104 protein-coding genes, 6 tRNA genes and 1 other RNA gene (2 of these 111 only partly in view) are annotated in these 113745 nt (G+C 69.0%); 62 read left to right on the top strand and 49 right to left on the bottom strand.

All coding sequences use genetic code 11. The features are described from left to right. From ABD716_RS13115 to ABD716_RS13145, 7 genes are all read left to right on the top strand, one after another. Positions 1 to 1237 carry the 3' portion of a glycosyltransferase gene (locus ABD716_RS13115; RefSeq protein ID WP_344777592.1) on the top strand. 11 nt of this gene lie to the left of the window's left edge, so the window shows 1237 of its 1248 coding nt (coding positions 12–1248); its start codon lies beyond the left edge, outside the window; the stop codon is at positions 1235 to 1237. Then, a tRNA-Ile gene (locus ABD716_RS13120) sits at positions 1228 to 1301 on the top strand. Before ABD716_RS13115 ends, ABD716_RS13120 begins: the two co-directional genes overlap by 10 nt. A 61-nt stretch (positions 1302 to 1362) precedes the next feature. After that, positions 1363 to 1824, top strand: a complete 462-nt coding sequence (locus ABD716_RS13125; RefSeq protein WP_344777594.1) for a GNAT family N-acetyltransferase — start codon at positions 1363 to 1365, stop codon at positions 1822 to 1824. A gap of 39 nt (positions 1825 to 1863) precedes the next feature. Continuing rightward, a complete protein-coding gene (locus tag ABD716_RS13130) occupies positions 1864 to 2508 on the top strand; it encodes a dihydrofolate reductase family protein (protein ID WP_344777596.1) in 645 nt (214 codons plus the stop codon). 10 nt (positions 2509 to 2518) lie between these two features. Further along, the gene (locus ABD716_RS13135) at positions 2519 to 3181 is read left to right on the top strand and encodes an HAD family hydrolase (protein ID WP_344777598.1); all 663 of its coding nucleotides are present in this window, start codon (positions 2519 to 2521) and stop codon (positions 3179 to 3181) included. Next, on the top strand, positions 3178 to 4266 hold the full coding sequence (locus ABD716_RS13140) for an FUSC family protein (protein ID WP_344777600.1): 1089 nt from the start codon (positions 3178 to 3180) through the stop codon (positions 4264 to 4266). The genes ABD716_RS13135 and ABD716_RS13140 overlap by 4 nt, the downstream gene beginning before the upstream one ends. 131 nt (positions 4267 to 4397) lie before the next feature. Next, complete coding sequence (locus ABD716_RS13145; protein WP_344777602.1) at positions 4398 to 5315, top strand: NAD(P)-binding protein; 918 nt, start codon at positions 4398 to 4400, stop codon at positions 5313 to 5315. On the opposite strand, the gene ABD716_RS13150 is transcribed toward ABD716_RS13145, so the two are convergent. Continuing rightward, a complete protein-coding gene (locus ABD716_RS13150; protein ID WP_344777605.1) occupies positions 5284 to 6015 on the bottom strand; it encodes an SOS response-associated peptidase in 732 nt (243 codons plus the stop codon). The two genes, ABD716_RS13145 and ABD716_RS13150, sit on opposite strands and share 32 nt — an antisense overlap. 26 nt (positions 6016 to 6041) lie before the next feature. On the opposite strand from ABD716_RS13150, the gene ABD716_RS13155 reads away from it, so the two are divergent. From ABD716_RS13155 to ABD716_RS13165, 3 genes are read left to right on the top strand one after another with little or no spacing between them, the layout of a single operon-like run. Further along, positions 6042 to 6554 carry a P-loop nucleotide/nucleoside kinase family protein gene (locus tag ABD716_RS13155; RefSeq protein ID WP_344778406.1) on the top strand — a complete coding sequence of 171 codons (513 nt, stop codon included), beginning with the start codon at positions 6042 to 6044 and terminating at the stop codon, positions 6552 to 6554. A 29-nt stretch (positions 6555 to 6583) separates the two neighbouring features. Beyond that, on the top strand, positions 6584 to 8260 hold the full coding sequence (locus ABD716_RS13160; RefSeq protein WP_344777607.1) for a bifunctional 3'-5' exonuclease/DNA polymerase: 1677 nt from the start codon (positions 6584 to 6586) through the stop codon (positions 8258 to 8260). Between the two features lie 29 nt (positions 8261 to 8289). Then, positions 8290 to 9126 (top strand): DUF1684 domain-containing protein, encoded by an 837-nt coding sequence (locus tag ABD716_RS13165; protein WP_344777609.1) that lies wholly within the window; start codon positions 8290 to 8292, stop codon positions 9124 to 9126. 6 nt (positions 9127 to 9132) lie between these two features. Here the strand turns inward: ABD716_RS13165 and ABD716_RS13170 are convergent, their stop codons facing one another. From ABD716_RS13170 to ABD716_RS13180, 3 genes are read right to left on the bottom strand one after another with little or no spacing between them, the layout of a single operon-like run. Beyond that, the gene (locus ABD716_RS13170) at positions 9133 to 11952 is read right to left on the bottom strand and encodes an FtsX-like permease family protein (protein WP_344777611.1); all 2820 of its coding nucleotides are present in this window, start codon (positions 11950 to 11952) and stop codon (positions 9133 to 9135) included. Then, the gene (locus ABD716_RS13175) at positions 11949 to 12641 is read right to left on the bottom strand and encodes an ABC transporter ATP-binding protein (RefSeq protein ID WP_425553483.1); all 693 of its coding nucleotides are present in this window, start codon (positions 12639 to 12641) and stop codon (positions 11949 to 11951) included. Before ABD716_RS13175 ends, ABD716_RS13170 begins: the two co-directional genes overlap by 4 nt. Positions 12642 to 12673: 32 nt before the next feature. Beyond that, positions 12674 to 13276, bottom strand: a complete 603-nt coding sequence (locus ABD716_RS13180; protein ID WP_344777615.1) for a PadR family transcriptional regulator — start codon at positions 13274 to 13276, stop codon at positions 12674 to 12676. Between the two features lie 165 nt (positions 13277 to 13441). On the opposite strand from ABD716_RS13180, the gene ABD716_RS13185 reads away from it, so the two are divergent. Then, a complete protein-coding gene (locus ABD716_RS13185; RefSeq protein ID WP_344777617.1) occupies positions 13442 to 13969 on the top strand; it encodes a DUF3145 domain-containing protein in 528 nt (175 codons plus the stop codon). A gap of 10 nt (positions 13970 to 13979) precedes the next feature. On the opposite strand, the gene ABD716_RS13190 is transcribed toward ABD716_RS13185, so the two are convergent. The 6 genes from ABD716_RS13190 to aceE all read right to left on the bottom strand — a co-directional run bounded on the left by ABD716_RS13190 (position 13980) and on the right by aceE (position 21601). Then, complete coding sequence (locus ABD716_RS13190) at positions 13980 to 15221, bottom strand: beta-ketoacyl-[acyl-carrier-protein] synthase family protein (RefSeq protein ID WP_344778408.1); 1242 nt, start codon at positions 15219 to 15221, stop codon at positions 13980 to 13982. A 108-nt stretch (positions 15222 to 15329) separates the two neighbouring features. Next, entirely contained in the window at positions 15330 to 15578 is a 249-nt protein-coding gene (locus tag ABD716_RS13195) for an acyl carrier protein (protein ID WP_022880924.1), read from the bottom strand. 83 nt (positions 15579 to 15661) lie between these two features. Continuing rightward, on the bottom strand, positions 15662 to 16660 hold the full coding sequence (locus ABD716_RS13200; RefSeq protein ID WP_344777621.1) for a beta-ketoacyl-ACP synthase III: 999 nt from the start codon (positions 16658 to 16660) through the stop codon (positions 15662 to 15664). After that, entirely contained in the window at positions 16660 to 17574 is a 915-nt protein-coding gene (locus tag ABD716_RS13205) for an ACP S-malonyltransferase (RefSeq protein ID WP_344778410.1), read from the bottom strand. The genes ABD716_RS13200 and ABD716_RS13205 overlap by 1 nt, the downstream gene beginning before the upstream one ends. 81 nt (positions 17575 to 17655) lie before the next feature. After that, positions 17656 to 18867, bottom strand: coding sequence for a PucR family transcriptional regulator (locus ABD716_RS13210; protein WP_344777623.1), 1212 nt, complete (start codon positions 18865 to 18867; stop codon positions 17656 to 17658). A gap of 1 nt (position 18868) precedes the next feature. Beyond that, entirely contained in the window at positions 18869 to 21601 is a 2733-nt protein-coding gene (gene aceE, locus ABD716_RS13215; protein WP_344777625.1) for a pyruvate dehydrogenase (acetyl-transferring), homodimeric type, read from the bottom strand. A 138-nt stretch (positions 21602 to 21739) separates the two neighbouring features. On the opposite strand from aceE, the gene ABD716_RS13220 reads away from it, so the two are divergent. Beyond that, on the top strand, positions 21740 to 22222 hold the full coding sequence (locus ABD716_RS13220; protein ID WP_344777627.1) for a peroxiredoxin: 483 nt from the start codon (positions 21740 to 21742) through the stop codon (positions 22220 to 22222). Continuing rightward, positions 22219 to 22749 carry a hypothetical protein gene (locus ABD716_RS13225; protein ID WP_344777629.1) on the top strand — a complete coding sequence of 177 codons (531 nt, stop codon included), beginning with the start codon at positions 22219 to 22221 and terminating at the stop codon, positions 22747 to 22749. The genes ABD716_RS13220 and ABD716_RS13225 overlap by 4 nt, the downstream gene beginning before the upstream one ends. Positions 22750 to 22758: 9 nt before the next feature. Here ABD716_RS13225 and ABD716_RS13230 read toward each other — a convergent pair whose 3' ends face one another. Beyond that, positions 22759 to 23046 carry a Fe-S cluster assembly protein HesB gene (locus ABD716_RS13230; RefSeq protein ID WP_344777631.1) on the bottom strand — a complete coding sequence of 96 codons (288 nt, stop codon included), beginning with the start codon at positions 23044 to 23046 and terminating at the stop codon, positions 22759 to 22761. A gap of 113 nt (positions 23047 to 23159) precedes the next feature. Between ABD716_RS13230 and ABD716_RS13235 the strand changes: the two genes are divergently transcribed. Continuing rightward, positions 23160 to 23516 (top strand): TraR/DksA family transcriptional regulator, encoded by a 357-nt coding sequence (locus ABD716_RS13235; RefSeq protein ID WP_344777633.1) that lies wholly within the window; start codon positions 23160 to 23162, stop codon positions 23514 to 23516. 22 nt (positions 23517 to 23538) lie between these two features. After that, positions 23539 to 23611: transfer RNA gene (locus tag ABD716_RS13240), tRNA-Val, on the top strand. On the opposite strand, the gene ABD716_RS16385 is transcribed toward ABD716_RS13240, so the two are convergent. The 4 genes from ABD716_RS16385 to ABD716_RS13255 form a co-directional block, all read right to left on the bottom strand. Next, the gene (locus ABD716_RS16385) at positions 23571 to 24341 is read right to left on the bottom strand and encodes a HEAT repeat domain-containing protein (RefSeq protein ID WP_425553484.1); all 771 of its coding nucleotides are present in this window, start codon (positions 24339 to 24341) and stop codon (positions 23571 to 23573) included. The two genes, ABD716_RS13240 and ABD716_RS16385, sit on opposite strands and share 41 nt — an antisense overlap. A 3-nt stretch (positions 24342 to 24344) precedes the next feature. Further along, positions 24345 to 25214, bottom strand: coding sequence for a universal stress protein (locus tag ABD716_RS13245; RefSeq protein WP_344777635.1), 870 nt, complete (start codon positions 25212 to 25214; stop codon positions 24345 to 24347). Positions 25215 to 25365: 151 nt separating this feature from the next. After that, on the bottom strand, positions 25366 to 25887 hold the full coding sequence (locus tag ABD716_RS13250) for a dihydrofolate reductase (protein WP_344777637.1): 522 nt from the start codon (positions 25885 to 25887) through the stop codon (positions 25366 to 25368). After that, a complete protein-coding gene (locus tag ABD716_RS13255; RefSeq protein WP_344778412.1) occupies positions 25884 to 26645 on the bottom strand; it encodes a thymidylate synthase in 762 nt (253 codons plus the stop codon). Before ABD716_RS13255 ends, ABD716_RS13250 begins: the two co-directional genes overlap by 4 nt. A 142-nt stretch (positions 26646 to 26787) precedes the next feature. On the opposite strand from ABD716_RS13255, the gene ABD716_RS13260 reads away from it, so the two are divergent. From ABD716_RS13260 to rnpB, 4 genes are all read left to right on the top strand, one after another. Further along, on the top strand, positions 26788 to 27606 hold the full coding sequence (locus ABD716_RS13260; RefSeq protein WP_344777639.1) for a hypothetical protein: 819 nt from the start codon (positions 26788 to 26790) through the stop codon (positions 27604 to 27606). Positions 27607 to 27616: 10 nt separating this feature from the next. Beyond that, positions 27617 to 28435 carry a Nif3-like dinuclear metal center hexameric protein gene (locus ABD716_RS13265; RefSeq protein ID WP_344777641.1) on the top strand — a complete coding sequence of 273 codons (819 nt, stop codon included), beginning with the start codon at positions 27617 to 27619 and terminating at the stop codon, positions 28433 to 28435. A gap of 26 nt (positions 28436 to 28461) precedes the next feature. Further along, on the top strand, positions 28462 to 29190 hold the full coding sequence (locus tag ABD716_RS13270; RefSeq protein WP_344777643.1) for a zinc ribbon domain-containing protein: 729 nt from the start codon (positions 28462 to 28464) through the stop codon (positions 29188 to 29190). A 29-nt stretch (positions 29191 to 29219) separates the two neighbouring features. After that, an RNA gene (rnpB, locus tag ABD716_RS13275) (RNase P RNA component class A) lies at positions 29220 to 29616 on the top strand. Between the two features lie 36 nt (positions 29617 to 29652). On the opposite strand, the gene ppgK is transcribed toward rnpB, so the two are convergent. Both ppgK and map read right to left on the bottom strand, forming a co-directional pair. Beyond that, positions 29653 to 30444 carry a polyphosphate--glucose phosphotransferase gene (ppgK, locus tag ABD716_RS13280; protein ID WP_344777645.1) on the bottom strand — a complete coding sequence of 264 codons (792 nt, stop codon included), beginning with the start codon at positions 30442 to 30444 and terminating at the stop codon, positions 29653 to 29655. A gap of 34 nt (positions 30445 to 30478) precedes the next feature. Further along, positions 30479 to 31345, bottom strand: a complete 867-nt coding sequence (map, locus tag ABD716_RS13285) for a type I methionyl aminopeptidase (RefSeq protein ID WP_344777647.1) — start codon at positions 31343 to 31345, stop codon at positions 30479 to 30481. A 12-nt stretch (positions 31346 to 31357) separates the two neighbouring features. Here map and ABD716_RS13290 point away from each other — a divergent pair, with 12 nt between their 5' ends. Continuing rightward, positions 31358 to 31558, top strand: coding sequence for an SPOR domain-containing protein (locus ABD716_RS13290; RefSeq protein ID WP_344777649.1), 201 nt, complete (start codon positions 31358 to 31360; stop codon positions 31556 to 31558). Here ABD716_RS13290 and panB read toward each other — a convergent pair whose 3' ends face one another. Beyond that, a complete protein-coding gene (gene panB, locus ABD716_RS13295) occupies positions 31559 to 32392 on the bottom strand; it encodes a 3-methyl-2-oxobutanoate hydroxymethyltransferase (protein WP_344778414.1) in 834 nt (277 codons plus the stop codon). Positions 32393 to 32484: 92 nt separating this feature from the next. On the opposite strand from panB, the gene glnA (ABD716_RS13300) reads away from it, so the two are divergent. Together glnA (ABD716_RS13300) and ABD716_RS13305 are read left to right on the top strand one after the other, a co-directional pair. Further along, a complete protein-coding gene (gene glnA, locus ABD716_RS13300; protein ID WP_344777651.1) occupies positions 32485 to 33822 on the top strand; it encodes a type I glutamate--ammonia ligase in 1338 nt (445 codons plus the stop codon). 21 nt (positions 33823 to 33843) lie between these two features. Then, positions 33844 to 36846, top strand: coding sequence for a bifunctional [glutamine synthetase] adenylyltransferase/[glutamine synthetase]-adenylyl-L-tyrosine phosphorylase (locus ABD716_RS13305; RefSeq protein WP_344777653.1), 3003 nt, complete (start codon positions 33844 to 33846; stop codon positions 36844 to 36846). 72 nt (positions 36847 to 36918) lie between these two features. On the opposite strand, the gene glnA (ABD716_RS13310) is transcribed toward ABD716_RS13305, so the two are convergent. Beyond that, on the bottom strand, positions 36919 to 38343 hold the full coding sequence (gene glnA, locus ABD716_RS13310) for a type I glutamate--ammonia ligase (protein WP_344777655.1): 1425 nt from the start codon (positions 38341 to 38343) through the stop codon (positions 36919 to 36921). A 140-nt stretch (positions 38344 to 38483) separates the two neighbouring features. On the opposite strand from glnA (ABD716_RS13310), the gene ABD716_RS13315 reads away from it, so the two are divergent. Next, complete coding sequence (locus ABD716_RS13315) at positions 38484 to 38897, top strand: RDD family protein (RefSeq protein WP_344777657.1); 414 nt, start codon at positions 38484 to 38486, stop codon at positions 38895 to 38897. A 50-nt stretch (positions 38898 to 38947) separates the two neighbouring features. Here the strand turns inward: ABD716_RS13315 and ABD716_RS13320 are convergent, their stop codons facing one another. The 12 genes from ABD716_RS13320 to ABD716_RS13375 form a co-directional block, all read right to left on the bottom strand. Further along, entirely contained in the window at positions 38948 to 39658 is a 711-nt protein-coding gene (locus ABD716_RS13320) for a DUF4191 domain-containing protein (protein ID WP_344777659.1), read from the bottom strand. 23 nt (positions 39659 to 39681) lie between these two features. Continuing rightward, the gene (gene lipA, locus ABD716_RS13325; protein ID WP_344777661.1) at positions 39682 to 40650 is read right to left on the bottom strand and encodes a lipoyl synthase; all 969 of its coding nucleotides are present in this window, start codon (positions 40648 to 40650) and stop codon (positions 39682 to 39684) included. Beyond that, a complete protein-coding gene (lipB, locus tag ABD716_RS13330) occupies positions 40647 to 41339 on the bottom strand; it encodes a lipoyl(octanoyl) transferase LipB (RefSeq protein WP_344777663.1) in 693 nt (230 codons plus the stop codon). Before lipB ends, lipA begins: the two co-directional genes overlap by 4 nt. Positions 41340 to 41451: 112 nt before the next feature. Beyond that, positions 41452 to 42051 (bottom strand): hypothetical protein, encoded by a 600-nt coding sequence (locus ABD716_RS13335; RefSeq protein ID WP_344777665.1) that lies wholly within the window; start codon positions 42049 to 42051, stop codon positions 41452 to 41454. Positions 42052 to 42645: 594 nt separating this feature from the next. Beyond that, on the bottom strand, positions 42646 to 42801 hold the full coding sequence (locus tag ABD716_RS13340; RefSeq protein WP_344777667.1) for a hypothetical protein: 156 nt from the start codon (positions 42799 to 42801) through the stop codon (positions 42646 to 42648). 1025 nt (positions 42802 to 43826) lie between these two features. Next, a complete protein-coding gene (locus ABD716_RS13345) occupies positions 43827 to 44198 on the bottom strand; it encodes a hypothetical protein (RefSeq protein ID WP_344777669.1) in 372 nt (123 codons plus the stop codon). After that, the gene (locus tag ABD716_RS13350; RefSeq protein WP_344777671.1) at positions 44191 to 44451 is read right to left on the bottom strand and encodes a hypothetical protein; all 261 of its coding nucleotides are present in this window, start codon (positions 44449 to 44451) and stop codon (positions 44191 to 44193) included. The genes ABD716_RS13345 and ABD716_RS13350 overlap by 8 nt, the downstream gene beginning before the upstream one ends. A 283-nt stretch (positions 44452 to 44734) precedes the next feature. Beyond that, complete coding sequence (locus tag ABD716_RS13355) at positions 44735 to 45637, bottom strand: major capsid protein (RefSeq protein ID WP_344777673.1); 903 nt, start codon at positions 45635 to 45637, stop codon at positions 44735 to 44737. A gap of 495 nt (positions 45638 to 46132) precedes the next feature. After that, the gene (locus tag ABD716_RS13360) at positions 46133 to 47035 is read right to left on the bottom strand and encodes a hypothetical protein (protein ID WP_344777675.1); all 903 of its coding nucleotides are present in this window, start codon (positions 47033 to 47035) and stop codon (positions 46133 to 46135) included. Between the two features lie 274 nt (positions 47036 to 47309). Beyond that, positions 47310 to 48083 carry a hypothetical protein gene (locus tag ABD716_RS13365; protein WP_344777676.1) on the bottom strand — a complete coding sequence of 258 codons (774 nt, stop codon included), beginning with the start codon at positions 48081 to 48083 and terminating at the stop codon, positions 47310 to 47312. A gap of 145 nt (positions 48084 to 48228) precedes the next feature. Continuing rightward, positions 48229 to 48480, bottom strand: coding sequence for a hypothetical protein (locus ABD716_RS13370; protein ID WP_344777678.1), 252 nt, complete (start codon positions 48478 to 48480; stop codon positions 48229 to 48231). A gap of 398 nt (positions 48481 to 48878) precedes the next feature. Beyond that, positions 48879 to 50423: a recombinase family protein gene (locus ABD716_RS13375; RefSeq protein WP_344777680.1), complete on the bottom strand. Its 1545-nt coding sequence runs from the start codon at positions 50421 to 50423 to the stop codon at positions 48879 to 48881. Between the two features lie 208 nt (positions 50424 to 50631). Between ABD716_RS13375 and ABD716_RS13380 the strand changes: the two genes are divergently transcribed. Continuing rightward, on the top strand, positions 50632 to 51870 hold the full coding sequence (locus ABD716_RS13380; protein ID WP_344777682.1) for a serine/threonine-protein kinase: 1239 nt from the start codon (positions 50632 to 50634) through the stop codon (positions 51868 to 51870). Here the strand turns inward: ABD716_RS13380 and sucB are convergent. The 3 genes from sucB to ABD716_RS13395 are packed head-to-tail and all read right to left on the bottom strand — an operon-like array spanning position 51867 to position 56204. After that, entirely contained in the window at positions 51867 to 53261 is a 1395-nt protein-coding gene (gene sucB / locus ABD716_RS13385) for a 2-oxoglutarate dehydrogenase, E2 component, dihydrolipoamide succinyltransferase (protein ID WP_344777684.1), read from the bottom strand. The genes ABD716_RS13380 and sucB overlap by 4 nt on opposite strands. Positions 53262 to 53316: 55 nt before the next feature. Continuing rightward, positions 53317 to 54690 (bottom strand): dihydrolipoyl dehydrogenase, encoded by a 1374-nt coding sequence (gene lpdA, locus ABD716_RS13390; RefSeq protein WP_344777685.1) that lies wholly within the window; start codon positions 54688 to 54690, stop codon positions 53317 to 53319. Between the two features lie 17 nt (positions 54691 to 54707). Next, on the bottom strand, positions 54708 to 56204 hold the full coding sequence (locus ABD716_RS13395) for a leucyl aminopeptidase (protein ID WP_344777687.1): 1497 nt from the start codon (positions 56202 to 56204) through the stop codon (positions 54708 to 54710). A gap of 91 nt (positions 56205 to 56295) precedes the next feature. Between ABD716_RS13395 and ABD716_RS13400 the strand changes: the two genes are divergently transcribed. The 7 genes from ABD716_RS13400 (at position 56296) to ABD716_RS13430 (ending at position 64103) form a co-directional block, all read left to right on the top strand. Beyond that, entirely contained in the window at positions 56296 to 57231 is a 936-nt protein-coding gene (locus tag ABD716_RS13400) for a proteasome assembly chaperone family protein (protein WP_344777689.1), read from the top strand. Continuing rightward, positions 57232 to 58551 carry an MFS transporter gene (locus ABD716_RS13405; RefSeq protein WP_344777691.1) on the top strand — a complete coding sequence of 440 codons (1320 nt, stop codon included), beginning with the start codon at positions 57232 to 57234 and terminating at the stop codon, positions 58549 to 58551. Positions 58552 to 58699: 148 nt separating this feature from the next. After that, positions 58700 to 60022 (top strand): RNA polymerase sigma factor, encoded by a 1323-nt coding sequence (locus ABD716_RS13410; RefSeq protein WP_344777693.1) that lies wholly within the window; start codon positions 58700 to 58702, stop codon positions 60020 to 60022. A gap of 4 nt (positions 60023 to 60026) precedes the next feature. Further along, positions 60027 to 61313: a Mur ligase family protein gene (locus tag ABD716_RS13415; RefSeq protein ID WP_344777695.1), complete on the top strand. Its 1287-nt coding sequence runs from the start codon at positions 60027 to 60029 to the stop codon at positions 61311 to 61313. Further along, positions 61310 to 62050, top strand: coding sequence for a type 1 glutamine amidotransferase (locus tag ABD716_RS13420; RefSeq protein ID WP_344777697.1), 741 nt, complete (start codon positions 61310 to 61312; stop codon positions 62048 to 62050). Before ABD716_RS13415 ends, ABD716_RS13420 begins: the two co-directional genes overlap by 4 nt. Continuing rightward, positions 62047 to 63009 (top strand): alanine racemase, encoded by a 963-nt coding sequence (locus ABD716_RS13425; protein WP_344777699.1) that lies wholly within the window; start codon positions 62047 to 62049, stop codon positions 63007 to 63009. The genes ABD716_RS13420 and ABD716_RS13425 overlap by 4 nt, the downstream gene beginning before the upstream one ends. Beyond that, complete coding sequence (locus ABD716_RS13430) at positions 63006 to 64103, top strand: alanine racemase (protein WP_344777701.1); 1098 nt, start codon at positions 63006 to 63008, stop codon at positions 64101 to 64103. Before ABD716_RS13425 ends, ABD716_RS13430 begins: the two co-directional genes overlap by 4 nt. Before the next feature lie 57 nt (positions 64104 to 64160). On the opposite strand, the gene ABD716_RS13435 is transcribed toward ABD716_RS13430, so the two are convergent. Next, the gene (locus tag ABD716_RS13435) at positions 64161 to 64388 is read right to left on the bottom strand and encodes a DUF7455 domain-containing protein (protein ID WP_344777702.1); all 228 of its coding nucleotides are present in this window, start codon (positions 64386 to 64388) and stop codon (positions 64161 to 64163) included. 163 nt (positions 64389 to 64551) lie between these two features. On the opposite strand from ABD716_RS13435, the gene ABD716_RS13440 reads away from it, so the two are divergent. Then, positions 64552 to 66639, top strand: a complete 2088-nt coding sequence (locus ABD716_RS13440) for a DNA gyrase/topoisomerase IV subunit B (RefSeq protein WP_344777704.1) — start codon at positions 64552 to 64554, stop codon at positions 66637 to 66639. Between the two features lie 3 nt (positions 66640 to 66642). Here ABD716_RS13440 and ABD716_RS13445 read toward each other — a convergent pair whose 3' ends face one another. Beyond that, a complete protein-coding gene (locus ABD716_RS13445; RefSeq protein ID WP_344777706.1) occupies positions 66643 to 69189 on the bottom strand; it encodes a DNA gyrase/topoisomerase IV subunit A in 2547 nt (848 codons plus the stop codon). Positions 69190 to 69232: 43 nt separating this feature from the next. On the opposite strand from ABD716_RS13445, the gene ABD716_RS13450 reads away from it, so the two are divergent. Both ABD716_RS13450 and ABD716_RS13455 read left to right on the top strand, forming a co-directional pair. Further along, positions 69233 to 70378, top strand: a complete 1146-nt coding sequence (locus ABD716_RS13450) for an alkaline phosphatase family protein (protein ID WP_344777708.1) — start codon at positions 69233 to 69235, stop codon at positions 70376 to 70378. Further along, positions 70375 to 70776 (top strand): hypothetical protein, encoded by a 402-nt coding sequence (locus ABD716_RS13455; protein WP_344777710.1) that lies wholly within the window; start codon positions 70375 to 70377, stop codon positions 70774 to 70776. Before ABD716_RS13450 ends, ABD716_RS13455 begins: the two co-directional genes overlap by 4 nt. Before the next feature lie 273 nt (positions 70777 to 71049). Here the strand turns inward: ABD716_RS13455 and sepH are convergent, their stop codons facing one another. Beyond that, complete coding sequence (sepH, locus tag ABD716_RS13460; protein ID WP_344777712.1) at positions 71050 to 72108, bottom strand: septation protein SepH; 1059 nt, start codon at positions 72106 to 72108, stop codon at positions 71050 to 71052. A 228-nt stretch (positions 72109 to 72336) separates the two neighbouring features. Here sepH and ABD716_RS13465 point away from each other — a divergent pair, with 228 nt between their 5' ends. Continuing rightward, complete coding sequence (locus ABD716_RS13465; RefSeq protein WP_344777713.1) at positions 72337 to 72627, top strand: DUF4193 domain-containing protein; 291 nt, start codon at positions 72337 to 72339, stop codon at positions 72625 to 72627. Between the two features lie 74 nt (positions 72628 to 72701). Here the strand turns inward: ABD716_RS13465 and ABD716_RS13470 are convergent, their stop codons facing one another. Further along, the gene (locus ABD716_RS13470; protein WP_344777715.1) at positions 72702 to 73139 is read right to left on the bottom strand and encodes a DUF3093 domain-containing protein; all 438 of its coding nucleotides are present in this window, start codon (positions 73137 to 73139) and stop codon (positions 72702 to 72704) included. Positions 73140 to 73191: 52 nt separating this feature from the next. Between ABD716_RS13470 and dut the strand changes: the two genes are divergently transcribed. The 5 genes from dut (at position 73192) to dxs (ending at position 79902) form a co-directional block, all read left to right on the top strand. Then, a complete protein-coding gene (gene dut, locus ABD716_RS13475; protein WP_344777717.1) occupies positions 73192 to 73656 on the top strand; it encodes a dUTP diphosphatase in 465 nt (154 codons plus the stop codon). Continuing rightward, on the top strand, positions 73653 to 74249 hold the full coding sequence (locus tag ABD716_RS13480; protein WP_344777719.1) for a DUF3710 domain-containing protein: 597 nt from the start codon (positions 73653 to 73655) through the stop codon (positions 74247 to 74249). Before dut ends, ABD716_RS13480 begins: the two co-directional genes overlap by 4 nt. Continuing rightward, on the top strand, positions 74249 to 75025 hold the full coding sequence (locus ABD716_RS13485) for a DUF3159 domain-containing protein (RefSeq protein ID WP_344777721.1): 777 nt from the start codon (positions 74249 to 74251) through the stop codon (positions 75023 to 75025). The genes ABD716_RS13480 and ABD716_RS13485 overlap by 1 nt, the downstream gene beginning before the upstream one ends. 62 nt (positions 75026 to 75087) lie before the next feature. After that, the gene (acnA, locus tag ABD716_RS13490; RefSeq protein WP_344777723.1) at positions 75088 to 77898 is read left to right on the top strand and encodes an aconitate hydratase AcnA; all 2811 of its coding nucleotides are present in this window, start codon (positions 75088 to 75090) and stop codon (positions 77896 to 77898) included. A gap of 63 nt (positions 77899 to 77961) precedes the next feature. Next, on the top strand, positions 77962 to 79902 hold the full coding sequence (dxs, locus tag ABD716_RS13495; protein ID WP_344777725.1) for a 1-deoxy-D-xylulose-5-phosphate synthase: 1941 nt from the start codon (positions 77962 to 77964) through the stop codon (positions 79900 to 79902). Positions 79903 to 80020: 118 nt separating this feature from the next. On the opposite strand, the gene ABD716_RS13500 is transcribed toward dxs, so the two are convergent. From ABD716_RS13500 to ABD716_RS13515, 4 genes are all read right to left on the bottom strand, one after another. Next, complete coding sequence (locus ABD716_RS13500) at positions 80021 to 82204, bottom strand: 3-hydroxyacyl-CoA dehydrogenase NAD-binding domain-containing protein (protein ID WP_344777728.1); 2184 nt, start codon at positions 82202 to 82204, stop codon at positions 80021 to 80023. A gap of 32 nt (positions 82205 to 82236) precedes the next feature. Then, positions 82237 to 83424, bottom strand: a complete 1188-nt coding sequence (locus ABD716_RS13505) for a thiolase family protein (protein WP_425553459.1) — start codon at positions 83422 to 83424, stop codon at positions 82237 to 82239. Between the two features lie 85 nt (positions 83425 to 83509). Then, positions 83510 to 84733, bottom strand: a complete 1224-nt coding sequence (locus ABD716_RS13510; RefSeq protein ID WP_344777732.1) for an HRDC domain-containing protein — start codon at positions 84731 to 84733, stop codon at positions 83510 to 83512. Between the two features lie 13 nt (positions 84734 to 84746). After that, positions 84747 to 85349, bottom strand: coding sequence for a DUF3000 domain-containing protein (locus ABD716_RS13515; protein WP_344777734.1), 603 nt, complete (start codon positions 85347 to 85349; stop codon positions 84747 to 84749). Positions 85350 to 85412: 63 nt separating this feature from the next. Here ABD716_RS13515 and ABD716_RS13520 point away from each other — a divergent pair, with 63 nt between their 5' ends. Next, positions 85413 to 86621 carry an alpha/beta hydrolase family protein gene (locus tag ABD716_RS13520; protein WP_344777736.1) on the top strand — a complete coding sequence of 403 codons (1209 nt, stop codon included), beginning with the start codon at positions 85413 to 85415 and terminating at the stop codon, positions 86619 to 86621. 34 nt (positions 86622 to 86655) lie between these two features. On the opposite strand, the gene ABD716_RS13525 is transcribed toward ABD716_RS13520, so the two are convergent. Together ABD716_RS13525 and ABD716_RS13530 are read right to left on the bottom strand one after the other, a co-directional pair. After that, the gene (locus ABD716_RS13525; RefSeq protein WP_344777738.1) at positions 86656 to 87099 is read right to left on the bottom strand and encodes a SufE family protein; all 444 of its coding nucleotides are present in this window, start codon (positions 87097 to 87099) and stop codon (positions 86656 to 86658) included. Between the two features lie 22 nt (positions 87100 to 87121). After that, on the bottom strand, positions 87122 to 88021 hold the full coding sequence (locus ABD716_RS13530) for a sulfurtransferase (protein WP_344777740.1): 900 nt from the start codon (positions 88019 to 88021) through the stop codon (positions 87122 to 87124). A gap of 105 nt (positions 88022 to 88126) precedes the next feature. On the opposite strand from ABD716_RS13530, the gene zapE reads away from it, so the two are divergent. The 4 genes from zapE to ABD716_RS13550 all read left to right on the top strand — a co-directional run bounded on the left by zapE (position 88127) and on the right by ABD716_RS13550 (position 92735). Then, complete coding sequence (gene zapE, locus ABD716_RS13535) at positions 88127 to 89200, top strand: cell division protein ZapE (RefSeq protein ID WP_344777742.1); 1074 nt, start codon at positions 88127 to 88129, stop codon at positions 89198 to 89200. Positions 89201 to 89393: 193 nt separating this feature from the next. After that, positions 89394 to 90638 (top strand): ammonium transporter, encoded by a 1245-nt coding sequence (locus ABD716_RS13540; RefSeq protein WP_344777744.1) that lies wholly within the window; start codon positions 89394 to 89396, stop codon positions 90636 to 90638. A 129-nt stretch (positions 90639 to 90767) separates the two neighbouring features. Then, the gene (locus ABD716_RS13545; protein WP_344777746.1) at positions 90768 to 92471 is read left to right on the top strand and encodes a TIGR03767 family metallophosphoesterase; all 1704 of its coding nucleotides are present in this window, start codon (positions 90768 to 90770) and stop codon (positions 92469 to 92471) included. Positions 92472 to 92501: 30 nt separating this feature from the next. Continuing rightward, positions 92502 to 92735 (top strand): hypothetical protein, encoded by a 234-nt coding sequence (locus ABD716_RS13550; RefSeq protein WP_344777748.1) that lies wholly within the window; start codon positions 92502 to 92504, stop codon positions 92733 to 92735. Positions 92736 to 93657: 922 nt separating this feature from the next. On the opposite strand, the gene ABD716_RS13555 is transcribed toward ABD716_RS13550, so the two are convergent. Continuing rightward, positions 93658 to 94896 (bottom strand): AlbA family DNA-binding domain-containing protein, encoded by a 1239-nt coding sequence (locus tag ABD716_RS13555; protein ID WP_344777750.1) that lies wholly within the window; start codon positions 94894 to 94896, stop codon positions 93658 to 93660. An 86-nt stretch (positions 94897 to 94982) separates the two neighbouring features. Here ABD716_RS13555 and ABD716_RS13560 point away from each other — a divergent pair, with 86 nt between their 5' ends. Then, positions 94983 to 96173, top strand: coding sequence for an SIR2 family protein (locus ABD716_RS13560; RefSeq protein ID WP_344777752.1), 1191 nt, complete (start codon positions 94983 to 94985; stop codon positions 96171 to 96173). Positions 96174 to 96415: 242 nt separating this feature from the next. On the opposite strand, the gene ABD716_RS13565 is transcribed toward ABD716_RS13560, so the two are convergent. Then, a tRNA-Val gene (locus ABD716_RS13565) sits at positions 96416 to 96488 on the bottom strand. A gap of 151 nt (positions 96489 to 96639) precedes the next feature. Between ABD716_RS13565 and ABD716_RS13570 the strand changes: the two genes are divergently transcribed. The 3 genes from ABD716_RS13570 (at position 96640) to ABD716_RS13580 (ending at position 96942) form a co-directional block, all read left to right on the top strand. After that, a tRNA-Gly gene (locus ABD716_RS13570) sits at positions 96640 to 96712 on the top strand. 37 nt (positions 96713 to 96749) lie between these two features. After that, a tRNA-Cys gene (locus ABD716_RS13575) sits at positions 96750 to 96823 on the top strand. A 47-nt stretch (positions 96824 to 96870) separates the two neighbouring features. Continuing rightward, positions 96871 to 96942, top strand: a tRNA-Val gene (locus tag ABD716_RS13580). Positions 96943 to 97055: 113 nt separating this feature from the next. On the opposite strand, the gene ABD716_RS13585 is transcribed toward ABD716_RS13580, so the two are convergent. Further along, positions 97056 to 99932 (bottom strand): ExeM/NucH family extracellular endonuclease, encoded by a 2877-nt coding sequence (locus tag ABD716_RS13585; protein ID WP_344777754.1) that lies wholly within the window; start codon positions 99930 to 99932, stop codon positions 97056 to 97058. Positions 99933 to 100148: 216 nt separating this feature from the next. Between ABD716_RS13585 and thrS the strand changes: the two genes are divergently transcribed. Both thrS and ABD716_RS13595 read left to right on the top strand, forming a co-directional pair. Then, entirely contained in the window at positions 100149 to 102116 is a 1968-nt protein-coding gene (gene thrS / locus ABD716_RS13590) for a threonine--tRNA ligase (RefSeq protein ID WP_344777756.1), read from the top strand. A gap of 1 nt (position 102117) precedes the next feature. Continuing rightward, positions 102118 to 102711: an HIT family protein gene (locus tag ABD716_RS13595; protein ID WP_344777758.1), complete on the top strand. Its 594-nt coding sequence runs from the start codon at positions 102118 to 102120 to the stop codon at positions 102709 to 102711. Between the two features lie 17 nt (positions 102712 to 102728). Here ABD716_RS13595 and pdxY read toward each other — a convergent pair whose 3' ends face one another. Next, positions 102729 to 103580 carry a pyridoxal kinase PdxY gene (gene pdxY, locus ABD716_RS13600; RefSeq protein ID WP_344777760.1) on the bottom strand — a complete coding sequence of 284 codons (852 nt, stop codon included), beginning with the start codon at positions 103578 to 103580 and terminating at the stop codon, positions 102729 to 102731. Positions 103581 to 103643: 63 nt separating this feature from the next. Here pdxY and pdxS point away from each other — a divergent pair, with 63 nt between their 5' ends. From pdxS to ABD716_RS13615, 3 genes are read left to right on the top strand one after another with little or no spacing between them, the layout of a single operon-like run. Further along, complete coding sequence (gene pdxS, locus ABD716_RS13605; protein ID WP_344777762.1) at positions 103644 to 104534, top strand: pyridoxal 5'-phosphate synthase lyase subunit PdxS; 891 nt, start codon at positions 103644 to 103646, stop codon at positions 104532 to 104534. Continuing rightward, positions 104531 to 105124 (top strand): pyridoxal 5'-phosphate synthase glutaminase subunit PdxT, encoded by a 594-nt coding sequence (gene pdxT, locus ABD716_RS13610; protein WP_344777764.1) that lies wholly within the window; start codon positions 104531 to 104533, stop codon positions 105122 to 105124. Before pdxS ends, pdxT begins: the two co-directional genes overlap by 4 nt. A gap of 9 nt (positions 105125 to 105133) precedes the next feature. Further along, entirely contained in the window at positions 105134 to 105661 is a 528-nt protein-coding gene (locus ABD716_RS13615; protein WP_344777766.1) for a DUF1697 domain-containing protein, read from the top strand. Between the two features lie 19 nt (positions 105662 to 105680). Here the strand turns inward: ABD716_RS13615 and ABD716_RS13620 are convergent, their stop codons facing one another. After that, entirely contained in the window at positions 105681 to 106493 is an 813-nt protein-coding gene (locus ABD716_RS13620) for an alpha/beta fold hydrolase (RefSeq protein WP_344777768.1), read from the bottom strand. Between the two features lie 98 nt (positions 106494 to 106591). On the opposite strand from ABD716_RS13620, the gene ABD716_RS13625 reads away from it, so the two are divergent. The 8 genes from ABD716_RS13625 to ABD716_RS13660 all read left to right on the top strand — a co-directional run. Further along, entirely contained in the window at positions 106592 to 107353 is a 762-nt protein-coding gene (locus ABD716_RS13625) for a YebC/PmpR family DNA-binding transcriptional regulator (RefSeq protein WP_344777770.1), read from the top strand. 6 nt (positions 107354 to 107359) lie between these two features. Further along, positions 107360 to 107935, top strand: coding sequence for a crossover junction endodeoxyribonuclease RuvC (gene ruvC, locus ABD716_RS13630; RefSeq protein ID WP_344777772.1), 576 nt, complete (start codon positions 107360 to 107362; stop codon positions 107933 to 107935). Positions 107936 to 108002: 67 nt separating this feature from the next. Further along, positions 108003 to 108647, top strand: coding sequence for a Holliday junction branch migration protein RuvA (ruvA, locus tag ABD716_RS13635; protein ID WP_344777774.1), 645 nt, complete (start codon positions 108003 to 108005; stop codon positions 108645 to 108647). Next, positions 108644 to 109684: a Holliday junction branch migration DNA helicase RuvB gene (ruvB, locus tag ABD716_RS13640; RefSeq protein ID WP_344777776.1), complete on the top strand. Its 1041-nt coding sequence runs from the start codon at positions 108644 to 108646 to the stop codon at positions 109682 to 109684. The genes ruvA and ruvB overlap by 4 nt, the downstream gene beginning before the upstream one ends. Positions 109685 to 109760: 76 nt before the next feature. After that, entirely contained in the window at positions 109761 to 110189 is a 429-nt protein-coding gene (gene yajC / locus ABD716_RS13645; protein WP_344777778.1) for a preprotein translocase subunit YajC, read from the top strand. A gap of 66 nt (positions 110190 to 110255) precedes the next feature. Beyond that, positions 110256 to 112001 (top strand): protein translocase subunit SecD, encoded by a 1746-nt coding sequence (gene secD, locus ABD716_RS13650; protein WP_344777780.1) that lies wholly within the window; start codon positions 110256 to 110258, stop codon positions 111999 to 112001. Continuing rightward, positions 112001 to 113014, top strand: a complete 1014-nt coding sequence (gene secF, locus ABD716_RS13655; RefSeq protein WP_344777782.1) for a protein translocase subunit SecF — start codon at positions 112001 to 112003, stop codon at positions 113012 to 113014. The genes secD and secF overlap by 1 nt, the downstream gene beginning before the upstream one ends. Positions 113015 to 113036: 22 nt before the next feature. Further along, positions 113037 to 113745, top strand: partial view of a RelA/SpoT family protein gene (locus ABD716_RS13660; protein ID WP_344777784.1) — the beginning only. It continues 1547 nt past the right edge of the window; only the first 709 of its 2256 coding nucleotides appear in the window; it begins with the start codon at positions 113037 to 113039; the stop codon falls past the right edge of the window.

Genomic DNA, 113745 nt, shown 5'->3' on the forward strand with positions numbered 1-113745 from the left:
GAGCGACGCGCATTCGCAGCCGCTGACGATCCTGTTGGGCTGCGACACCTTTGCCCCCGATGTGAACGGTGCCGCCCGCTTCGCCGAGCGGCTTGCGGCCGGTCTCGTCGAGCGGGGCCACACCGTTCACGTCATCGCCCCGTCGCGAAGTGCATTCCGCACCGGCGCCTGGGACGAGACGCATGAGGGTGCCCGACTGCACATGCACCGCCTCTTCAGCCTGCGCTGGTACCCGCACGAGTGGCTGCGGTTCATGATGCCGTGGACGATGCGCCGCAACGCCGGCCGCATCCTCGACGAGATCAGGCCCGACGCCGTGCACTTCCAATCGCACTTCGTCGTGGGGCGCGGTCTCTCTCTGGCGGCGCGCTCGCGGGGCATCCGGGTCATCGCGACGAATCACACGATGCCCGAGAACATGATCGAGCACACGACGGTGCCGAAGCCGCTGCAGCCGCTGCTGCTCAAGTGGGCGTGGCGCGATGCGGCCGAGATTCTGAGGCGGGCGGATGCCGTCACGACGCCGACCCGCAGGGCCGCGGACTACCTCGAAGAGGCGACCGGGATCTCCGGCGTCCACGCCATCGGCAATGGGGTGCGCGTCGGCGACTACACGCCCGATTTCGAGCATCGCGGCAATCGCATCGTCTTCGTGGGCCGCGTGACGGGCGAGAAGCGCCTCGAGGTGCTGGTGCGCGCCGTCGCGCTGCTGCCGAAGACGCTCGACTGGTCGCTCGAGATCGTCGGCGACGGCGAGCAGCGGCACCACCTCGAGCGGCTCGCCGCCCAACTCGGCGTCGGCGAGCGGGTGAGCTTCGCCGGCCTCGTTTCGGACGCCGACCTCAAGAAGGCCTACACCCGCGCCGACGTGCTCGCGATGCCGTCGACAGCCGAACTGCAGTCGATCGTGACGATGGAGGCGATGTCGTCCGGGCTGCCCGTGGTCGCCGCCGACGCCATGGCGCTGCCGCACCTCGTGCACGACGGCGAGAACGGTTACCTCTTCCGCCCCGACGACGCGCAGGATCTGGCGCAGAAGCTCGAGCGCATTCTGACCCTGCCCGACGACGAGTTCCGCCGAATGAAGAAGGCGTCGCTGCGGCTCATCCAGGTGCACGACATCGAGCGGACGCTGACGACCTTCGAGTGTCTGTATCGTGGAGAGCCGGTGGTGGACCCCGTGACCGACCTCGACACCGACGAGCGTCGCGACGACTCCGTCGCCGAGGGGCGGTAGCTCAGCCGGTTAGAGCAGGGGACTCATAATCCCTGGGTCGCGGGTTCAAGTCCCGCCCGCCCTACTGTGCGATGCGCAGAGCGGCCAGCTGCGAACCGCGGTACTCCTTCCCCGATAATCGAGGCATGGTCTTTGTGCGCATGTCTGCGAACGACGTCGACGACGTGCGCGACTTCCTTCAGACCGTGGATCTGACGCTCGCCGGTCTCGGCGAGCCCGCGGTGCAGCTCTGGGTCGAGCGCGACGACAGCGGCGAGATCATCGGCAGCACGGGGTTCGAGCTGAGCAGTGACGGCCGGCACGCGCTCATCCGCAGCGTCGCGGTCGCCCTGCAGCACCGCACCGCGGGAGCAGGCTCCCGGCTGGCGCGGTACGCAATGGAGCAGGCGCGCGCAGCGGGCGCGTCACAGGCATGGCTGTTCTCGCGGCGCTCCGGGCCGTTCTGGCAGCAGCTCGGCTTCGAAAGCGCCGATCGGCGCGAGCTTGCGGCGGCCCTGGCCGACGCGCACCAGGTGCGCCTCTTCGTCGCGAGCGGGCAGCTCGAGCGCGAGGTCGCGTGGTCGCGCACCCTGACCCGCTGCGAGTGAGTATCGTGAGCGCCAACCCGCCCCGCGCTGGAGGAGCCGATGGCCGTTCGCGTTGACCTCAACATCTCACTCGACGGGTTCGCGACGACGACCGACCAGACGCCGGAGAATCCGTTCGGAGAGGACTGGGCCCGTCTGACGAAGGCGTATGTCTCGACCAGGACGTTCCGTCAGCGCGTTCTGCACGACACCTCGGGTGCAGGCACGACGGGCGTCGACGACGCATATGGAAAGGCCTACTTCGAGAACGTGGGCGCGGAGATCATGGGCGCCGGCATGTTCGGCTTCCACGACAACGCCGACGACCCCGGTTGGAGCGGCTGGTGGGGCGACGAGCCTCCGTTCCACGTGCCGGTGTTCGTGCTCACCCACACGGCGCCGCGTCCGCCGCTCGAGCTGTCGGGCGGCACCACCTTCCACTTCCTCAGCGCACCGCCGCGAGAGGCGCTCGACCGCGCGCTCGACGTCGCAGGCCACCAGGATGTCCGCATCGGCGGCGGCCCCACCGTGATCCGCGACTTCCTCACAGCGGGGCTCGTCGACCGGCTGCACGTCGCGATCGTTCCGATTCTGCTCGGCCGGGGTATCCGTCTATGGGACGGACTGCGCGGCTTCGAGGCCGGCTATGAGGTTTCGGCTGAGACGGCCGAGAGCGGCGTCGTCCATGTGACATTCCGACGTTGACGGGGGAGTGATGGCGACAGGCATCCGCGCGGTGCTCTTCGATATCGACGGCACGCTGGTCGACTCGAATTATCTCCACGTGGAGGCCTGGCATCGCGCGTTCCAGTCGGTCGGCGAGCACGTCGATGCGTGGCGGATTCATCGCAGCATCGGTCAGGACTCGGCGCAGCTGCTCGCGAGTCTGGTCGGCGAGCGGCCCGACGCATGGAACGAGCACGCCAAGTCGCTCCACGCCCGCTTCTACCAGGATCTCGCCCCGCGGCTGCGCGTCTTCGACGGCGCCCGCGAGCTGATCGCCGCACTGGACCGACGGGGCGTTCCCGTCGTGCTCGCCACGTCAGCGCCGCAGGATGAACTCGATCTGCTGACGGGCCTGCTCGGCGTCGACGACGCCGTGCACGCGACGACCTCGGCAGACGATGTCGACACCGCGAAGCCGGCACCTGACATCATCGCGGTCGCGCTCGAGCGCGCAGGGGTCGACTCGCAGGCGGCGATCATGATCGGTGACGCCGTCTGGGACATGAAGGCCGCGGCGCGCGCCGGTGTCGCGCCGTACGCCGTGCTCTCGGGCGGGGTCAGCGAAGCCGAACTGCGCGAGGCGGGAGCGAACGACGTGTTCGAAGGCACCCGTGCTGTCCTCGAGAGCCTCGACCGGCTCCTGGGCGCGTGATACACCGCTTTCTCCACGAGGCTGCACGCGAGTTCCACTGGGACACCCGCGCGGGCGCCCAGGCTCGGCTGCTCCTTGCGCTCAAGGCGGCGATCGCCGCCGGTGTCGCCTGGCTCGTCGCACAGGCCGTGCCGGGCGCCGCGTCTCACTATCCCTACTACGCGCCGCTCGGCGCCGTGATCGCGACGGGGCCGACGGTGCTCGGCGGCATCCGCGAGGGCATCCGCACCGTCATCGGCCTCGCCGTCGGTATCGGGCTCGCCCTGCTCGTCGTGCTCGTCGGCGGCCCCCACCTCCTCACCGTGCCGATCGCGGTCGCCATCGCCGTGCTGGCCGCGGGGTTCCAGTTCGTCGGGGAAGCGAACACCTGGGTGGCATCCGCAGCGATCTTCGTGCTCCTGATCGGAGGAGCGGACCCGACGGACTACTCGATCGGGTACTTCCTTCAGACCCTCATCGGCGCGGCCGTGGGCGTCGCGGTCAACATGCTGATCTTCCCGCCGCTCGCCGTTCGGGAAGCGGACCGCGCGCTGCAGGCGCTGCGCGACCGGCTCGCCGACCATCTCGAGAGCCTCGCGCAGGCGCTCGAAGAGGACGACGTGGACGGCGACGCGTGGGCCGCTCGCCTCGACCGCCTGCAGGCCGACGCGAGTGCGGTGCGCCGGTCAGTGCGACGGGCCGACGAGAGCCGACGCGGCAACCCCCGGGCGCTCCGCGGCGACATCCGCGCCGAGGTCGAGTCGTCATACGTCCAGCTGCGGGCGTTCGAGCGCGCGACGTTCGCCGTCACCGATCTCACAGACATCCTCGGCCATGCGTCGCCGGTGACCGAGCCCTTCGGCGGCGTCGACGCGGACCTCATTCCCGCGTTCGCCGACGCGGCACGGCGCGTCGCGTCCGCGCTGCGCGCGGCCCCGTCCGACGAGCAGCAGGTCAGGCAGGCCCGAGGCGACGCCCAGGACGCTCTGGCTGCCCTCGAGCGCGAGCTGGACAAGGAGGGCAGCGTGCACCCGTCGGAGGTCCCGATGAGCACCGCGGCGGTGGTGGCACTGCGCAACGTCCTCACCGCCGTCGCCCAGCGGTAGCAAGCCGACGCCCGCGACGTGACAGGCGGCCGCGAAACGCATCGCCTGTTCACATTCCGAAAACGATTTGCCTATAGGGTGTCCTCCTAATGGGGGACCAACCCGATGGACCCGTTTTTTCGAGGACGAACATGACGCAGCGCCCTGCGCACACCGATCGTGTGCTTGCCGACAGTGTCGACTTCCTGATCATCGGCGCAGGACCGACCGGTCTGGGCGCCGCTGCTCGCCTTGAGCAGCGGGGCGCGGAGTACGCCCTCGTCGAGGCGAGCGACCGCGTCGGCGGAGCGGCCGCCGCCGTCACGGACGCACGGGGGTTCTCGTGGAGCGTCGCAGGCGCGAGCGGCGCGCAGTGGCAGGCGATCGCCGACCGACTCGTCGACCCGGCACGCCTGTGGCTGCGGACCCGCGTCGCTCACGTCGACGTCGCGCGCCGCGTGGCGATCCTCGCCGACGGCCGGGCCCTCGCGTACCGCTGGTGCATCTCGAGCGCACCGCTGCCGACGGCGCTCAGCTGGGCCGGTGCCCGCGATCTCGGCGGCGGGCTGCGGTCGCATCGCGTGCTGGCGGTCGGGGCCGGGTTCCGCGGCGGGGCCCCCGCCGGCCTGGCATCCGCTCTCGCCCCGTGGGCGCGCCTCATCGAAACCTCGCAGCTCGCTCCGAGCGGGCACTGGAGCGTGCTCGCCGAGTTGCGCTTCCCCGGCCGCGACGACATCGACGCGGGGCGGGCGGTCGAGGCGGTCCTCGGCGCGCTGGCCGCCTACGACGCCGCCCCCACGAGGCCCGTGACGACGTGGACCCGCGAGTTCTCGCCCGCATGCCCGGAGCCCAGCGACGACCGCGACGAGCTGCTGCGCACGATCGACGAGCGTCTGCGGGCGAGCGGATTCTTCAGCCGCGGCCTGCTCGGCGGCTGGCGCCCCGAGGCGGCCGACCTCGGCGGGGCCTACCGCCAGGGTGGGGAGGCGGTCGACGCCGCTCTCGCGGGCGCCGCTGAAGAGGCGTATTGGGCCGGCGCTAGTCCGGCTGAGGCCGAGTCAGCGGCCTGATCAGCTCGGGTCCGTTGCCTGTGACCGGCCCGACGCGATCGAAGACCAGCGTGCGCGCGACCCCCTTCGACACCTCGATCATCTCGTCGAGCAGCTGCTGGTCGCCGACGACCGTCGGGTCGATCCAGTGCGCCCACAGCTCCTGGGGCAGCATCACCGGGTTGCGGTCGTGGATGTCTGCGAGGGTCTGGATCGTGTCCGCCGTGAGAATCGTCGCGCTGAGCACCCAGCGCGCCGGGTCGTCGCGGTCGAAGGCGGGGTCGGCCCACCACGAGTACAGGCCGGCGAGTCCCATCAGCTCCTCGCCTTCAGGGTGGATGAAGTAGGGCGTCTTCGTCTTGCCCACGGTCTGCCATTCGAAGTAGCCGTTCGCGGGGATGATGGCGCGCTTCGCGGCGACGGATGCCTTGAACATCGGCTTCGCCGCCGCCTCCTCCGCGCGCGCGTTGAACGTCGGGAATTTGAGCTTCTTCGTCTTCGACCAGGAGGGGATCAGACTCCAGTGGGCGGTTTCGAAGCGGCGCTGCGCCGGCGCGTCGCCCTTCTTCGACTCGAGGATCACGCCGATCTGGTCGGTGGGGCTGATGTTCCATGACGGCACCCAGGTCGCGGGGATGTAGTCATCGAGCTCGCCGCCCGAGAGGACGAAGTCGGTGATGAGCGCATTGACCTTGTCGTCGAGGGCGAAGCGTCCGCACATGCGTCCATCTTGCTACCGTGGCCAGCATGCTCATCGCCCTTGCGGGACTCCCGGGAAGCGGGAAGAGCGCCATCGCGTCCGAACTCGCTCGGCGCCTGCCCGCCGCGCATCTGGCGGTCGACGAGCTCGAGGACGCCATGCTGCGCGCCGGGCTCCGGAACAGCTACGAGGTCGGGCTCGCGGCCTACCTCGGTGCCGAGGCCCTCGCCGAGGCGAACCTGCACACGGGTGCGCACGTCATTGTCGACGCCGTCAACGACCACCCGTATGCCCGCGGTCAGTGGGCGCAGCTCGCACAGCGCGCCGACGTGCCGCTCGCGTTCGTCGAGGTGCTGTGCAGCGATGTCGAGCTCCACCGCCAGCGCCTCGAGCACCGGGTGCGGCCGTATGCCGCGCTGCCCGAGCCCACCTGGGAATCCCTGCTGCCTCGCCGGGTCGCGCTCGAGCAGTGGGGCGACGAGCGCATCGTCGTCGACACCGCCAACGGCAACCCGGCGGCGCTGGCTGCGCGTGTTCTGGAGCGGCTGCCGAGGCAGTGAATGTCGGTGATGTGTTCGACAATGGAGTCGTGCACATCGTTCTCGACCGCCGGCCAGACGGCGGTGTGACCGCGACGACGCTCGACGCGGCCGCGATGCCGCGCACGACGGTCGAGCTCGAGGCATCCGGCCTCGTCGAGTTCGTGCGCACTCACGAGCCCGAGCATCCGCGCTGGGTCTGGTCGAGCACCACCTCGTGGTATCCGGGGCTGCTCGCCGGGGGCATCCGTGTGCAGCGCTGCGTCGATCTGGCGCTCAGCCACCGCATTCTGCGCACCTCGCAGCTCACGGCGGGCTCAGTGCTCGCGCGGTCACCGGCGACCCCGTGGGACGAGGTGGTGCGCGGCGTCACCGCGCCACCCACGGCACCCGGCGCCCCGGCGCTGTTCGAGGTCGACGCGCCGGCGCCGGCCGAAGCGCTCAACCCTGTGCGTGAGTTCCAGGCGCAGCAGGCAGCGGTGGCGGGCGCCACGCGGCCGGGTCCGCTACGGCTGCTGCTCGCCGCCGAGTCGGCCGGTGCGCTGGTCGCTGATGAGATCCGCTTCGCAGGCATGCCGTGGCGCGCCGACGTGCACGACCAGGTGCTCACCGAAGCGCTCGGCCCGCGCACGGCCGCGGGCCGGCCCGCTCGCCTCGAGATGCTCGCCGCGCAAATCCGCGAACTGCTGCATGCGCCGGGGCTCAATCTCGACTCGCAGCCCGAGCTGCTCGCCGCCCTGCGGCGACTGGGGCTCGACGTGGCATCGACGCGGAAGTGGGAGCTGCGCGACCTCGATCACCCGGTGATCGCCCCGCTGCTCGAATACAAGAACCTCTACCGGCTGTTCACCGCGAACGGGTGGGCATGGCTCGAGGCGTGGGTGCACGACGGCCGCTTCCGCCCCGACTACGTCGTCGGCGGTGTGGTCACGGGCCGCTGGGCGACGAGCGGCGGGGGAGCGCTGCAGCTGCCCAAGAACATCCGCCGAGCCGTCGTCGCCGATCCGGGCTGGAAGCTCGTCGTCGCCGACGCGGCCCAGCTCGAGCCGCGCGTGCTCACGGGGCTGGCTGCCGATGAGGCGATGGCGGATGCCGGGCGCGGCCGCGACCTGTACGACTCGGTCGTCTCGGCCGGCGTGGTCGCGAGCCGCCACGAGGCCAAGGTCGCGATGCTCGGCGCGATGTACGGCGCGACCACGGGCGATTCGGCGCGACTCAAGCCGCGACTCGCGCGCGCCTTCCCGAAGGCCGTTGCGCTCGTCGATGCGGCCGCCCAGCAGGGCGAGCGCGGCGAGCAGGTGGTCAGCAGGCTCGGGCGCACCTCGCCGCTGCCGGGCGGGGCTTGGCACGAGGTGCAGCAGCGCGCAAGCCAGCCCGGCGCGTCCTCGGCAGACGAGCGCCGCGCCCGCTCGCAGGCTCGCGACTGGGGCCGCTTCACCCGGAACTTCGTGGTGCAGGCCTCTGCCGCGGAATGGGCACTGTGCTGGATGGCCGAGCTGCGCCTGAAGCTCGCGGAACTCGGTGACGGAAGCCTTGAGAACGCGCCACATCTCGTGTTCTTCCTGCACGACGAGATCATGGTGCACACGCCCGCCGAGTTCGCGCCCGAGGTCGAGAAGCTGGTGCGCGAAGCCGCCGCGCAGGCCGGGCGCCTGCTGTTCGGAACATTCCCGGTCGACTTCCCGTTGCAGGTCGCGACGGTCGACACGTACGCAGATGCGAAGTGATCGACACCCCTGAACTTAGGATCGAGCCCATGACTGACACCCTCACCGCCGCCGAGCGCCTGGCCACCTTCCGCAGCCGCCGCGAGGAGTCGGTGAAACAGCCGCAGGGCAGTCTCGCTCTCGTCAACACGCAGTGGATCACGGGCGACCCAGAGGCCGCACAGACGGTGTACGGCGTGCCGGGCACGTACTACCCGCTGCCCGCGGGCGAAAAGGGTCTTCGCCTCGTCGCGACGGCTGCTGACGGCATCCGCGTCGACGGCGAGCTCGTCGACGGCGAAGTGATCATCTCGGCCAAAGACGGCGAGAAGGCGAGTTCCATCGTCTTCGACGACCACACGACGGGCACCGTCATCGTGAACGAGGCCGGAACGGAATACGCACTGCGCATCTGGGACGCGGAAGCAGACGATCTCGTGAACTTCGGGGGCATCGACGCCTATGACTACAACCCCGACTGGGTCATCACGGCCCAGTTCACGCCGGTCGAGGGCCTCTCGGTCGGGTTCGAGCACATCAAGGACGAGGGCGAGCGGGACACCGCCATCCCCGGTGAGATCACCTTCGAGAAGGACGGCGTGGCATACAACCTCGCCGCCTTCAAGTCGGGCCGGGCGCTGCAGCTCGTGTTCGCCGACGCGACGAGCGGCGACGAGACCTACTCGGTCGGCCGCTTCCTGTTCGTCGCGCCGAACCCCGACGGCACGATCACCCTCGACTTCAACCTCGCGGTGCTGCCGCCGTGCGCCTTCAGCTACCAGTTCAACTGCCCGCTGCCGCCGAAGCAGAACCGCTTCCAGGTTCCGATCCGCGCCGGCGAGAAGAACGCGCTCAACAAGAGCGGCGAGCTGCTGCACGAGTTCTAGAGGCGCTCAGGCGATGGCCGCGCGCCGCGTCTTGTCCGCGGTGGGGCGCCCGCTCACGACCCAGAATCCGATGGCGATGGTCGCGGCCAGTCCGACGGTGCCGAGCGCGACCTGCGTCCACGGCATGGCGAAGATCTGGCCGGGAGCCAGGCCGAACGCGGCATAGACGGTGAGCGTGGCCGTCAGCGCACCCAGGACCGCTCCCGAGCCGACGATGATCAGCGCCTGCCAGAACGCGATCGTTCGCCGCGTTCGAGGCGGCGCTCCGATCGCCTCGAATGCGGCGGCATCGCGAGCGCCGTCCTGCCGTGCCAGGCTCAGTGCGACCACGGCCGCAGCAAGCGCGATCAGTGAGCTCGCCGCCAGGGCGACCCAGAGGTAAGCAGGCGACGTCGAGCTCGGGCCGGTCTGCACGCCCGCGCCGAACGCATCATTGTTGCTGGCATTGATCACGTCGACTGCCGCGCGGAGTGCATCCTGCTGCGCCTGCGTCGGTGAGGACTTCAGGGTGGCGAGCAGCGTGGTGGGAACGGCGTCGATCCCGAGCCGCTGCGCGGCACTGGGGGAGAGGATCGCCCCGAACCCCAGCGGGTGCGCCGTGCGTTCGTACACGGCCGGAACCGCTGCGGACGTCGCAGGTGCCGCGAGCACGCTGACCTTCATCAGTTCATCGCGCTTCTGCGCGGAGTACCAGCCGATGGTCAGCTGACCGTCGTGGACGAACGCGCGGTGCAGGGAGACAGCGCCTCCTCCGCGCAAAGCGGCCACCGCAGCCTTGCTCGGCGTATGCCCCAGAATCTGGGCGAGTTCGCGAGGACCGCCGACCACAAGCAGCGGCGCGTCGTCGAAAGACAGACCGTAGCTTGCGACCGGATCGTTGCATCGCCAGTCCTTCGAGCCGCTGTCGGACGCGACGTAGCCCTGGACGGTCTCCGGGCACCGGTCTGCGGCGGCCGCCAGGGGAACCGCGTACAGTCCCGTCTCCGCCGTCTCGCCCGAACGTGCGGGCTCGGGCGCTGAGGAGATGAGAACGGGTCTTGTGACCGCCAGCGTTCGCTCGAGGGCCGCGGCGAGCTCGTCCGCGTGTGCGCCCAGACCCTCACTCTGCGGGGCAGCGCCGGCCACATACGCCACTGCCTGCTGGTCGCCGATGTCCCATTGGTACCGCGAGCGATCGGCGGCGTCGGTCGAGGCCAGGGTTCCCATGACGAACACAGCGAGGAAGCTCGTGGGCATGATCGCGGCGATCGCCGGAACCGCGCGGGAGCGATTGCGCGCAAGGTCTCGGCTCGCCAGGCGCGGTGCAGCACCTAGACGTCGCGCCGCTGAACCGATGCCGGCGAGAATGAGGCTCGACATCATGATCAGACCGAACTGCATGACGATCACGCCCGCCGTGATGCCGTAGTGCAGGGCGGCCAGGACGCGTGAGGCGTGCTGCTCGAGCAGGGTGTGGCCGTCGGAGGTGTGGAAGTCGCCACTCGTGATGATCGCGGCGGTCACTCCGCAGCCGAGCGCGAGAGCGGCCCCGGCGAGCGCGACGATCACCCCGAGCACAGGGCGTCGCCGGCTCGCGCGGCCGGGTCGGGTGGCGCCGCGCAGTGAGCTGACCACGTCCATGCGCGCGACAGTCACCGCGGGGATCACCGCGGCGCTGAACCCGATCAGCGCGGCGGCGAGCACCATAAGCGCGTGCACCCACCAGATCAGGTGGTAACCCGGGTAGTGCGCAGCGCTGCCGTCTGCCGTCAGCCGCAGATAGAGCGAACCCGCGCCGACACCCGCTGCGCTCCCGACGAATCCGCCCACCAGGCCGAGAGCGGCTCCGGTCAGGCTGACGACACCGATCAGCGTTCCACGCGATCCGCCGGCGCTCGCGACGATGGCAAGCACGCGCTGACGCTGCTTCGCGCCGATGAAGAAGGCCGACCCAGCGAGTAGGATCACCTCGAACGCGCCGAATGCGAGGGCAAGCCCCAGCATGAGCCACAGACTCCCATTGCTCGACTGGATCGTGTTCGGCCAATCGAGCCCGTAGCGCGCCGCCAGCGATCGGGAGAGCACGATGTAGCCGGCATGGTTCAGCGTCTTCGCCTGAGTGGCGTCGACGTCGAGGTCTGGCAGGTAGTACGAGTACGACCCGGCTGCCGGCACGGCCGCTGTCCCGTCGAGCGCACCGTCGCGCAGGAACAGCTCTGGAACGCTGCGGGCGACGCGGGTGTCGTCGATGAGCCCGGTGATCGTGTAGTCGCCAGTGATCGGGCTGTTCAGATGCACCGCGTCGCCGACCCGTGTATCAAGTCTCGTGAGCGCCGCCGGGGTGACCATGAGCTCGTGATCGTTCGCGGGTGCCCGACCTGAGGTGACCGTGAACCGCCCTCTCAGACTGTGGTCCCATGCAGGTCCGACAGTCGCTGCGAGATCGGCGACGCCGGCCTTGGAGTCCGCCTCGACGGTCGTGTCGGCGAGTCGCAGCACGCGCGTGCCGGCCGGCAACGCGCTCGTGATGGGGGCATTCGAGGCATCGGGGTTCTGATGCAGCGGGGTGCCGTCGCTGTCCTCGTCGACCTGCCAGCTCTGCGAGCCGGGCGGAGTCTGACGCATCGACGAGTCCGGCGCATTCACGAGCTGGGCGCGGCTTCCGGTATGGCCCAGTGCTGCGTCCAGCGCTTCGGCAGTGGTCGCACTGCGCGAGTCGATGACGAGGGCGACGCCCGAGTAACCGAGCATGGGCAGCGCGATCAGCGCCGCGATCAGCACGGCCTGCGCGCGGGTGAGCACGGTGCCGCGCCGCGCAAGGCGCCACACCAGCGCAAGCGCGCTCACACGTGCCGCCCGCCGCCGACGAGCAGCTGCTCGGGCGTCTCGCGACGCGTGCCGTCGGTGATGCGCCCGTCGCGCAGGAACACGATGCGATCGGCCCACGCCGCATGGCGGGGATCATGGGTCACGAGGATGCCGCCCGCTCCGGCGTCGATGCGCCGGCGCAGCATCCGCATCACCAGCTCGCCCGTCGTCGAATCGAGCGCTCCGGTGGGCTCGTCGGCCAGGATCAGGCGCCGCGGCCCGACGACCGCGCGGGCGATGGCCACGCGCTGCTGCTGCCCACCGGAAAGGTCGTCGGGGTAGGCATCCGCTCGCTCGTCCAGCTCAACCGCACGCAGCGCGTCGTGCCCGGCGGACCGCGCTTTCACCCCGCGCCAGCCGTCCAGCTCGAGCGGCAGCGTCACGTTCTCGAGCGCGGTGAGCGATGGCACCAGGTTGAAGTCCTGGAAGACGAAGCCGAGCGTGCGGCGCCGCAGCTGCGCGATCCCCTTGGCCGGCAGCGTCGACAGATAGGTGCCGCCGACCACGACCTCGCCCGCGGTCGGCGTGGTGAGGCCGCCCGCGATCGTGAGCAGGGTCGACTTCCCTGAGCCGGACGCGCCCATCACGGCCACGAGTTCGCCCACGTTGACCTCGAGATCGATGCCCGAGAGCGCGGTGACGGACGCCTCGCCTTTGCCGTATTGCATGGCGACTCCGTCGAGCCGCAGCAGGGGAGTGGTCACGGCTGCACCGCCTTCGCCGGGCGGCCGCGTTTCGGCACCTCGGTGTTGAGCGGCAGCGGCCCGGCGACGCCGGCGGCGACCGCGCGAGCGAGGCGCCCCTCGGCGTGGTCGAGCCAGCGCAGCTCGCCGTCTGCCTGGAAGATCTGCGCGTCGACCAGCAGCAGGTAGGCGAGGTCTTCGGGCGATGTCGGCTCATCGATCGCGTCCTTGGTGCGCGTCAGGTCGCGCAGCAGCGCGAGCGTCGCCCGGCGCTGCACCTGGATCACGTCGGCGAGCTCGACGCCCGGCAGAGTGGCTGCGACCGCCAGCTTGATCGCCAGCTCGTCGCGGGCCGCGGCCTGACGTTCGACGGGGGAGGACAGCCACGACGAGACGGCCTCGTGACCGGCATCCGTGATCTCGTAATAGGCGCGGCCCTCGCGATCGGACTCGCCCTTGGCGACGAGCCCGTCGCGCTCGAGGCGCTCGAGCGTCTGATAGATCTGGCCGACGTTGAGCGGCCATGTGCCGCCCGTGCGGCGGTCGAACTCGGCGCGCAACTGGTACCCGTAGCACGGGCCCTGGTCGAGGATGGCGAGCAGGCTCTGGCGAACTGACATGGGGTATGTATATACCGAGTAATTGCATACCCACAATGCCGACACGCGCCGCGCACGAATTACGCGCTTGGAATTCGTTCCCGTGCTATGTGAGAATGCCCATGTCGACAGCGACGCCGTTCATCGGTCGGAGGGGAAGCCGCACCGGAACGAACGGAGGACGCGATGTCGGCCACAACTGCAAAGGCCAGCACTGCAAGGGCCAGGGGAGTGCTTTTCGTGCACTCCTCTCCTCGTGCGCTCTGCCCCCACCTCGAGTGGGCGGCGGGCCGCGTGCTCGGTCGTGCCGTGAACTTCGACTGGGCCCCGCAGCCCGTGCTGCGCGGAACCCTGCGCGCCGAGTTCTACTGGGAGGGCGACACCGGCACAGGTGCCGCACTTGCGAGCGCGTTCCACGGCTGGGAAGACGTCCGCTACGAGGTCACGCAGGATCCCACGGCCTCGAGCGACGGCGCGCGCTACCTGCACACGCCGTCGCTCGGCATCCACTTCGCGCAGACCGACACGGCCGGCAACGTCGTGATCCCCGAGGACCGCATGCGGTACGCCATGGAGGTCGCGGGCAGCGACGTCCTCGCGCTGCACCGCGAGCTCCACGCCGCGCTCGGCCAGCCGTGGGACGACGAGCTCGAGCCGTTCCGGCACGCGAGCGACGACAACCCGGTGGTCTGGCTGCACTCTTTCGCGGGGTGACCCGCGCGGCTCAGACCGTCTTGAAGGCGACGACCGCGTTGTGGCCGCCGAAGCCGAACGAGTTGCTCACCGCGGCGAGATCGCCGTCCCCCAGAGGGCGCGGCGCCGTCACGACGTCGAGGGCGATGTCGGGGTCCTGGTTCTCGAGGTTGATCGTCGGCGGAGCGGTGCGCTCGTGCAGCGCAAGCACCGTGAACATCGCCTCGAGCGCTCCGGTGCCGCCGAGCAGGTGCCCGGTCGACGCCTTCGTCGCGCTGACGGCGACGCTGTCGAGGTGGTCGCCGAAGATCGCGCGCAGCGCCTTGTACTCGGCGATGTCGCCGACGCCGGTCGACGTCGCGTGGGCGTTCACGTGGGCGATGTCGGATGCTGCAAGGCCGGCCTGCTCCAGGGCGAGGTTCGTCGCCCGGGTCGCACCGAGACCCTCGGGGTCGGGTGCGGTGATGTGGTACGAGTCGCTCGTGATGCCGCCGCCCGCGACCTCGGCGTAGATCTTCGCCCCGCGGGCCTTCGCATGCTCCTCGGTCTCGAGGATCAGCGCCGCGGCACCCTCGCCCATCACGAAACCGTCGCGGTCCCTGTCATAGGGGCGCGAGGCGCGCGCCGGGTCGTCGTTGCGCTTCGAGAGCGCCTGCATGCTCGCGAAGGCGGCGACCGTGATCGGGTGGATGCACGACTCGGAGCCGCCCGTGATGACGATGTCGGCGAGGCCGGCCTGCAGGTGGTCGTAGGCGTTGGCGAGCGACTCGGTGCTCGACGCGCACGCCGAGACGACGGTGCGAGCGCCGGCGCGCGCATTGAGGTTCATCGACACGGCGGCTGCGGGGCTGTTCGGCATGATCATCGGAACCGTCATCGGCAGCACGCGGCGGGGGCCGCGGTCGCGCAGCGTGTCCCACGCGTCGAGCAGGGTCCACACCCCGCCGATGCCGGTCGCCCAGTCGACGAGCAGGCGGTCGGGGTCGAAGTCTTCGATCGCGGCATCCGCCCACGCCTCGCGCGCCGCGATCAGCGCGAACTGCGCCGCCGGGTCCAGGCGCTTCAGCTCGACGCGCTCCATCACCTCTGACGGGCGGACGAGCGCCTCGGCCGCGAAGGTCACCGGGATCTCGTACTGCGACACCCAGTCGTGTTGGAAACTGCGGGCACCGGATTCACCGGCGAGCAGTGCCTTCCACGTGTCCTGGGCGGTGCCGCCGAGCGGCGTGGTCGCGCCGATACCGGTGACGACGATCTTCTTGGGTCCCACGATGTTCCTTTACTGCGTTCCTGCGTGCTTCTGACGTGCGACGGGCGCAAACGTACGACGCGGTCGACTCTGACGTCAGTCAGACGCCGACCGCGTGCGACGTGAGAAGTCTCAGGCCTGAGCCTTGACGATGTAGTCGACGGCGTCGCCGACGGTCTTGAGGTTCTTCACCTCGTCGTCGGGGATCTTGACGTCGAACTTGTCCTCGGCGTTCACGACGATGGTCATCATCGAGATCGAGTCGATGTCGAGGTCGTCGGTGAAGGACTTGTCCAGCTGAACGGAGTCGGTGGCGATGCCGGTCTCGTCGTTGATCAGCTCGGCCAGGCCGGCCAGGACTTCTTCGGTGGACAGTGCCATATGGGTTCTCCTTGATGTGTCGTGTGACCGCTCACCAGTGTAGTTAATGGGCAGAGTGCGAGCGGCCGGTGGGGCGGTGGAAGCTAGGGCAGGACGACCACCTGGGCTGCATAGGCCAGGCCGGCGCCGAAGCCGATCTGCAGGGCGAGGCCGCCCGACAGCTCGGGGTGCTCCGCGAGCACGCGGTGCGTCGCGAGCGGGATGCTCGCCGCGCTGGTGTTCCCCGTGGTCGCGATGTCGCGTGCGATCACGACGTGGTCGGGCAGCCCCAGCTGGGTCGCGAACTCGTCGATGATGCGCATGTTCGCCTGGTGCGGAATGAAGGCCGCGAGATCGGATGCCTCGACTCCGGCGACCTCGAGGGCGCGGCGCGCCGCCTTCGCCATCTCCCAGACGGCCCAGCGGAACACGCTCGGCCCCTCCTGGCGAAGATGCGGCCAGCCTGCGGTGCCGTCCCGGAACGCGAGCAGCGTATTGCTCATGCCGACGGTGTCGGCGCGCGAGCCGTCGGAGCCCCACACCGTCGCCGAGATCCCGGGTGCATCGCTCGGGCCGACCACCGCGGCGCCGGCCCCGTCTGCCAGCAGGAAGGAGATCGAGCGGTCGGTGGGGTCGATGATGTCGGAGAGCTTCTCGGCGCCGACGACCAGGACATACCTGGCCGCCCCGGCGCGGATGAGCGCGTCGGCTTGCGCGATGCCGTAGGCATAGCCCGCGCACGCCGCGCTGAGGTCGTATGCCGCAGCCGGGGTCGCCCCGATTCGATCGGCCAGCACGGCCGCCATCGAGGGCGTCTGCACGGGGTTGCTGATCGTCGCGACGAGCACCGCGCCGAGCTCGGATGCCGGCACACCGCTCTTCTCGATCGCCTCGCGGGCGGCATCCGTCGCGAGATCGATCGCCTGCACGTCGCGTGACGCGCGCACGCGCGTCTCGATGCCGGTGCGCTGCCTGATCCACTCGTCGGACGAGTTGATCGGGCCGACGATGTCGGCGTTCGGCACGACGAGGTCGCCGCGCGCGGCGCCGATGGCGAGGATGCGCGTGAACTGCGCGCCCGTCGCCTGGGTGAGCGTCGGCATCAGGCCGTTCCGGCCGTCAGCTCGGCGGCGACCGCGATGTCGTCGGGGGTCTTGATGGCGACGGCGGGAACGCCCTTCAGCCCGCGCTTGGCAAGGCCCACAAGAGCACCCGCCGGCGCGAACTCGACGAGTCCGGTGACGCCGGCCGCCGCGAACGCCTCCATGTCGAGGTCCCAGCGCACGGGGTTCGCGACCTGGCCGACGACGAGGTCGATGAACTGCGCGCCCGAGGCGACGACGGAGCCGTCCTTGTTCGTCCACAGCGTGATCGCCGGGTCCGAGACCGTGAAGCCCGACGCCTTCTCGCGCAGCGCCTCGCGCGCGGGGGCCATGAAGCGCGTGTGGAAGGCGCCTGCGACCTGAAGGGGCACGACGCGGGTGCCGCGCAGCGGATCCTCTGAGAGCCTGGCGAGCGCGTCGAGCTCACCCGCGACCACGATCTGACCCCCGCCGTTGTAGTTCGCCGGTTCGAGGCCGAAGGCGCTGATGTGCTCGACGACGGCGTCGGGGTCGCCCCCGAGAACAGCGCTCATTCCGGTGGGAACCGCGGCTGCGGCATCCGCCATCGCCAGCGCGCGGGTGCGCACGAAGGCGAGCGCGTCCGCCTCGCTGAGCACGCCCGCGACGGCCGCCGCGGTCACCTCGCCGACCGAGTGGCCCGCGACGGCGCCGATCTCGACGCCGGCGGCGCGCAGCGCGCGGGCGGTGAGCAGCCCCGCGGCGACGATGAGCGGCTGCGCGATCGCGGTGTCGCGGATCGTGTCAGCGTCGCTCACGGTGCCGTGCGCGATCAGGTCGACGCCGATCGCCTCGGACCAGCCGGCGACCAGCTCACGCGTGGCCGGGTCGGCGATCCAGGGCTCGAGGAAACCGGGGGTCTGAGAGCCCTGACCGGGCGCGACGAAGACGATCACGCGTTCCATCCTGCCAAGCCGAGGGGATGCCCCGCTGGCGCGACTCGATCAAGAAATCGAGAATGCTTTGGCGATCGTCTACTAACGCAACCCGCGTCGGCGGCTGTTCGCGTCCGGTTCCGCGATCGCCCCGATGATCAGGGCCGACTGCAGGATGAGAGCCTCGCGCGCCCCGGTGGCGTCCCAGCCGATCACGTCGCCGACGCGCTTGAGGCGGTACCGCACCGTGTTCGGGTGCACGAACAGCTCACGTGCGGTCGCCTCGAGGCTGCGGCCGTTGTCGAGGTAGCTCCACAGCGTATTGAGCAGTTCGGGGGAGTGCGCCTTGAGCGGCTGATAGATGCGCCCCACGAGCGTCGAGCGCGCGAGCGGGTCGCCCGCGAAGGCGCGCTCGGGAAGCAGGTCGTCGGCGTGCACGGGGCGCGGGCAGTTGCGCCACGCCTTCGCCACGGCGAAGCCGGCGAGTGCTGCCTTCGCGCTCTTCGACGCGTCCACGATGCTCGGCACCGCGTGGCCGAGCACGAGGTAGCCGGGGCCGAAGTTCGGCTCGAGCTGGGTCGCGATCTCGAGGAACCCGATGGGGGCGGGGGCCGAGGCCGCCTCGTCGTCCTCGCTGTGCTGCGGGATACCGGCGCGGCCGATCACGACGACGAGCCGGCTGCCCTGTACGCCGATCAGCACGTCGGCGCGCACGTGTCGCGCCGTGCGGCGGATCTGGTCGACGTCGAGCATCCGCGGTGCGGTGCCGACGAGCACGGCGACCTCGCCATGGCCGTGCCAGCCGAGGGCGGCGATACGGCTCGGCAGTTCGTCGTCGTACTCGCCGGTGAGGATCGAGTCGACGACGAGCGCTTCGAGGCGCGCGTCCCACAGACCGCGCGACTCGGCAGCTCGCGCATAGACATCCGCCGAGGCGAACGCGATCTCGCGCGAGTAGATCAGGATCGCGTCGCGCAGGATCTCGCCGCCGTCCTTGGCGCGGTCCTCGACGACCGAGACCACGACGCGGATCAGCTGCAGGGTCTGCTGCAGGCTGATCGACCGCAGCAGCTCACGCGGCGCCGAGCCGAACACGTCAGAAGCGACCCAGGGCGTCGCCGTCGGGTCCTCGAACCAGTCGATGAACGACGTGATGCCGGCCTGTGCCACGAGCCCGACGGCCGAGCGCCGGCCGGGAGGCATCTGGCTGAACCAGGGCAGCGTGTCCTCGAGCCGCTTCAGCGTCGCGCTGGAGAGCTCGCCCGAGATCTTGCGAAGCCAGGCGAGCGTCTCCTCCTTGGTGCGGCGAACCACCCTAGGCGTCACCGCCGGCGTTGCCCGAGGTACCCGCGTTGACGTTGAACAGGTCGTAGCGCTGGATCGCCTGGAGCGGCGCGGACGGGTCGATCTTGCCCTCGGCAGCGAGCTGCTCGAGCGCGCGGACCACGACCGAGTGGCTGTCGATGTAGAAGAACCGGCGGGCGGCGGCGCGCGTGTCGGCGAAGCCGAAGTCGTCGGCCCCGAGCGTCGCGAAGCGGTTCGGCACGAACTGGCGAATCTGGTCGGGCACCGCGTGGGTGAAGTCGGTGACGGCCACGATCGGGCCCTCGGCCCCGGCGAGCTTCTGGGTGACATACGGCACCTGCGCGGGCTCTTCGGGGTGGAGGAAGTTGTGCTCCTCGGCCTTGAGGCCGTCGCGCCGCAGCTCGTTCCAGCTGGTCACCGACCACACGTCGGCCGAGACGTTCCACTCGTCCGCGAGGATCTGCTGCGCCTCGAGCGCCCACGGCATGGCGACACCGGATGCCAGCAGCTGCGCCTTCACGGGCTTGTCGGCCGCGCCCTCGCGCAGCTTGTAGATGCCCTTCACCACGCCGTCGACGTCGAGATTCTCGGGCTCGGCCGGCTGCACGATGGGCTCGTTGTACACGGTGAGGTAGTACATGACGTCGGGGTCGGGGTGCGTTCCGCCGTACATGCGCTCGAGACCCGAGCGGACGATGTGGCCGATCTCATAGCCGTATGCCGGGTCGTAGCTCACGACGGCGGGGTTGGTCGCCGCGATCATCGGCGAGTGGCCGTCCATATGCTGCGTGCCCTCGCCCGTGAGCGTGGTGCGGCCCGCGGTGGCACCGATGACGAAGCCGCGCGCGAGCTGGTCGCCCGCCGCCCAGAAGGCGTCCGCGGTGCGCTGGAACCCGAACATCGAATAGAAGATGTACACCGGCACGAGCGGCTCGCCGTGCGTGGCGTACGAGGTGCCGAACGCGGTGAATGCCGCGGTGGCACCCGCCTCGTTGATGCCCACGTGGTACAGCTGGCCCTGCGGGCTCTCCTTGTAGGACAGCAGCAGCTCGCGGTCGACCGAGGTGTAGTGCTGGCCGCGCGGGTTGTAGATCTTCGCGTTCGGGAAGAACGCGTCCATGCCGAAGGTGCGCGCCTCGTCGGGGATGATCGGCACGATGCGCGGGCCCCAGTTCTTGTCGCGCAGCAGGTCCTTGAGCAGGCGCACGAACGCCATCGTGGTGGCGACCTCCTGCTGGCCCGAGCCGCGCTTCGAGATGGCGTATGCCTTGTCGTCGGGCAGCTCGAGCTGCACGTACTTCGAGCGTCGCTCGGGCAGGTAGCCGCCCAGGGCGCGCCGCCGCTCGTGCAGGTACTGGATCGCCTCGTCGTCGGGGCCCGGGTTGTAGTACGGCGGCAGCCAGTGGTCGCCCTCGTTCAGCTGCGCATCGGTCAGCGGGATGTCGAGGGTGTCGCGGAAGAGCTTCAGGTCCTCGAGGGTGAGCTTCTTCATCTGGTGGGTCGCGTTGCGGCCCTCGAAGTGCGGCCCGAGGCCGTAGCCCTTGATCGTGTGGGCGAGGATGACGGTCGGCTGGCCCTTGTGCTCGACGGCCGCCTTGTACGCGGAGTAGATCTTCCGGTAGTCGTGCCCGCCTCGCTTGAGCGCCCAGACCTGGTCGTCGGTGTAGTCCTTGACCAGTTCGAGCGCGCGCGGGTCGCGGCCGAAGAAGTTCTCGCGCACGTAGGCGCCGTTCTCGGCCTTGAAGGTCTGGAAGTCGCCGTCGGGCGTGGTGTTGAACAGGTTCAGCAGCGCGCCCTCGGTGTCGCGGGCGATCAGGTCGTCCCACTCGCGACCCCAGATGAGCTTGATGACGTTCCAGCCGGCGCCGCGGAAGTAGCTCTCGAGCTCCTGGATGATCTTGCCGTTGCCGCGCACAGGGCCGTCGAGACGCTGCAGGTTGCAGTTCACGACGAAGGTCAGGTTGTCGAGGCCCTCATTGGCCGCGAGCTGCAGCTGACCGCGCGATTCGATCTCGTCCATCTCGCCATCGCCGAGGAACGCCCACACGTGCGAGTCGGCCGTGTCTTTGATACCCCGGTTCGCGAGGTAGCGGTTGAAGGACGCCTGGTAGATCGCGTTGATCGGCCCGAGGCCCATCGACACGGTCGGGAACTGCCAGAAGTCGCGCAGCATGCGCGGGTGCGGGTACGACGGCAGGCCGTGCGGGGCGCGCGACTTCTCCTGCCGGAATCCGTCGAGCTGCTGCTCGGTGAGGCGCCCCTCGAGGAAGGCGCGCGCATAGGCGCCCGGGCTCGAGTGCCCCTGCAGGAACAGCTGGTCGCCGCCGGACGGGTCGTCCTGCCCGCGGAAGAAGTGGTTGAAGCCCACCTCCCACAGGGAGGCGTACGAGGCATAGCTCGAGATGTGGCCGCCGACCGCGACGCCCGGGCGCTGGGCGCGGTGCACCATGATGGCCGCGTTCCAGCGCAGCCAGCGGCGATAGCGGCGCTCGATGTCCTCATCGCCGGGGAACTCGGGCTCGTCTTCGGCCGAGATGGTGTTGATGTAGTCGGTGGCGGGGATCTGCGGCACACCGAGGTGGAGCTCCTTGGAGCGGCCGAGCAGGCTGACCATGATCTCGCGCGCCCGCTCGGGCCCGGCGCTCTTCACCAGTTCGTCGAGTGACTCACGCCATTCCGCGGTCTCCTCGGGGTCCGAATCGACGTTCGTCACCGAATACGGATCCTGGTGGTTAACAGTCACTTCGACCTCTTCCTTGTGCCGGTCAGTACCTGTGTCGGGCGCACGGTTGTCGGATCACGACACAGCGCCGACGATCAGCCTAGTAGTGCGCGCGACGTGCTGGCGCCCACGGTGCGAGCTGCGCATAGGCTTACGCGCATGGCTTTGGAGAATGACACCCAGGCCCCCGATTTCGAGTTGCCGAACCAGTTCGGCGAGCCGATCCGCTTGAGCGATTTCCGCGGCAGGAAGGCGGTCGCGCTCGTCTTCTTCCCGCTCGCGTTCTCGGGAACGTGCACGGGGGAGTTGTGCGAGCTGCGCGACAATCTCGCGCTCTTCGCCGATGCCGATGTCGAGCTCATCGGCGTCTCCGTCGATTCGAAGTGGGCGCTGCGCGCATGGGCGGAGGAGCAGGGCTACGGGTTCCACCTGCTGGCCGATTTCTGGCCGCACGGCGCCGTGGCGAAGGACTACGGGGTCTTCCTCGACGAGAACGGCTTCGCCAACCGCGCCACCTTCGTCATCGACGAGCAGGGCGTGATCCGCGCGAGCTTCATCTCGGCCCCCGGCGAGGCGCGGCCGCTCGAGGCATACCGCAGCGCCGTCGAGCAACTCGCAGCGCGCCGCGCCCTCGGCGCGTGAGCTACGAGGCTGCCGAGCGCGTCACGGAGTACCAGGCGCGCCGCATCGAACTGGACACCAACGCGCGCTTCGAGGCGATCGTCGCCGCCTTCGAGGGCGCCGTCCCCGAGCTCACGGATGCCGCGGCCCTCGCCCGCCTCGCGGAAGACGGCGACTGGCAGAGCTTCACGCGCGACCTCGCATGGGAGTCGCCGAGCGGATTCGTGCGGGTCTGGTCCTCACGCCCCGGCGAGCTGCTGAGCGCGGCCGGCAGCAGACGGCCGAGTGCGGTATGGCTGATCGTCAACCACGCGATCGGCGCCCGGCTTTTCCGCCACGATCCGACGACGGCGCTCTACAGCCCGCTGCGTGTCGAGGCGCACGCGGCGGCCGGCGCAGGCACCGTGCTCGCGTTCGACGTGCCGAGCGCCCGACTGCGCAGCTTCGGAACGAACAAGGTCACCCAGGCCGGTGCCGAACTGGACCGGGCTCTGGGTGACCTTGTCGAAGACCTCGGGCTGCCGAGGCCGAGCGCGCTGCGGCGCTAGCTCGTCGGGCTACACGGCTTGCTCGGCGATGGAGAAGCGAACATTGCCCTGCTCGCTGACATCGGCATCGAGGATCTTGTCGTCGAGCGAGATCGCGGCATTGGACTCGAGGAAGACGCGTGCGCCGTCCACCTCGAGAACGGTGTCGGCCGCGGCCGGCTGAGGCGCGACCTCCACGGCGTATTCGCGGGATTCCGGGGTGGCGCTGCTGATGCGCAGGCCCGCCTCTTCGCTGGTTCCACCGCGCGAGGCGAGGGACTTGACGACGGTGCTGGCGTTTTCAGTCAGGGTGAGCATTGCGCTTCCTTCCACTGGCGTTCAGGAGTGAGCCACGTTTCCGAATCGACCGGCGCGCCTCAACCCCATTCGGGGGACATTGCGGAGATTGCCAGGGTCGAGAATGGCTCGAGATGACTGATCTCGAAGACGTCGAGCGGATGCTGCGCGAGCGGCTCGCGCAGGCGAAGGCGCGCGAGTCCGGACTCGCCGACGCGCTGGCCGAACTCGGGGCGATTCGCGACGCGAACACCGACGACGAGCACGACCCGGACGGGGCGCCGGTCTCGGGTGAGTGGTCGCGCCTCGCGGGCATCCGCTACGACACGCAGGCCGACATCGCTGCGACCGAGGCCGCGCTCGCACGCGTCGCCGACGGCAGCTACGGCATGTGCGCGAGCTGCGGCCGCCCGATCGCGCCCGCGCGGCTCGAGGCCCGGCCGACGGCCGAGCTCTGCATCGCGTGCGCCGAGCGCGCGAGCCGCCGCTGACCGCCCGTAGACTCGTTCTGAGGGGCCTTTAGCTCAGTTGGTAGAGCACTGCGTTTACACCGCAGGTGTCGTCGGTTCGAGCCCGGCAGGGCCCACGTCTTCGTCTTTGTGGAGACTCAGTACTCTCTTGAGCCGCGCCTTCGTGAGGTTCTCGCTCACGATCCAGGCGATGTCGGCGTCGCTTGCAGCGCGCGCCTCGAGCTCGCGCCAGAGAGCGAGCCCACGTTCCGGCGCTGCCGCGATCGCGACGCTCCAGCAGTAGCCCAGCGCCTGCCGCAGGGTGCGCACGTCGTCGTGGCGGCGCTGCTCGAACGGCACGGTCTGCAGGTGCTCGGTCGCCCGACGACAGGCGTCGAGAGCCACCTCCGCCATGCGCGGCGTGCGCAGCAGCCGCGGCTCGCAGATCCCGGCGACGGCCGCGCGCACCACGCGCGACGACCCTGCGAGGAATCCGTCGACCAGCGTCAGCAGCAGCTCGGGGGACGCGTCGCCCACGCGCTGCAGGGCCATCGCGACGCCCTCGCGCACGCGCCAGTTGTCGTCCACCGCGAGTTCGGTGAGCCGCTCGAGCACGGCAGCGTCGCCCGGCCGCTCGAGGTAGAGCCGCCCGAGAGCGGCGGCCCCGCACAGCCTGCGGAATTCGTCGGGCGACCCCGTCAGCTGCCAGACGATCTCCTCGGGGGCGACGTCGGCGAAGGCATCCACCAGCGTCAGGTTCGCGCGGGGCCCCGGCAGCCAGGAGTTCTCGTCGAGGTACGTGAGCAGATGCAGCGGCTTGTGCCGCATCGAGACGAGATCGTCCTGAGCATCCGTTCGTGCCGTCATGAGCTACTTCTGCGGCACGACGATCGTGGGGCCCTCGAGGTTGAGTACGACGGTGTGGCTGACCGAGCCGAGGAAGAAGCGCTGGATGCCGCGCGACGAACGCGTGCCGACCACGAGCAGCGAGCCGCGCGCCGCCTGGTCCAGCAGCCCCCAGGGTGCCAGCCCGTGGACCAGCTTCTTCGTGATGACGAGCTCGGGCCAATCGTCGCCGAACTGCGCCACCGATTCGTCGAGCACGTCCTGGTGCACCTTCTGCAGCGATTCGAGGAAGCCGTCGTCGGGCGGCAGGTAGGCGTCCTGCCACGGCGTGGGCTCCTGCCAGACGTGCACGACGACGAGCTCCTCGCCCCCGCGCGCGAGCGCGATCCGGGCGGCGACGCGCGCGGCGGCGAGCGACGCCGGCGTGCCGTCAACGCCGACGACCACCCCGTCGCCGAGCTCGCTGTCGCCGTGCGGGATCAGGGCGACGGGCCCTTTCGCGCGCGCCGCGAGCCGCGCACCGAACGAGAACGCGTAGCGCAGCGAGAGACCGCGCCGTCGGTCGGTGCCGACGACCACGAGCCTTTCGGGGCTGGTGAGCCCGGCGAGAACCTGCGGCGGGTCGCCTTCCACGAGCCGCGTCGAGACGGTGATCGAGGGATGCTTCGCCCGCACGCCGTCGGCGACGGCGGCCGCATCGCTCTCGATCTTCGCGCGCGTCTCGTCGTCGTAACTCTTCTTCGCATCGAGCACCGTCAGCAAGGTGAGGGGAGCAGCGAGCCGGTCGATGCGCTGCAGCACCCACTCCAGTGCCGCATCGGCGGACTCGGCGGGCTTCCAGCCCAGAACGACCTCATCGACCTCGTAAACGCGCTTCCCCGCAGCATCGGACATGTCGTCACTCAACCGCCGTGCGCCGATCTCGTCAAGGTGTCTGAGATACTGGGGACATGGTCGAAGCAGTGCTCTGGTCCGTCGTCGGTGTCATCGCCCTGGCCGGGGTCGTCATCGGCATCGCCGCCGCGGTGTCCCTCGGTTCCTCCGCCTACCGCAAGTAGCTGACGAAGCGGTAGCGCAGCCCCTCGGGGCTCATGCTCCAGCCCGATTCGGGCTCGGCGGATGCCTGCCGCCACTGTTCCCCGACCGGGGGCGCGAATGCGTCGCCCGGCGCATCGAGATCGATCTCGGTGACCTCCAAGCGATCCGCCCGCTCGATCATCTGCGCGTAGAGCTGAGCGCCGCCGATGCACCACGCCTGTTTGGCGGGGTCGGCGGTGGCGAGAGCCTCGTCGACGGAGTGCACGACGCGGGCGCCCTGCGCCTCGAACCCGCGGCTGTGGGTCACGACGATGTTGTCGCGGCCGGGCAGCGGGCGCACGCGCTCGGGCAGGGACTCCCACGTCTTGCGGCCCATGATGACCGTGCCGCCCATGGTGAGCTGTTTGAAGCGCCGCTGCTCGCCGGGTATGTGCCACGGGATGTCGCCATCGCCGCCGATCACGCCCGTCGTCGTCTGCGCCCAGATCACGGCGATCGGCGCGGCTGCGCCGGCTGCCGCCCGGGTCACACTGCGACCGCGGCGCGGATCGCCGGGTGGTGCTGGTAGTCGACGACCTCGAAGTCCTCGTAGCTGTAGTCGAAGATCGAGTCCGGCTTCCGGTTCAGCTTCAGGGTGGGGTACGGGAACGGGTCACGGCGCAGCTGCTCGGTGACCTGCTCGACGTGGTTGTCGTAGATGTGGCAATCACCGCCTGTCCAGACGAAGTCGCCGAGCTCGAGACCCGTCTGCTGCGCGACCATGTGTGTGAGCAGGGCGTAGCTCGCGATGTTGAACGGCACCCCGAGGAAGAGGTCGGCACTGCGCTGATAGAGCTGGCAGCTGAGCTTCCCGTCGGCGACGTAGAACTGGAACAGCGCGTGGCACGGCATGAGCGCCATCTGATCCAGCTCGGCGACGTTCCACGCGCTCACGATGATGCGGCGCGAATCCGGGTTGGTCTTCAGCTGCTCGATGACCTGTGCGATCTGGTCGATGTGGCGACCATCGGGGGTCGGCCAGGACCGCCACTGCACGCCGTACACGGGGCCGAGCTCGCCTGAGGCATCCGCCCACTCGTCCCAGATGGTGACTCCGTTGTCGCGCAGCCACTGCACATTGCTCTCGCCGCGCAGGAACCAGAGCAGCTCATAGGCGATGGACTTGAAGTGCACGCGCTTGGTGGTGATCAGGGGGAAGCCCTGCGCGAGATCGAAGCGCAGCTGGCGACCGAACACGCTGCGGGTGCCGGTGCCGGTGCGATCGCTCTTGCGGGCCCCGGTCGCCATGACGTCGCGGAGCAGGTCTTCGTACGGAGTCTCGATCAGCGCGCTCACGACACCCAGGGTACGGCGCGGAGCGCCAGGTCGGTCACCGTGCGCACGCCGGGACGCTCGGGTCGCTCGGAGGCCGTGCCGATAGGCTGGTCACGTGCAAAAAGGCGGCAACGGGGACGGCGTGTCGCACTCCGGCGACAGCGACATGGACGACGACGCCCTCGCCGCCGCCATGGAGCGCCACTTCGCCCCCTTCGCGTCCGGCGATCGCAGCGTGCCGGTGCCGATCCCGCATGACGCCCCGGACGAGGACGCAGAACTCGACGTCGAGACCGACGCACCGCCGGAATCCGACGACCCCGAGGTCACCGCCATCACCCGCAGGCTCGATCGCACGGGCGACACCCTCGGCGCGATCACCGAGCTCGAGCATCTTCTGATCGAGCGCACCGGGCAGATCCCCGTCGTGACGCCCGAGCTGCTCGCAGCCCACGCCGCGCGCCTCGCCGCGGCCGAACCGCCCGCGAGCGATGGCGAGGAAGCCGGTGCGGATGCCATCGACTGGTCGATCCGCACCGAACCGCCGCTCGACCCAGCACCTGGTTTCAGCGAGTGGGTCGACCCGCAGGCCACCGCGGCCGCGTTCGACCCGCAGCCGGCCGTCGAGTTCACGGATGTCTCGACGAAGGTGTTCGCCGTCTTCTCGGCCGACCGCGCCGAGGCGGACCGGCCCGCGCCACAGCCCGACACAGCATCCGCCCCCGAGATCGCGCCGACGCCGACAGCCGCCGAGGACGACGATCTCGAGGGCATCGACGACCTTGCGCCCGAAGCTGCACCCGTGCCACCGAGCGTTCCCGTCGCATCGCCGATCGCGGCGACGCCGGAGGCCGAGGAACCGGCCGAGCCCGAGCCCCAGCCCGAGCAGGAGCCGCCGCGCCGACGCCGGCTCTGGCCCTTCGGCCGCCGGTAGGCTGGCTGGCATGCCGTACGCCCTCTCCGACGTGCTCGCCGTCACCGAGCGGCTCTGGCCCTCGGCGGGCGCCGAGAGCTGGGACGCCCCGGGCCTCGTGACCGGTGAGCCGCACCAGAGCGTCGCGTCGATCCACCTCGTGGTCGATGCCGTCGCCGACTCGCTCGACGAGGCAATCGCGGCGGGCGCCGACCTCGTCATCGCGCACCACCCGCTGCTGCTGTTCGGCGTCAAATCCGTCGCCGAGACGCATTACAAGGGGGCCGTGCTTGCGAAGCTGATCCGCTCGGAGACGGCTCTGCTGTCTGCCCACACCAACGCCGATGTGGTCGCCGAGGGGACGAGCGCCGTTCTCGCTGCGGGGCTCGGCCTGACCGGCCTCCACCCCATCTCGCCAACCGGCGCCGAGGGCAACGGCATCGGCCGCGTGGGCGCCCTCCCAGAGGCAGTGACCCTGGGCCGGCTCGCGCGCATGGTCGCTGAGCTGCTGCCGCCCACTGCGGGCGGCGTGCGCGTCGCCGGGGCGTTCGACGAGCCGGTGCAGACGGTCGCGGTGTGCGGGGGCGCGGGGGACTCCCTGCTGTCCGATCCCGCCGTGCGCGCCGCCGACGTGTACCTCACGGCCGACCTGAGACATCACCCGGCCTCTGAGGCCCGCGAGCAGCACCGGCTCGGCTTCGGCCCTGCGCTCATCGACGTGTCGCACTGGGCCAGCGAGTGGCTCTGGCTCGAAACGGCCGCCGCGCAGCTGCGCGAGGCTCTGCCCGAGGCATCCGTCACCGTCAGTGAGGTCCGCACGGACCCGTGGGACTTCGCCATCGTGCAGTAGAGACCCTGCCGTAGAGAAAGAGATAGATGAAAGCATCGCCCGCGCACCAGAAGGAGCTGCTGCGGCTTCAAGAGCACGACAATCGACTCACGCGCGTCGCGCACGGCCTGAAGAACCTGCCGCAGAACAAGCAGCTCGACGAGCTCAAGCCCCAGGCAGAGCAGCTGCGGGCGCGCCTCGTCGAGGCGACCGGCCGGCTCGAAGACGCCAAGGCCGAGCAGCAGCGGCTGGAATCCGACGTCGCGCTGGTGCAGCAGCGACTCGACCGCGACACCGCCCGGCTGCAGGCGTCGAGCTCCGCGAAGGACATCGAGGGCCTCGAGGCCGAGATCACCTCGCTGCAGCGCCGTCGCACGACGCTCGAAGATGCCGAGCTCGAGGTCATGGAGCGCGCGGAGGCGGCAGAGCTCGAGCTCGCCGGCATCCGCGCCGAGCAGGAGCAGCTCGCGGCATCCGTCGATTCGCTGACCGCTGCCCGCGATGCCGAGATCGCGCGCCTCGAGCGCGAGCGCAGCGATGCGCAGGCAGATCGCATGGTCGTCGCACAGGGGATTCCGCAGGAGCTGCTCGACCTCTACGAGCGCCAGCGTGCGCGCTACGGCGTCGGCGCGGCCGCCGTGCGCGGGGGAGTCAACCTCGGCACGAACCTGACGCTCGCCCCGAGCGACCTCTCGGCGGTGCGAGCCGCAGCGCCCGACGAGGTCCTCATCGACAGCGACTCCGGCGCCATCCTGATCAGAGACGAGAACTCGTAGATCGCACCCCGGTAAACTCGGGGCAGGAATGGGTCGGCAAGACGGTCGCGTCGGCTCCGGTGCTCGCACCGGGGCTGCCGAGGAACGTCCGGGCTCCGCAGAGCAGGGCGGTGGGTAACACCCACCCGGGGCAACCCGCGAGACAGTGCCACAGAGAACAGACCGCCGCGTGAGCCGGCCTTCGGGCCGAGCCTCGCGGTAAGGGTGAAACGGTGGGGTAAGAGCCCACCAGCGACCGGGGTGACCCGGCCGGCTCGGCAAACCTCGCCCGGAGCAAGGTCAGACAGGGGACCATGAGGCTGCTCGTCTCGTCCCCGGGTAGACCGCTGGAGCGGCACGGCAACGTGTCGCCGAGAGAGATGGCCGTCCAGGGCTTCGCTTGATCGCAGGCCTGAACAGAACCCGGCGTATCAGCCGGCCCATTCCCCGCATCGCGCCGGCGTCACCGGCAAGCTGCAGCGGCTACGGCTTCGCCTTCGCCGCAAGCGCCGCCGCGCCGAGGATGCCCGCGTTGTTGAGGAACTGCGCGGGGATCATCTCGGTGCGGATGTCGACGAAGTGGCCCCATTCGTCGAAGTGCTTGCTGACGCCGCCGCCCACGATGAACAGGTCGGGCGAGAAGAGCTTCTCGAGAGCCTGGTAGTACTTCGTGAGGCGCTTGCCCCACTTCTCCCACGAGAGATCCTCGCGCTCCTTGGCCGAGAACGCGGCCTTCTTCTCGGCGTCGTGGCCGTCGAGCTCGATGTGCCCGAGCTCGGTGTTCGGCACGAGGAATCCGTCGACGATCAGCGCCGAGCCGATGCCGGTGCCCAGCGTCGTGAGCATGACGACGTCCTTACGGCCCTTCGCGGCGCCGTATTCGGTCTCGGCGAACCCTGCGGCGTCGGCGTCGTTGACGAACAGGATCGGGCGGCCGAGCGCCTGCTCGAAGAACTTCTCGGCCTCGAATCCGATCCACTTCTTCGAGACGTTGGCTGCCGACATCGTCCTGCCGTGCTGCACGACGGCGGGGAAGTCGATGCCGATCGGCAGGTGTGGGTCCGCGTCGAGCTGCTCGAGCACCTTCTTGGTGGTCTCGGCGATGTCGTCGGGCTTGCCGCCCTCAGGCGTCGGCAGCTTCACGCGCGGGCTGATCAGCGCGCCCGACGCGAGATCGACGACTCCGCCCTTGATGCCGGTGCCACCGATGTCGATGCCGATCGCCGCCGTGGTGCCAGAGGTGGCCGAGATGACTGAGCTCGCCTGGGTCGTCATGGCGACAGGCTATCGCGAGGCCCGGCCGCGGCCGCTAGGGAAGGGTGAGCACCTCTGCGCCGCGCTCGGTCACGACCAGCGTGTGCTCGAACTGGGCGGTGAGCGACTTGTCGCGGGTCGTGACCGTCCAGTCGTCGTCCCACATGTCCCACGCGATCCCGCCGAGCGTCAGCATCGGCTCGATGGTGAAGACCATCCCCGGCTCCATGACGTCGTCATAGAGAGGCGCCGAGTCGTAGTGGGGGATGATCAGCCCCGAATGGAACGAACGGCCCACGCCGTGCCCCGTGAAGTCGCGCACGACGCCGTAGCCGAAGCGCTTGGCGTACGCCTCGATGGCGCGGCCGATCACGTTCACCTGGCGCCCAGGCGCGACCGCCTTGATGCCCCGGTTGAGCGCCTCGCGGGTGCGCTCGACGAGGTCGACGACCTCCTGCTTCGCCTCGCCCACCACGAAGGTCTGGTTGCTGTCGCCGTGGTAGCCGTTCTTGAACGCCGTGATGTCGATGTTGACGATGTCGCCCTCTTCGAGCACGGTGTCGTCGGGGATGCCGTGGCAGATCACCTCGTTGATCGACGAGCACAGCGACTTCGGGTAGCCGCGGTAGCCGAGTGTCGAGGGATAGGCGACGTGGGCGACGAGGAACTCGTGACCGATGCGGTCGAGCTCATCGGTGGTGACGCCCGGCACCGCGTGCCGGCCGACCAGCTCGATCGCCTGCGCGGCGATGCGCCCCGCCTCCCTGATGAGCGCGACCTCGTCGGGCGTGTAGAGGTCGCCCTGCGTGTTCTTGGCAGGGTTCGGCTTGCCGACGTATTCCGGGCGGGGGATGCCTGACGGCACGCTCAGACGCGGCGAGACGCGTCCAGGGATCAGGTGTCCGGCGGAATCCTTGGGCATACGATCAAGCTTATGAGCGATGAAGCGGTGCCCGACCTCGAGCACAAGTGGTGGTACAACGACAAGACCGGTGCCGTCGAGCAGGGCTTCGTCTCGCCCGCTCTGCAGCGCATCGGCCCGTTCAACTCGCGCGAAGAGGCTCAGAACGCGCTGGAGAAGCTGCGTGAGAACAGCGCAAAGTGGGCCGAGGAAGACGCCGCTGAGGACCGCTGATCAGTAGCTGTTCTCAGGCCCCGGGTACTCGCCGTTCTCGACGTCTGCCTTCCACGTGGCCGCCGCGTCACGCAGCGTCTGCCCGATCTGGGCGTACTGCTTGACGAACTTCGGGATGCGACCCTGGGTGAGTCCCGCCCAATCCGTCCACACGAGCAACTGGCCGTCGCAATGCGGCCCCGCCCCGACGCTGATGGTCGGGATCGACAGCGCGGCGGTGACCTTGGCTGCGGCATCCGCCGGCACCATCTCGAGCACGACCGCGAACGCGCCCGCCTCTTCGATCGCCTTGGCGTCGGCGAGCAGCTGCTCCTCGCCGGAACCGCGGCCCTGGATGACGTGGCCACCCAACTGGTGCTCGCTCTGCGGAGTGAAGCCGATGTGCGCCATGACCGGAATGCCGGCATCCACGATGTGTCGGATCTGGTCAGCCGAGCGGACGCCGCCTTCCAGCTTCACCGCGTGCGCGCCGGTCTCCTTCATCATGCGGATCGCCGTGTGCACCGCGTCGCGCGTATTGGCCTCGTATGACCCGAACGGCATATCGGCGATCACGAAGGCCCGCTTGGCAGCACCGGCCACCGCGCGCACGAGCGGGATGAGCTCGTCGACGGTCACGGGCAGCGTGGTCTCGTAGCCGAAGACGTTGTTGCCCGCGGAGTCGCCGACGAGCAGGAAGTCGATGCCCGCCTCGTCGAAGATGCGCGCGGTGAGCTGGTCGTAGCTCGTGAGCCCGGTGATCTTGATGCCGCTCTTCTTGGCATTGAGGAAGTGCCGAGTGCGCACGCGCTTGAGGTTCTGCGGGGCCCCGCCATAGGGCGCTTCTTCGCGCATGGCGGACGACGCGGAGTTCTCCTGTGTCATGGCGTCAGTCTAGGGACCACCATCCACTAGCCTGATGACGGAAGGGAAGGGGCCCAATGTCCATGGACAAGCAGCGGGACTTCGTTCTGCGCACCATCGAGGAGCGCGGCGTCAAGTTCGTCCGCCTCTGGTTCACCGACGTCGTCGGCACTCTGAAGTCGGTCGCGCTCGCGCCGGCCGAGGTTGAGGGCGCGTTCACCGAAGGCCTGGGTTTCGACGGTTCCGCGATCGAGGGGCTGACGCGTGCGTACGAGTCCGACCTGCTCGCCCACCCCGACCCCACGACGTTCCAGATCCTGCCCTGGCGGGGTGAGATCGACCCCACGGCACGCATGTTCTGCGACATCACGACGCCCGATGGCGAGCCGGCCGTGGCCGACCCGCGCAACGTGCTGAAGCGCACGCTCGAGAAAGCGGCCGAGGCGGGCTTCACCTTCTACACGCACCCCGAGATCGAGTTCTATCTGCTCAAGTCGGCCCGCTTCGGCGAAGGGGGTCCTGAGCCCGTCGACGCCGCCGGCTACTTCGACAACGTGCCGGGCGGAACGGCCCACGACTTCCGCCGCCGTGCGGTGCGCATGCTCGAGGACCTCGGGATCTCGGTCGAGTTCAGCCACCACGAGGCGGGCCCCGGCCAGAACGAGATCGACCTGCGCTACGCCGACGCGCTCACCATGGCCGACAACATCATGACCTTCCGCACGGTCGTGAAAGAGGTTGCCATCGAGCAGGGCGTCTACGCGACGTTCATGCCGAAGCCGCTCGCCGGCCACCCCGGCAGCGGCATGCACACGCACATGTCTCTCTTCGAGGGCGACGCGAACGCATTCTTCGAGGCGGGCTCGCAGTACCAGCTGTCGAAGACCGCACGGAAGTTCATCGCCGGCCTGCTGCGCCACGCGCCCGAGATCAGCGCCGTCACGAACCAGTTCGTCAACTCGTACAAGCGCCTGTGGTCGGGCGACGAGGCGCCGAGCTACGTCAGCTGGGGGCACAACAACCGCTCCGCGCTGGTGCGCGTGCCGCTGTACAAGCCGAACAAGGGCCAGAGCGCGCGCGTCGAGTACCGCGCGATCGACTCGGCGGCGAACCCGTACCTCGCGTACTCGCTGCTGCTGGCCGCCGGGCTCAAGGGTGTGCAGGAGGACTACGAGCTGCCGCCCGAGGCCACCGAGGATGTCTGGTCGCTCACCGATGCCGAGCGGAACGCCCTCGGCTACGAGGCACTGCCGTCGAATCTCGAGGCGGCGATCCGCCTGATGGAGGGCTCCGAGCTCGTGGCCGAGACACTCGGCGAGCAGGTCTTCGAGAACGTGCTGCGCAACAAGCGGCAGGAGTGGGTCGGCTACCGCGCCCAGGTCACTCCGTGGGAGCTGCGCACCAACCTCGAACTGCTCTAGACCCGTCGGGCACCTGACCGCATGCGCGTTCCCGAGCCGCTGTCGCTGACCGCGCTCGCGCGCGCCGGGTTCACCGAGCTCTCGGCGGCGCGCGAGCGTCTCATCGAGCTTCCCGAACTGGTCGGCGTGCCGGCCGAGGCGACGCTGGCGCTGTTCCGGCGGGTCGCGGACCCTGACGCGGCCCTCGATCGCCTGATCGCGCTGGCGCGAAGAGCTCCTGACCACGTGCATGCGCACGTCTCCGACCCGGCCCGCGCCGTGCGCGTCGCACGCGTCGTCGGAGCGAGCGAGGGGCTCTTCGACTTCCTGATGCGCCACCCGGCAGAGCTCGACGCCCTGGACGCCCCGGTGCGCACGCTGCCCGAGCCCGCGGAGCTTCGCCGCGACCTGCTCGAGTCCGTCGGAGCCGATGGCCAGGCATCCGCGCCCATCGCCGCGCTCACCGAGGAGGAGGGCTGGTCGGCGTTCCGCCGCCGCTATCGTCGGCGCCTGCTGCAGATCGCGAGTTTCGACCTGGAGCAGCCCGACCCCGTCGCCGGACTCGACGCGGTGGCCGCGTGCCTCTCCGATCTCGCGGCCGCCGCGATCGAGGCATCGCTCGCGGTCGCACGCGCCAGTGCGATCGGCGCGGGCCCCGGCAGGTTCCCGCTCGAGCAGGTCGAGGCGACGCGCCTCGCCGTGATCGGCATGGGCAAGGCGGGCGCGCGCGAACTCAACTATGTGAGCGACGTCGACGTGATCTTCGTCTCGGAGGGCTCGGTGGAGGTCGCGACCCGTCTCGCGGTGCTCACGATGAGGGGCACGGATGCCCCGGCGATCGAACCCGGCCTGTGGCAGCTCGACGCGAACCTGCGCCCCGAGGGCAAGGACGGGGTGCTCGTGCGCTCCCTCGAGTCGCACCTCGCGTACTACGACCGCTGGGCCAAGACGTGGGAGTTCCAGGCGCTGCTCAAGGCGCGGCCGCTCGCGGGCGATCTCACGCTGGGGGAGCGCTACGTCTCCGCGCTGTCGCCTCAGGTATGGCGGAGCGCTGAGCGCGACGGCTTCGTCGAATCGGTGCAGCGCATGCGCGAGCGCGTCGTCGAGCACATCGTGCCCGAGGACGTCGACTGGGAGCTCAAGCTCGGCCCGGGCGGCCTGCGCGACATCGAGTTCACAGTGCAGCTGCTCGAGCTGGTGCACGGGCACGTCGACGCATCCGTCCGCGAGTCCGCCACCCTGCCCGCCCTCGCCGCGCTCGTCGCTGGCGGCTACGTCGGCCGCGGCGCGGGCGCGGAATTCGCCGACGACTACCGCACCCTGCGCCTCATCGAGCACCGCGTGCAGCTCACTCGCCTGCGGCGCACGCACCTGATGCCACGCGACGAGGGCGCCCAGCGCATTCTCGCCCGCTCGACGGGACTGGCGCCGAGCGCGGCCGGACTCGTCGAGCGGTGGGCCGACATCAAGCGCCGGGTGCGGGGTCTGCACGAGCAGCTGTTCTACCGCCCGCTGCTCTCGGCCGTCGCGGCCATGCCGGCTGAGCAGGCACTGATGGGGGAGCGCGCGCTCTCGCCCGAGCAGGCGCAGGCGCGCCTCGCCGCGATCGGCTTCCGGGACCCCCGCGGCGCCCTCGGGCACATCGCGGCACTCACGGAAGGCGTCTCGCGCGCGGCGACGATCCAGCGCACGCTGCTACCGGTCATGCTGCAGTGGTTCGCCGACGGCGCCGACCCCGACTACGGCCTGCTCACGTTCCGCCGCCTCGCCGACGACCTCGGCGATCATCACTGGTTCCTGCGCATGCTGCGCGACTCCTCCGGCGCCGCGCATCGGCTGACGCGGCTGCTGTCGGGCTCGCGGTATGTGGGCGAGCTGCTCGGCGCTCTGCCCGAGGCGGTCGCGTGGCTCGATGACGACGACGACCTGCGGCCGCGCCCGCGCGCCGTGCTGGAGGACGAGCGCGACGCCGTCCTCGCGCGTCACTCCGATGCGGAGTCCGTCGCCGCCGCGATGATCTCGGCGCGTCGGCGGGGCGTGCTGCGACTCGCGATCGGCGGCATCCTGGGTGTCGTCTCGATCGACGAGGTCGCACGTGGGCTGAGCGACATCACCGATGTGTATCTGCAGTGCCTGCTCGCCGCCGTGCGCCGCGAGCACTCCGATGCCGAACCCGACGGCTTCGAGTTCGCGATCATCGCGATGGGCCGCTTCGGCGGCCGCGAACTCGGCTTCGGCTCGGACGCCGACGTCATGTACGTCTATCGCGCGCCCCGTGGCGACTCGGCCGCAGGCACGGCCGCGAGCAGCGCGGCCCTGCGCATCGCCGCCGAGCTGAAGAGGCTCAGCGACGACCCCCGGCTGCCCCTCGACCTCGACCTCGACCTTCGCCCCGAGGGTCGCAACGGGCCGGTCGCACGCTCGCTCGAGGCATACGCCGCCTACTATGCCCGGTGGTCGCTCACCTGGGAGGCACAGGCGCTGCTGCGCGCCCGCGGCGCCGCCGGCGACACGACGCTCATCGCCGACTTCGAACAGCTGGCCGACCGCACGCGGTACCCGGCGTCGATCGGCGCGACCGAGATCCGCGAGGTGCGACGCATCAAGGCCCGCGTCGAGTCCGAGCGGCTCCCGCAGGGCGCAGACCCGACGCGCCACCTCAAGCTCGGCCGGGGGTCCCTCTCGGACGTCGAGTGGTACGTGCAGCTGATCCAGCTGCAGCACGCCGCCCGTGTGCCCGCATTGCGCACGACCTCGACGCTGGGCGCGCTGAGTGCCGCCGTCGCCGCGGGACTCGTCGATGAATCGGATGCCGAGCGCCTGCGCGCCGCCTGGGTGTTCGCCTCCCGCGCGCGCAGCGCCATGACGCTCTGGACAGCGCGGACGTCCGACGTGCTGCCCTCCGATCGAGCGCAGCTCGACGGTGTCGCACGCCTGCTGGGCTTCCCGCCGCGCTCCGCGAGCCGCTTCGAAGAGGAATACCTCGCCGTCACCCGGCGCGCCCGCGCCGTGTTCGAGCGCGGCTTCTACGGCATGACGTCCTGACACGGGAAACGTCCTGACACGGGAAAGGGGCCCCTGCCGAAGCAGAGGCCCCTTTCGCGACTCCGTCAGAACTCAGACGCCGTAGTAGAGCTCGTACTCGAACGGGTGCGGGCGCTGAGCGAGGGGCTTGAGCTCCTTCTCGCGCTTGTACTCGATCCAGGTCTCGATGAGCTCCTCGGTGAACACGCCGCCCTTGGTGAGGAAGTCGTGGTCGGCCTCGAGCGCGTCGAGCACCTTGTCGAGCGAGCCGGGAACCTGCGGAATGAGCTTGGCCTCCTCGGGGGGCAGCTCGTAGAGGTCCTTGTCGACCGGTTCGTGCGGCTCGATGCGGTTCTGGATTCCGTCGAGGCCCGCCATGAGCTGGGCGGCGAAGGCGAGGTACGGGTTGCCCGAGGCGTCGGGCGCGCGGAACTCGATGCGCTTGGCCTTGGGGTTCGTGCCCGTGATCGGGATGCGGATGGCCGCCGAGCGGTTGCCCGCCGAGTAGACCAGGTTGACGGGGGCCTCGAAGCCGGGGACCAGGCGGTGGTAGGAGTTCACCGTCGGGTTCGTGAAGGCGAGGATCGCCGGGGCGTGGGCGAGCAGGCCGCCGATGTACCAGCGGGCGATGTCGGACAGGCCGCCGTAGCCGGCCTCGTCGTAGAACAGCGGCTGCCCGCCGTTCCAGAGCGACTGGTGGGTGTGCATGCCCGAGCCGTTGTCGCCGAAGAGCGGCTTCGGCATGAAGGTCGCCGTCTTGCCCCACAGCTCTGCCGTGTTCTTGACGATGTACTTGAACTTCAGGATGTCGTCGGCCGCGTGCACCATCGTGTCGAAGCGGTAGTTGATCTCGGCCTGGCCACCGGTGCCGACCTCGTGGTGCGCGCGCTCGAGGACGAGGCCCGCGTCGATCAGCTTGAGCGAGATGTCGTCGCGCAGGTCGGCCTGCTTGTCGACGGGGGAGACGGGGAAATAGCCGCCCTTGTAGGGCGTCTTGTTGCCCAGGTTGCCGCCCTCTTCGACGCGGCCCGAGTTCCAGGCGCCCTCTTCGGAGTCGACGTGGAAGAAGGAGCCGTTCTGCTTCACCTCGTAGCGCACGTCGTCGAAGATGTAGAACTCGGCCTCTGGGGCGAAGAACGCGGTGTCGGCGATGCCGGTCGACGCGAGGTACTTCTCAGCCTTCTTGGCGACCTGGCGCGGGTCCTTGGAGTAGATCTCGCCGTTGCGCGGGTTGTAGATGTCGAAGACGAGGATCAGCGTCTTCTCAGCGCGGAACGGGTCGACGTAGGCGGTCGTCACGTCGGGGATCAGCTGCATGTCGGACTCGTGGATGTTCGCGAACCCGCGAATCGATGAGCCGTCGAACAGCTGGCCGACGGTGAAGAACTCCTCGTCGACGGTTGATGCGGGGATGTTGAAGTGCTGCTGCACACCGGGGAGGTCGGTGAAGCGAATATCAAGGAATTTGACGTCTTCGTCCTTGATGAACTTCAGCACCTCGGATGAGTCCTTGAACATTCAAGCTCCAAAAGGCTGACGGGATAGGCGCGGGCGCTACCTGCTTGCAGGGTATGGTCAGGCCGTTTCTCTGCAGTAAAGCAATTGTTTCGGGCCTGTTACGTGGCAGGTTATCAGCCGCGAGTTCCTAGGATTGACGGGTGAGCGAGCGAGTTGCGGATGCTGCACCGAGCAACTTTCCAGGGGAACGTCTCGGCCTTCCCGAGGATGGCAGAGGGTCGGTCGGGCGGATGGGGCGGCGTGTGCTCGGCCTCGTCATCGACTGGGCGATCGCGATGGCGATCTCGTGGCTCATCACCCGCCACTACGGCGGCTGGACCGTCTACCCCGTCTTCGCCGCGCTGCAGATCCTCGCGATCTGGGCGCTCGGCGGCTCGATCGGCCATCGCATCGCCGGGCTGCGCCTCTCGGCCCTGCCCGGCTCGCAGCCGGCGCTGTGGCGGCCCGTCGTGCGCAGCGTTCTGCTGATGATCGTGATTCCGGCGCTCGTGTGGGACTCCGATCACCGGGGCTTCCACGACAAGATCGCCGGAACCGTGCTCGTCCGCGCGTAGGCCGCGCAGAAGAACTGCCCCGCCGAAGCGGGGCCGTTCGCAGGTGGTGGCTAGCGCGGCTGACGCGGCGCGCGCACGCGGTTCGGGTCGACACCCTTCGGGATAGGCAGCGGCGCCTGCAGCGACGACAGCCGGTTGTCGACCGCCTGCACCTCGGTCTTCGTCAGCGTCGGCTTGATCTTGGTGAGCGTCGAGGCGACCTTCCGCAGCGGCACGGCGTCATCGTCGGGGCCGACGTTGATCGTGGTGACCGCGACGTTCGGCACGGTGCGGTTGATCTTGCGGCGCTCCTCCTCAAGCATCCGCCCGGTGCGCGACTTGGGCCCCTCGCTGATGAGCACGACGCCGCCGCGTCCGACGGCGCGATAGACGGCGTCGCGCGTCTTGCTGTTGACCGCGACCGGCATCTCGCTTCCGCGCCAGCCGCGCTTGAGAGACGAGCGCAGCACGGCGCCCACTGCGCCGGGCTGGCCGCTGATCTGCGAGTACGCCGCGCCCTCGGCACGACGGCCGAGGATGACGGTGGCGAGCAGCACGCCGCCAAGCACGCCGGCGACGATCCAGAGCACCGTCGAGATGATGCCGGTGGAGAGCACGAGCGCGAGGACGACGCCGACGACGACGGGCAGCAGGAAGCCGCCGATCATCAGCGGCAGAGCCTGCTTGTCGTACTTGCGGGTCATCTTGAAGACGTCCCACATCTGCCGCAGGCGGCCCGGTTCGGCGCTCGCTGTGGGGGCGGCGGAGCTAGTTCGTGCCATGCCTAGAGATTACCTGAACCAGCTCATGCAATCCGCTGAGCGAGGGCGTCGCGGGCCTGTGCCCAGAGCCGCCCGGCGCGGTACGAGGAGCGCACCAGCGGCCCGGACATGACGCCCAGGAATCCGATCTCGCGCGCGGCCTGCTCGAAGTCGACGAACTCTTCAGGGCGCACCCAGCGCGCCACCGGCAGATGGCGAGGGCTCGGCCGCAGGTACTGGGTGATCGTGATCAGATCGGTACCCGCGTTGTGGAGGTCCTCGAGGGCGTGCAGCACCTCGTCGGGCTCCTCGCCCATGCCGAGGATGAGGTTCGACTTCGTGATCATGCCGGCGCGCTTGGCCTGCGTCAGCACGTCGAGCGAGCGCTCGTAGCGGAAGGCTGGGCGAATGCGCTTGAAGATGCGCGGCACCGTCTCGACGTTGTGCGCGAACACCTCGGGGCGGGCGCTGAAGACCTCGTTCAGGTGCTGGGGATTCCCCGAGAAGTCGGGCACGAGGATCTCGACGCCGACGCCGGGCGCCTGACGGTGGATCTCGCGGATGGTCTCGGCGTAGAGCCAAGCCCCCTCGTCGTCGAGGTCGTCGCGTGCGACACCCGTGACGGTCGCGTACCGCAGCTCCATCTGCGCGATGGACTCGGCGACCCGGCGCGGCTCGTCGCGGTCGTAGTCCGCGGGCTTGCCGGTGTCGATCTGGCAGAAGTCGCACCGGCGCGTGCACGCGGACCCGCCGATGAGGAAGGTCGCCTCGCGGTCCTCCCAGCACTCGAAGATGTTCGGGCACCCGGCCTCCTGGCAGACCGTGTGCAGCTGCTCGGTGGTGACGAGGTTCTGCAACTGGCGGTACTCGGGCCCCATCTTCGCCCGCGTTTTGATCCAGTCGGGCTTCTTCTCGATCGGCGTCTGCGCGTTGCGCACTTCGAGCCGCAGCAGCTTGCGACCCGTCGTGTCATGGGCCGGGCCGCCGCCATTGGAGATGTTGGTGATCGTCATGCCAGCACCGCCGCCCCCGGCTCGTGCGCCGCGGCGAACACGCGGTCGAAGACACGGGTGAGCACGGGAACGACCGCCTCGGGGTCGACGACGCGCGCATCGCCGCGGCGCGCGAGCTCGCGCGTGATCGTCGTGACGCCGGCATCGCGGATGCCGCAGGCGACGATCTGCTCGTACGCGTCGAGGCTGTTCGAGCAGTTGAGGGCGAAGCCGTGCATCGTGACACCCTCGGCGACCCGCAGACCGATGGCGCCGATCTTGGCGTCCGGAGCCGGTTCGCCGGCGTCGGTGGTCTGGCTCACCCAGACACCGCTGCGGCCCTCGACGCGGTGCCCCTCGACGCCGAACTCGGCGATGACGTCGATCATCATCTGCTCGAGCCGGCGCACGAAGGCGACGACGTCGACAGGCTCGGCGAGCCGCATGATGGGGTAGCCGACGAGCTGACCCGGCCCGTGCCAGGTGATCTTCCCGCCGCGATCGACGTCGATCACCGGGGTGCCGTCGGTGGGCCGCTCGGAGGCCTCGGTGCGTTTGCCCGCCGTGAAGACGGAAGGGTGCTCGAGGAGCAGCAGGGTGTCGGGCGCCGACCCGCGAACCACGGCCGCGTGGGTCTCACGCTGCAGTTCGAGGGCTTCGAGATACGGCACGGAATTGGCGCTTAGTCCCGTGACGACAAATCTGGTCAATGTCCCTATTTGCCTTTCTGAAGTTGTCGCGGCCAGCCTAAGCCTCACCGAGCGCCGATGCGGCTGTTGGTGGGTCAAGGTCGTCCACCCGTAGCGGTACAAAGCCTTCCGGCTAGTGGCTGAGCCCGAGCCACACAGCAATCACGATGACTAGCACCCCGCCGCCTACCGTGATGACCGCGTTGGCCGTGTGCTCACGCCATGTGCGGCCCCACCATCCGGTGCCTGTTGAACTATCCGCGCGGAATTGATTGGGGCTGCTGGTACTCGTGGCGGTTCGACCGCTCGTTGCCAAACCCGCCGCGGAATCTGGCTGTGCCGCGGCAACGTAATTGCCAATGCGGCGCACTACGTCCTGCGGCACCCCGTCGCGGCGACTTCGCACGTTAATTTCGAGGATTGGGTAGGTCAGTCGCGCCATGTCCACCCTCACAGAGCTACTGGCGGCGTCGCGGTCGTGCTGAGGTAGGACAGACCACGAGTAGCGTCCAACAGGCCGCGGGTCATCATGCAGCGCCGCAAGCACTTGCTCGACAGTTTCGGCCGTGATGCTTCCGCCATCTTTCGTGTTCACTTCGGCTTCCTGCCAATGGATGTCGTCGCCATTCACGAACACGTCGTTCAGCACCTTCGCGGCATGGATGAAAGTCGCTTCGAAATCGGCTGTCTCAGACAGAGTGAATCGCTGAGATTGACTGAAGATGACTCCCACGGTTCAACGTTAGGGCGCACGGCACCAAGGCGCGTGTCGCGCACGGTCGGCGTGTCAGTTGAGCCAGGAAACGCCCCTAGCCGCGGGGATGCAGCTAGGGGCGTTCGGTGGGCTCAGTGGATGCCGTCGGGGTCGGTGAGCACGGTTAGCTCTGCGATGACTAGCTGAATCTCAGCCTCTCGAATGGTGCCGTCAGGGTCGATGTCGTGCCATGTCTGGTTGCTCATGATGGGGAGATTAACGAAGATTCGCGCGGTCCGCGGGGCGACCCACAAAACGGTTTTGTGGGGTGGGCAAGACGGTGCTAGAGGCCTCGGTCGTCGTCGGGTAGCTCGGGGAAACCGGCAGCGGGTGTCGGCGGCAGCATGGCGTTAGTCATTCTCGTGTCACCTTTTGTACCCGCGGCACGGCGTGCTCGGTTGTACTCCCGCATGTAGCCGGGATTCCGCCTGCGCCAGTCGGCCTGAGCGTCGGCCTGGCAGCGTTTGCACCATGAGCCGATGCCTGACGGCCGGGCAGCGTTGCGCGGGAAGTCGGCCGGGGCCTTATCGGTGTCGCACCCCGGACAGTGCAGGGTCGCGAGCGTGTCGATGGTCACAGCAGCGCGTTCCTGTCGAGGGGCGCGGGCCGCGGCGGGTGACCGCCGTAGATGCCGCGTTGCACCCGCTCACCCCAGACTCGTAGGTTGTCCTCCCAGTTGGCGTGCTCGACGTAGCTCACGGCGTCGGCCAGGTACTCGAAAGTCTCCAAGTAATAGCCGCGGGGTGCCTCGGTATCGGGCACTGATACCGAGTAGGGCTCAGGCGGCACCGTGCGGGGGTCGGGGTCGGTGTCCCAAGACAGCGTGAACCTGCCAAGGGTGAATACCGGCTCTCGGTGGTCGGGTTGCTTCCAATGCCGCGACGTGAGGGTGACGGCGTGACGGTTCAGGGCTCGGATTGCGCGCTGTTGCACGCGCGTCGGTGCGGGGAACATTGGTCTCCTGTGGGCACGATGGGTGAAGTGCTCGAATATCTGTGCTAATGCCGGGGCAAAGTCCCGAATCCGCGCGCTAGAGAGAGTGCTATGCCGTATCGATCCTCACGCGACGGTGGGCTAGGGCTCGCGGGGTCGCGGCGCTCAGCGCGCGCTCGTCGGTGTTCTGCTCGATGTGCTCGCGGATCGAATCGCTGTTCGTTCTCGTGTCTGTATCTCGCACGCGCACACGTCGACCGCGCGACACGTTGGCCTCGCCGCTGTCGCCCGGCCGCGGCCCGGCTCGTCGTGTCCGCGTCGGTGCGGTCTCGTCTTTGCCGATCTTTCCCGCTCAGCGCCGCGCCGGGGTGTTGCTGATAGGAGGGTGCTCGTCACCCGTGCGGGCCGTCTCGGTTTGGTTGCGGGCGTGTTTCGTTCAGGCAGCGGGGCGCGCCGTCACCGGGCGAGGTAGCCGCAGGGCACGGCCGTACTCATCGAGGTGAATTCGGGTGTCGAGGTCGGGCCAGGGCCACGGGGTTACGCGGCGGTCGGCCGCTCGTGAGAGGTAGACGAATCCGCCCCGTAGACGGCCTTCGGCAGCGGCTCGACTGAACGCGTCCCCGTGTTGGCGCGAACGCTCGCCGGCGGCCGCGCGAGCGCGCTGTGAGGCTGTCAGCGTCATTCGGCCGGCCCCTCGGTGTCGGGTGCCTGTTCGGCCGATGTGCTGAGCACCTGTGCCAGTGCCCGCCTGTCGTCGTAGGCGGCGGGTAGGTGGCGCTGTGTGTAGTGGAACAGACGCTCACGGTCGTGTCGTTGAAGCATCATGAGCGCCCGCCGTGTCGCTGTGCCGCGCGTGCGACAGCGACCGCATCGAACGGCGGTCGACTGTCAGGCGTCGGATTTCCGGGGCCGGTCACGGGTGCCAAGTTCGGCGTCGGGGCAACGGCATCCGCGGGTGCGCCCTGTGCAGTGCGGGAAATCTGACTGAGCAGCGTTGCTTGCTCTTTAAGTTCAGCAGCGGTTGCCCCGGTGAGGAACTGGCGCGCGCCATCGGGAAGCTCGAACTTCTCGACATACACGTCTGCAAGCTGCCCCAGTGCCGTTGAGAAGTCGTCGCCCTCGGTGGTCGGCGTCGGCGTCGGTGCGGCCTCAGCGGTCGGCTGAGCGTCGTCTACGGGTGCCAGGTCAGTCATTCAACACCCCCTCACGGCGGGCGTTCTCGATCAGGTCGAGCGCCGCGGGGATGATGTCGCCTGTAGGGGCGATGCCCTGCCGCCGCAGCGCAGCGCGGCCGTGCGTTACCGCGAGCAGCGCGGCGGCGGCCGTCTCGCGGTCGGTGCTCGCCTCTGCGGCCACGGCGTCGATGTATGTCTGTCCCAGTCGGTTGCTGAACGCGGTCGTCTTGCTCGTCTTGCCTGCGGGCGGTCGCTTGGGGGTGTGCTTCACTTGCGGGTCTCCTGGTCGTTCGCGGAGGGGTCGCGGCAGTTGCGGCCGCGGGGCGCTCAGCCCTGGCAGCGTCGGGCCGCGCCGGGCGCTGTTCAGCAGGCCGCGATGGGCGCGGGCCGTGACGCTGGCGAAGCGGATTCGGTTCCTCCGCGGCATTGGTCTCCTGAGGGTGTGTAAACGAGCGACGCCCCTGCCGTGTGAGAGGTCACGGGCAGGGGCGTCGAAGGGTTCCGCCGGGCTCGGGAACGGCATCTGACCCGAGCCCGGCGGAGCATGGAAGGGGTTAGGAGCCGCTGACTACGTGAACGACGCCCGCACCCGGATTGAGCGTGACGGTGCCGTTCTCGTCGTCGTGGGCGAGCGGTAGCGCCGATGCGCCAACGAGCGCCTGAACCAGCGAGATGTCAGCGCCGATGCTCGGGTTGAACGCGCGGATGTAGCTCAGCGCGAAGCCGGTCTGAGGCTCGACAATCGACGCGCCGAACGGAGCGCCGTCGGGGATCGCCGGGGCGCGCACGACGAGTGCGAACGCCTCCGGCACGTAGAACGCGAGCTCACCCGCGGCCAGTCGGTTGCTCTCGATGACGTTGAAGCCACGGACGCGGCCCTGAGCATCGAACAGCGGCTGAGTGGTCGTGTTGTTGTCGAGCAGCGCGCCGTACACGTCCGGGGCGACGGCGGCGTACATCGTTGCGCCCGCCGGAACACCATTAGCGCGCAGCTTCGTGCGGGCGGCGCTGAACGCGGCCTGGGGCGTGGCCTCGGCGTAGGTGATCGTTGTATCGGCGTCGGCCGCCTGAAGCGCCGCGACGGCCGTGCGCTCGACGTACTTGGCGACGGCCTCGGCCTGAGGCACGAGCACCTGGGATGCGAAGTTCTCGATGTTTAGCGACAGGTCGGCAACGCTGAGCGCGATGTCGCTGTAGGCGTTCGTGCTGAGGGTGACCGGAATGAGATTTTCCTGAAGCGTGCCGATGGTCAGGGTGGTCGTCACGTCGCCGGCATCCTTCGTGCCGACGGCAGGAGCGCCGGGGACGCGGATGCTGACGGTCGAGCCGACGCCGGGGAAGAAGTCGTTTGCAACGTTCTTGTAGAACGTGTTCGCGACGTTGAGGTCAGAGCCGACGAGGGCAGCGGCAACGGCCGCGATCTTGCCCGCCTCGGCGGTTTCAAAAGTGTTCGCCATGATGGCCTTTCGATAGGTGCGGATGTTGGGGGAGAAGCGGCACCTGTGCCACGTGTCGCCCCTCGGCACCTGTGCCGTGGGCGTGAAGTGAGTTAGACGCCGATGGCGTCGAGGTGACGACGGCGCGGCCCGTGCGCCTGGCACGGTCGGGATGTCGTCGGCAGGGTGCAGACGTGGCCGCCACATGCAGGAGCAGCGGCCACGCCTATCAGGAGGCCGGGCCATGAGCAACCCGGCGCGTTCCCACCCTGAGGGAACTAACCAAGGGCCCCACCTTCTACCGAAAGGCCCTCATTGGTTGACGTTTAAAACAGCGCCGCCATCTTGGCGTTGGTGACGCGGGCGCAGGCGCAGCGGCGGCGTGTAAACACTCACCAATTTTTGGCGTCACGTTGGGGATGATGGGTTATTTACTGTTACCCCTAAAGGTATGCTTGCTTATAGGCAGAATAGGAAATAAGGGGTGCACCCCAACGTGACGCCATTTATTGCTATCTAGACGGCAGCCTCTGCCCGCGCCGACAGCACCGGCAACGGCGGCACCGTCCAGAAATGTATGGTCGCGCTGCCGTTCGGGCGGTCGTAGGGGTAAAGCAGCGTGTCGAGCAGGCTGGCGACGGTGCGCCATCCTCGGATGCTCTGCCCGCGTAGGGGGAGCAGGCGCGACAGCTCGGCGTCGTCGTCTCGCGCCTTCAGGAGTGTCGCCACGACGTGAGCCTTGTCTACGCGGGCGCCCGGACGGCGCTCGGCCAGTCTCAGCAGCGGCGGCAGCAGCGCCCGACGGATCGCCGCGGGCCGTGCCAGGTCGTCGCGGTCGCGCTGTGCGCTCTTGCGGGCACTGTCGCTGAGGGCCGTCCCTGAGCGCGTTGCTACGGACTCGGCAGCGACATCGGGCAGGTAGTCGAGCGCACCCCGGATGCACGAGCAGGCGTAACGCTCTGCCCGGCCGTCGTCGGCCACCGACAGCCAGCCTGCCAACGAGTTGAAGTGTTCCTGTGCGCCTTCGCGCGGGGCAATTGTGGCGCGCATGTGGGCCAGCAGCGCCGGGGCCAGCTTGGCCGCGGTCGTGGGGGAGTAGCGCTCACCTGAGCCGAGAGGGCGCGCGACCAGGTGACGTGCGCCCATGTCATCGAAGTACACGGCCACGTCGAGAAGTTCGGCCAGTGCGCCGACGGTGTAAACGCGGGCCAGCGCCGGGGCGTGCGCGAATTCGTAGGTGCGGCCAGCGACATCCTCGCGGCGCAGGAACGACGCGCCCGGCTTCAGGTCGGGCTCTCCCCACGTGCCCCCACGCCCGGCGCGGGGAGCCCGGTAGGTCTCGACTTCATATCGGGGAGTAGCGGCCAGCCTGTCGGCGGCGGGTGACGGTGTGGTGTGTTCGGCTACGGCGGCGGTCATGCGTGACCCCGCCGCGGTGGGGAAGCTCTCATGAGTATCCGATCAGTCGGGCACCCAGCACTGTGCGCCCCGTGGGCGCGATGAAACAGGCGAGTGCAGGTGAGATGTTTAACGCGGCAGGACGGGGCCGCAGAACGGCGCTTTCGCCTCGGTGGCAGGGTGCGGATACGGCAGAATCCCCCACGCCCGTAGACGTGGGGGACAACTGTTGCCGTAGCCGGGACACCACTCCCGTTGAGCCGAAACGGAGAATTTGCGCTCACCTGTAGGCGACTCAAACAACGAGGGCGTAGCGGTCGGCGTTGCGTCGGCGGACGACGGGCGACATCGGGCACGAGCGCGGGGCCAGCATCCGCGCCCACTCGCGTTCGGACATGCCCCGGTGGCGCTCGCGTGCCGCCTCGGTCGCGCCCTGTAGAACGCTCTCGTCGGTCTCGACGGGCGTCGTGTCGGCTGTCGTGTCGGCGTCGAGGGACACGGGGGTACGCCGGTCCAGGGCCGCCTCTACGGTCTCGACATCGAGCAGCATCGACAGGTAGGCCAGCGTATCGGGGCGCAGCGCCCACGCCCCCGTGCGCGTCTCGTCAAGCGCCGCCGTCGTCGGCATCGACATGAACGAGTCGACTGTGACGGCCACAGCGCCGAACTTGTTGCGCGCCGTGCCGCTGTCGTCATCGTCAGCGACGTTGCGCCCATTCGCGGCTCGGAACACGTCGGCGGGAAGCGCACGGAATACGTGCCCGTCGACCACGGGGTAACGGGGGATTCGGCTCGCCTCGGCCGCCTCGGCCCGTAGCCGCTCGCGCAGCGCCGCGACGCCCTCGGCCCCAAGTGCGGCCGTCAGGCGGTCGAGCGGCGTTAGCTCGGTCGGCACATCGACGCGGGGCGCGACGGTGCCCCGCTCACGTCGGCGCGCCTCACGGTTACGGCGTCGGTTGCGCTCGCGTGCGCACGCCGGCCCGCACGTCTGACGCCGGTTCTGCGGCGCGGAGATGTAGATCGGGCCGCCGCACTCTGAGCACGGATTCTCTTGCAGGTAGGTGGGCATGGTTCTCCCTCGGTCGGTGTGGTGTCGTCGCCCCACGGCAAGGGGCTGTGAGTGGCAGTCGGCCGGAGTCGATGCCGCGGCCCGCGGAACGGCTAGGGCCGCTCACCTGTCGTGCACTGGCGAGCGGCCCTAGGTTGAGGTCGAGCTACGCCGGTACGGCCTCGGATGCGGCGTGCGCGACCGTCATCTCGTGCCACCACTCACCCGCGGGGCAGAACGTCTCGATGTCGTCGGCGTGGCCATTCGACAGCGCGGCCGTGCCGTCGGCATTCACGGCAACGTCGAGCAGGCAGTCGCCCCCTGGCACAGCCAGCACGGCACCGACGGTGACCCCGTGTGCGTTCGGCGTCGTCAGCGAGGCGAGCAACGGGGCCGGCGTCGGAGTCGAGCGCGGCACGTGCCGACACGAGCCGGTCGATGGCGTGACCGAGCGCCGCTGAACGGCCGTCGCGACCCTGCGTGCCCGTGTAGCGGTCGAGAGTCAGGCTCGCGTCATACGCCGTCCCCGCGTCGCGGATCGCAGCGTTTACATGGCTAAGGGCGTGCGCCGCCATCGTGGTAGCTCTAGTATGGGCGGTTTCGGTAATGAGGTCGGCGTCATCTACGTGGTTCATACGGTGTCCGACCTGTGCGGATGGCCGCGCGTGCCGCGTACTCCACTACGACCCTCTAAATCGTTGATATGGAGCCGAACGCCGAATCTATGAGCACGTACTGTACCGACTACATAATACGGCCCCGTTTACACGTCCGGCAGCGTCGCTATCTGTGTAAACGGGGCCATATCACGCACGGCTACCTAGGGCCGCTCGAATACTCCGTAGGATCGTTGTAGTCGGGAATGTAGGGGTCACCGTGGTCGGCCGTCCAATCGACCTGTACGCGGTCGGTGTCGAAGCCGCGGCCACGCTTGCCCGGCAGTACCGTGACGCCCTGCACAGCGCCGGACAGGAGCCAAGCGCGGCGGTCGGGCTGACGTTCCCAAAGCTCGGCTACGGACATGCCTAGGGGAGTGCGGATGTACTCGACACGGGCCGGGGCTGACTTCAGCTCGGCGGAACGGGCGTGCAGCACGTTGAGCCTGTCAAGCACCTTCAGTTGGTCGGCGTCGGGGTCGCGTAGCTCGTCTAGCGTCGCCTGAATCGCGGCCTCAACCTCCGCAAGCTGCGCGGGGTCGGTGCCGACTGTCGTCTCCGTGACTTCGACGGCGGGGATACGGCCGTAATCGGCCAGGAACTGCCCCGTGATGTAGTCCTCTAACTTCGATGCCGTGGCGCGGGTGTTGACCTTGCATTCCTTGCCCTGCCCGGCCGCTGAGCAGACGTACACCGAGCCGTCAACGCGGGTGCCGTCGGCCAGCTTGCGGGTCATGTTGTTTCGGTACATGGCCGCGCCGCAGGTGCAATAGACGAGCCCGCTGAGAAGCCCTGTGCGCTTGTCCCGACGCTTGGGAGCCGTCGTCTGTGCAGTTGCTCTAGACCGGGTGCGAACGTCACTGAAACGGGCGCGGAGCGCCTGCCAGTCGGCCAGTGACACGAGCGGTTCCCACGGCGCGACAGGGTTGCCGTCGTCCCCGTAGATCGGTGCCCCGTCCTTGGTCACCCGGCCAAGTAGCGCGTGCCCCGTGAGGATCATCTGAACGGCGGTCGGTGACCAGCGCGGGGCCCGACGCGGCGGGATGACGGGGGAGCGGTTCAACCAGCGCACGGCGTCCGTGAGCGACCAGTCGTGACGGAGAACCCCGTCAACGATGTGAAGCAAGACCGCTTGCTCAGCGCCGTCGGGCACTAGGGCCTTGTGGTCGGGCATCGTGGGGTGATCGGCAACTCGGTAGCCCCAGGGGACAGTGCCGCCATGAAAGAAACCATCGTCGATGGCCTTGGCGCGGGATGACTTGACGCGGATAGACGTGTTCTCAGCTTCGATTCGCGCAATCTCCGACAGGATGCTCGCGATCATTGGGAACGTCGTTTGAGTCGTGTTGAGCCCGTCCTGTAGCGCGTAGAAGTGCCGCGTGTACTTGCCCCTCACTCGGCTCTCTTCGAGGGCGTCGAGCAGGTCGGCAACGGCGCGCAGACCCATGCGAGACCAGCGATCGAACTTCCATACGGCCAGGATGTCGATGGAGCCGTCACGAAGCATGGCTAGGGCGCGGTCGGCGTTGGCCCGGCGCTTGCGGCCAGAGATTCCGTCGTCTTCGAGCGTGTCGACAACCTGCCAGTTCTCGGCCTTGGCGAGTGCTTGCAGGTCGGCCTTCTGGCGGTCGATGGAAGTTGACGAGTCATCGGACTTGCTCAGTCGGACGTAGAGCAGTGCCCTCTTGGGTGCCGTGGTTGTCATGCAATCAACAATAGGGCGGTTAGCACAGAACCGTGACGCGGTACTCGATCATTCGAAGGATTTCCCGTCGTCGGTGTTCTGAAGTTGTGGTTACACCCTATGTCGCCGCGCGATCTTGGCCAGCACAGGGCACGGGGGCGGCGCAGCTGTCCACTTCTGCGGGGTGTGGCCCGGCGGTGCGCTTGTCGGCCCCATCAGGATCGAGGGTATGACGGATGCCACCGCCGAGCTCTCGGCGACCTCGTTCGGGCGCCGCGCGGCGGCGCTCCTCGCCGCCTCGAGCGAGCACCTGCCCCGCGTGCTCGATGTGACGGTGCTGGGGGAGCGGCACGAGCTCCTCCTCGAGGAGGTGACGGGGCCGACGCTCGGCGCGCTCCTCGCCGGGCGCCGCCGTCTGTCACCTGGCGAGGCGGTGACCACCGTCATCGGCGCCGCTCGCGCGGTCGCTGCGCTGCATGCGGCGGGCTATTGCGGCGTGTCGCTCGCAGAAGACACTTTGCGCTTCGACGGCGACGGCCGCCCGGTCGTGCTCGGCCTCGACCGTCTGAACGAGACGGTGCTGGCGGGCGCCCAAGGCATGGCGAACGATTGGCGCGAACTCGCCGCCCTCGCCGACCGGCTCGGGCTCATCGCGCACGGCCGCGCAGCCGGGGCGCTCGGGCCCGCGCACGTGGGCCTCGGGCTGGCGCTTGCGACGCTTACCGCGGGCGAGAGCGAGCAGAGTGTCGATCGGCTGGAAGAGGCGCTGTTCGATCTCGCCGAGCCGGAACCTGTGCGGCTCGAGGTGGCAGGGCCCGCCGAGCGCGCAGCGTCGCCGCTGACCGTGCGGCGGCACGGTGCGGCGCACCGCCGCCCGAGCAGCTCGGTGCTCCTCGAGGCGTTCGACGCAGGGCCGGCGGCTCTGCTCGCCGGGCCCGTCGCGGACGTGCGGAAGCGCGCCGGCGCGCTGCTCGCCCGGCTGCACGGAAGGGCGCGGCTTCTCGCCATCGCCTGCGGCGCGGCGGCCGCGCTGACGTGCGCTGCCGTCGTCCTGCTCCCCGACGGCGCGTCAACACGCAGCGCGCCAACGGCGACGCCGGGAACGCCGAGCGCGACCGCCGACGAGAGCGCCGCCGCGACTGCGTCCCCGACTCCCTCTGCGGACCCCGAGCTTCAGGCGGACGACCCCGTCGCTGCCACCCCCGTGCTGCTCGCCCGAAGAGACCACTGCCTCACCCTGAGCGCCCGCGAGCAGGCGAGGTGTCTCGCCGACGTCGCCGACGGTCAGGCATCCGATCTGTCGCGGCCTGCGCGCCCGCTCGCCGGGCTCGCCCCGTCGCTTCTCGAGCGCTCGGGCGACTCTGCGCTCATCGCTCTCACGCCGAGCGACCGCAGAACGCAACCGGCCTCGGCCCTGCTGATGAGGACCGAGGCCGGTTGGAGGCTGAGACAGCTCTATGAGAACTAGATGCCGAGGTCGCCCTCGAACGCCGCCTCTTCGAGGCGCGCCTTGACCGCGCCGAGGTAGCGCGCCGCGTCGGCGCCGGCGATCGTGCGGTGGTCGTACGACAGGGCGAGGTACACGATCGAGCGGATCGCGATGACGTCCTGGCCGTCGGCCTTGATCACCGTCGGCTCCTTGACGACGATGCCCGTGCCGAGGATCGCCGACTGGGGCAGGAAGACGACCGGCGTGTCGAACAGAGCGCCGCGCGACCCGGTGTTGGTCAGGGTGAAGGTGCCCCCGGCCAGCTCGTCGGGCTTCAGCTTGTTCTCACGCGTGCGCCCGGCGAGATCGGCGATCTGCGCGGCCAGGCCCGCGATGTCGAGCGAGCTGGCGTCCTTGATGACCGGCGTGAGCAGGCCGCGTTCGGTGTCGACCGCGATCGCCAGGTTCTCGGTGGCCGGGTAGTTGATCGTCTCGCCGTCGAAGGTGGAGTTGATGATCGGGTAGACCTGCAGGGCCTCGAGCGCCGCCTTCGCGAAGAAGGGCAGGAAGGACAGCTTGTTGCCGGTCTTCGCCTGGAAGTCGGCCTTCACCCGGTCGCGCAGAGCAGCGACCTTGGTGACGTCGACCTTCACGACGGTCGTCAGCTGGGCGGTCTGCTGCATCGACTCGACGGCACGCTGCGACATGACCTTGGTGAGGCGGGATGCCTGCACCGAGGTGCCGCGCAGCGGTGAGACCTCGAGGGGTGCCGGAGCCGCGGGAGCAGCGGGCGCTGCCGCGCCCGCGCCGGAGGCGGCGTTGAGCACGTCCTCCTTGCGGATGCGGCCGCCGACGCCGGTGCCCGTGACCGAGCCCAGGTCGACACCCTGCTCGCTGGCGATCTTGCGCACGATCGGAGTCACATAGCCGCTGCCGGCGTGGGAGCCACCTGCGGCGGGGGCGGGGGCCGGCGCGGGAGCGGCGGGCTGCGGGGCCGCGGCGGGCTCAGGCGCTGCTGCGGGCGTCGCGGCGGCGGGCTGCGGCGCAGGTGCCGGGGCGGGAGCGGGGGCCGGTGCGGCCGCGGGGGCCGGTGCGGGCTCAGGAGCCGGCGCCGGTGCGGGCTCGGGGGCGGCGACGGGCTCAGGAGCGGCGGCAGGCGCCTCAGGGGCCTCGGCCGGGGCGGCGGCACCGCTGCCGTCGCCGATCGTCACGAGGGCGGTGCCGACCTCGACCGTCTCATCCTCCTGCACGAGGATCGCCTCGATCACGCCGGCGACCGGCGAGGGGATCTCGGTGTCGACCTTGTCGGTCGACACCTCCAGCAGGGGCTCATCGACTTCGACGCGGTCGCCGACGTTCTTGAGCCAGCGGGTAACCGTGCCTTCTGTGACACTCTCGCCGAGTGCCGGGAGGCTGACGGATTCGCTCATGAGACTGTCTCCTTAGACCTTCAGTTGAGAACTAGCTTATTGCCACGTTGTGGGCTCACAGTGCGTGCAGCGGCTTGCCCGCGAGCTTGAGGAATGCCTCGCCGAGCGCCTCGTTCTGCGTCGGGTGGGCATGGATGAAGGGCGCGACGTCCTCGGGGTACGCGTCCCAGCCGACGGCGAGCTGAGCCTCGCCGATGAGCTCGCCCACCCGCGCGCCAATCAGGTGGACTCCGACGACGGCGCCGCCGGTCACGCGCACCATCTTCACGACGCCGTTGGTGCCCAGGATCTCGCTGCGCGCGTTTCCGGAGAGGCTGTATTCGTACGACGAGATCGCGCTCGCACCGTATCGCGCCACGGCAGCCGCCTCGGTGAGCCCGACCGACGCGACCTCGGGGCTGCAGTACGCCACACGCGGAATGAGCGCGTCGTCGATCGCGACGGGCGAGAGCCCGGCGATCTCCTCGGCGACGAACACGCCGTGCTGGAATCCGCGGTGGGCGAGCTGCGGCCCGGCGACGACGTCGCCGACGGCGTACACGCCGGGCACGGATGTCCGCAGCCGATCGTCCGTGACCACGAAACCGCCATCGAGCTGCACGCCGATGTCTTCGAGCCCGAGCCCCGCGGTCACGGGGCCGCGGCCGATCGCGACGAGCAGAAGCTCCGCCTCGATGGAGTCGCCGTTCTCAAGGACGAGCTGCACGCCGGCGTCCGTCTGCTCGACGCCGCGCAGCGGCACACCGAGGCGGAAGTCGATCTCGCGGCGCCGGAAAGCGCGCTCGAGCCCCTTGCTGATCGCCTCGTCTTCGGCGGGAAGCAGGTGGGGCAGGGCCTCGACGATGGTGACCTCGGCGCCGAACGACCGCCAGAGGCTCGCGAACTCGACCCCGATCACCCCGCCGCCGAGGACGACGACGCTGCGGGGGATGCTGTCGAGCCGCAGCGCCTCGTCACTCGTGATCACCCGCCCGCCGAGCTCGAGACCCGGCAGACGGCGCGGGGAAGCTCCCGTGGCGAGGACGACGTTGCGGCCCGTGTAGACCTCGGCGCCGACGGCGACCGACGTGGGGGAGACGAGCCGCCCCTCGCCTTCCACCACCGTGATGCCGCGTGCCCCGATGAGGCTCTGCAGACCCTTGAACTTCCGAGCCACCACGCTGTCGCGGTAGGTGGCGAGACGCTCGGCGTCGACGCCCTCCGTGCTGACGAGGACGCCGTACTTCTCTGCCTCACGAGCGGCGTCGGCGACCTCTGCGCTGTGCAGCAGAGCCTTCGTCGGAACGCACCCCCGATGCAGGCAGGTGCCGCCGACCTTGTCCTTCTCGATCACAGCGACGCGCGAGCCGAGCTCGGCGGCGCGCAGTGCTGCGGCGTAGCCCCCGCTGCCGCCGCCGAGGACGACGAGGTCGAAGGTGTGGTCTGCCACGGCAGGCGACTCTAGCGTCACGCCTTTGCGCCGGCGGCGAGGCGTTCCGCGTGGCGCACGAGCAGGCGCACGGCCACGCCCGTTCCGCCCTTGCCGGTGAACCCGTACGCGCCGCCCTTGTTCTCCTCTGAGCCGGCGATGTCGAGGTGCGCCCACGGAATGCGGGCGGCGTCGTCGCCGTCGGCCTGCGCACCGACGAACTCGCGCAGGAAGATTCCGGCGAGCAGCATGCCGCCGGCGGGGACGCCGGGGTTCGCATTGGCGATGTCGGCGAGGCCGGAGTTGATCGTGGCGCGCAGCTCATCAGGCAGCGGCATCGGCCAGAACAGCTCGCCGGTCTCGGCCGCGGCTTCCCGCAGCTCGGCGACGAGCTCGTCGTCGCCCATCACCGCGGAATAGCGCACGCCGAGGGCCGTGACCTTGGCTCCGGTCAACGTCGCGACGTCGATGATCTGGTCGGGCTGCTCCTCGCTCGCCGCGACGAGGCCGTCGGCCATCACGAGACGTCCTTCGGCATCGGTGTTGAGCACCTCGACCGTCTTCCCGCCGCGAATGCGCAGCACGTCGCCCGGGCGGATCGCGGTGCCCGACGGCATGTTCTCGGCGAGGCAGAGCCAGGCCGTGACCCGCACCGGCAGCTGCAGCTCGGCGACGGCGCGCAGTGCTGCGAGCGCGACGGCCGCACCCGTCATGTCGCCCTTCATGCCGATCATTCCCGTCGGCGGCTTGAGCGACAGGCCGCCGGAGTCGAAGGTGATGCCCTTGCCGACGAGCGCGACGTGCGCCGCCGCGCCGTCGGGCGCGTAGCTCAGCTTTGCGAGGCGCGGCGGCCGGCTCGAGCCCTGACCGACGCCGAGGATGCCCCCGAAGCCCTCATCGGCGAGCGCCTGCTCGTCCCACACTCGCACGTCGACCGGCAGGTGGCCGACCGCCTCTTGGGCCGCGTGCACGAACGTCTCGGGGTAGAGGTCGAGCGGCGGCTGATTGAAGAGGTCCTTCACGAGGGCGACGGCCGAGGCCTCCACCTTGGCACGGGCGACAGCGGCAGAGGCATCCGTCACGCCGCTCACCACCTGGATGCGCTCGACCGGCGCCTTCTGCGCGGCCTTGCTCGCGAAGCGGTACGCGTCGTAGGCGTACGACCCCAACGCCGCGCCCGTCAGCACGGCGGGCAGCAGCGCGTCGTCGTCGGTGAGCGCGAGGGCGACGGATGCCGCGCCGGCCAGCTGGCGGACGGCCGAGCCTGCCGCGCTCCTCAGGGTGTCGGCAGTGGCCTTCTTCCCGACGCCGATGACGGCGTAGGGCCGGCCGTCGACCGCGACGCGCGCCAGCTCGTCGGCGCCGCCGGTGAAGCCGATGAGCGGCAGCTGCGCGCTCACCGCCTCGGCCAGCTCGGGGGCCAGCAGGGGGGCCACAAGGGCGGGGCTGGGCTTGTCGGCCGTCGCGGCGAACACCAGGATCTCGGCGTCGGCGGCGGCCACCTCAGGAACAACGGTGAGCTCGGCTGCGGTCATGCCAGAACCTTATCGACCGCCTCTGGGGCTGTTCGCTCTCGGCATCACGACGCTCCCCGAGTCGCGTGCGCACCGCGAATAAAGTTGAAGGATGCGCAACCCCCGGGAACTTTACGAGCTCACCGCCGCCGCCATGGACGTGCCGGCCGGGCTGCCGCTCGTCGCCGGTCTCACCGGGTTCGCCGACGCCGGCGGGGCGGTGTCGCAGCTGGGCGCCTACACCCTCGAGAACCTGCCGCATCACGAGCTGGTCGCTCTGTTCGACAACGACATCCTGCTCGACTACCGGGCACGCCGGCCGACCATCCAGTTCGAGCAGGACCACCTGACCGAGTACGCGCCGCCGAAGCTCGCGCTCTACCTCGTCGACGACGAGGTCGGCCGCCCGTTCCTGTTCCTGCACGGCTACGAGCCCGACTTCGAATGGGAAGCGTTCAGTGCCGCGGTCGTCGGCCTCGTCGAGACCCTCGAGGTGGCGAGCACGACGTGGGTGCATGCCATCCCGATGCCGGTGCCTCATACACGACCGCTGTCGGTCACCGTCAGCGGCAACAACGCCGAGCTCATCGAGCAGCTGTCGGTGTGGCGCCCGCGAACGCAGGCGCCGGCGACCGCGATGCACCTGATCGAGTACCGCCTCACCGAGCGGAACCACCCGACGACGGGCTTCATCGTTCTTGTCCCGCACTATCTCGGCGACACCGAGTACCCGGCGGCGCTCATCACCGCATTGCAGAGCATCGCCGCGTCGACCGGGCTCGTCTTCCCGACGGACTTCCTGCGCGCCGATGACAACGACTTCATCGCCAACATCAATGAGCAGGTGCAGAGCAACGCCGAGCTCGAGCGCCTCGTCGGCGCCCTCGAAGAGCGTCACGACACCTATATGCAGGACAACCCGGTGAAGCGCGGCATGGGGGATGCCGGGAACCTGCCGACCGCTGACGAGATCGCGGCCGAGCTCGAGCAGTTCCTGGCGCACCAGCGCCGTCACGGCAACGACGACGCAGGCGATAGCCTTGACTGAGTGAGCCGCCGCGGAGCCCTGGTCTATGCGACCGGGCTCGTCGCGTATCTGGTGGCGATCACGCAGCGCACCACCATCGGCGTCGCCGGCGTCTCGGCGACAGAGCGCTTCCACGCGAATGCCGCGGTGCTGTCGATGCTCGCGGTGCTGCAGCTCGTCGTCTACGCGGGCGCGCAGATCCCCTTCGGCGTGCTCCTCGACCGCTTCGGCCCGCGCCGCATGATGATCGGCGGCCTCGGGCTCATGGCCGTCGGGCAGATCGTCGTGGCGCTTTCGCCGAACATCGGCGATGCGATCGTGGGGCGGGTCTTCGTCGGCGCCGGTGACGCGACGATCTTCCTCTCGGTCATCCGGCTCGTCAGCTCCTGGTTCCCCGGGCCGACCGTGCCGGTGGCCGTCCAATGGGTCAGCAACGCCGGCCAGCTCGGCCAGGTCCTCTCCGCCGTGCCGTTCGCTGCGCTGCTGCACGAACAGGGGTGGACTCCCGCGTTCCTCTCCGCGGCCGGCTTCGTCGTTCTCGGCCTCGTGCTCGTCTCGATCCTGGTCGTCGACCGGCCCGCGGACGCGCAGGAGGGGCCGCGCCCCGAGAGCTGGACCCAGTCGCTGCGCCAACTGGGCGAGAGCCTGCGCCGCCCCGGCACGCAGCTCGGGTTCTGGTCGCACTTCGTGACGATGAGCCCCATGACGATGTTCACGCTGATGTGGGGCCTGCCGTATCTCGTCTTCGGCCTCGGGTACCCGCGGTCCGAGGCATCCGTTCTGCTCGTCGTCCCCGTGATCGCGGGAATGGTCGTCGGCCCGTTCCTCGGCGTGCTCACCGGGCGCCATCCTCTGCGCCGCTCGAACATCGTCCTCATGGTCGTCGGGGCGATGGCGGTGATCTGGGCGGTCATGCTGCTCTGGCCCGGCAGGCCGCCCCTAGCCGTCGTGCTCGTCATGCTCGTGCTGATCGGCGTCGGCGGCCCCGGCTCGGCGGTCGGCTTCGACTTCGCCCGCACCTCGAACCCCTTGCACGCGCTCGGCTCGGCCAACGGAGTCGTGAACGTCGGCGGCTTCAGCGCGAGCTTCGTCATGATCTACGTGATCGGCTCACTGCTCGACCTCGCGAACTCGCATTTCGGGCAGCCGCTGTACTCGCTGTCGTCCTTCCGGGTGGCGTTCCTCATCGTCTTCGTGGTGCTCGGCGTCGGCACCGTCGGCGTCATCCGCTCGCGGCGCCGCACGCGCCGGCGGATGTTGGACGAAGAGGGAATACGCGTGGCCCCGATCTGGGTTGCATTCAATGACGCTTGGGCCCGTCGGAAGGCTGCGCGAGGCTGATGCTCGGCACCCGGGGCCTGTGTCATACTTGAACTTCAGGACCCGTTCATGTTCGCGGGGCGCCAGCTGAATGACAGCGGCGTCGTCACCACCCGGACTTGACATGGGCCTTTGTAATGTCCGCAATACGGACGGAAGGTGGACCACCATGGCTCCCAAGACCGCCGCACCCGAGGCTCCCGAGGTCGAAGAGACCGCCCCTGCCAAGAAGCCGGCCGCGCGCAAGACCGCCGCCAAGAAGACCGGCGCCGCGAAGACGGCGACGGCCACGAAGCGCGCCAGCACCAAGAAGGCCGCCGCGACCGACGAGGTCGGCGAGGACGAGGCCGTCGATGAGGAGCTCGAAGACGGCGACGTCGTCGAGGCCGAGGCGGACGCCGAGACCGCGGCCGACACCGACACCGCTGCGAGCACCGAGGAGGGCGAGGAGTCCGAGGACACGGAGGGCAAGCCGGCCGCTCCTGAGATGACCGAGCCGCTGCCCACCGGCGCCATCGTGCTGCGCGCAGCCGACGAGGACGACGAGGTCCCCGTCTACTCGACGACCATCACGGGCGCCACTGCGGACCCCGTCAAGGACTACCTCAAGCAGATCGGAAAGGTCGCGCTGCTCAACGCCGAGCAGGAGGTCGAGCTCGCGATGCGCATCGAGGCCGGGCTGTTCGCCGAAGAGAAGCTCTCGCACATGGACGACAAGGAGAAGCGCACCCAGCTGGGTCGCGAGCTCTCCTGGGTCGCTCGCGACGGCCAGCGCGCCAAGAGCCACCTGCTCGGCGCGAACCTGCGACTCGTCGTCTCGCTCGCCAAGCGCTACACCGGCCGCGGCATGCAGTTCCTCGACCTGATCCAGGAAGGGAACCTCGGCCTCATCCGCGCGGTCGAGAAGTTCGACTACACCAAGGGCTTCAAGTTCTCGACGTACGCCACGTGGTGGATCCGCCAGGCGATCACCCGCGCCATGGCCGACCAGGCGCGCACGATCCGTATTCCGGTGCACATGGTCGAGGTCATCAACAAACTCGCCCGCGTGCAGCGCCAGATGCTGCAGGACCTGGGCCGCGAGCCCACGCCCGAAGAGCTGAGCCGCGAGCTCGACATGACGCCCGAGAAGGTCGTCGAGGTGCAGAAGTACGGCCGCGAGCCGATCTCGCTGCACACCCCGCTCGGCGAAGACGGCGACAGCGAGTTCGGCGACCTCATCGAGGACACCGAGGCGGTCGTGCCGGCCGACGCCGTGGGCTTCACGATGCTGCAGAAGCAGCTCGAGAGCCTGCTCGACTCGCTCTCCGAGCGCGAGGCGGGCGTCATCCGCATGCGCTTCGGCCTCGGCGACGGCCAGCCGAAGACGCTCGACCAGATCGGCGACACCTTCGGCGTGACCCGCGAGCGGATCCGCCAGATCGAGTCGAAGACCATGGCCAAGCTGCGTCACCCGTCGCGGTCGCAGTCGCTGCGCGACTACCTCGAGTAAGCCGGTGCGCTTCAAGCTCGTCCTGCCGATCCTGCTCGGCAAGCTCCTGCGCGTCGTGACGCGGCTACGCGGCGGCGGCTCCGCCTTCCCGGGCTGGTTCGTGATGAAGCTCGCGCCGAACTTCATCGACGACGTCATCGGGCAGCTGTCGCACGGCGTGGTCGTCGTGCTGGGCTCCAACGGCAAATCGACGACGACGAACATGGTGACGGGGATCGCCCGCGCCCATGGCCTCAAGGTGTTCACCAACCCGAGCGGCGCGAACATGCCCCAGGGTGTGGCCTCGTCGCTGCTCGGCCAGGTGTCGCTGACCGGGAAGCTGCCGCACGACATCGGCATCATCGAGGTCGACGAGGCATACGGCAAGGTGATCTGCCGTGCCCTGAAGCCCCGCGCCGCCGTGATCCTGAACGTGCAGATCGACCAGATCTACCGTCTCTTCGAGCCCGAGCGCGTCGCCGGCATGTTCCGCGACATCGCGGCGGAGGTGACCGAGACGATCGTGCTGAACCGCGAGGACAACTTCCTCTCGACGCTCGGCGACCGGCTCGCCGACGAGGGTCGGCTGACGGTCGAGTGGTTCGGCACGGCGCCCGCCGTGCTCGAGTCCGCGCCGCACGGCCTGGTGGTGGCGCGCGACTACGCGAACGAGGGCGCGCCGCGCGCGCTGCGCGAGGTGACCGCCGAGGTCGTGGCCTTCGAAGGGGCGACCACCGAGATCTCCTTCCGCGGCGAGGCGCACAGCATCCGGCTGTCTGCGCGCGGCCTGCACAACGCGGTGGATGCCGCAGGCGCGCTGACCCTGTCGGAGGCCGCTCTCGGCGCCGAGTTCTCGCTGGACGAAGCCGTCACCGCGCTGCAGAGCATGAAGACGGTCTATGGCCGTGGCGAGACCATCACGGTCGGCGACCGCGAGGTCGAGATCCTGCTGATGAAGTCGCTCGCGAGCCTGCAGATGAACCTCGACGCGCTCGACGGCACGCCCGACTCGGTCATGATCGCGTTCGACGAGCACAGCCGCGATCCGTCCTGGCTCTACGCAGCCGACCTGTCGGCGCTGCACCGCGTCGACTACGTCTCGGGCCCCAAGGCCGTCTTCATCGGGTTGCGTCTGCACTACGCGGGCGTTCCGTACGACCACGTCGAGACGTCGACAGAGAAGGCGCTGCAGGCGATGCTCGACGGCCCCCGCCCGGCATCCGGTCGCCACACGCTGATCCTCGACTACGACCAGATGATGCTGGCCCGCAAGTACCTGGGCTACCGCGACCTGGAGGCCGGAGCCGCATGAGTGCGCTGACCCTGCTCGAGCTCTACCCGGGCCACCTCATGATGAACGGCGACATGGGCAACGCCGCGGTGCTGAAGCGCCGTGCCGAGCTCGCGGGCCTTGGCCTGGTCGTCGTCGGCCACGAGCCCGGAGAGCCGCTGCCCGACGACGTCGACTTCGTGTCGATCGGCACCGGGCCGACCTCGGCCCAGGCCGTCGTGGGCAGCGACCTGCCCGTGATCGGCCCGCAGCTGCGTGCCTGGGCCGACGCGGGCGTCGCGATGATCGCCGTGAACGCGGGCTTCCACCTGCTCGGCCGTTCCCTGACTCTTCCCGACGGCACCCGCATCGAGGGTGCCGGCGTGTTCGCGACGACCACGCAGCCCCGTGCCGAGCGAACGGTGACCGACGCGTTCGTCGTCGACTCCGAGATCGCGGGCCGCCTCGTGGGTGTCGAGAACCAGGCCGTCTCGGTCACTCTGCACGATCAGCGCCCGCTCGGGCGCGTGGTCACCGGCCGCGGTGACGACGGAAAGGTCGAGGGAGCGATCAGCGGGAACGCGATCGGCACGCACCTCCACGGCCCCGTGCTCGCGCTCAACCCCGCGCTCGCCGACCACCTGCTCACGGTCGCGACGGCGCGACGCGGCGAGAAGTACGAGACCGGCGCGGCCCATGCCGAGATCGACGCCGTCGCGCGTCAGGCGCGCGAGCACCTCGTGCGCGGCATCGGCGTCGCTGTGGACGCCGCCGCATGACGCGGCCCGTCCCGTTCCGCCAGGCTGAGATCGACCTCGAGGTGCTGGCCGCCAACGTCGCCCAATTCCGCGAGCTGACCGGCGCGCCGCTTTTCGCCGATGTCGGGGCGGATGCCTGGGGGCACGGCCTCGACGTCGTGGTCCCTGCGCTCGTCGGCCTCGGCGCGCAGGCCCTCGTCGTCGCGCGTCTCGACGAGGCCGAGCGCGTTCGCGCACTCGCGCCCGAGTCGCTCATCGTCACCACCCAGCACGCCGCCGACGACGACTTCCGCCGTGCGGCGCAGCTGGGAGTCGCGCCACGCGTGCACTCGCTCGCCGAGTACGAGCGCGCCGCCGACGGCGGTGTGACGGGAGTCGTGCTGGCGGAGGAGACGGGCGAGGGCCGCCCCGGCCTCGCGCCCGCCGAGCTCGATGACGCCCGCACCGACGCGGCGCTGCGAGGGATTGCGGCGATCACGGATTCCGCGTTCCCCGTCGTGGGCGCCGAGCTCTTCGGCGTCAGCGAGGACGACGGCGAGCCGGCGCCCGACTTCCGCCCGGTGATGCGCCTGTGGGCGCCGATCGCCGCGACGAAGCGCGTCGGCGCCGACGAGGGCGTGAGCTACGGCTACACGTATCGCACTCGCAGCGAATCGACGCTGGCTCTCGTGACGCTCGGCTACGCCGACGGCATCTCGCGCGCCGCGGGCAATCGGGTGGAGGCATCCGTCGGCGGTGCCCGCCACGAGATCGCGGGGCGCGTCGCCATGGACGCGTTCATGCTCGATCTGGGCGACGTCGTCGCCCCGCCGCTCGGCACAGAGGTGACCGTGCTCGGCGACGCACGCCGGGGTGAGCCGACTGCGCACGAGCACGCGCGGAGACTGGGCACCCACAGCGCCGAGATCACCACCAGGCTGAGCGCGCGGCCGCTGCGGTATGCAGCCGGAACCGACACGACCGCGGGGGAGAGGCAGTGACCGCACCGCTCGTCGAAGCCGTCATCGACCTCGGCGCGCTCGACAAGAACATCACCCATCTGCGTCGCACCGTCGCACCCGCCGAGCTCATGGTCGTCGTCAAGGCCGATGCCTACGGGCACGGGCGCGTGCCCGTCGCCCGCCAGGCGGTCGCGAGCGGCATCCGGTCGATCGGCGCACTCGACCTCGACACCGCCCTCGAGCTGCGGGCCTCCGGCATCGGCGACGACGTCACCGTGCTGTCGTGGCTCTATCCGCCCGGGCAGGATTTCACAGAGGCGATCCGCGCGCGCGTCGACCTCGGCGTCTCGAGCCTCGCCGAGCTCACCGAGGTGACGGATGCCTCGCGGCGCCTCGCCGGCGCAGAAGGCTTCGTGCCCCCGCGCCTGCACCTGAAGCTCGACACGGGGCTGCACCGCAATGGCGCGACCGCTGCGGACTGGCCGGCGCTCGTCACGGCGGCCGTCGCCGCCGAGCGTGACGGCCTCGTGCGCACCTTCGCCGCGTGGACCCATATCGCCGAGGCCTCTGAGGACGAGGACACACGTGCCCTCCAGCGCTTCCTCGACGGCGTCGCGGTCGCCCGCGAGCTCGGCGCCTCGATCGACGTGCGGCACCTCGCCGCGAGCTCGGCGGGCCTGCGCCGCGAGGACGTGCGCCTCGACCTGGTGCGGATGGGCGGCCACTGCTGGGGCATCCCCTCGTTCGACGGCGTCACCCCGAGCGAGATCGGCCTCATTCCCGTGATGACGCTGCGGGCTCAGGTGCTCGCCGTGCGCGAGCTCGGCGACGAGCACGCCGAGGCCTTCGTGAGCGCCGGCTACGGCGACGGCGTTCCGAGGAACGTCGCGGGGACCTGCTCGGTCGCGGTGCGCGGCGTGCAGCATCCGATCACCCGGGTCGAACGCGACCACCTCGTCATCGCAGTCATGCCCGGCACCGAGCTCGCACAGGGCGACCCGGCCGTGCTGTTCGGCACCGGCGCCGAGGGGGAGCAGACGGTGCGCCAGTGGGGCGACCGATCGGGCACTCTCGGCGACGAGATCACGACGCGCATCGCGGCGCGCGTTCCGAGGCGCTACCTCGAGGCATAGAGGCATAGAGAAAGGGCCAGGCGGATACCGCCTGGCCCTCACGTCTGTTCCGGGTGACTACGCGCGCGAGTCCTCGAGGAGCCGAGCCGACTCGTCGTGCCAGCTCTCAGCGATCGCCTCGAGCTTCTGCTGGTGCTTCTTCGCGTGGTGCGCGCAGAACAGCAGCTCGGTTCCGTTCACCGTGGCCCGCACGTACGCCTGGGCGCCGCACGCGTCACAGCGGTCGGCCGCGGTCAGCTGCGGCTCCGCCCGGAGGTCGTCGTTCTGAGTGGTGTTGAGCGACATTTCCGAATACCTCCTACGTATCGAACCGCTTGTCGTTGCAACCCAGTGAAACACGTGGTGCTGACAAATCGTGCCTTGTGCCCCGCATTTCGCTGGGGGCGTACCGCGCGGCGGCCAGGGTGTCGTCAGGATTCGCGGGCGTGCGGTTCATAGGGTGGAACACGTGGCGACGTCGGATTATTCTGCAAGGCACCTGTCGGTCCTCGAGGGCCTCGAAGCGGTGCGCAAGCGCCCCGGCATGTACATCGGCTCCACCGACGAGCGCGGTCTCATGCACTGTCTGTGGGAGATCATCGACAACGCCGTCGACGAGGCGCTCGCCGGGCACGGCGACGCGATCGAGGTCGTGCTGCACCCCGACGACAGCGTCGAGGTGCGCGACCAGGCCCGCGGCATCCCGGTCGACATCGAGCCGAAGACGGGCCTGTCGGGTGTCGAGGTGGTCTTCACCAAGCTGCACGCGGGCGGCAAGTTCGGCGGCGGGTCGTACTCGGCCTCCGGCGGCCTGCACGGCGTCGGCGCGTCGGTCGTCAACGCCCTCTCCGAGCGGCTCGACGTCGAGGTCGACCGCGACGGCAAGACCTGGGCCATGAGCTTCCACCGCGGCGAGCCGGGCGTGTTCGACGACAAGGGGAAGGAACCGCGCCCCGACGCCCCCTTCACGCCCTTCGTGGCCGGCAGCGAGCTGCGGGTCGTCGGCAAGGTCGCCAAGGGCAAGACCGGAACGCGCATCCGCTACTGGGCCGACCGGCAGATCTTCGGCCGCGACGCCTCCTTCCAGCCCGACGGGCTGATCGCACGCGCCCGGCAGACGGCGTTCCTCGTTCCCGGCATCCGCATCGCCATCGACGACCAGCGCACGCCCGAGGGCGAGCGCGCCGAGTTCCACTTCGACGGCGGCATCTCGCAGTTCGCCGAGTTCCTCGCGCCCGATGCCGCGGTCACCGACACGTGGCGCATCACGGGCGAGGGCCACTTCACCGAGACGGTGCCCGTGCTCAACGAGAACGGCAACATGGTGCCGACCGAGATCAAGCGCACCTGCGAGGTCGACATCGCGATGCGCTGGGGCACCGGCTACGAGACCGTGATGAAGAGCTTCGTCAACATCATCGCCACGCCGAAGGGCGGCAGCCACCAGACCGGGTTCGAGCAGGGGCTGATGAAGTTCTTCCGCGCCCAGTTCGAGCAGAACGCGCGCCGGCTCAAGATCTCGGCGAACGAGAAGCTCGAGAAGGACGACCTGCTCGCCGGGCTCACCGCCGTGCTCACCGTGCGCCTGCCCGAGCCGCAGTTCGAGGGCCAGACGAAGGAGGTGCTCGGCACCCCCGCCGTGCGCAACATCGTCGCCAACGTTCTTGCGAAGGGGCTCGGCGAGCGGTTCTCCTCCACCAAGAGGGACGACAAGGCGCAGGCATCCGTTCTGCTCGACAAGCTCGTCGCCGAGATGAAGTCGCGCATCTCCGCGCGCGCCCACAAAGAGACGCAGCGGCGCAAGAACGCGCTCGAGAGCTCGACGCTGCCTGCGAAGCTCGTGGACTGCCGGTCGACCGACGTCGCGCAGACCGAGCTGTTCATCGTCGAGGGCGACTCGGCGCTCGGCACGGCACGGCGCGCGCGCGACAGCGAGTACCAGGCGCTGCTGCCGATCCGCGGCAAGATCCTCAACGTCCAGAAGGCGTCGATCTCGGACATGCTCTCGAACCAGGAGTGCGCGGCGATCATCCAGGTCATCGGCGCCGGCTCTGGTCGCACCTTCGATCTCGACGCCGCGCGCTACGGCAAGGTCATCATCATGTCCGACGCCGACGTCGACGGCGCCCACATCCGCACCCTGCTGCTGACGCTGTTCTTCCGCTACATGCGGCCGATGGTGGAGGAGGGGCGCGTGTTCGCCGCCGTGCCGCCGCTGCATCGCGTGCAGACGGTGGGCCGCGGCTCGCGATCGTCCGAGACGATCTACACCTACTCGCAGGCAGAGCTGAACGCTGTGCTCGCCGACCTCAAGAAGCGCAACATCGCGTGGAAGGACCCGATCCAGCGCTACAAGGGGCTCGGCGAGATGGACGCCGACCAGCTCGCGTCGACCACGATGGATCGTCGGCACCGGATGCTGCGCCGCGTGCGCGTCTCGGACGCCGAGCAGGCCGCCAAGATCTTCGAGATGCTCATGGGCAACGACGTCGCACCCCGCAAGGAGTTCATCATCGACAACTCCGAGACGCTGTCGCGCGACCGCATCGACGCGTAAGGGTCAGAACAGCGTCTCGTCGCCCGTCGTTTCGGCGGCGGCGGATGCCTCGGCCGACGACCCTGCGACAGAGATCGCCTCGGCGCCGACCGCGGTACCCACCGATGCCACGACGTTGTCGAGCGGGGTGCCGCTGCCATCGCGCTTGGAGAGCGTCTCGGGCAGCTCGCGCGCCGCACCGTCGGAAGCCACGGCGCGCGCCGGCTGCGGCCCCACCCAGGCGAGGGCGAGCATGCCCTCGCCCTTGAGGAAGGCGTGTGCACGCACGCCTCCCGTGGCGCGCCCCTTCCCGGGGAACTCGGCGAACGCCGAGACCTTCCCTCGACCGGGGTCGGTGCCCGGCAGCGTCTCGAGCGGAACGGAGACGGTGACGACGACGTTCTCGGCCGCGGGGTCGACGACGAAGAATCCGATCACCTTGGCCTCTGTGCCGAGGTTGATGCCCGCCATGCCGCCCGCCGGCGCGCCCTGCGGGCGCACGGCAGACGCCGGGAAGTGCAGCAGCTGCGCGTCGGAGGCCGCGAAGACCAGCTCGCGGTCGTCGGCCGCATGCGCGACGCCCACGACCTCGTCGCCGGCCTTGAGGCCGATGATCTCGAAGTCGGGCCGGTTCGGCCAGTTGCCGGGCGTGACGCGCTTCACGACGCCCTGCGCCGTGCCGAGAGCGATGGGGGCCGCGTCGGCTGCGAGCGACACGAGGCCGAGCACGCGCTCGCCCTTCGGCAGCCCGCCGAGGTACTCGCCGATGCGCGCCCCGGCGGCCAGGTGAATCGAGTTAAGAGGGACGACCGGCAGATCGACGGGCGAGAAGCGGATGAGCCGCCCGCGGTTCGTGACCACGCCGATCTCGGCCCGCGCCGTGGTCACGAGGCTCGAGAGCACAGCGTCATGCTTCGAGCGTCGAGGCGCCACCGCGGGCGACCCCGCACCCTCTGGCAGGTCGACGCGCACGGCGCGGCCCGTGGTCGACAGGTACACGACGGCCGGGGAATCCGCGATCTCGAGCGCGGGCCCGGTGAACGTCGCCTTCTTCGACCCGACACTCGCGATCGACGCCTTCGCTTCCGTGAGCAGCGTGCGGCGCGGCGTTCCGAAGCGCTCGGCCACGTCGTCGAGCTCGTCGGCGACGACGCCGCGAATGCGCGCGGGGGAGGCGAGGATCGCCTCGAGCTCGGCGATCTCGGCCTCCAACTGGGCCTTCTCGCTCTCGAGCTCGATGCGGCTGAACTTCGTGAGCCGGCGCAGCCGCAGCTCGAGGATGTACTCGGCCTGCACCTGTGAGAGGTCGAACACCGACTGCAGCCGCGTGGATGCCTCGGCCGAGTCGTCGGAGGTGCGGATGACCTGGATCACCTCGTCGATGTCGAGGATGGCGATCAAGAGACCCTCGACGAGGTGCAGGCGTTCCTGCCGGCGAGCAAGGCGGAAGCGGGAGCGGCGGGTCACGACCTCGATGCGGTGGTCGAGGTAGACGCGCAGCAGCTCGCGCAGCCCCAGCGTCTGCGGGCCGCCGTCGACGAGCGCCACGTTGTTGATCGAGAAGCCGTCTTCGAGCGGCGTGTGCTTGTACAGCTGCTCGAGCACCGCCTCGGGGTTGAACCCCGTCTTGATACCGATCACGAGGCGCATGCCGTGCTGCCGGTCGGTCAGATCGGTGACGTCGGAGATGCCCTGGAGCTTCTTGGCGTTGACGCCGTCCTTGATCTTGTCGATGACCTTCTCGGGGCCGACAAGGTAGGGCAGCTCGGTGATGACGAGGCCGGTCTTGCGCGCCGTGATCTGCTCGACGCGCACCTTCGCGCGGGTGCGGAAGCTGCCGCGGCCCGTCTCGTACGCCTCGCGGATTCCGGCCAGGCCGACGATCGTGCCGCCACCCGGCAGGTCGGGGCCGGGTACGTACGCCATGAGGTCGTCGAGCGAGGCATCCGGATTCTCGAGCAGGTGCTTCGCGGCGCCGACGACCTCGATCAGGTTGTGCGGCGCCATGTTGGTCGCCATGCCGACGGCGATGCCGCTCGCGCCGTTGACGAGCAGGTTCGGAATCGCCGCGGGCAGCACGACAGGCTCCTGCTGCTGCGCGTCGTAGTTCGGTTGGAAGTCGACGGTGTCCTCGTCGATGTCGGCCGCCATCTCGAGCGCGACCGGGGCGAGACGCGCTTCGGTGTACCTGGCGGCCGCCGGGCCGTCGTCGAGCGAGCCGAAGTTGCCGTGCCCGTCGACGAGCGGCACGCGCAGGGTGAAGTCCTGCGCCATGCGCACGAGCGCGTCGTAGATCGCGCCGTCGCCGTGCGGGTGCAGCTTGCCCATCACCTCACCGGTGACGCGCGCCGACTTCACATGACCGCGATCGGGGCGCAGGCCCATCTCGCTCATCATGTAGAGGATCCGTCGCTGCACCGGCTTCAGCCCGTCACGGGCATCGGGCAGCGCGCGGGCGTAGATCACCGAGTAGGCGTACTCCAGATAGGACCCCTGCATCTCTGTCGAGACGTCGACGTCCTCGATCCGTTCGACGATGTCTGCCGGGGGAGTGCGATCTGCGGGTGTCATCTGTGCTTTCTGCTGGTGCGCGCGGCTCTGGCACACTGGGCGCATGGCGATGCTACCGAACGCGTATTCGCAATCCGTGAGCCTCGCCGCCGTGCTCGCCAGTTGCTTCGCCGCGGTCGAGCGCGGCGCGCCGCAGCTGCCGCTGCGCGCCGTCGACGGAGCCGTCGTCGTGCTGGCCGACGGTCTCGGCGCCCTGCCGCTCAAGGCGCGCGCCGGGCACGCGCGAACGATCGCACCTCGCCTGAACCGCGCCACCACGATCGAGAGCGGATTCCCCACCACGACGGCTGCGGCACTGGCCACGCTCTGCACGGGCGCCTATCCCGGTCAGCACGGCATCGTCGCCTACGAGGCCGTCGACCCCGTCACCGACGCCGTCTTCAATCACCTGAGCGGCTGGCGCTCGGGGCCCGACCCGGCGAGCTGGCAGCGGGTGCCCACCCTCTTCGAGACGGGTGCCGCGGCACGCATCCGCTCGTACCTCGTCGGCCACGCGCGCTACGCGACCACGCGCCTGACCCAGGCGGTGCATCGTGGTGCGGAGTATGTGCCGGCGCGGTCGATCGCGGACCGCATGACGACAGCGCTCTCTCTGCTCGGCGGCGGTCGCAGCGTCGTCTTCGTCTACGTGCCAGAGCTCGACATGGCCGCGCACCAGTACGGCTGGCAGTCGCCACAGTGGACCGCCGCGCTCGAAGAGCTCGACGCGGGCATCGCGCTGCTCGACCGCGGCCTCGGCAAGAACCAGGGCGCACTGCTCACGGCCGATCACGGCATGGTCGACATCTCGGCGGGCGGGAAGATCTTCTTCGACCACGAGCCCGAGCTCGTCGCCGGTGTGAAGCACGTCGCCGGCGATTACCGCTGCGTGCAGCTGCACCTCGAGGCCGGGGCGAGCGCCGGCGACGTCGAACGGCTCGCGCGTGTCTGGCACGAGGCGGAAGACGACCGCGCCTGGGTCGCCACTCGCGAGGAGGCCGTGGCCGCCGGGTGGTTCGGGCCGAACGGCGTCGACGACGACGTGCTCGGCCGTCTCGGCCACGTGCTCGTCGCGGCGCGCTCGCAGGTCGTCTACTACGACACGCGCGCCACCGACGAGCGCAACTGGGCCATGGTCGGCCAGCACGGCTCGTTCAGCCCCGACGAGGTCAAGGTGCCGCTGATCGGCTTCGGGGCGTTCGCGTCGTGATCATCACCGAGGTGACTCCGGCAGAGCCCGCGCGATTCGCGCTGTGGCACACCGCACTGACCAAGGGTGCCGTGGCCGACCGGCCGGGCGCCGACGTCGACACCCTGGATGCGTTCGTCGAGTCGGTCGGCAATCCATCGCCGCTGCGCCGGCGGCGTGCGTTCGCCGCGATTCCGAACTCTGGAGACGCTCTGCATTTACGATGCTTCGCGCGGGCCGTTGACGCGCCGCAGGGCCGCGCGCGCCACCACGCTCAAGCTCTGAGCTCGCGGGCGACACGTGCTGTCGCTTTGCGCGGCGCTCTTGTCCGTGCGGAGACAGTAGAGGGCACTCTCGCCGCCGCATTCCGACATCTAGTGTCGCCATGCAGAACCGCTGGCCAGCAAAACGGCATCTAGTGTCGCCGCACGGGACCGCCGGCACGTCTGGCGACGTCTAGTGTCGCCGCACGGGACCGCCGGCAAATTTGGCGACATCAAGTGTCGCCGCACGGGGTCGCCGGTCGCGGGACGACACTTCTTGATCGCCCGAGCGGCAGCCGCGGCGCAATGCGACGCTAGAGGTCACTTTCAGCGTCGAATCGCGACATCTGGTGTCGTCTCACGGAATCCCAGGTCTCCAGCGACGCCGACTGTCACCGCACGCGACCTGCTCCGAACGGCCTCGACGCGCTAGGCCGAGGTGTCGTCGTCGCCACGGGCGCCGAAGACGATCTCGTCCCAGCTGGGCATCGAGGCGCGACCGCGCTTCGACCCACGCTGTCCGACCGGGCCGGTCTCGCCTCGGGCGAAGCCGCCGGCAGGAACGGCAACGGGGCCCGAAGGCTGATCGTCGCGGGGCTGCGGTGTCTCCTCCGGCGCGCTCTCGGACGACGCGAACGGCAGCTCGAGCTCGATCGGCTGCGAGTCTCGCGCGGATGCCTCACGCTCGCCGCGTCGGCGCCGCAGCGCCTCGAGCAGGTCTGCGGTGTTGTGCACATCGCGGGGCTGGCCGTCGTCGGCGCGCTTGATCGCGCCGGAGGGCACGGCGGGAGTCTGGGGTGCCGGCGCCGCCGGTGCGGCATCCTGTCGCTTCGGCTCGACGAACTCGAACTGCCCTGAGTCGAACCGCGACTCGTCGCCGACGAGCGGGCTCACCGCGCGCAGGCGCGGGATCAAGCCCGTGGGCGGAAGCTCGCCGTGCTGCGAGAGCGTGCTCGCCTCGGCGTTGGCGGGAGCGAGGTGGGCCTTCCGCGGCTCGTAGGTCCAGCGGGCGTCGTGCTCGATGTCGTCGGCGGTGAAGGTGAGCTTCACGATCCAGCCGGCCTCCTCCTCGCGCCAGCTGGCCCAGCGCTCGCCGGTCGCGCCGAGCGCTGCGAGGCGATCGCGGATGGCGGAGCCGAAGGTTGCGTTCTCGCCGAGCACGTCGACGTCGGCCGTGACCCTCACGGGCACCGTGAGCGCCTGCGCGACGATGTGCTCGCGCTCGGCGATGATCGGGCGCTCGAAACGCTGGACGTACTCGAGCGGTGCCCCCGTGAGCTCAGCCACGTCTTCGGCGGAGAGGCCGCCGCGGATGTGCGCCTGGATCTCGCGCGGCGAGATGCGCACGGCCGAATCCTGTTGCTCGACCTTCAGACGGCGCAGCTTGGTCAGCGCGACCTCGTCGATGGCGACGCGGTAGCGGTCGCCATCGTTGCTCGCGACGATCAGTGCGCCCTCTTCGACGCCGATGACCTTCAATTCCTGCATGGGATCTTCGCCTTCCGAACGGTCCGGGGACGTCGTCAGAATGCCACGCAGAACGGGCCGCAGCCGGGAATAACGCTGGCGTGCCGCGAGTTTCCCCCTGCGGCATCCGGGTACGTCTCGTTGAACACGTTTCGGGTCGTCCGAATCGGTTTGATAATCCCCGATGCGTGATGCAGAATAACGCCGCCGATCATGCTGGTCGGCGCGCAATTTCAGAAGTGGATGGGCATGGCAACCGATTACGACGCGCCAAGGAAGAACGACGACGAATCCGAATCGATCGAGGCGCTGAAGGAGCGGGTTCCCGACAAGACGTCGGCCGTCATCGATGAGGACCCCGACAACCCGGGCAGCTTCGAGCTGCAGGGCGCCGACCTCTCCGACATGGACCTCGACGTCGTCGTGCTGCCCCCGCAGGCTGACGAGTTCACGTGCGTCAGCTGCTTCCTCGTGAAGCACCGCTCGCAGTTGGACCACGAGACCAAGCTCGGTCCGATCTGCATGGAGTGCGCTGCATAGGGTCACGACACCCGCAGAACAGACTTAGGGCTGACGGCTTTCGCCGCCGGCCCTTTTCTGTGTCTGCCTTCGACTCAGCGGGACCGGTTGTTCAGCACGGATGCCAGCTCGTGCGGCTTCCGCGTCGACACGATCCAGTACGGCACCGGGTCCGCTGCGTCCAGAATCGGCACCTTGACGATCGGCAGCGACCCGCGCAGCAGCAGCCACGCGCGGGCATCCAGCCGCCGGCCGCGCTCGAGCGCCGCCTCCGTGCCCGTGTAGGCGACGACCTCGCCGATGTACTCGCGCTCGATGTCGGCGCGCCCCGCACGGAAGTCGGTGTCGGTGACTTCGAGCACCGGCGCGAAGCCGACGAGAGCGGCGACGATGAGCCCATAGAGCACGATCGCGAGGACAACGCCGACCGTGACGTTGATCGGCCAGAAGATGGCGAGGGTCGCGGGCACGATGAGCGCGCAGGCGACGAACAACCAGGGCGCGGCGTAGAGCCGCTCGCGGAACAGCGTCATAGTGCAATCCCACCACGAATGCCTGGGCGGCTTTCTGCACTAGCCTTTTCGGGTGACCGAGACCGTCGACGTTCCTCTCGTCGCGCTCGCTGCACCCGTCTATGCGCACCCCGGCGATGCCGGAGCCGACCTCACTTCGACCGAGGCCGTGCGCATCGAGCCCGGGCAGCGCGTGACCATCGGCACGGGAGTCGCCGTGGCGCTTCCCGACGGCTACGCGGGGTTCGTCGTTCCCCGCAGCGGCTTGGCCGCCCGCCACGGCATCACGATCGTGAACGCGCCGGGCACGGTCGACGCCGGCTATCGCGGCGAGATCAGGGTCACACTGCTGAACACCGACTCGTCGAAGCCCTACGACGTCGCCGCCGGCGATCGCATCGCCCAGCTGGTGCTCGTGCCCGTCGCCCGCGCGCGGTTCGTCCCTGTGGACGAGCTGCCCGACAGCGTTCGCGGAACGGGTGGTTTCGGGTCTACCGGGTACTCCGACGAGAAGACCATTACAGGAGAGCGCGCGTGAGCGACATCGAGCCGACCGAGTACGAGAAGTCCGCACCGGAGGATCGCGACGTCGAGGGCCCCCTCGACGACAGCGAGGCCAACCCGGTGCGGCCCTACATCGACCTGGGCGGCGTCAAGGTGCTGCCCCGCGAGGGCCTGCACCTGCGCCTCGAGATCGAAGAGGAGAGCCAGCGCGTCGTCGCGGTGAGTCTCGACTACGCCGGCTCGACGCTGCAGGTGCAGCCGTTCGCGTCGCCGCGGTCGAGCGGGCTGTGGCACGAGATCCGCGGCCAGATCGCCGAGCAGGTCGCGGCCCAGGGCGGTCGCGTGACCGAGCGCGATGGGGTCTTCGGCCCCGAGCTCGTCGCCGAGGTGCCGGTGGCAGGCGGCGTGCCCGGCGAGACCCGCATCGCGCGGTTCATCGGCGTCGACGGCCCGCGCTGGTTCCTGCGCGGCGTGATCTCGGGCGACGGCGCCGTCAAGCCTGAGGCCGGCGAGGCCGTCGAGGACCTCTTCCGCAGCATCGTCGTCGTCCGCGGCTCGGTGCCGATGCCGCCGCGCGATCTCATTCCCCTCAAGATGCCGCCGACCCCTGCGGCGCCCAGCGCGTGATGGCCGACGAGAACAACGCAGAGCAGGGCGCGGGGGATGCCCCGGCCGAGCCGTCCCTGCGCGATGCCCTCGGCGCCGCGGCCGCGAAGAACACCGGGCTCGGCGCCATGGCGGGCGAGACGGCCCCGAGCGGTGACGCCCTGCTGCGCGCCATGGGCGGTGTCCGCGGGCTGTGCGAGGCGGTCCTTCCCGGGCTCGCCTTCATCGTGCTCTACACGATCCTGATCACGCCGGCGCCCGGCACCGCGGTGCCGATCGCGCTCGGGGCATCCGTTCTGATCGCCCTGGTCTTCACGGTGTGGCGCGTCATCGCGAAGGAGAACGTGACGCAGGCCGTCGCCGGGCTCGTCGGCGTCGGGGCGAGCGCCATCCTCGCGATCGCGACCAACCGGCCCGTCAACAACTTCGCGCTCGGGCTCGGCATCGACGCCCTCTACGGGCTCGCCTTCCTCATCTCCGTGCTTGTGCGCTGGCCGATCATCGGCATCGCGGTCGGCTACCTGTACGGAGAGGGGGTCGCCTGGCGCAAGCATCCCGCGACCTATCGCGTCGCCGTGATCTCTACTCTGCTGTGGCTGGCCCTCTTCGTGGCCCGGCTCGTCGTTCAGGTGCCGCTCTTCCTGGCCGGGAACACGGCGGCCCTGGCCATCACGCATCTCGTCATGGGCATCCCGCTGTACGTCCCCGTTCTGCTCGTCACGTGGCTGCTGGTGCGCGACGTGTACGCTCGCAAAAACGGCGGGACGGCATCCGATTCGATGTCTCCGCAGGGCTAGGCGCACTGCTACAGTTATCTCGACGTCAAGATAAATTAACGATCGCCAAGGAGGCCGACCCCGTGTCAGCAGTCAACAGCTTCGGCGCGAAATCAACGCTTTCAGTCGGGGGCACCGACTACGAGATCTTCCGGATCGACAGCGTCGCCGGGTACGAGAAGCTCCCGTTCAGCCTCAAGATCCTGCTCGAGAACCTGCTGCGCACTGAAGACGGTGCGAACGTGACGGCAGAGCAGATCACGGCGCTCGGCTCATGGGTCCCGTCGGCCGAGCCCGACACCGAGATCCAGTTCACCCCCGCGCGCGTCGTCATGCAGGACTTCACCGGCGTTCCCTGCATCGTCGACCTCGCCACCATGCGCGAGGCGGTCGCGGCCCTCGGCGGCGACCCGAAGAAGATCAACCCACTCGCCCCTGCCGAGCTCGTCATCGACCACTCCGTGATCGCCGATCTGTTCGGCCGCGAGGACGCGTTCGAGCGCAACGTCGAGATCGAGTACGAGCGCAACGGTGAGCGCTACCAGTTCCTGCGCTGGGGCCAGACGGCGTTCGACGACTTCAAGGTCGTTCCGCCCGGCACCGGCATCGTCCACCAGGTGAACATCGAGCACCTGGCCCGGGTCACCTACACCCGCGAGGTCGGCGGCGTGCTGCGCGCCTACCCCGACACGCTCGTCGGCACCGACTCGCACACCACGATGGTCAACGGTCTCGGCGTGCTGGGCTGGGGCGTCGGCGGCATTGAGGCCGAGGCGGCCATGCTCGGCCAGCCGGTGTCGATGCTCATTCCCAAGGTCGTCGGCTTCAAGCTCACCGGGTCGATCCCGACCGGCGTCACCGCCACCGACGTCGTGCTCACGATCACCGACCTTCTGCGCAAGCACGGCGTCGTCGGCAAGTTCGTGGAGTTCTACGGCGAGGGCGTGGGGGCCGTTCCGCTGGCGAACCGCGCCACCATCGGCAACATGAGCCCCGAGTTCGGCTCGACCGCCGCGATCTTCCCGATCGACGATGTCACGCTCGACTACCTGCGCCTCACGGGGCGCCCCGAAGAGCAGGTCGCCCTTGTCGAGGCGTACTCGAAGCAGCAGCACCTGTGGCATGACCCCTCGCACGAGGCCGAGTACTCCGAGTACCTCGAGCTCGACCTGTCGACCGTCGTGCCGTCGATCGCCGGCCCCAAGCGCCCGCAGGACCGCATCGTCCTCTCCGACGCGAAGGCGCAGTTCGAGAAGGACCTGCCCAACTACGCAGACGCGCTCGAAGAGACCGATGTCGACGAGGCCGTGGCCGAGACCTTCCCGGCTTCCGACCCGATCGCGGTCGGCGCGGCGGCGCACAACGGCGAGGCCCACCACCACACGAGCCACGCGCCCGCCGTGGTTTCCAAGCCGTCGACGGTCACCCTGGCCGATGGCACGAGCTACACGCTCGACCACGGTGCCGTCACGATCGCGGCCATCACCTCGTGCACCAACACCTCGAACCCGTCGGTCATGCTGGCGGCGGGCCTGCTCGCCCGCAACGCGGTCAGGAAGGGCCTCAAGGCCAAGCCGTGGGTCAAGACCACGCTGGCCCCGGGTTCGCGCGTCGTCACCGAGTATTACGAGAAGGCGGGGCTCACGAAGGACCTCGAGGACCTCGGGTTCTACACGGTCGGCTACGGCTGCACCACCTGCATCGGCAACTCGGGCCCGCTCATCGACGAGGTCTCGGCAGCGGTCAACGACAACGACCTCGCCGTCACCGCGGTGCTCTCGGGCAACCGCAACTTCGAGGGCCGCATCAACCCCGACGTCAAGATGAACTACCTCGCGTCACCGCCCCTCGTGGTCGCCTACGCACTGGCCGGCTCGATGAACTTCGACTTCGAGAACGACGCGCTCGGCACGGACGCGGACGGCAATGAGGTCTTCCTGAAGGACATCTGGCCCTCCGCCGACGAGGTGCAGTCGACGATCGACTCGTCGATCAACAACGAGATGTTCACCCGCCAGTACTCCTCGGTGTTCGAGGGCGACGACCGCTGGAAGAACCTGCCCACCCCCACGGGCGACGTGTTCGAGTGGAACGACGAGTCGACCTACGTGCGCAAGCCCCCGTACTTCGAGGGCATGACGCTCGAGACCACCCCGGTCGCCGACATCACGGGTGCCCGCGTGCTCGCGAAGCTCGGCGACTCCGTCACCACCGACCACATCAGCCCCGCTGGCTCGATCAAGCGGGACTCTCCGGCCGGCCGGTACCTCACCGAGCACGGCGTCGACTTCAAGGACTTCAACTCCTACGGCTCGCGCCGCGGGAACCACGAGGTCATGATCCGCGGCACCTTCGCGAACATCCGTCTGAAGAACCAGCTGCTCGACGGCGTCGAGGGCGGTTACACCCGCGACTTCACGCAGCCGGGCGGCCCGCAGGCGTTCATCTACGACGCTGCTGAGAACTACAAGAAGGCCGGCACGCCGCTCGTCATCTTCGGCGGCAAGGAGTACGGGTCGGGCTCGAGCCGCGACTGGGCGGCGAAGGGCACCAACCTGCTCGGCGTGAAGGCGGTCATCACCGAGAGCTTCGAGCGCATCCACCGCTCGAACCTGATCGGCATGGGCGTCGTCCCGCTGCAGTTCCCGGCCGGCGAGTCGGCCGAGTCGCTCGGCCTCGACGGCACCGAGGTCGTCTCGATCACGGGCCTCGAGCAGCTCAACAGCGGGACCACGCCGAAGACGGTGCACGTCACCGCCGAGCCGAGCGAGCACTCGCCCGAGGGCAAGCAGACCGTCGAGTTCGACGCGGTCGTGCGCATCGACACGCCCGGTGAGGCCGACTACTACCGCAACGGCGGCATCCTGCAGTACGTGCTGCGGAGCCTCGTCTAGCACAAAAGGCCGCGCGCAGGCATCCGTGATGTTCTCGGATGCCTGCGCGTAACCTTTCCTACGATGTCTCTCCTCGACCAGATCCGCAGCCCGCGCGACCTCGATCGCCTCTCCGACGTCGAGCTCGTGCAGCTGGCCGCAGAGATCCGCGAGTTCCTCATCGAGAACGTCTCGAAGACCGGCGGCCACCTCGGGCCGAACCTCGGCGTCGTCGAGCTGACGATCGCGATCCACCGGGTATTCGACAGCCCGAAGGACCCGATCGTCTTCGACACGGGCCATCAGTCCTACGTGCACAAGCTCCTGACGGGCCGCCAGGACTTCAGCGATCTGCGTCGCCGCGGCGGCCTCGCGGGGTATCCGCAGCGCGCGGAATCCGTTCACGACATCGTCGAGTCCTCGCACGCCTCCAGCTCGCTCTCGTGGGCCGACGGCATCAGCCGCGCGTTCACCGTGACGGGCCAGACGGGCCGCCACGTCGTCGCGGTCGTCGGCGACGGCGCGCTCACGGGCGGCATGACATGGGAGGCGCTCAACAACATCACCGACGACAACGACCGCAACCTCGTCATCGTCGTGAACGACAACGGCCGCTCGTATGCCCCGACGATCGGCGGCATGGCGCGCTTCCTCAACGGCGTGCGCACGCAGAAGACCTATCGCGATCTGTATCTCAAGTCGCGCAGCGCGGCGGGCAAGTTCGGAACGCCCGGTTCGGCGCTCTACAGCGGCATGCGCGGCGCTCTGCACGGGTTCCTGTCCCGCGTGACCGGCAACGAGCAGCTCTACTCGAACCTCGACATCAAGTACATCGGACCGGTGAACGGCCACGACGTCGCCGCGATGGAGGAGGCGCTGCAGCAGGCGAAGAACTACGGTGCCCCGGTCATCGTGCACGCGATCACCCAGAAGGGCCGCGGCTACCAGCCCGCGCTCGACGACGAGGCCGACCAGTTCCACGCCGTCGGGCAGATCGACCCGTCGACCGGCGCCCCGGTGGCCGCAGCCGCCAGCACCCCCTCGTGGCCGTCCGTCTTCGCCGACGAGCTGCTGGCGCTCGCCGAGCGCGACCCGAAGATCGTCGGCATCACCGCGGCCATGGAGCGCTCGGTCGGCCTTCACAAGCTCGCAGAGAAGCACCCCGAGCGCGTTCACGACGTCGGCATCGCTGAGCAGCACGCGGTCGCCTCTGCCGCGGGGCTCGCCTTCGGAGGCCTTCACCCCGTCGTCGCGCTCTATGCGACGTTCATGAACCGCGCGTTTGATCAGGCGTTGATGGATGTCGCACTGCATCGCGCCGGCGTCACCTTCGTCCTTCCCAGCTCAGGCGTGACGGGGCCCGATGGGCCGAGTCATCACGGCATGTGGGATCTCGCCCTGCTGCAGCTCATTCCGGGCATCCGGCTCGCGGCGCCGCGCGATGCCGCGCGCCTGCGCGAAGAGCTCGGCGAGGCGGTCGCCGTGCAGACCGGCCCGACCGTGGTGCGCTTCCCGAAGGGGAACGTGGGGGAGGACATCCCCGCTCTGCGGCGCCTCGACGACGGTGTCGATGTGCTGCGCGAGTCAGAGCGCCGCGACGTGCTCTTCGTCAGCGTCGGCCCCTTCGCGCGACTCGCCCTCGAGGCTGCCGAGCTCCTCGAAGCCCAGGGGATCGGGGCCACCGTCGTCGACCCTCGCTGGGTCGTTCCCGTGCCGCGCAGTGTCGTCGAGCTCTCGGGCGATTACCGCATCGTGATCAGCCTTGAGGACGGCATCCGTGTCGGCGGCATCGGCACGCGCCTGCGTCAGGACCTGCGCGCAGCCGGCATCGACACCGCCGTCGACGAGCTCGGCCTGCCCGACGAGTTCATCGCGCATGCGACGCGCGAGCAGATCCTGGCGGATGCCGGGCTCACGCCGCAGCGCATCGCGCGCGATGTCGTCGCCCAGGTGCTCGGCAGCAGGGTGCCGCGCGCCCGGCAGGACTCCGACAGCGACACCGGCGCGATCCAGATCCGCAACTGAGCCGCGTCGCCGGCGACACTCCGGCGGATCCGCGGAGGACAAACGCGGATCGGGGGAACGCTTCCGAGAGAAACGTCCCCCCGATCCGCAGATCTCCTGCCGAGGCGGAGTCGGGGAGCTAGCCGACCAGCTGCGCCTCGCCCTGCTTCGCACGCGTCGCGGCGCCCACGATCTGCGGGTCGTGGAACGTCGCGCCGAAGACGCGCTGGCTCGCGCCGACGCGGTCCAGGTAGGGAGTCAAGCCGCCCATCTGGAACGGGTAGCCCGCACCGAGGATGAGTGCGAGGTCGATGTCCTCCGCGGCGGTGACGACGCCCTCTTCCAGCATCCGGTGCACCTCGTCAGCGAAGCCGTCCTGCACGGCCTGCAGCACCTGCTCCTTGGTGTGCGGCTTGCCACCGGGGTTCAGGTTCGACTTGACGATGCGCTCGGCCTCGCGGCTGATGCCCTTCACCTTGCCCTTGCCGTCCTTCTCGAGCAGCGGGCCGGCCTCGGCCACGCGGTGCAGGTTCTCTGAGCGATAGAAACGGTCAGGCCATGCCGCGTGATGGGTGTCGAGCACGTGCGCGCCGACCTTCAGCCCGACCAGGTCGAGCAGCACCGACGGCGGCATGGGCAGCCCGAGCGGAGCGAGCGCCTCGTCGACGACCTCGAACGGCGTGCCGTCGTCGACCGCTCGCATCGACTCGCCGAGGACCTTCGCGAGCACGCGGTTCACGACGAACCCGGTCGAGTCGGTCGTGATGATCGCGTTCTTCTTGAGGTTCTTCGCAACGGCCATCGCGGTGGCGAGGGTGGCTTCGTCGGTCTTCGGGGCGTTGACGACCTCGATCAGCGGCATCACCGCGACCGGGTTGAAGAAGTGGAAGCCCACGAGGCGTTCGGGGTGCTCGAGCTTCGCGCCGATCGCATCGACCGACAGCGACGACGTGTTCGTCGCGAACACCGTCTCGGGCGAGACGATCTTCTCGAAGTCGGCGAACACGTCCTGCTTGACCGACAGCTCTTCGAAGACCGCCTCGATCACCCAGTCGCAGTCGGCGTACTGCGAGCGATCGGTCGTGCCCGTGATGAGCGACTTCAGCTTGTTGTGCTGATCGGAGTTCAGGCGCCCCTTGTCGGCGAGCTTCTGCAGCTCGTCGTGGATGTACGCGAGGCCCTTGTCGACGCGCTCCTGGTCGAGGTCGGTGATGACGACCGGAACCTCGAGTCGGCGCAAGAAGAGCAGCGCGAACTGGCTCGCCATGAGCCCCGCGCCGATGACGCCGACCTTGCCGATCTTCTTCGCGAGCGACTTGTCGGGCGCGCCCGCCGGCTTCTTCGCCCGGTGCTGAACGAGGTTGAAGGCGTAGATGGATGCCGCGAACTGGTCGCCCGAGATGAGGTCGGCAAGCGCCTCGTCCTCTCGAGCGAAGCCGGCCTCGATGTCGCCGTCCTTGGCCTTGGCGAGCAGGTCGAGTGCGGCGTACGGCGACTTCGGCACCGTGCCGATGCGGCTCTCGAGCGACTCACGGGCGATCTTGATCGCAACGGGCCACTTCACGGTCCGCTCGATGCGACCGGGCTGGTTCGGGCGCTCGACCTTGACCCGACCGCTGAGCACGCCGTCGGCCCATGCGAGCGACTCCTCGAAGAAGTTCACGTGGTCGAAGATCGCGTCGAACATTCCGAGCTTGTAGGCCTCATCGGCCTTCAGCATCCGATTCATCTTGAGCGGGTTCTCGATGACGACCTTGAGGGCGTTCTCGATCCCGATCAGGTTCGGCAGCAGGGTCGCACCGCCCCAGCCGGGGATGATGCCGAGGAACACCTCGGGGAAGGCGATCGCGGCGGCCGAGGAGTCGATGGTGCGGTACGTCGCGTTCAGTGCGATCTCGACGCCACCCCCGAGAGCGAGGCCGTTCACGAACGCGAATGACGGCACGCCGAGCTTGCCCAGCTTCCCGAGCGTGTAGTGGCCGAACTGCGCGAGCAGCTTCGCCGCGTCGCGGTTCGGGATGTCGTTCACCTTGCTGAGGTCGGCGCCCGCCGCCAGGATGAACGGCTTGCCGGTGATGCCGACCGCGTCGATCTCGCCCGCTGCGGCTCGCGTGATGAGCTCGTCGAGCACGCCGTTGAGCTCAGCCGTCGTCGCCGGCCCCAGCGTGTTGGGCCTGGTGTGGTCGCGGCCGTTGTCGAGGGTGATGAGCGCGAGCTTCTTGCCGCTCGGCAGCGTGATGTCCTTCACATACGAGTGGGTGACCACCTCATCTGCGCTGAACTCGAGCAGCGGGGTGAAGTCGAGGGTGCTGTAGTCCGTCATTGGGCGTGCAGTCCTTTCAGTTGTCCGGGGGCCTAGCGGCCGTTCCAGTTCGGGTTCTCCCAGATGACGGAACCGCCCTGGCCGAGTCCCACGCACATGGCGGTGAGGCCGTAACGCACCTCAGGGTGCTCGGCGAACTGGCGAGCGAGCTGCATCATGAGGCGCGGGCCGGATGCCGCCAGGGGGTGCCCGATCGCGATCGCTCCGCCCCAGAGGTTCACTCGGGGGTCGTCGTCGTCGATGCCGAAGTGGTCGAGGAACGAGAGCACCTGCACGCTGAAGGCCTCGTTCAGCTCGAACAGGCCGATGTCCTCGATGGTGAGACCGGCCTTCTTCAGCGCCTTCTCGGTGCTGGGCACGGGGCCGAGGCCCATCACCTCGGGCTCGACCCCAGCGAACGCGAAGTTCACGAGACGCATCTTGGGGGTGAGCCCATACTTCTCGACGGCCTCGCCGCTCGCGATGAGGGACATGGTCGCGCCGTCGGTCAGCGGCGACGAGTTGCCCGCCGTCACGTTGCCATGCGGGCGGAACGGGGTCTTGAGGGTGGCGAGCGCCTCCATCGTGGTGCCGGGGCGCCGGCCTTCGTCTTCGGTGGCGAGGCCCCAGCCCGTCGCGCTCTGAGTGGCGACGGGAACGAGATCAGGCTGGATCTTTCCGGCCTGGTACGCCGCCTCGACCTTCTGCTGGCTGCGCATGCCGTAGAAGTCGCTGCGCTCCTTGGTCAGCGACGGGAAGCGGTCGTGCAGCCGCTCGGCCGTGTTCCCCATGAACAGCGCGTCCTGGGCGACGATCTTCTCGGTCAGGAAGCGCGGGTTGGGGTCGGCGTCGAGCCCCATCGGGTGGCGGCCCATGTGCTCGACGCCCCCGGCGAGGGCCACGTCATAGGCCCCGAAGCCGATGGATGCCGCCGTCGTGGTGACGCTCGTCATGCCGCCCGCGCACATGCGGTCGATGGCGAAGCCGGGCACCGACGTCGGCAAGCCGGCGAGGATCGCCGCCGTGCGGCCGAGGGTGAGGCCTTGGTCGCCCTGCTGGGTGGTCGCGGCGATGGCGACATCGTCGATGGCGTCCTTCGGAAGGTTCGGGTTGCGCTCGAGCAGACCGACGATGGCTTTCACGGCCAGATCGTCCGCACGGGTTCCCCAGTACATCCCCATCTCGCCGGCCCGCCCGAAGGGCGTCCTGGCTCCGTCGACGAAATACACCTCGGCTGTCATGGCCACACTGCCTTTCCCCACGATCGTGGACTCGCATCGATCCTAGGAATCCGCGTGCGCCGCCGACCCAATGGATTGTCGGAATCTACGAAGCGCTCTGCTCAGCCTCTGCGGCGGACTGTTCCGCCTCGACAAATGCGGTGGCGATCAGTTCGGCCGTCGCCTCGACCTGCCACGGTCGCGCACCGCCGGCCGCGAGCTGCGCGCCGATGGACGCCGCGTCGGCGGGCACCGGGGGCTCCCAGGCGACACGCCGCAGCAGCTCAGGGGTCAGCACGTTCTCGACCGGAATCGCGTGCTCTTCGCCATACGCGCTCACACGCTCACGCGCGAGCCGGTAGCGGGCGTCGGCCTCGGGGTTACGGTCGGCCCACGCGCGCACGGGCGGAACGTGCTCGCCGGTCGGGCGCGTGACCGGCAGATCGTCAGTCGTGCGCCCGAGCTCGATGGCGTTCCACCACCGGTCGATCTCGCTGCGGCTCGCGCGGCCGGTGAACTCCTTCAGCCCCGCGAGCTCACGCTTCGACGACGGCATCGCCTTGGCGACCGCGGTCAGCGCGGCGTCCGGAACCAGACGCCCAGGTGCGGTATCCCTCTCGCGCGCGAGCTCGTCGCGCGCGAGCCACAGCTCGCGGGCGACGGCCAGGTTGCGCACACCGCGCAGCGAGTGGATGCCCGAAAGCCGGCGCCACGGCTCGGCACGCGGCGCCTTCGCCTCCTTGACGAGCTCGCCGTGGAACTCCTGGCGGGCGATCTCGGTCTTGCCGCTCGCTTCGAGCAGCTTCTCGACCTCGTCGCGCAGATCCACCAGCAGCTCGACATCCAGCGCAGCGTAGGTCAACCACGACTGCGGCAGCGGGCGCGTCGACCAGTCGGCTGCCGAGTGCTCCTTCGCGAGGTGGATGCCGAGCAGGTTCTCGGTGAGCGGCCCGAGCCCGACCCGGGGCAGGCCGAGCAGCCGCGCCGCGAGCTCGGTGTCGAAGATGTCGACCGGGTCGAGCCCGACCTCGCGCAGGCACGCGAGGTCCTGGCTGGCGGCGTGCAGCACCCACTCCTCGCCGACGATGGCGTTCTGCAGGGCGGTCAGGTCATGCCCCACCTCGCCTTCGAGGGCGATCGGGTCGAAGAGGAACACCCCGGAGCCGCGGCGGAACACCTGGATCAGGTAGGCGCGCTGCGAATACCGGAATCCGCTCGCCCGCTCTGCATCGACCGCCACCGGGCCTGTGCCGCCTGCGAGAGCCGCCACTGCTGCCTCGTAGTCGGCCGCGGTCTCGGTCACCCGGTACTCAGGTCTGTCGTTCGTCACTGTGTCATTCGCTTCAGGCACGCTTGCTCTTGGCCTTACGTAGCGAGAGTACGCTCACACCCTCGGCAGTCGGCGGGATGCCCGCCAGCATGCAGACGAGGTCGCCCCACGCTTCGACGTGGGCGCCGAGATCGAGATCGGTCGGCGTCCACGACGCCCGCAGCTCGATCTGCGCCCCGTCGCCCTGTTCGGCAAGCTGCCCGAAACCGGTCGAGATGATCTTCGTGGCCGTGCCGGACGCCGAGTGATACGAGGTATGCCGCGACTCGAGCGCGTCGATGAGCCACGACCACGTGACGTCGGCGAGGAACGGATCGAGCCCGATATCGGTCTCGAGCGGTGCCTGAGCGAAGCAGACCACGCGGAACGTCCCGCCCCACTCCTCTGAGCCCGCGGGATCGTGCAGCAGCACGAAGCGGCCGGTGCCGAGCTCGGAATCGATGCCGTGGCGCTCGGGCGTGACATCGGCGGCGAGCGCGAACGACTCGGGCGCGAGCTGCCCGGGCGCAGGGATAGGGGTCAGGGTGAGGTCGGGGCGGATGACGGCCTGCTTGATGGAATCCAACGCAGCGGTGAACTCAGCCGATGCTCCGCGCCCGGACGGTGTGGACGACACAGCATGAACATTAGAGTTCAAGGTGAGGGTGCGCGATCAGGCACGCCGCGCGAAGGGGGTCACATGGCCGGTTGGCGCAGGCGCGTCGGCTATCCGCTGGTGTTCGGTGCAGTCGGCGCGGCGACGTTCGCTGTCGTCGCTGCAGCATCGTCCGTCCTGATCGCCCGCAAGGTTCTGACACCGCCGCGGCGACGCGACGAGGACGTCATCGTCAAGGCGGTCGCGCCTGACGCGTCGGTCGTCACCCTCTCGCCGACGCCCGAGACGCTCCTGCGCGGCGACTACAGCTTCTGGTTCGACCACGACGCCGGCCACGCGCGGCTCGGTCCGATCCTCTCGCGCAGCGGCGTCTCGGTCACTCGGCGCGTCGAACGCGTCAGCTTCGGCGATCTCACGCGCGCGAAGCGCGGCCGCATCAGCGGCTGGTGGTACGTGCGCCCCGAAGAGCTCGGCCTGCCTGTGAAGTCCATCGGCATCGACACCGACGGGGGAGTCGCCCCCGCGTGGCGTTTCAACGGCCCCAAAGGCGACGACGGCGTCCGCAGCGGGAAGTGGGCGATCCACGTCCACGGCCGCGGCACCCAGCGCCAGGAGTGCCTGCGCGCGATCCCCGTCTTCCGCGAGCACGGCTGGACCAGCCTCGTCATCTCGTACCGCAACGACGGCGACGGCCCGCGCAGCGACGACGGCCGCTACGGCCTCGGGTCCACCGAGTGGCGCGACGTCGAGGCGGCCATCGAATACGCGGTCGGTCACGGCGCCACCGACATCGTCATCATGGGCTGGTCGATGGGCGGTGCGATCGCCCTGCAGGCGGTGACCCGCTCGCCGCATGCCGATCTGATCCGCGGCGTCGTCCTCGAGTCGCCGGTCATCGACTGGGTCGACACGCTCCGCTACCAGGCGGGCGAACTGCATGTGCCCGACCCCATCACCGAGAGCGCGCTGAAGCTGCTGGATGCCCCGTGGGGCGGACACCTCACGGGTGCCGCCGCTCCCATCGGCCTGCCCGAGCTCGACTTCGTGCAGCGCGCGGACGTGCTCAGCACGCCGATCCTGCTGCTGCACAGCGACGACGACGGCTACGTCCCGGCCTACGCCTCGCGGGCGCTGGCCGCACGCCGCCCCGACATCGTGACCTTCGTGCGGTTCACTCGGGCGCGACACACCAAGCTCTGGAACTTCGACCCGAAGAAGTGGACGAAGGCGATCAGCAGGTGGCTCGACCAGCTCGAGGTCGGTGACGGAACGCCTACGCCGCCCGGCGCTTGACGCTGTGTTCTTGTGGCGGCGGTGCGCGCCGACGTCAGGCTGACGCCGTCTTCGCGTGCACCTGGTGCTTGGCCCGCCCGAGCAGGGCACCCATGCCGCGCAGCCGCAGCGGCGACACGGCCTGCGCGAGACCGAGCGTCTGCGGGTAGTCGTCCGGCACGGCGAGCACCTCGTCTGCGGTGAGGCCCGCGAGGCCCTGCACGAGGATCGACGCGAAGCCTCGCGTCGTCGGCGATTCGCGGGGCGCGGTCACGAACAGGTGCACCACCTTGTCCTCGTCGACCTCGACGAAGAGGAACACCGGGCTCTGGCACTCCACCACCCGTTCGAAGAGGTCGGGGTGGTCCCGATACCGCTCGGGAAGCTCAGGCAGCTCGTTCGAGAACTCGAGGAGCAGCTGCAGGCGCTCGTTCTGCGAGAGAGCGAGGAAGTCGTCCCTGATCTCGGCGAGGGCGGCCGGCGTTGCGGAATCCGTCACGCTATCGATTATCGAGCCGCGGTCACGCGACCGCGCCGGCCTCTGCGCCCTGCGCGATCGGCACGCGCACGGCCGAGCCCCATTCCGTCCATGAGCCGTCGTAGTTCTTGACGTTCTCGAAGCCGAGCAGATGGGTCAGGACGAACCAGGTGTGGCTCGACCGCTCGCCGATGCGGCAGTAGGCGATCACGTCGTCGCCGGGTGTGAGGCCCGCCCCGTCGAGGTAGACCTCTTCGAGTTCGGCTCGCGGCTTGAAGGTCGCATCGGGCGCTGCGGCCTTCGCCCACGGCACGGATGCCGCCGAGGGGATGTGCCCCGCCCGCAGGGCGCCCTCGGTCGGGTAGCCGGGAATCTCGGTGCGCTCGCCCGTGTACTCCTCGAAGCTGCGCACGTCGATCAGCGGCCGGCGAGCATCGAGGTGCGCGAGCACGTCCTCTTTGAAGGCACGCACGCCGCTGTCGTCGCGCGCGACGACCGGGTAGTCGACGGGTGACGGAGCGGAGGCATCCGTCGTCAATTCGCGCCCCTCGGCGATCCACTTGTCGCGACCGCCGTCGAGCAGCCGGACGTCCTCGTGGCCGAACAGCGTGAACACCCACAGCGCGTACGCCGCCCACCAGTTGTTCTTGTCGCCGTAGATCACAACGGTCGTGTCCCGGCCGATGCCTTTCGAGCCGACGACCTGCGCGAACCGCTCGCCGTCGATGTAGTCGCGAACGACCGGGTCGTTGAGGTCGGTGTGCCAGTCGATCTTCACACTGCCGGGGATGTGCCCGGTCTCGTAGAGCAGCACGTCCTCATCGGATTCGACGACCACCAGGCCCGGTTCCCCCAGGTGGTCCGCCAGCCACTGCGTGGAAACGAGACGCTCGGGGTGTGCGTAGGCGGCGAACTTCTCGGAAGGGTCGGCCGAAACGGTCATGGTGCGCTCCTTGGTTAGGCTGGACGCTGACGTTCCCAACGCTAGGCGCGTGTGTGCGATGACGCACCGGCGGCGGGTAAGACTTCGACATCTGACTGAGAACGAATGACGACCGATGCCCTCGGCACCTCCCCGCTGACCAGCCTCACCCAGCTCTCGCCGACGATCACGGGGGAGCAGCTGCTCGAGAGCCTGACTCCGCCTGCGCAGTTCGCGACGGCGAGTTTCGACAACTACCGCCCGGACGCGGATTACCCGTCGCAGCAGGAGGCGGTCGATGCGCTGCGCGCGTTCTCGTCGGCCGCGGGCGCGGCGAAGGGCGGGGGATTCCTCGGCTTCGGGCGCCGCAAGAGGCAGGCTTCCGGCGACGAGGCCCAGAAGCTGGGGGTGTACCTCGACGGGGGCTTCGGCGTCGGCAAGACCCACCTGCTGGCGGCGCTGTGGCATGCGGCATCCGGTCGCAAGCTGTTCGGCACCTTCATCGAGTACACGGCGCTCGTCGGTGCGCTCGGCTACGCGAAGACCGTCGAGCTTCTCAAGGGCACGGCGCTCATCTGCATCGACGAGTTCGAGCTCGACGACCCGGGCGACACGATGATGATGACGCGCCTCATCGGCGACCTGGTCGGCGGCGGAACGCGCTTCGCAGCAACGAGCAACACCCCGCCGAACGCGCTCGGAGAGGGGCGCTTCGCAGCGAGCGACTTCCTGCGCGAGATCCACGCCATGTCCGGCAACTTCCGGACTCTGCGCATCGACGGGCTCGACTTCCGACGCCGGGCGACGACCGGTGCTGCCGTGGTGACCGATGCCGCGGGCCTGACCGCCGCCGTCGAGTCGACCCGCGCGGCCGGCGGCGTCGCCACGCGCGACGACTTCACCGCTTTCGTCGACCACCTCGCGACGGTGCACCCTTCGCGCTACCTCAAAATGGTCGACGGGATCGATCTGATCGCGTTGGACGACGTGGTGCAACTGCACGACCAGATGCAGGCGCTGCGTCTCGTCGCGTTCATCGACCGCGCGTATGACGCCGAGATCCCGATCGTCGCCGCGGGCGTTCCGCTCTCGGAGGTGTTCGACGAGGCGATGCTGGGCGGCGGCTTCCGGAAAAAGTATCTGCGCTCGGTGTCGCGCATGATCGCCCTCACCGCGGCGGCCCCCTCGAACAGGGGCTGACGCCTACGGGATTGCCATAGGCCTTGCGGCGGCCGGAAACACGATGTTTACAGAGCGGTTTTCACCGTAACCTGGCCGAAACACAGATCGATATGGCGTGAAACCTCCTCTCGCGAAACTGGCCCAGTCCTAGCAACCCGAAGAGAGAGGCGACCACATCCCCATGTTGGTTCTCGCTGCTGATCAACCGGCGATGCCGGTCGATGTCAACTCGCTGTGGCTCATCGTGGCCGCCGCCCTAGTGCTCATCATGACCCCCGGTGTCGCCTTCTTCTATGGCGGCATGGTCCGCGCAAAGAGCGTCATCTCGATGATGATGATGAGCTTCGGCGCCATCGCCCTCGTCGGGGTGCTGTGGGTCCTCTACGGCTACGGCCTCTCGTTCGGCTCGCCGCTGATCGATCACTGGCTCGGCAACCCCTTCGCCTCCGGTAACAACCTGTTCGCCTTCACCGACCTGCTCGGCATCGGCAAGGACGGGGCGATGGACCCCAATATGAACGGCCTCGCCTTCGCAGGCTTCCAGGCGACCTTCGCGATCATCACCGTCGCGCTGATCTCCGGCGCCATCGCCGACCGCGCGAAGTTCGGCTCGTGGATGATCTTCGCAGGTATCTGGGTCACCGTCGTGTACTTCCCCGTCGCCTACTGGGTGTTCAACCTCGGTGACGGCTGGGCCCCCTCGATCCTCAAGGTCAACGACTTCGCGGGCGGTACCGCGGTGCACATCAACGCAGGTGCGGCAGCGCTCGCCCTTGCGCTGGTGCTCGGCAAGCGCATCGGCTTCAAGAAGGGCATGAGCAAGCCGCACAACGTGCCGCTGACCCTGCTCGGCGCCTCGCTGCTCTGGTTCGGCTGGTTCGGCTTCAACGCCGGCTCTGAGGGTGCGATGGACGGCGTCGCCGCGATCGCCTGGGTCAACACCCTCGCGGCCCCGGCCGCTGCGACCCTCGGCTGGCTCATCGCCGAGAAGATCAAGGACGGCAAGCCGACGTCGATCGGCGCGGCGTCCGGTGCGGTCTCCGGCCTGGTCGCCATCACCCCGGCCTGCAACATCCTCTCGCCCGGTTGGGGCATGGTGCTCGGCCTGATCACGGGCTTCATCTGCGCCTACGCCGTCGACCTCAAGTGGCGCCTCGGCTTCGACGACTCGCTCGACGTGGTGGGCGTCCACTTCATCGGCGGCTGGATCGGAACCCTGTACATCGGCTTCTTCGGCCAGGGCATCGGCCTCATCTCGACCGGTTCGTTCAAGCAGCTCGGCGCACAGTTCGTCGGCGCCGCAGTGGTGACCATCTGGTCCTTCGGGATCGCATGGCTGCTCGGCACCGCGATCCAGAAGACCATCGGCTTCCGCATCACCAACGAAGACGAGGTCGCCGGGGTCGACACCGTGGTCCACGGCGAAGAGAGCTACGTGCTCGACCCCGCGGTCTAGGCCGCACCACACACAGCGCACCTGTCAAGGGGGCCGCCGGTTCGCCGACGGCCCCCTTGTCGTGCATTGTTCACGCGGCACGAACACGGACGCCACCTCGCCTCAACCCGCGCTCGCGATCCTGGCCGCGTGCAGAAGGTGTCTCGGCGGACAGCCCTGATCGGCGGCGCAGGCGTACTCGCGCTCACCCCCGGCGTTCTCGCACTCAGCCTCTCGCCACGCACCCGGGCGCAGGCGAGGCCCGCTGCTCACTCACCTCTGGTCACAGCGGGCACCACGCTCGAGACCGCCGCGGCACCGCAGGGGAGTGCCGGCTATCGCCGCCTCACGTCCGGACCGGGGTATGGCCCCGTGCTGCGCGAGGAGCTCGCCGTGCGGGCATCCGCCACAGCCTCGCTCACGCCCCTCGCCGCGTTGGTCCAGCTCACCGATCTGCACATCGTCGACGCGCAGTCGCCCGCCCGATTCGAGATGTTCGCCGCGACCAACGGGTCCGCCTTCCGCCCTCAGGAGGCACTCGGCACGCATGGCGCCGCCCGACTGATCGCGCGCATCAACTCCATCTCGGCCGCGCCGTTCACCGGCCGGCGACTGGACGCGGTGGTCTCGACGGGTGACAACACCGACAACGGCGAGCTGCTCGAACTCGACTGGTACCTCGCCGTGCTCAACGGGGGTGAGATCGTCGCCAACTCGGGAGCACGCACGGCGTGGGAGAGCGTGCAGAGCTCAGGGAAGAGCGAGTGGTACAACCCCGAGCTCCCCGTGCGCGACGTGTACAAGGGCGCCGGATTCCCCGAGCTGCCCGGGTTCTTCGGGCGGGTGGCCGCGCCGCACAGGAGCGCCGGTCTGAGCACCCCTTGGTACGCCGTCGTCGGCAACCACGACGACTCGGTCTGCGGCTCGCTGTCGAACCTGCACGCGGCATGGAACGACGTCTACGTCGGCGATGTGAAGTTCACCCGCTTCGCGACGGATGCCGCCAACCGCGCCGTCCGCACGCTGTGGTCGAACGCGGGGAACTCGCCGGCGGCCCGAAGCGCGGTGCGCGCGTTGGGGGAGCTGCCCCGCCTGGATCGGCGGTGGACGGTGACCGCCGACGAGCGCAGACGGCCGTTCACAAAGGCCGACTATGTCGCCGCGCACCTCGACCCCGGGAACGCCGGGCCGGGACCCGTCGGGCACGGCTTCACGAGCGAGGATCTCGCGGCAGGCCGCAGCTACTACACCGCACGGCTCGCCGCGGGCGTCCTCGCCGTCGTGCTCGATTCGACCAACCCCGCCGGGCTCTCGCACGGGTCGATCGCCGACGGGCAGTTCCGCTGGCTCGAGGAGGCCCTCGCGACGCACCCCGACGATTACATCGTCGTGTTCAGCCACCACACGAGCACCTCGATGGACAACCGGCTGCCGGACCCCGCCGCGCCCGGCGAGCGCCGACGCACCGGTGCAGAGGTCGAGGAGTTGTTGCACCGGCATCCCCAGGTCGTCGCGTGGGTCAACGGCCACGTGCACGCCAACCGCATCACCCCGCGCCGCGGCACCGACGCAGCCCATTCGTTCTGGGAGATCACTACGGCGAGCCATATCGACTTCCCGCAGCAGGCGCGCATCATCGAGCTGGCGCGCAGCGGCCCCGGCATCCTCTCGATCTTCACGACCCTGATCGAGTCGGACGCGCCCTATGTATCCGCTTACGGCGACGGCTCGCAAGAGGCGCTCGCGTCGCTGTATCGCGAGCTTTCCTTCAACGATCCCCACCGGGCACCGCAGCACCAGGGCCGCCGCACAGATCGCAACGCAGAGCTGCTGCTCGCCGACCCGTTCGCCTGAGCCACAGGGCAGGTCGCCTAGGCTCGAGCGGTGACCGTCGCCCGTGTCTTCGCGCTCGTGTGGGGAGCCCTCGCGGTCAGCTGGGGGCTCTTCCTGATCATCCGCCGCAACTGGCTCTCGGAGCTCGCGCACGAGCTCAAGCGGCAGAACGGCATGCGCATCGCCTTCGGCTCGCAGTCGCCTGCGTGGATGCTGGCGGGCGGCATCGTCTTCCTCGTCGCCGGGCTCGCCTGTCTCACCACCCTCGTGGTCGCGGCACTCTAGGGCCGTTCAAACGAAACCCTGAGACTGCCTTGAGCAGATGCCGCGCCGATTCGGTGGCGGTGGGGTCCACCATGAATTCAGACGGTCAATCCGTCGCCCCCAACCCCAACCCGAATCAACTGTGGCCGCCCCTCGAACCCGAATCATCGAGGAGGCGGCCTCAGTGCGTCTGGGGCGAGATACGAAAAGATCCCCTGGGCCATCAGGGGATCTTCTTCGTTGTGGGCGATGCAGACTCGAACTGATGACCTCTTCGTGTGAAGAACCAAGGCGATAGTTTTGTACCGGCCGTGTCGCCCAAACTTCCGCGCTATTACGGGCGGTCTGGTTTGTTTGGTAGCAAGCAGTTCCGCGGTTTACTCAGCCGGAATCAGCGAGGCTTAGCGATCGTCACGTCATCTTCGCGAAAGATGCCCTGGCCCAACCAACGCTGCGGGCCGGCGCCGACGTTCGCGGGCGGCATCAGGAAGCGCCTTCTCCAGCATCCTGAGCGCACGCTGCCGGAACTCCGGCGGGAACTAACGGGGCACGATTCATCCTCCCAAAGGAAGCGCAGCTAAACCTAGGACGATTCAATCCGCTCCACTCGCGAAGCGTGTCCGTCATACTTCATCGCGACCGGCGACAGCACTCTCCCGAGGTGTGCAGCGCGTCGCGGCTGCTCGACCGCGCATGGACCGCAGCGCTCGACATCGAATCCGACGTGTGGCGGGCTGTGCGAGCTGAACGCGATGCGCCGACCAAGAAGCGGTTGATGGACGCTTACGCGGGCCGGCACCGCAAGTACGAGCAGCCCTGCAGGGAAGTCGGGAACCTCTCTGCAACCCGCGCGCTCGCTCCACGTGAAGAGCGGCGCCGAGTTGAGACCGGCAGGCAGAAGAAGCTGCTCGGCGACGGGTCGCGAGGGATGCGGGGCGAGTAGCTACTGCGCGGGCTCTTCGGTTTTCGTGAACTCCGGTGCCCATCGATTGTCGGTGCCCAGCCCTCGCAGCAGACCGCCGACCAGGCGATACGCGACGGCCTGCGGCTCGTTCACGAGGTCGTCGAGGCTGGCGACGGTGACCTCTTCGTATTCATCCCGGTCGTAGACGGGGCCGCTTTGCTGCCAGAGCTCTTGCTGGAAGAGGTAGCTGGATTTGCCGACAAGACCATTCACGCCGAGCGCGAGCCCCCACGAGCCGCGGTAGCCGACTTCTTCGGAGAGCTTGGTCACCCAGTAGATGATTCGGTGCGCGAATGCGATGCAGAGGCCATCGAAGATCACCATCTGCGGTTCTATCTGGGAGCTCACACTCATGCGATCCCACTGGTCGGTTGCGCGGCCGACGACTGCGTGGATGCTCCCGTCTTCGTGGAACTCGACGTCAGACAAGCCGCGCTCCTCCCATGCGTCCGTGATCGATCGTGTGCCGTTTTGCGTGCTCGTGAACGCCGCGCCCCGGCTGCGGATCATCGCGCCGCGCATGCTCGGTGCGCCGGGAGCGAAGTCACGAACCGTCGGGTACGGCAGGTAGTTGCTCTGATGAAGGATGTTGTTGAGCCGCTGCTGCGGGGCTCGCACGAGCGACTGTGCGACGTTGCGTGAGGCGCTCAGCGGCTCGGCAACCAAGTAGAGATGCCCGTTCTGACGCGAGGCGGCGGGAACCGGATCTCGTTCGATCTCTTCGTGGAGAAGCGCGAGCAGTCGATCTTCTTCTCGCTTGCGTGCTTGGTGGTGCCGAACTACTTCGGCGTCGGAGAGTCGCCGCCGGGTTCTCTCACCCCGCCCGTAGTAGACGCCGTCCACCATGTGCGGCGCCTGTGGTGACGGCGGGATCTCAACGGCAGCGTAGCCGTGGTCCGGGTCCGATTCAGCCGGGATCTCGCGTGCGCGAACGTCGAGCGGCGGGTCGATGCGGTTCGCAGCGATCTGCTCGATCTTCTCGATGAGATCCTTCAGCGGAACAGGCGATGTTGAAAAGGTCCGGCTCTGCTTGTCCTCAGCCACACCGATCAGGAGAACGCCGCCATCGATCGCGAAGGACGCGAGGTCTCGCGCCGTCTCTGCGCGGGCACCAGGAGTGTCACCGGACGACGCTTTGGCGTCCAGGTAGTGGGATTCCGCAAGGTTGCCTTCGTCGATGGCGAGCTGAATGTCGTGCTCGTCGCGGGGAATCCACACAGTGCGCTCCTTCGGGTCGAGGTGAATCTACAGGCGGACACCGACACTCACGAGCGCCGCCACCACCGCTACGGCAAGATGAGCACGTGAGCGCCAATGACAATCCGAAGACGCTGTTCCTCCTCGGCGCTGGGGCGTCTCATGACGCCGGCTTGAAGACGTCAGTAGGCTTGACGCGCGAGATTGCTAATCACGTTCAAGAAGATCGCGGATTCTCCTGGGATGCGAGGTTCTCGCCAGCCCTAAACATGGCGATCGGTGCGATGGTTGGATTCGATTCGCAGCACGGGCGGAACGCCTTTGAGGGAGTCGACGTCGAGCGCCTGTTTGCGGCCATCCGCTTCCTCGGGGACCGTGAAAACCTCGAGGTTGCGCCATTTGTTGATCGATGGCATCCAGGAGTTGAAGCGGTCGGCCGCCGCGGCCAAATCTCGCCAGGCGTCGCGGTCAACCTCCGTAGCTCGCTCGAAAGCGGAGCAGATCCGCTCAATGACGAGAACATGCTCGGCGCGCTTACCCAAGCTGTCGAGGACCTGGTCGGGACGAGCGGCTCGCAGCCCGTCTTCCGGGATCTGCAACGAGTCATGCTTGCGGCGCTCGATAAGAGCCTCGCAGTTGACGGGAAGCGGCTCGGTTATCTCACCCGGCTGCTTACGTCGAGCAACCGGGTAGGTGTCGTCACACTCAACTATGACCTGACGATCGAAACGGCCAGCGAGCAGCTCGGGCTGGCGTTCGAGACTGGCGTCCAACAGTGGCGCGGCGGGTACGAGTGGTCGTGGAACTCGAGCCTCAACGTGAGACTCCTCAAGCTGCACGGGTCGCTGAACTGGTTCTACGAGGACCACGCCGAGAGCCGACTCGCGCAGAAGAGAATCATCTACCGCCCAACCAGCGGCGACGGTGATGTGCCGGGAAACGAGCGAGTGATGATCTTCGGCACTGGGAGCAAGCTGAGGCACGACGGCCCATTCCTCGCCATGTATCAAGAGTTCCAACGACTGCTCGCGCAGCGCACCCGACTGATTGTCATCGGATATTCGTTCCGAGACGATCACGTGAACGAAGTGATCCGCCGGTGGGTGAACACCTCGCCCGCGTGCGAGATCGTCGTTATCGACCCGGCACTTGAGCACTGGTCGCCTGATGCGCCGAGCGCTGGGCCGATATTCCCGTTCTACGGAGAGCTTCACCGAGCAGCTGCACGTGACTCCGGATTTACCCTCACATCGATTCCTCAGGGAGCAGCGGTCGGCCTTCGAGAGCTCTTCGGCTGAGGGGTGAAGCCCCGCGTTTCGCGGCCCCTTTCGCGTTAGTGGCACCCGATAGCGCCGGACCACGCCGCTCCCGCAGTCTTCCGCGACGAGCGCATCGAGTCGTGGTGTCGCGCTTTGAAGCTGGCGTGCAGGTCCGGTACATCCAGTTCCGGCACACCGTGCCCGTTCCGGCGCACCGTCACGAAGTCGGTTCGATTCAACAACCAGAAAAGCCCCGGCCGACCGGGGCTTTTTCTTCGTTGTGGGCGATGCCAGACTCGAACTGACGACCTCTTCCGTGTGAAGGAAGCGCGCTACCAACTGCGCCAATCGCCCGCTGTTGTGCGAGTCGATGCTATCCGAACGCCGGCGCTTTTCACGAATCGGGACACGCCCCCGGCTCGATTTGAACTGAGCACAAAACGTGGGTTATGGTTGAGAAGTCGCCGGGACGGGGCCGAAAGGAACCGGGCCGGAACGACAAAATGCGGATGTAGCGCAGTTGGTAGCGCATCACCTTGCCAAGGTGAGGGTCGCGAGTTCGAGTCTCGTCATCCGCTCGAGTGTGAGGCAGTTTTCGACTGATCATGCGGGCCTGGTGGCGTGGCCGAGAGGCGAGGCAGCGGCCTGCAAAGCCGTATACACGGGTTCGAATCCCGTCGCCACCTCCACACTCACTTCCCGCCTTTCTCTTTAGCCCGCTAAAGTGATCGGAAGGGCGCGATTGGCGCAGCGGTAGCGCGCTTCCCTGACACGGAAGAGGTCACTGGTTCGATCCCAGTATCGCGCACAGACGAAAACCCCCGGATTTCCGGGGGTTTTCTGCGTCTGGTCTTGCGTTGCGGTCACGCCTCACGCCCGCGAGGTGAGCCCCGGAGCTCGCCGGGGCCCACCTGCAGCCGGCTACTTCTGCAGCTGCCAGGGGCCGTTCTTGTCGCCCGGCTTCTGGTTCCGGGTCCACCACTTGGCGACATACTTCTTGCCCTGGTACTCGACCACGTCACCCGTGTCGAACACACGGCTCGGAGTCCACAGCACGCCGCCGTCGGCGGCCGTCGCGAGTTGCTCCCACGGGCCGTTGACATCGCCCGGCTTCTGGTTCTGCGTCCACCACTGCGCGCGCCAGATCGAGCCGTTGTAGCTCACGAGGTCACCCGTGTTGTACACGGTCTTGGCGCTCCACGCAGCAGGTGCCGGCAGCGTGAGTCCGACGACCACGGGGTCGTGATCGGACGCCGCGAACGGGTCCGTACCGTTGAAGAGCAGCGTCGCGTTGTAGTTGTAGCGGCTGTAGGCGTAGGCGACCGACTCTTGCGCGTTGATCTGCCAGACATCCGCCCCCGTCACCATCTTCAGCGCCGCGGCGTTCGCGAGCACGTGGTCGAGCGAGCCCTCGAGCCCGTCGTACGAGTAGGTCTGCTCGCTCGGATCGAAGGTGCTGCCCAGGTCCGTGTAGCCGGCGGCGTACAGCGCCTCGAGCGGGTCCTCGTGCGTGTAGGAGTTGAGGTCGCCGAGCAGGAAGATGCGGTCGGTGCCGAGCTGCTTCGCTACCTGGTCGGCGAAGGCCACAGTGTCCTGCGCCTCGTGCACTCGCGTCTCGTTGAAGGCGCCCTGGTCGACCGCAGGCGAGGAGGTGTCTTCGGTGTCGCCCGGGTACAGGCCGGTTGCATCGGCGCCCTTCGACTTCCAGTGGTTCGCGACCACGAGGAACGCATCGCTGTCGGCCGCGTTCGCCTTCTTGAAGCCCTGCGCGAGAGGCTCGCGCGCGATCGAGAAGGGCTCGCCGGGGTCGGAGTCGCCGAGCAGCACCGTCGCGGCACCGACGGGCGTGACGTCAGCCGGTTTGTAGATGAAGCCCGAGTGGATGACGTCCTCCTGCTCGATGGGCGGCAGCTTGTCGGCAGGGGGCGAGGGCACATATGCCCAGACATCCGCGCCGGCAGCTGCATTGAGCGCGTCGACCAGGCCGGCGAGCGCGGTGTCTCGCGGCTCGCCGAACTTGGCCGAGTTCTCGATCTCCTCGAGCGAGACGATGCTGGCGCCGAGCCGGTTGATGCCGGTGACGATCTTCGACTGCTGCCGCTGGAAGCTCGCGTCGTCCGCCGCACCACGTGGCCCGGCGCCGCCATCGGCCGCCGTGCACCTGTTCACGCCGATGTGGTTGCCCGCCCGGTCGTTGTAGTACGTGCACGTGCCGAGCCCCGAGCTGACGAACTTCTCGCCCGTCATGGGGAAGTAGTTCTCGACATTGAAGCTCGCCAGACGCACGTCGCCGCCGACAGCGCTCGGCCGCTCGTTCGCGGCGCGCACGTCGCTGAAGGTGGCGACGGATGCCCCGTCGTCGGTGACCGGCGTGGTCGGCTGGAAGTTCCACAGCGAGAAGCGGTAGTCGAGCACGACCGGTTGGTGGAACGTCACGGCAGCGCCGTCGCTCACCGGGTTGGTCGGGGTGAGCCACGGCAGCGGGGTGTTCGCCGCCGCCCCACCGCTGTAGTTCGTGCTCGACCCGTCGTCGAGCGTGATGGTGCGGGCCGCGTTGTCTGCGGCGACCGCCTGCGCCTGTGCGGAGCCGGCGGTTCCGGCATCCGTCGGCTGGCGCAACGGAGTCGTGCCCGCCGCCAGCGTGAACGAGCCGTAGTAGTTCGCGTCGTAGTTGTCGCTCACCGTGAAGGCGCCCTGCGGGGCTATGAGCTCGCCCTCGTGCGCCTCCTTCTGCGCGTCGGTCGTGAGTTGCGACCACGGCAGCGCCTCAGCCGTCACCGGTGCGAGCGCGGCCTCGAGCTCGGTGACCGTGGGGGAGCTGATCTCGGTCTCGCCCTGGTACTCCTGCACCGTCCCCGTGACCGAGACGCTGTCGCCGATGTGGACCTGCTTCGCCGAGGTCGATCCGAACACGAAGACCGCGTCGGATTCGCCGGGGGTCGCGTCGGCGCCCGCTCCGATGCCCGCGGTCTCGAGGAAGAATCCGTTGAACCCGCCGGTCGCATACACGGCGGTCACCACGCCTTCGGTCGCGACGCTCTGGCCGACATAGGGCGAGGTATCGGTCGTGCCCTGGATCTGGGCGATCGTGAGCGTCTGCGCGTCGCCGTCGCCGTCGCCCGGGTCCGTCCCGCCGCCCGGGGGAGTGCCGCCGCCCGTCGAGCCCGAGTTCTCGGGCGTGGGCACCGCGGTGGTGAAGTCGGCCGCGTTGTCGTCGGTGTCGGCGCCGCCCGCCACGCGCTGATAGCTGAGCGTGAGCGAGTTGCCGCTCGCCGCCGTGCCCTCTGGCGAGTTGCTGGTGCCCCAGCCGATCTTGTCGATGACGCTCGCGTCGGTGGGCGCTACCCCGGCCGCGCTCGCGGCCAGGTACAGCGTTCCACCGCCTGCCCCGGGGTTCACGCTGCCGCCCGTCGTCAGGTCGGGGGTCGGCAGGGCGGCGCCCGGGTTAGAGCTCGCATTGTTGCTCGGAAGCTGGATCAGGAAGTGAGCGTGCGAGGCGACCGAGCCGCTCAGCGCGAACACCTGCGAGCCGCTCGGCGTCACCGTGCTCGTCGGCGCGCGGTACTGCAGGGTGTCGCCGTCGAGCGAGATGGCGGCGCCGGTGGGGTTGTAGAGCTCGACGAACTTGTTCAGGTAGCTCGCCCCCGATGAGCCGCCGTTGACGTAGGCCTCGCTGATGACGAGGCCCGTGCCGGCCGGATTCGCGAACGCCGGGGCCGAGAGGCCCGCGCTCAGCAGGCACGCCGCGGAGACCGCGGCTGCGGCGACGGCGACGCGTCGCGAGAAGACAGAGGGCATCGATGCCCACCTCCGTAATCGGTGGATGTGCGTGACAGCTGGGTGCGCAAGGCGCAGCCCAAGATCACGACGCTAGGGCTTCGACGGCCTGAGGCGGAAGAGCGCCGTGTTAACAGCTGGTGACGGATTCCCCGTATGGGTGCCACCGGGGCGGCGGTGCGGCCGCCACTAGAGTTGAGGCATTCCCGTTCACACGTCTATATAGGAGTGGTTCACGTGGCCGACGGCTTCGAGCTCTTCCCTGATCGGAACGTTGTCGCCCTGCGCGTCAACGGCGAGCTGAAGGACAAGGCCACGACGACGACCGCCACCGACGTGGTCGAGCCGGTCACGATCGATTCGCCCGACGGGCTCAACATCCTGCGCCACTCGACCGCGCACGTCCTCGCGCAGGCCGTGCAGCAGGTCAACCCCGACGCGAAGCTCGGCATCGGGCCGCCAATCACCGACGGCTTCTACTACGACTTCGGCGTCACCGAGCCGTTCACGCCCGAGACCCTCAAGCAGCTCGAGAAGGCGATGCAGCGCATCGTCAACCAGGGCCAGCGCTTCGTGCGCCGCGTCGTCACCGACGAGGAGGCGCGCGCCGAGCTCGCCCACGAGCCGTTCAAGCTCGAGCTCATCGGGCTGAAGGGCGGCGCCGCCGGCGGCGGCGACAACGAATCCGTCGAGGTCGGCGCCGGTGAGCTGACGATCTACGACAACGTCGATGCCAAGACGGGCGAGACGGTGTGGAAGGACCTGTGCCGCGGCCCCCACCTGCCCGACACCAAGCTCATCAGCAACGGCTTCGCGCTCACCCGTGTCGCCGCCGCGTACTGGCGCGGCAGCGAGAAGAACCCGCAGCTGCAGCGCATCTATGGCACCGCGTGGCCCACAAAGGACGAACTGCGCGCCTACCAGACGCGCATGGAGGAGGCCGCCAAGCGCGACCACCGGAAGCTCGGCGCCGAGCTCGACCTGTTCTCCTTCCCCGACGAGATCGGCTCGGGCCTTGCGGTGTTCCACCCGAAGGGCGGCATCGTGCGCGCCGAGATCGAGGGATACCTGCGCCAGCAGCTGCTCGGCCACGACTACGAGCTCGTCAATTCGCCGCACATCACCAAGGGCTCGCTGTTCGAGACCAGCGGTCACCTGCAGTGGTACAAGGACGGCATGTTCCCGGCGATGCACCTCGATGAAGAGACGGATACCGAAGGCAACGTCACCCGTCAGGGGCAGGACTACTACCTGAAGCCGATGAACTGCCCGTTCCACAACCTGATCTTCCGGGCGCGCGGCCGCTCGTACCGCGAGCTGCCGCTGCGGCTCGCCGAGTTCGGCACCGTCTACCGCTATGAGAAGAGCGGCACGCTCTCGGGCCTCACCCGGGTGCGCGGGCTCACCCAGGACGACGCGCACATCTATGTCACCGACGAGCAGGTCAAGGACGAGATCAAAAGCCAGCTCGACTTCGTGTTCGAGACGCTGCGCGGCTATGGCTTGAACGACTTCTACCTCGAGCTGTCGACCCGCGACCCCGAGAAGTCAGTCGGCACCGACGAGCAGTGGGAGATCGCGACCGAGACGCTGCGCGAGGTCGCCATCGAGTCCGGCCTCGACCTCGTGCCCGACCCGGGCGGCGCCGCGTTCTACGGCCCGAAGATCTCGGTGCAGGCGCGCGACGCCATCGGCCGCACCTGGCAGCTGTCCACGGTGCAGCTCGACTTCAACCAGCCTGCGCGCTTCGAGCTCGAGTACACGGCGAGCGACGGCTCCAAGAAGCAGCCCGTGATGATCCACCGCGCGCTGCTCGGGTCGATCGAGCGCTTCTTCGCGATCCTGCTCGAGCACTACGCGGGCGCGTTCCCGGTGTGGCTCTCGCCGGTGCAGGCCATCGGCATTCCGGTCGCCGACGAGTACGTGCCGTACCTCGATGAGGTCGCAGCCCGGCTCAAGCGGGCGGGGGTTCGTATCGAGGTCGACCACACCGACGACCGCATGCAGAAGAAGATCCGCAATGCGGCGAAGGCCAAGGTGCCGTTCCAGCTCATCGCCGGCGAAGAGGACCGCTCCAAGGGCACGGTCAGCTTCCGCTTCCGCGACGGCAGCCAGCTCAACGGGGTGCCCGTCGACGAGGCGATCGCGAAGATCACCGCATCGATCGCGTCGCACGAGCTGGTCGACACCGCCTGGGGTGAGTGAGATGGCTCGGCTTTCGCTGGAGGACTACGGCGACCATGAGGAGCCGGGCGATCAGGCATCCCTTCACATCGACGACCCGTCGCACCTCGTCGGCGTACCCGACGAGTTCCAGCGGCTGTGGACGCCGCACCGGATGGTCTACATCCAGTCCGGGCAACAGCAGCCGCACGGCGACGACTGCCCGTTCTGCGCGGCCCCGACGCTGAGCGACGAGGAGTCGCTCATCGTGCATCGCGGCGAGACCGCTTTCGCGCTGCTCAATCTCTTCCCTTACAACAGCGGGCACCTGCTCGTATGCCCGTATCGGCATATCTCGCTCTATGACGAGGCCACGTCGGAGGAGGTGGCCGAGATCGGGGCCATCACGCAGACGGCGATGCGGGTCATCCGCGACGTCTCGCGCAATGACGGCTTCAACCTGGGGATGAATCAGGGAGCCATCGCCGGCGCCGGGATCGCCAGCCACCTGCACCAGCACATCGTGCCGCGCTGGGCATCCGACGCGAACTTCCTGCCGATCATCGCGAAGACGAAAGCGCTGCCACAGCTGCTCGGCGAGGTGCGGGCGACGATCGCCCGCGCCTGGCCGAGCTAGCACCCGGGCTGGTCGCGTCAGCGGACGCGGCGCGGCTCGAACTCCATCCGCGGGTGCGCGTAATGCTCCTGCGCCTCGACGAGCTGCAGCTCGCGCTGCCCGGACGCGAGGGTCTGCTCGAGCAGGCCGAACACGCTGGAGGCGGTACGCGCGAGGGCCTCGGCGGCGGAGCCGGTCTCGCGGTAGTGGGCGGTGAAGAGCGCCGCGGTCACGTCGCCCGAGCCGTTCGCCTTCAGCGGCAGCTGCGGCGTCGTAACGATCCACGCCCCCTCGTCGTCTGCCACGAGCATCTCGAGGGTGCCCTGCTCGCGGTCCGGCCGTTCGACGCTCGTGACGAGCACCGTCCGCGGGCCGAGCTCGCGCGCCCGGTCGACCGACTCGAGCGTCGAGGGCAGGTCGCTCGGCTCGGTTCCGGTGAGGTAGCCGAGCTCGAACTGGTTCGGCGTGATGATGTCGGCCACCGGCACGACCCGGTCGCGCAACAGCACGGGAATGGCCGGCGCGACGAAGCATCCCGACCGCGCATTGCCCATCACCGGGTCGCAGGCATAGACGGCCGCAGGGTTCGCGGCCTTCACGCGGGCGACGGTCTCGATGATCACCTCGGCGATGCCCTCGCCGCCCTGATAGCCGGAGAGGACCACGTCGATGTCCCCGAGCACACCCCGCTCTTCGATGCCCGTGATGACGGCTCGCACGTCGTCGGGGGCGATCATCGGGCCGCGCCAGGCGCCGTAACCCGTGTGGTTCGAGAAGTTCACGGTGTACACGGGCAGAACCTCGACGCCGATGCGCTGGAGGGGGAACACCGCGGCAGAGTTGCCGACATGCCCGTAGGCGACAGCCGACTGGATCGAGAGCACCTTCATGCTCCGATCCTCCCATTCCGCCGGCGCGAGCATGCCTCACGTGCTCAGTAGAATGAGGGCACTATGACCAACGGAGAAGTCGGCTCGAGCCGCGTCAAGCGCGGGCTCGCCGAAATGCTGAAGGGCGGCGTCATCATGGACGTCGTCACCGCCGAGCAGGCACGTATCGCTGAGGACGCCGGGGCAGTCGCTGTCATGGCCCTCGAGCGGGTTCCCGCCGACATCCGCGCCCAGGGCGGCGTCGCTCGCATGAGCGACCCCGACCTGATCGACGAGATCATCTCCTCGGTCTCCATCCCGGTCATGGCGAAGGCGCGCATCGGCCACTTCGTCGAGGCACAGGTGCTGCAGGCGCTCGGCGTCGACTACATCGACGAGTCCGAGGTGCTGTCGCCCGCCGACTACGTGAACCACATCGACAAGTGGAACTTCACGGTGCCGTTCGTGTGCGGCGCCACCAACCTCGGCGAGGCGCTGCGCCGCATCAACGAGGGCGCCGCGATGATCCGGTCCAAGGGCGAGGCCGGCACGGGCGACGTCTCAGAGGCGACGAAGCACATCCGCAAGATCACCTCCGAGATCAACGCGCTCACGTCGATGACGAAGGACGAGCTCTACGTCGCCGCGAAAGAGCTGCAGGCCCCCTATGAGCTGGTCGCCGAGGTCGCCGAGACCGGCAAGCTTCCCGTCGTGCTGTTCACCGCGGGCGGCGTGGCCACCCCGGCCGACGCCGCGATGATGATGCAGCTCGGCGCCGACGGCGTGTTCGTAGGCTCCGGAATCTTCAAGTCGGGCGACCCCGCCAAGCGCGCCGCCGCGATCGTCAAGGCGACCACGATGTACGACGACCCGCAGACGATCGCCGAGGTCAGCCGCGGGCTCGGCGAGGCCATGGTCGGCATCAACGTCGCCGACCTCGCCGCGCCGCACCGTCTGGCCGAGCGCGGCTGGTGAGCACGGCCCCTCGCGTCGGCGTCCTCGCCCTGCAGGGTGATTTCCGCGAGCACCTCGGGGTGCTGCGCGAACTCGGTGCCGAGGCCGTCCCGGTCCGGCGACCGGACGAGCTGGCATCCGTCTCAGGTCTCGTGATCCCAGGCGGCGAGTCGACCGTGATGGACAAGCTCTCGCGCGCCTTCGGGCTGCGCGAGCCGCTGCTCGAGGCGATCGCCGGCGGCCTGCCCGTCTACGGCACCTGCGCTGGGCTGATCATGCTGGCCGACCGCGTGCTCGACGCGATCGAGGGGCAGCAGACGCTCGGCGGCCTCGACGTCACGGTGCGCCGCAACGCGTTCGGCTCGCAGCTCGACTCGTTCGAGACCGACATCCCGATGCCGGTGCTCGGCGAGCCCGCAGTGCATGCGGTGTTCATTCGCGCGCCCGTGGTCGAATCCCTGGGGGAGAAGGCGGCGGCGATCGGCGCGCTCGACGATGGCCGTGTCGTCGCCGTCGAGCAGGGCAGCCTGCTCGGCACGTCGTTCCACCCCGAGGTCACCGGCGACTACCGCTTCCACGAGTACTTCCTCTCGAAGGTGCGCGCCGCCTAGTTTGGGCTCATGACCGCCTATGTCGCCCTGCTGCGCGGCGTGAACGTGGGCGGCATCACGATCAGGTCGGCCGAGCTCGGCGAGCTGTTCCGCTCGCTCGGGCTCACCGGCGTGCGCACCGTTCTGGCCAGCGGCAATGTCCTTTTCGAGAGCGATGAGGCGGATGCGTCGCGGCTCAGGTCACGCATCGAGAGCGCGCTGCGCGAGCGCTTCGGCTATGACGCATGGATCGTGCTCGTGACGCGCGAGAAGCTCGCCGCCATCGTCGCGGCGTTCCCGTTCGATGCGGAGCGCGACGGCTGGCATCCGTACGTTCTGTTCGCCTCCGACCCCGCTCATCTGAGCGAGCTACTGGATGCCGCGCCCGCCCTGGACCCGGCAGAAGAGGTCATCGCCCCGGGTGACGGCGTGCTCTATTGGCAGCTGAACATCGCGGTGGGGAGCACGAACACGAAGCTCGCGAAGCTCGCGGCGAAGCCGCGCTTCAAACCGACGACCACGACCCGGAACCTGAGGACGCTGAAGAAGCTTCTGTGAGGGCACGGGCGCGCGTCGCTCAGCGACGGGCGTTCGCGGCCCAATGCTCACGGACGATGCCGGCGACCGCGTCGGCATCTTCGAGCGGCGCGATGTTGCGGACGCCGTGCAGAGTGCGCGTGCGGGCGTTCATCATGCGGTCGGTCACGGCCTCGGCTTCGGCGGGCCCCCAACCCGCGCGGGCATCCCCCGCGACGAAGACCGTGGGCGCCTCGACCGCGAGCGCTGCGTCGTCGAGTGACGGGCGGTCGAGGACGAACGAGCGCGCCGCCTGCACGAATCCGCGGCGCTCCGCGTTCAGGAATCCGCTCTTCACGATCCGCACGGCCTCTGAATCGACGGCGATCGTGCGCTCGGTGAGGATCGAGCGCAACAAGCGCGTCTGCACGGGGCCGGGGAACCCGAATAGGCGGATGAACGGCAGGGCTGCCGCAAGATCGCGTCGCTCCGTTCCACCGAGCACACCCGTCGGGGCGCCGATCGAGACGAGCGAGCGGATGCGGCGCGGCCGCTCGACCGCGGCGGCAATGCCGACCTGGCCGCCCCAGCCGTTGCCCACCCAGTCGACTCGGTCGATGCCGAGCGCATCGAGCACGTCGAAGGTTGCGAGGGCGCATTCGGCGATGGTCGAGGGGCGGTGCAGAGGCTCGCTCGCACCGAACGAGGGGCCGTCGATCAGCACGACCGTGCGCAGGCGCGTGAGGACCGGCAGCACCCGATCCCAGCTGTGCGAATCGACGAAGAAGCTGTGCCAGAGCACGGCGACCTTCTTCGGGCCCTCCTCGACTCGCACGCCCAGCCGCCCGAGGCGGGTTGCGAGCTTGACCGGCATACCTCAAAGCCTAGGTGCGCCGCGCGGGCACCGGCGCACGGACCAGCGCAGTGCGGCCCCGGTAGAATCGAGCGAACGCTATTTCAACCAGGAGACGTATGTCCGGGCATTCCAAGTGGGCGACGACCAAGCACAAGAAGGCCGTCATCGACGCCAAGCGTGCGAAGTCGTTCGCGAAGCTGATCAAGAACATCGAGGTCGCGGCGAAGATCGGCGGTGCCGACCTCACCGGCAACCCGACCCTTGCCGATGCGGTCCAGAAGGCGAAGAAGACCTCTGTCCCGAACGACAACATCGACCGCGCCATCAAGCGCGGCGCAGGTCTCACCGGCGAGACCATCGACTACACCACCATCATGTACGAGGGCTATGCCTCGGGCGGCGTCGCGCTGCTCGTCGAGTGTCTGACCGACAACAAGAACCGCGCGGCGGCCGAGGTGCGCACCGCCATGTCGCGTAACGGGGGCACGCTCGCCGACCCGGGGTCGGTGGCCTACAACTTCAGCCGCAAGGGCGTCATCGTGGTTCCCGCAGAGGGCACCACAGAAGACGACGTGCTGGCCGCGGTGCTCGAGGCCGGTGCGGAAGAGGTCACCCCGCAGGGCGAGAGCTTCGAGGTGCTGACCGAGGCGAGCGAGCTCGTCGCGACCCGCACCGCCCTGCAGGAGGCGGGCATCGACTACGACTCGGCCGACGTCGAGTTCGTGGCATCCGTCAAGGTCAACGCCGATGCCGAGACCGCACGCAAGGTCTTCCGCCTCATCGACGCCCTCGAGGACAGCGACGACGTGCAGAACGTCTACACCAACCTCGACCTGTCGCCCGAGGTCCAGGCCGAGCTCGAGGAAGACGAGGACTAGGCGCCCATGGCCCTGCGCGTGCTCGGGGTGGACCCCGGCCTGACGCGCTGCGGCTACGGAGTCATCGACGCCGACCGCGCACCGCAGCTGGTGCGGGTCGGCGTCGTGCGTACGCCCGCCGACATGGAGCACGGGCAGCGGCTCGTGCGCATCCTCGCCGGCCTGCGCGAGGTGATCGACGAGACGCGGCCCGACGCCCTCGCTCTTGAGCGCGTCTTCGCGAACAACCAGCTGAACACGGTCATGGGCGTCGCCCAGGTCTCCGGCCTGGTGATCCACGAGGCGGCGAGCCGAGGCCTTCCGCTCGAGCTGTTCACCCCGAGCGAGGTCAAGAACGCCATCACGGGCTACGGCGGCGCCGACAAGCCCCAGGTGGGCGAGATGGTGCGGCGCATCCTGCGGCTCGAGGCCGTGCCGAAGCCGGCCGATGCCGCCGATGCGCTCGCGCTCGCGATCGCCGCGTCCTGGCGGACGGCGCGGGGGATTCCTGCAGCGGCGGCGCAGCGCGGGGCATCCGCTCGCCTCACCCCTGCGCAGCAGGCATGGCTCAACGCCGAGAAGGCGACCCGGAAGCAGTTCTGAGCAGCATTGAACCTTTGTTCGAGTGTCGCTGCCGCCGCATGTCGGCACGCGCGCATAGCCTGACTGCATGATCAGCTCCCTGCGCGGCACCGTCCTGCGCGCCTCAGGCGCCGAGCTCGTGATCGAGGTGGCCGGCGTCGGCTATCTCGTGAGCGTCACGCCCGAGCACGCGCTCAGCCTGCGCGTGGGGGAGGAGGCGCTCGTGCACACGGCGCTCATCGTGCGCGAGGACGCGCTGTCGCTGTTCGGCTTCCAGGACGCCGAGCAGCTCGAGGTCTTCCAGCTGCTGCTCGGGGTCAACGGCGTCGGCCCGAAATCCGCACTCGGGGTGCTGTCTGTGATGACGCCCGACCAGATCGCCGCGGCCGTTCAGAACGACGACGATGCCGCCTTCCGCAAGGTCAGCGGCATCGGCCCGAAGACGGCGAAGCTCATCGTGGTGCAGCTCACCGGCAAGCTTTACGTCGTCGCTCCCGCGGCGACGGCAGCCGCGGCGAAGCAGAAGAACTCCGTCGCCGACGACGTGCGCGTCGCGCTCGTGGGTCTCGGCTGGCCCGAGAAGGTCGCAGGGGATGCCGTGGCCGAGGTCCTTGCCGAGCTGGGCGAGGCCGCCGCCGACGCCTCCGCGGCGTCCGTTCCCGCGCTGCTGCGCCGCGCACTCGCGCTGCTCGGCCCGGCGCCGCAGCATCAGACGGCGGGAGCCGGCCGATGAGCGACGACCTCACGACGCCCCAGGCGCAGAACGAGGCCGAGCTGGCGTTCGAGGGCGCACTGCGCCCCAAGTCCCTCGGTGAGTTCGTCGGCCAGTCGAAGGTGCGCGGGCAGCTGCAGCTGCTGCTCACGGCCGCCCGTATCCAGGAGCGCACGGCCGACCACATCCTGCTCGCGGGGCCGCCCGGGCTCGGCAAGACCACGCTGGCCATGATCGTCGCCGCCGAGAGTGACCGGCCGCTGCGCATGTCGAGCGGGCCCGCCATCCAGCACGCGGGCGATCTCGCCGCCGTGCTGTCCTCGCTCGTGCCGGGCGAGGTGCTCTTCATCGACGAGATCCACCGCATGGCGCGCTCGGCCGAAGAGATGCTGTACCTCGCGATGGAGGACTTCCGCATCGACATCATGGTCGGCAAGGGCGCCGGGGCGACCAGCATCCCGCTCGACCTCGCGCCATTCACGCTCGTGGGCGCGACCACGCGCTCCGGCCTGCTGCCGAACCCGCTGCGCGACCGCTTCGGGTTCACCGCGCACCTCGAGTTCTACTCCGACGACGAGCTCGAGAAGGTGCTCGACCGCGCCGCCGGCATGCTCGACCTCGACATCGACCGCGAAGCCCTCGCCGAGATCGCCGGGCGCAGCCGCGGCACCCCGCGCATCGCGAACCGCCTGCTGCGGCGCGTGCGCGACTACGCCCTGGTGCACACCGGCCGTGCCGATCTTCCCGCGGTGCGCGCCGCGCTCGAGCTCTACGACGTCGACGAGCTCGGCCTCGACCGGCTCGACCGCGCTGTCATGCAGACGATCCTCACCCGCTTCGACGGCGGCCCGGTGGGGCTCTCGACGCTCGCGGTCTCGGTGGGCGAAGAGGCCGAGACGATCGAGTCGGTGGTCGAGCCGTTCCTCGTGCGCATCGGGCTCGTGTCGCGCACGCCGCGCGGGCGCGTGGCGACGGCGCAGGCCTGGCGGCACTTCGGGCTGGAACCCAGCCGTCCGACAGGCGGCGCCCAGCAGACCCTTTTCACCGATGACCTATAATCCAACGAAGGCCTGCTCGGGCCGGCAAACACGCGCGCGGTGAGTGTTCCCTCGCGTCGAAAGGACTTCCCCCTTCATGAGTAATCCCACTCTGCTCATCGTGATGGTCGTCATCATCGCGTTCTTCTTCTTCTGGTCGTGGCGCGGCAACCGCAAGCGCCAGCAGGCCGAGGCCGAGAAGTCGTCGCAGCTCGTCAAGGGCGTCGAGGTCATGACGAATTCCGGCATCTTCGGCACCATCGAGTCGGTCGACCTCGAGAACAACAAGGTCGTGCTCGAGACGAGCCCCGGCAACTTCCTCACCATCCACCGCCAGGCGATCTCGCGCATCGAGACGCCCGTCGAGGCATCCGCCGACACCGCGCCGACCGACGCCGGGGCTGAGACGAGCGCGAGCGCGATCGACGCCGCCAACGCCGCGGCCCAGGCCGAGGCTGCGAAGGCCGCCGACCAGCAGGAGCCTGAGTTCGGTGAGCGCGTTCAGCCCACGAAGCGCGACGAGTAAGACCCGCCCGACCCCGTAGCCGCCGGGCGCTCCCCACCGCCCGCGGAAGAAAGCTGAGTACCGCCTGTGGCCAAGACGTCACCTGTTCGGCACGCCTCCCGCTCCCTGATCTGGCTGGGCGTCCTGATCGTCGCCCTCGCCGCCGCCCTCACGAGCGGCGTGCTGTGGGGGAGCGCGACCGTCGCGCCCAAGCTCGGCCTCGACCTGCAGGGCGGAACCGAGGTCATCCTGACCCCGGCGCTCGAGGGCGGCCATCAGATCACGAGCGACGAGCTCGACCAGGCGGTCTCGATCATCCGCCAGCGCGTGAACGCCTCCGGCGTCTCAGAGGCGACGGTCTCGACCCAGGGCAACACCAACATCGTCGTCGACGTCCCGGGCCGCCTCGACGACGCGACGAAGCAGCGCATCGAGGCCTCGTCGAAGATGGAGCTGCGGCCCGTGCTGCTCGCGCAGAGCCCCGCGACGACGTCGTTCACCGGCCAGGACGGGAAGTCGACCCCGTACCCCACGCCCGCACCGACCCTCGCGAACACCCCGACGGCCAAGCCGACCGATGCCTCTGACGAGAGCTGGGTCACTCCGTACCTGCAGGCCAAGTACAACGCGTTCGACTGCGCCAGCCTCAAGACCGCCACGACGAACGTCGCGCCGGCGGACGAGCCCCTCGTGACGTGCGACGACGCCGGGCAGACGAAGTACCTGCTCGGCCCGGTCGAGGTCGAGGGCAGCGACATCACGAACGCCACGGCCGGCACGATCTCGAGCCAGCAGGGCGTGAACACGGGCCAGTGGGGCGTCAACCTGACGTTCAACTCGCGCGGTGCAAAGGCCTTCGACAAGGTGAGCCAGCGCCTGAACGGCTACTACGCCGCCGCGCAGAGCGCCGGAACGAGCGACCCGCGCTCGCAGTTCGCCTTCGTGCTCGACGGGCGTGTGCTCGAGGCGCCGCAGATGCAGGGCGTGATCACCGGCAACACGTCGCAGATCACGGGCAACTTCACCCAGGAGAGCGCACAGACGCTCGCCAACCAGCTCAAGTTCGGCGCACTGCCGGTGAGCTTCAAGGTGCAGAGCTCCAACACGATCTCGGCGACGCTCGGCTCAACCCAGCTGCTCTCAGGCATGATCGCGGGCGCGATCGGCCTGTTGCTCGTGTTCATCTACACGCTCGTGCAGTACCGCACGCTCGGCTTCGTGACGATCATGTCGCTCGTCATCGCGGCGGCCCTGAGCTACCTCACGATCGCTCTGCTGTCGTGGCAGATGGGATACCGCCTCTCGCTCGCGGGAGTCGCCGGTCTGATCGTCGCGATCGGCTTCACCGCCGACTCGTTCATCGTCTACTTCGAGCGAATACGCGACGAGCTGCGCGAGGGCCGCGGGCTCGAGTCGGCCGTCGAGGCCGGCTGGAAGCGTGCCCGTCGCACGGTCTACGCGGCGAAGAGCACGAACATGCTCTCGGCTGTCGTGCTGTACATCTTCGCCGTCGGCGACGTGCAGGGCTTCGCCTTCACGCTTGGCCTCACCACGATCCTCGACGTCATCATCGTCGTGATGTTCACGCACCCGGTGATGCAGCTGTTCGCCCGCACCGAGTTCTTCGCCTCCGGCCACAAGCTCTCCGGCCTGGACCCGACCGCGCTCGGCGCCGTCTACCGTGGTGCAGGCCAGTTCCGACCCGCCACGACCGTCGGGGCCGCCAAGCTGGCCTCGAGCAGTCGCGAGGCCGCCAAACGCCAGACTATCGCCGAGCGGAAGGCCGCCGAGCTCGCGGCCGCCGGCACCCGTCGTAACGGAAAGGACGACTGATGCCCTCGCCATTCCAGCGGTTCGGCAACGACCTCTTCACGGGCGCGCGCTCGATCCAGTTCGTTCAGCGGCGCAAGCTGTGGCTCGGCATCTCCGCCGTGCTGATGATCCTGTGCATCCTGATTCCGGTCGTGCGGGGGTTCAACTGGGGCATCGACTTCCGCGGCGGCTCGCAGTTCCAGATCGCCGACGCGCACACGACCGACCAGACCGTCGCCACGCAGGCCGTGCACGAGGTCGAGCCGGGCGCCGTCGTGCAGGTGTCGGTGGTCAACCGCACCGGCATCCGCGTCACGACCGATCAGCTCACGACCGGCCAGACCAAGCAGGTGACCAACAACCTCGCCGACGCCTACGGCGTGAGCGCCGATGAGATTACCTCGTCGTTCATCGGCCCGGCGTGGGGCCAGGACGTCTCGCGGAAGGCGCTCGAGGGCCTCGGCGTCTTCCTCGCGCTCGCCTTCATCGGCATGGCGCTGTACTTCCGCACCTGGAAGATGTCGCTGTCGGCGATCATCACCCTGTTCCATGACCTGATCTTCACCGCCGGCGTCTATGCGCTGAGCGGCTTCGAGATCACGCCGGCGACGGTGATCGGATTCCTGACGATCCTCGGCTACTCGCTGTATGACACGGTCGTCGTCTTCGACAAGGTGCGCGAGAACACCACAGAGGGAGCCGAGAAGCTCACCCGCACCTTCGGAGAGTCGGTGAACCTCGCGGTGAACCAGACCCTCGTGCGGTCGATCAACACCGCGGTCATCGCCGCGCTGCCGGTCGCCGGCATCCTGTTCATCGGCGGGTTCATCCTGAACGCGACGACCCTCGAGGACATCTCGCTCGCCCTCTTCGTCGGCATTCTGATCGGCACGTACTCGACCGTGTTCGTCGCAGCGCCGCTGTATTCGTGGCTGCGTGACGGCGAACCCGCGATCACGAAGCACACCCGACGGGTGCTGGCCGCGCGGTCGAAGGCGCCGGTCGAGGCAGAGAACGTGGCCGTCACGCGATAATGGTCGTAAGGAGGCGGTGCTGATGGTCGATACGACGACGAGCAACAATCAGACCGCCTCACTGCGCCGCCTGGTTCCCCGGCTGTTCTCCCGGTCGGTTCAGAACGGCGCGCTCGACACCCTGCTGCGCACGGTCCGCCAGCACCACCCGAGGGCCGACATCGCACTGATCGAGCGGGCGTATGCCACGGCCGAGAAGGCGCACGCGGGGCAGACCCGGCGCAGCGGCGAGCCGTACATCACGCATCCCCTCGCCGTCGCGCAGATCCTCGCGGACCTCGGCATCGGCTCGAAGACGATCGCCGCCGCGCTGCTGCACGACACCGTCGAGGACACCGACTACGGCCTCGACCAGCTCACGGCCGACTTCGGCACCGAGATCGCGATGCTCGTCGACGGGGTCACCAAGCTCGACAAGGTGAAGTACGGCGACAGCGCGCAGGCCGAGACGGTGCGGAAGATGATCATCGCGATGTCCAAAGACATCCGCGTGCTCGTCATCAAACTCGCCGACCGCCTGCACAACGCGCGCACGTGGGGCTTCATGCCGACCGCGAACGCCGAGCGGAAGGCGAAGGAGACCCTCGAGATCTACGCGCCGCTCGCGCACCGCCTCGGCATCCAGACGATCAAGTCCGAACTCGAAGACTTGAGCTTCGCCGTGCTGCAGCCGAAGCTCTACGTCGAGATCGAGAACCTCGTGAAGCAGCGCTCGCCCGAGCGCGAGCGCG

It is taken from the genome of Gryllotalpicola kribbensis, from assembly GCF_039538245.1.
Lineage (GTDB): Bacteria > Actinomycetota > Actinomycetes > Actinomycetales > Microbacteriaceae > Gryllotalpicola > Gryllotalpicola kribbensis.

What these genes read in the sequence shown, in the direction of transcription:
- panB (WP_344778414.1), bottom strand. Translation starts at nt 32,392, where the DNA reads ATGCGCGAAGAAGCGCCCTATGGCGGGGCCCCGCAGAACCTCAAGCGC.
- ABD716_RS13380 (WP_344777682.1), top strand. Translation starts at nt 50,632, where the DNA reads ATGACGGATGCCACCGCCGAGCTCTCGGCGACCTCGTTCGGGCGCCGC.
- ABD716_RS13200 (WP_344777621.1), bottom strand. Translation starts at nt 16,660, where the DNA reads ATGCCGACGCTCACCCAGGCGACGGGCGCGCAGTTCACGCGCATCCTC.
- ABD716_RS13235 (WP_344777633.1), top strand. Translation starts at nt 23,160, where the DNA reads ATGACTGATCTCGAAGACGTCGAGCGGATGCTGCGCGAGCGGCTCGCG.
- ABD716_RS13175 (WP_425553483.1), bottom strand. Translation starts at nt 12,641, where the DNA reads ATGCAATACGGCAAAGGCGAGGCGTCCGTCACCGCGCTCTCGGGCATC.
- ABD716_RS13195 (WP_022880924.1), bottom strand. Translation starts at nt 15,578, where the DNA reads ATGGCACTGTCCACCGAAGAAGTCCTGGCCGGCCTGGCCGAGCTGATC.
- ABD716_RS13595 (WP_344777758.1), top strand. Translation starts at nt 102,118, where the DNA reads ATGGCTCGGCTTTCGCTGGAGGACTACGGCGACCATGAGGAGCCGGGC.
- sucB (WP_344777684.1), bottom strand. Translation starts at nt 53,261, where the DNA reads ATGAGCGAATCCGTCAGCCTCCCGGCACTCGGCGAGAGTGTCACAGAA.
- yajC (WP_344777778.1), top strand. Translation starts at nt 109,761, where the DNA reads ATGAGTAATCCCACTCTGCTCATCGTGATGGTCGTCATCATCGCGTTC.
- ABD716_RS16385 (WP_425553484.1), bottom strand. Translation starts at nt 24,341, where the DNA reads ATGACGGCACGAACGGATGCTCAGGACGATCTCGTCTCGATGCGGCAC.
- sepH (WP_344777712.1), bottom strand. Translation starts at nt 72,108, where the DNA reads ATGCAGGAATTGAAGGTCATCGGCGTCGAAGAGGGCGCACTGATCGTC.
- lipA (WP_344777661.1), bottom strand. Translation starts at nt 40,650, where the DNA reads ATGACGATCACCAACATCTCCAATGGCGGCGGCCCGGCCCATGACACG.
- ABD716_RS13155 (WP_344778406.1), top strand. Translation starts at nt 6,042, where the DNA reads ATGCTCATCGCCCTTGCGGGACTCCCGGGAAGCGGGAAGAGCGCCATC.
- ABD716_RS13265 (WP_344777641.1), top strand. Translation starts at nt 27,617, where the DNA reads ATGCCGTACGCCCTCTCCGACGTGCTCGCCGTCACCGAGCGGCTCTGG.
- glnA (WP_344777651.1), top strand. Translation starts at nt 32,485, where the DNA reads ATGGACAAGCAGCGGGACTTCGTTCTGCGCACCATCGAGGAGCGCGGC.
- ABD716_RS13400 (WP_344777689.1), top strand. Translation starts at nt 56,296, where the DNA reads ATGCGCAACCCCCGGGAACTTTACGAGCTCACCGCCGCCGCCATGGAC.
- ABD716_RS13410 (WP_344777693.1), top strand. Translation starts at nt 58,700, where the DNA reads ATGGCTCCCAAGACCGCCGCACCCGAGGCTCCCGAGGTCGAAGAGACC.
- ABD716_RS13270 (WP_344777643.1), top strand. Translation starts at nt 28,462, where the DNA reads ATGAAAGCATCGCCCGCGCACCAGAAGGAGCTGCTGCGGCTTCAAGAG.
- ruvC (WP_344777772.1), top strand. Translation starts at nt 107,360, where the DNA reads ATGGCCCTGCGCGTGCTCGGGGTGGACCCCGGCCTGACGCGCTGCGGC.
- ABD716_RS13290 (WP_344777649.1), top strand. Translation starts at nt 31,358, where the DNA reads ATGAGCGATGAAGCGGTGCCCGACCTCGAGCACAAGTGGTGGTACAAC.
- ABD716_RS13150 (WP_344777605.1), bottom strand. Translation starts at nt 6,015, where the DNA reads ATGTGCGGACGCTTCGCCCTCGACGACAAGGTCAATGCGCTCATCACC.
- ppgK (WP_344777645.1), bottom strand. Translation starts at nt 30,444, where the DNA reads ATGACGACCCAGGCGAGCTCAGTCATCTCGGCCACCTCTGGCACCACG.
- zapE (WP_344777742.1), top strand. Translation starts at nt 88,127, where the DNA reads ATGACGACCGATGCCCTCGGCACCTCCCCGCTGACCAGCCTCACCCAG.
- secF (WP_344777782.1), top strand. Translation starts at nt 112,001, where the DNA reads ATGCCCTCGCCATTCCAGCGGTTCGGCAACGACCTCTTCACGGGCGCG.
- pdxS (WP_344777762.1), top strand. Translation starts at nt 103,644, where the DNA reads ATGACCAACGGAGAAGTCGGCTCGAGCCGCGTCAAGCGCGGGCTCGCC.
- ABD716_RS13230 (WP_344777631.1), bottom strand. Translation starts at nt 23,046, where the DNA reads ATGCTCACCCTGACTGAAAACGCCAGCACCGTCGTCAAGTCCCTCGCC.
- ruvA (WP_344777774.1), top strand. Translation starts at nt 108,003, where the DNA reads ATGATCAGCTCCCTGCGCGGCACCGTCCTGCGCGCCTCAGGCGCCGAG.
- ABD716_RS13585 (WP_344777754.1), bottom strand. Translation starts at nt 99,932, where the DNA reads ATGCCCTCTGTCTTCTCGCGACGCGTCGCCGTCGCCGCAGCCGCGGTC.
- ABD716_RS13345 (WP_344777669.1), bottom strand. Translation starts at nt 44,198, where the DNA reads ATGACTGACCTGGCACCCGTAGACGACGCTCAGCCGACCGCTGAGGCC.
- ABD716_RS13305 (WP_344777653.1), top strand. Translation starts at nt 33,844, where the DNA reads ATGCGCGTTCCCGAGCCGCTGTCGCTGACCGCGCTCGCGCGCGCCGGG.
- ABD716_RS13625 (WP_344777770.1), top strand. Translation starts at nt 106,592, where the DNA reads ATGTCCGGGCATTCCAAGTGGGCGACGACCAAGCACAAGAAGGCCGTC.
- ABD716_RS13220 (WP_344777627.1), top strand. Translation starts at nt 21,740, where the DNA reads ATGGCTTTGGAGAATGACACCCAGGCCCCCGATTTCGAGTTGCCGAAC.
- ABD716_RS13620 (WP_344777768.1), bottom strand. Translation starts at nt 106,493, where the DNA reads ATGCCGGTCAAGCTCGCAACCCGCCTCGGGCGGCTGGGCGTGCGAGTC.
- ABD716_RS13180 (WP_344777615.1), bottom strand. Translation starts at nt 13,276, where the DNA reads ATGTCAGTTCGCCAGAGCCTGCTCGCCATCCTCGACCAGGGCCCGTGC.
- ABD716_RS13615 (WP_344777766.1), top strand. Translation starts at nt 105,134, where the DNA reads ATGACCGCCTATGTCGCCCTGCTGCGCGGCGTGAACGTGGGCGGCATC.
- pdxY (WP_344777760.1), bottom strand. Translation starts at nt 103,580, where the DNA reads ATGAAGGTGCTCTCGATCCAGTCGGCTGTCGCCTACGGGCATGTCGGC.
- ABD716_RS13445 (WP_344777706.1), bottom strand. Translation starts at nt 69,189, where the DNA reads ATGACACCCGCAGATCGCACTCCCCCGGCAGACATCGTCGAACGGATC.
- ABD716_RS13470 (WP_344777715.1), bottom strand. Translation starts at nt 73,139, where the DNA reads ATGACGCTGTTCCGCGAGCGGCTCTACGCCGCGCCCTGGTTGTTCGTC.
- ABD716_RS13255 (WP_344778412.1), bottom strand. Translation starts at nt 26,645, where the DNA reads ATGGCGACCGGGGCCCGCAAGAGCGATCGCACCGGCACCGGCACCCGC.
- ABD716_RS13425 (WP_344777699.1), top strand. Translation starts at nt 62,047, where the DNA reads ATGACGCGGCCCGTCCCGTTCCGCCAGGCTGAGATCGACCTCGAGGTG.
- ABD716_RS13355 (WP_344777673.1), bottom strand. Translation starts at nt 45,637, where the DNA reads ATGGCGAACACTTTTGAAACCGCCGAGGCGGGCAAGATCGCGGCCGTT.
- ABD716_RS13530 (WP_344777740.1), bottom strand. Translation starts at nt 88,021, where the DNA reads ATGACCGTTTCGGCCGACCCTTCCGAGAAGTTCGCCGCCTACGCACAC.
- ABD716_RS13520 (WP_344777736.1), top strand. Translation starts at nt 85,413, where the DNA reads ATGGCCGGTTGGCGCAGGCGCGTCGGCTATCCGCTGGTGTTCGGTGCA.
- ABD716_RS13395 (WP_344777687.1), bottom strand. Translation starts at nt 56,204, where the DNA reads ATGACCGCAGCCGAGCTCACCGTTGTTCCTGAGGTGGCCGCCGCCGAC.
- map (WP_344777647.1), bottom strand. Translation starts at nt 31,345, where the DNA reads ATGCCCAAGGATTCCGCCGGACACCTGATCCCTGGACGCGTCTCGCCG.
- ABD716_RS13450 (WP_344777708.1), top strand. Translation starts at nt 69,233, where the DNA reads ATGGCGATGCTACCGAACGCGTATTCGCAATCCGTGAGCCTCGCCGCC.
- ABD716_RS13360 (WP_344777675.1), bottom strand. Translation starts at nt 47,035, where the DNA reads ATGACCGCCGCCGTAGCCGAACACACCACACCGTCACCCGCCGCCGAC.
- dxs (WP_344777725.1), top strand. Translation starts at nt 77,962, where the DNA reads ATGTCTCTCCTCGACCAGATCCGCAGCCCGCGCGACCTCGATCGCCTC.
- ABD716_RS13365 (WP_344777676.1), bottom strand. Translation starts at nt 48,083, where the DNA reads ATGCCCACCTACCTGCAAGAGAATCCGTGCTCAGAGTGCGGCGGCCCG.
- ABD716_RS13500 (WP_344777728.1), bottom strand. Translation starts at nt 82,204, where the DNA reads ATGACGGACTACAGCACCCTCGACTTCACCCCGCTGCTCGAGTTCAGC.
- ABD716_RS13135 (WP_344777598.1), top strand. Translation starts at nt 2,519, where the DNA reads ATGGCGACAGGCATCCGCGCGGTGCTCTTCGATATCGACGGCACGCTG.
- ABD716_RS13245 (WP_344777635.1), bottom strand. Translation starts at nt 25,214, where the DNA reads ATGTCCGATGCTGCGGGGAAGCGCGTTTACGAGGTCGATGAGGTCGTT.
- ABD716_RS13540 (WP_344777744.1), top strand. Translation starts at nt 89,394, where the DNA reads ATGCCGGTCGATGTCAACTCGCTGTGGCTCATCGTGGCCGCCGCCCTA.
- ABD716_RS13420 (WP_344777697.1), top strand. Translation starts at nt 61,310, where the DNA reads ATGAGTGCGCTGACCCTGCTCGAGCTCTACCCGGGCCACCTCATGATG.
- ABD716_RS13465 (WP_344777713.1), top strand. Translation starts at nt 72,337, where the DNA reads ATGGCAACCGATTACGACGCGCCAAGGAAGAACGACGACGAATCCGAA.
- ABD716_RS13320 (WP_344777659.1), bottom strand. Translation starts at nt 39,658, where the DNA reads ATGGCACGAACTAGCTCCGCCGCCCCCACAGCGAGCGCCGAACCGGGC.
- ABD716_RS13435 (WP_344777702.1), bottom strand. Translation starts at nt 64,388, where the DNA reads ATGTCGCTCAACACCACTCAGAACGACGACCTCCGGGCGGAGCCGCAG.
- ABD716_RS13145 (WP_344777602.1), top strand. Translation starts at nt 4,398, where the DNA reads ATGACGCAGCGCCCTGCGCACACCGATCGTGTGCTTGCCGACAGTGTC.
- ABD716_RS13485 (WP_344777721.1), top strand. Translation starts at nt 74,249, where the DNA reads ATGGCCGACGAGAACAACGCAGAGCAGGGCGCGGGGGATGCCCCGGCC.
- ABD716_RS13375 (WP_344777680.1), bottom strand. Translation starts at nt 50,423, where the DNA reads ATGACAACCACGGCACCCAAGAGGGCACTGCTCTACGTCCGACTGAGC.
- ABD716_RS13165 (WP_344777609.1), top strand. Translation starts at nt 8,290, where the DNA reads ATGACTGACACCCTCACCGCCGCCGAGCGCCTGGCCACCTTCCGCAGC.
- ABD716_RS13185 (WP_344777617.1), top strand. Translation starts at nt 13,442, where the DNA reads ATGTCGGCCACAACTGCAAAGGCCAGCACTGCAAGGGCCAGGGGAGTG.
- ABD716_RS13505 (WP_425553459.1), bottom strand. Translation starts at nt 83,424, where the DNA reads ATGACAGCCGAGGTGTATTTCGTCGACGGAGCCAGGACGCCCTTCGGG.
- ruvB (WP_344777776.1), top strand. Translation starts at nt 108,644, where the DNA reads ATGAGCGACGACCTCACGACGCCCCAGGCGCAGAACGAGGCCGAGCTG.
- ABD716_RS13130 (WP_344777596.1), top strand. Translation starts at nt 1,864, where the DNA reads ATGGCCGTTCGCGTTGACCTCAACATCTCACTCGACGGGTTCGCGACG.
- glnA (WP_344777655.1), bottom strand. Translation starts at nt 38,343, where the DNA reads ATGTTCAAGGACTCATCCGAGGTGCTGAAGTTCATCAAGGACGAAGAC.
- ABD716_RS13125 (WP_344777594.1), top strand. Translation starts at nt 1,363, where the DNA reads ATGGTCTTTGTGCGCATGTCTGCGAACGACGTCGACGACGTGCGCGAC.